Genomic DNA, 85,868 nt, shown 5'->3' on the forward strand with positions numbered 1-85,868 from the left:
CCCCGGCGCCGACGCCGGGCCCCCACGCCGCGAGACGGCGCCGTCGCCGTTCGGAGGGCCGCGGCTGCCGATCGTGGCGCCCCGCGACGCGGGAGCTGACCTCGTGCACGACGCCGCGCCCGGCGGCCCGGCGCGGGTGGAGCTCACCACGCCCGACGGTGTCCCGGCCGGCGTCGTGCTGCGGCTGGGCCGGCAGGTACTGGACGCGCCGGACCTCCCGGCGGCAGCCCGGGCGCTCGGCGGCGCGAACGTCGTCGCCGTCGTCGTCCCCGCCACGCGGCCGGCGGTCATCGTCGAGCTGTGCCGTCGCGGGGTCGCCGTCGTCGCCGGACTGGGCGAGGACGCCGCACTCGCCGGCGCGGCGGTGGCCGCTGGCGCGGCCGGGCTCTGGCTCGACGGCGCCGGGGCCGCCGCGGTCGGGCAGGCCCGCGAGGCGTCCGCCCGGCTGGCCCCGCTGGTGCGGCCCACGGTCCCGGACACGTTCGCAGGGTGCCGCGAGGCCATCGACGGCGTCGACGCGGCCGTCGCGACGCTGCTGGAGCACCGGGTGGCCCTGGCCGGACGGGTGCAGCGGCTCAAGCCGGTGGGCGGTCACGCCGGCCGTGACCCGCGGCGCGAGGCGGCCATCGTGGCCGCGATGGCCGCGCGGGCGCCGTCGGTGCCGGTCGACGGGCTGGCCCGGATCATGGGCGCCGTGATCGAGGCCGGACTCGACGCCGCGGAACGGGACGAAGCAGACGAAACGCCCGTCTGGCGGCTGTGAGCCGAGTCTCCACAGAGTCCCTTCGGTGCGCCTGAGCCAGGCTGTCGGAGCGGCGGATTAGGGTGTCTGTTGTTCCCCGGTGCGCGCGGCTGGCCGCCCGGTGTGCGACTGTTTGAGGAGGCGTCGGATCGTCGTGTCGAGTGCTGCGTCCAGTTCCTCCGGTACGGGCAACTTCGTGCACCTGCACGTGCACACCGAGTACTCCATGCTCGACGGAGCCGCCCGCCTCGACGACCTCTTCAGCGCGGCCGCGAAGCAGGGCATGCCGGCGCTGGCCACCACCGACCACGGCAACGTCTTCGGCGCCTATGAGTTCTACCGCAAGGCCAAGCAGTACGGTGTCAAACCGATCATCGGCACCGAGGCGTACCTGACACCGCGTACCAGCCGGTTCGACAAGACCCGGGTCCGCTGGGGCGACGGTGGCGGCGACGACGTCTCCGGTAGTGGCGCCTATACGCACATGACCATGTTCGCCGAGAACACCGGCGGCATGCACAACCTCTTCCGGCTGTCCTCACTGGCCTCGATCGAGGGCTTCTACTTCAAGCCGCGCATGGACCGTGAGCTGCTGGAGCACTACTCCAGCGGCGTCATCGCCACCACCGGATGCCCCAGCGGCGAGGTGCAGACGTTCCTGCGGCTGGGCAAGTACGACGAGGCCATCAAGGCCGCCTCGGACTTCCGCGACATCTTCGGCAAGGACAACTTCTTCCTCGAGCTGATGGACCACGGGTTGTCCATCGAGACCCGCATCCGCGAGGACCTGCTCCGGCTGGGCAAGGAGCTCGGGCTGCCGCCGCTGGCCACCAACGACCTGCACTACACCCACAAGTCCGACCACGAGGCGCACGCGGTGCTGCTGTGCGTTCAGTCCGGCTCCACGCTGGCCGACCCGAAGCGGTTCAAGTTCGACGCCGAGGACTTCTACCTCAAAACCGCTGCCGAGATGCGCCAGGTGTGGGCCGACCTCCCGGAGGCCTGCGACAACACCCTGCTGGTCGCCGAGCGGTGCGAGGTCAAGTTCGTCGAGGAGGCCGGCAAGTACATGCCGCGCTACCCGGTGCCGCCGGGTGAGGACGAGGTCTCCTGGTTCGTCAAGGAGGTCGAGCGCGGGCTGCACGAGCGGTTCCCCGGCGGCATCACCGACGAGGTCCGCGAGCGCACCGACTACGAGGTCGAGGTGGTCACCAGCAAGGGCTACGCCGGCTACTACCTCGTCGTCGCCGACTTCATCAACTGGGCGAAGAAGAACGGCATCCGGGTCGGCCCGGGCCGCGGCTCCGGCGCCGGGTCCATCGCGGCCTACGCCATGGGCATCACCGACCTCGACCCCATCCCACACGGGCTGATCTTCGAGCGGTTCCTCAACCCCGAGCGCATGTCGATGCCGGACTTCGACATCGACTTCGACGAGCGTCGGCGGGGCGAGGTCATCCGCTACGTGACGGACAAGTACGGCACCGACCACGTCGCGCAGATCGTCACCTACGGCACCATCAAGGCCAAGCAGGCCATCAAGGACGCCAGCCGCGTCCTCGGCAACCCGTTCGCGGTCGGCGAGCGCATCACCAAAGCCATGCCGCCGGCCGTCATGGGCAAGGACATCCCGCTCTCGGGCATCTTCGACCCCGAGCACAAGCGCTACGCCGAGGCCGGCGAGTTCCGCTCGCTGTACGAGTCCGACGCCGAGGTCCGCCGCGTCGTCGACACCGCCAAGGGCCTGGAGAACCTCAAGCGGCAGTGGGGTGTGCACGCCGCCGGCGTCATCATGTCCTCCGCACCGCTGCTCGACACCATCCCGATCATGAAGCGCGAGCAGGACGGCGCGATCATCACGCAGTTCGACTACCCGACCTGTGAAGAGCTCGGGCTGGTCAAGATGGACTTCCTGGGCCTGCGCAACCTCACCATCCTCGACGACGCGCTCAAGAACATCGTCCGCAACGGCAAGGACCCTATCGTCCTGGAGAACCTGCCGCTGGACGACCGCCCCACCTACGAGCTGCTCGGCCGCGGCGACACCCTGGCGGTCTTCCAGCTCGACGGCGGGCCGCTGCGGGCGCTGCTGCGACAGATGAAGCCGGACAACTTCGAGGACATCTCCGCGACAATCGCCCTGTACCGGCCCGGCCCGATGGGCGCCAACAGCCACATCAACTACGCACTGCGCAAGAACGGCCAGCAGCCCATCACGCCCATCCACACCGAGCTGGCCGATGCCCTCGAGCCCATCCTCGGCACCACCTACGGCCTGATCATCTACCAGGAGCAGGTGATGGCGATCGCCCAGCACCTGGCCGGGTACACGCTCGGAAAAGCGGACCTGCTCCGCCGGGCCATGGGCAAGAAGAAGCGTGAGGTCCTCGACGCGGAGTACGTGCCGTTCTCCGACGGCATGAAGGCCAACGGCTTCTCCGAGGCGGCCGTCAAGACGCTGTGGGACATCCTGGTCCCGTTCTCCGACTACGCGTTCAACAAGGCGCACAGCGCGGCCTACGGCCTCATCGCGTACTGGACCGGGTACCTCAAGGCGCACTACCCGGCCGAGTACATGGCCGCGGTGCTCACCTCGGTCCGCGACGACAAGGACAAGACCGCGCTCTACCTGTCCGAGTGCCGCCGCATGGGCATCAAGGTGCTGCCGCCCGACGTCAACGAGTCCGCCGGCGACTTCACCCCGGTCGGCACCGACATCCGCTTCGGCCTCACCGCCATCCGCAACGTCGGCGCCAACGTCGTCGACGGCATCGTCGCGGCCCGGCAGGAGAAGGGCCGGTTCGAGTCGTTCCCCGACTTCATGGACAAGGTGCCGGTCAACGTCTGCAACAAACGGGTCGTCGAGTCGCTGGTTCGGGGCGGGGCGTTCGACTCCCTCGGCTACTCCCGGCGGGCGCTGGCAGCCGTCGTCGACGACGCCGTCGACACCGTCATCTCGCTCAAGCGCAACGAGGCGGTCGGCCAGTTCGACCTGTTCGGCGGCGCCGGCGAGGACGCCGGCGGCTTCGAGGTCGCCGTTCCGGAGCTGACGGAGTGGGACAAGAAGCAAAAGCTCGCCTACGAGCGCGAGATGCTTGGGCTCTACGTCTCCGACCACCCGCTGCTCGGCCTGGAACACATCGTGGCCAACGCCTCGGACAAGCCGATCTCCGCGCTGGCCGACGAGGAGGAGGTGCCGAGCGGCACCACCATCAGCGTCGGCGGGCTCATCACGTCGCTGCAGCGCAAGGTCAGCAAGCGCGGCGACACCTGGGCCATCGTCACCATCGAGGACCTCGAGGGCTCCATCGAGGCCATGTTCTTCCCGGCCACCTACCAGCTTTACGCGCTGCAGCTGGCCGAGGACGAGATCGTCGTGGTCAAGGGGCGCCTGGACCGGCGTGAGGAGGCGCCGCAGCTGATCGCCAGTGAGTTGAGCCTGCCTGACCTCTCCGACGGCCCGTCGGGCCCAGTGGTCGTCACCATGGCGATGAGCCGGTGCACCCCGCCAGTGGTGGAGCGGCTCAAGGACGTGCTGACGACGCATCCCGGCGTCACCCCGGTGCACCTGCGGTTGACCGGTTCGGACCGGACCACCCTCATGAAGCTCGACGACCGGCTCCGGGTGACGCCGTCGACTGCGCTGATGGGCGACCTCAAAGCACTGCTTGGTCCGACGTGCCTGGCGTCGTGATGCGGCGGGCGGAGCGGTTCGGCCACGCCGCCCCCACCCCTGGCCGGGTGGCCACCGAAATCGCGGTGGTCTCGGTCCTCGCCGGTGTGCTCATGGGCGTGCTGTGGTGGCTGCTGTCGCCGGAGGTCACCGGCGTGGTCGTCGAGGGCGGGCTGGCCGCTGATGCGCGCGAAGGCCAGAAGATGTTCGACCGTGACGCCGTGTTCGCCTTGCTCGGCGCCGGGTTCGGGCTGGTGCTGGCGGTCGTGTACTCCGTCCGGCACTGGCGCAGCCCGGTGACCACCCTGGTGACTCTGGCGCTGGCCGGCGTCGCCGGGTCGTACTTGGCCACGCTCGTCGGCGGCCTGTTCGGCCCTGGTGGTGACGTCGCCGGGCTGGAGAACGGCACGCAGGAGCCGTTCCCGCTGCGCATGGAGTCGCCGGCCGGGCTGCTGGTGTGGTCCATGGTCGCGACGGTGGTGGTGGCGGTCGTCGCGTTGTTCCGCGAGGACCGCGCGCCGTGGTCGGTGCCAGGGAACCCACCCGGCCGGTGACCCGCGCGGTGCTTCGTCAGCCCGCTGCCGGGCCGCTGCCGGTGACGGTCTTAGCTCGTGCGGCCGATGGTGGCCGTCTTGGCCGACGTGAGCCGTATCAGGTCCGCGGGTGCGATCTCGACGTCCAGCCCTCGCCGTCCCGCCGAGACGTACACCGTCGGGAACCCGAACACGGACTCGTCGACGATGGTCGGTAGCCGGCGCCTCTGCCCGATCGGGCTTATCCCCCCGACGACGTATCCGGTGGCGCGCTCGGCCTGCGAGGTCGCGGCCATGACCGCGCGCTTGCCGGAAGCGGCGCGGGCCAGCGACTTGAGGTCCAGCGAGCCGGACACCGGAACGACGGCGACGACGAGCTCGTCGTCGACTTCAGCCAGCAGCGTCTTGAAGACGCGCGCCGGCGTCACCCCGAGCGCACGGGCGGCCTCCAGGCCGAACGAGGGCGCGGAGGAATCATGGTGGTACGGGTGCATGGTGAATGTGACACCAGCCCGCTCCAGCACCAGTGTGGCAGGAGTGCCCGTCCGTTGGCGCATTGTTGTCCCCATTAGGGCAATCTAGCCCCAACCCAGGGCATTCGTCATCGCACGCGCCGGCCCTAGTGATCGTTTCGGACGGCGTGTCGCGGGAGCGTTTCAGCGGTGGCCCGAATTCATCGGATGTCTTGCCGCGTAACGGCTCGCGCTGGTCATGGCCATGGTCGCTCGCGCCCCGGGTGTACGCGTGAGATGTCGATGGGGCAACGCCAATTGACATGCGCTGTTACATCACTACCATCGGGTTCATCCGATCTCTTGACGGTCAAGTCGACGTCACTCGGTCAGCCGCCACCGCGAACCGGGAGGGCCGTGAACGCGCAGCTTGTGCGGGTCGATGGGGTCAGCAAGACCTTCCCCGGCGTGCGTGCCCTGTCCGACGTGAGCCTGACCCTGGACGCCGGCGAGGTGCACGCGCTGGTGGGTGAGAACGGTGCCGGCAAGTCCACCCTGATGAAGATCCTGGCCGGCATCCACCACCAGGACGAGGGCACCGTCGCCATCGACGGCCGCGTCGTCGAGATCGACAGCCCCACGGCCGCCCAGGACCTGGGCATCAGCATCATCCATCAGGAGCTGTCGCTGATGCCCGACCTGACCATCGCCGAGAACATCTTCATCGGGCGGGAACGACGGCGCGGGTTCGGCCTCTTCGTCGACGACGCCGACCTGAACCGGCGGGCTCGAGAGCTCTTCGACCACCTCGGCATCGCCCTCGATCCGCGGGCGAAGGTCGGCTCGCTGCTCGTGGCGCAGCAGCAGGTGGTCGAGATCGCGAAGGCGTTGTCGTTCGACGCCCGGATCATCATCATGGACGAGCCGACCGCGGCGCTGACGGAGTCCGAGACCCACGCGTTGTTCGGGCTCATCGGCGATCTCAAGCGCCACGGCACCGGGATCATCTACATCTCACACCGCCTCGAGGAGCTCGCGGCCGTCGCCGATCGCATCACCGTGCTCCGCGACGGGGCGTGCGTGGGCACTCTCGCGGCGCGTGACGCCGACCTGCGCCAGGTCGTGTCGATGATGGTCGGCCGGCAGCTGCGGGGCCAGACGCGCCCGCCGTCGCTGCCCGGCGACCTGCCGACGGTGCTCGAGGTTCGCGGCCTGTCCACGAAGAGCCTGCTGAAGGACGTCAGCTTCAGCCTGCGGCGCGGCGAGATCCTGGGCTTCGCCGGGCTCATGGGCGCCGGCCGCACCGAAGTGGCGCGCGCGATCTGCGGCGCGGACCGCACCGACGGCGGTGAGATCTTCCTGTCCGGCAGGCGGGTGCGCGTCTCGAGCCCGGCCGACGCCGCGCGGCTGGGCATCGGCTACCTGTCCGAGGACCGCAAGCGCTTCGGCCTGATGTTGGACCAGGACGTCGCCTTCAACATCGTCGCCTCGGACCTGCGACGGCACGTCAACGCGGCCGGCCTCGTCCGCGACGACCAGGTCCGCCAGACCGCGCGGCGCTACGTGGAGACGCTGAGCATCCGGACCCCGTCCATCCGGCAGCGCACCAAGCATCTGTCCGGCGGCAACCAGCAGAAGGTGGTCATCGCCAAGTGGCTGGCCCGCGACTGCGAGGTCCTGATCTTCGACGAGCCCACCAGAGGTATCGACGTCGGAGCGAAGGAGGAGATCTATTCGCTGCTCAGGACGCTGGCCGACGAGGGCAAGGCCATCATCATGATCTCGTCGGAACTGCCTGAGGTGCTGCGGATGGCGGACCGGATCGCCGTGATGTGCGAGGGCCGGCTGACCGCGGTGCTCGACAACGCCGACGCCGACCAGGAGACCATCATGACCCACGCGACCAAGCTGGTACCCGGAGGCGGTGTGGCCGCATGAGGGACGTCGACGCCACCGGGCCGGCGCCCGCATCGGAGGCGCTCACCGCGCCGGAGCACGTCCGGACGACGAGGGTCGGCGTGCTGCGCAGGCAGCTGCAGCAGTTCCTCGCGTTCGCGAGCCTCATCGCGCTGATCCTGTTCTTCTCCATCGCCGACGACAACTTCCTGACGTGGTCCAACATCACCGGCATCCTGCTGTCCACCGCGGTCATCGGCATCCTCGCCCTGGGCACCACGTTCGTGATCGTCAGCGGGGGCATCGAGCTGTCCCTCGGCACCGGCATGACGCTGGCGGCCGTGATGACCGGCGTCTTCCTCACCAACCTGGGCTGGCCGCTGCTGCTGGGCGTCGTCGCCGGAATCCTCAGCGGCGCCGCGATGGGGCTGATCAACGGCCTCAACATCGCGGTGCTCAGGATCCCGCCGTTCATCGCGACCCTGGCGATGATGCTCATCGCCCAGGGTCTGGCGCTGGTCATATCCGGGACCGCACCCATCTACTTCACCGACGTGCCGGGCTTCACCGACATCTCGCAGGGTGAGCTGATCCCGGGCGTCGACCTGCCCAACGCGGTGCTCATCCTGTTCGCGCTGACCGCGCTGGGCGCGATCGTCCTGCGCAAGTCGCTGCTGGGCCGCTACGCGTTCGCCATCGGCAGCAACGAGGAGGCCGCGGACATCTCCGGCATCGACGTTCGCCGATGGAAGATCCTCATCTACACCCTTTCCGGGGTGTTCATGGGCATCGCCGGCGTGGTGCTCGCGGCGCGCCTCAACTCCGCGCAGCCGGCGCTGGGCCTGGGCTACGAGCTCCAGGCGATCGCGGCGGTCGTGATCGGTGGCACCTCGCTGCAGGGCGGCAAGGGCAGCATCGTCGGGACCCTGATCGGTGCCCTGATCGTGGGGACCGTCACCAACGGGCTGCGGATCATGTCCATTCCGCAGGAGTGGCAGACCGTGATCATCGGTCTGGTCATCCTGGTGGCCGTCTACACCGACAACCTTCGCCGAGGCAGGGACGGCTGAGGCCGGCCCCGGACCTCGGACCGACGACAGACTGGGAGCTGACGATGAGACATCGATGGACTGCCATGGGCGTGGGAGTCGCCGCCGCCCTGGTCCTCAGCGCGTGCGGCGGCGATGACGACGGCGGCGGCGAGAGCACCGACGGCGGCGACGGTGGCGGCGACCGGCCGCAGATCGCGCTGGTCTCCAAGGGCTTCCAGCACCAGTTCTGGCAGGCGGTGCGGGAAGGCGCGGAGCAGGCGGCCGAGGAGTTCGACGTCGAGGTGACGTTCGAAGGGCCGGACTCCGAATCCGAGGTGGCGCAGCAGATCGACATGCTCCAGGCCGCCATCGACCGCGGTCCCGACGCGCTGGGCTTCGCCGCGCTGGACAGCCAGGCCGCGACGCCGCTCATCGAGGAGGCGGCCAGCCGGGACATCCCCGTGATCGCTTTCGACTCCGGCGTGGAGAGCGACGTGCCGCTGACGACAGCGGCGACGGACAACACGGCGGCCGCGGCTCTGGCCGCGGAGCACATGGTGGAGCTGATCGGCGGCGAGGGCCAGGTCGCGCTCGTGGTCCACGACCAGACGAGCGTCACCGGGGTCGAGCGGCGCGACGGTTTCGTCGAGTACATCGAGGAGAACGCGCCCGACGTGGAGATCGTCGACATCCAGTACGGCGGCGGCGACCACCTGGAATCGACCAACCTCGCCACGGCCATCATCCAGGGCAATCCCGAGCTGGACGGCATTTACGGCGCCAACGAGGGTTCGGCGATCGGCGTGGTGAACGCCGTCAACGAGCTGGGCATGGCCGGCGAGCTCGTCGTGGTCGGCTTCGACTCCGGGCAGGCGCAGATCGACGCGATCAGGAGCGGCGTGATGGCCGGGGCTATCACCCAGAACCCCGTCGGGATCGGGTACGAGACGGTCCGGGCGGCGGTCCAGGCGCTGGACGGTGAGGAGCTCCCCGAGACCATCGACACCGGCTACTTCTGGTACGACGCGAACAACATCGACGACGCGGAGATCCAGGCCGTCCTCTACGAGTAGGTCGCGGCGACGGTGACGGCACCGGCTACGCTGCCGCTGCTCGTCCCTTGCTCGTTCCCTGCCCGATCACGACGCGGAGGATCCGCCCATGGCGTTGTTCGACAAGCCGCTCGCCGAGCTGCGTGACTATCGGCCCGAGCGACACGAGGAGTCCGACTTCGACGAGTTCTGGTCCCGGACACTGGCCGAGGCGGCACAGTTCCCGCTGGACCCGCGGTTCGAGCCGTACGACGCCGCGCTCCGCCTGGTCGACGTCTACGACGTGCGGTTCTCCGGCTGGGGCGGCCACCGCGTCGCCGGCTGGTTCATCGTCCCGGCCGGCGCCACCGAGCAGTTGCCGACGGTCGTGCACTACATCGGCTACGGCGGTGGCCGCGGGTTCCCGCACGACTGGCTGACCACCGCGGTCGCCGGCTTCGCCGCGTTCGTCATGGACACCCGGGGCCAGGGTTCGGCCGGCACGCCCGGCGACACGCCGGACCCCGTCGGCGGCGCCAACCCGCAGACGCCGGGCTTCATGACCCGCGGTGTGCTCGACCCGGACGACTACTACTACCGCCGCGTGTTCACCGACGCGGTCCGGGCGGTGGAGGCGGTCGCGTCGCACCCGCTGGTGGACGAGTCGAGCATCGTGGTCGCCGGCGGCAGCCAGGGCGGCGGCATCACGCAGGCGGTCGCCGGCCTGCGTCCCGGGCTCGCCGGGGCGGTCATGGACGTGCCGTTCCTCACCGGTTACCGCCGCGCCACCGAGATCGTCGACACCATGCCGTACGGCGAGATCGTCAAGTACCTGTCGATCCACCGCGACCACGAGGAGCAGGTGTTCCGCACGCTGTCCTACTTCGACGGCATGAACTTCGCCGTCCGAGGGTCGGCCCCGGCCCTCTACAGCGTCGCCCTCATGGACAGCACCTGCCCGCCGTCGACGGTGTTCGGCTCGTTCAACCACTACGCCGGGCCGAAGGAGATCCGGGTGTGGCCGTACAACAAGCACGAGGGCGGCCAGACCTTCCAGACCCGGGAGCAGCTGCGCTGGCTGCGCGACGTGCTGAAGGGCCGCTGAGCTCCGCACCGGTCCGGTGATCAGGTGGGTCCGCTCTGGCCTTGGCGTGCCCAGAAACCGGTTCACTGGCCGGATGCGGACAAGGTATCCCGCCCTGGCTGGGTGACTCTTGACCCTGGAGTGCGCTCGACGTTTGACTGTGAGGTCAGGGTCGGAAACCGGTTCCCGAGACTGCTCGGCGCACCCGGCCCGTCGCCGTGTGCCGGGTGGGACGAGTTGAGGAGGCCGTGTGATCACTCGCAAAGCGGTGCCGGTGGGAGCCGGGGTCCTGGTGGTTGCCGGTGCCCTCGGTGCGGCCGCGGCAGAGCCCACGCCGGACTCCGGCGACCTTCAGCCGGCCACGACGGCCGTGCCGGTCGACGACTACGAGCCGACCGTGCCGTCGCTGTCCCAGCACGAGACGCCGGAGTGGTTCTCCGACGCCAAGCTCGGCATCTTCGTGCACTGGGGCCCGTACTCGGTCCCCGCGTATGCACCGCCGTGCTGCGGTGCACGCGACGGCTCCGACGTCTATGCCGAGTGGTACTGGTACGAGATGAACCAGCCGGGCAGCCCCACCTACGAGCACCACGCAGCGACCTACGGCGAGGGCGTCCCGTACGACCAGTTCATCGAGGACTGGCAGCCCGACGAGTTCGACCCGCGGGAGTGGCTGGACCTGTTCTCCGACGGCGGCGCGGAGTACTTCGTGCTCGTCTCCAAGCACCACGACGGCGTGGCGCTCTGGGACACCGACACGACCGACCGCGACACCGTCGCCCTGGGGCCGCGGCGCGACCTCGTCACCGAGCTGTTCGAGGCGGCCGACGACTACCCGCTGAAGACCGGCCTCTACTATTCGCTGGCCGAGTGGTATCACCCCGCCGGTGGCTGGGACCCCCTGCACGGCACCGGCCTCGCCGAAGGGCCGGTCAACCCCTACACCGGCGAGGCGGTGCCCTACACGGGCTACCGGCCGGTCGGCGACGAGGTCATGGATCACCAATACCCGCAGATGGTGGAACTGGTCGACCGCTTCGACCCGGACATCATCTGGTGTGACATCGGCAAACACGTGGCGCACAACAGTCACGAGCTCATGGCGTACTACTACAACCAGGCCAAGAACCGGGCCCGGCCCAAGGAGGTGGTGGTCAACGACCGGTGCAGCACCGAGGTGCGTGACTTCGTCACTCGGGAGTACCGCAACCAGCCCGACATCGACCCGAACCCGTGGGAGGCCACCCGCGGCATCGGGCGGTCCTTCGGCTACAACGCCGAGGAGGGCCCCGAGGTCTACCTCACCCCCGACCAGCTGATCGACAGCTTCATCGACACGGTCAGCAAGAACGGCAACCTGCTGTTGAACGTCGGGCCGATGGCCGACGGGACGATCCCGGACATCCAGGCCGACCGAATCCGGGCGTTGGGCGAGTGGCTGGAGGTCAACGGTGAGGCCATCTACGGCAGCACCTACTGGCACCAAGCCGACGACGCCAACAGCAACGTCCCGGTGCGGTACACCGTCAAGGACGGGGCGCTCTACGTCACCGCGCTGGAGTGGCCCGGCGAGGAGCTGGTGCTCTCCGGCGACCTTCCGTTGGCCGCCGCCACCAGTATCACGTTGCTCGGCGCCGACGGCGAGGCGCTGCCGTGGCGGCGCGACGACGGCCTGGTGAGGGTGACCATGCCGGCCGAGGGCGCCGCGGCGACGCCGAGCGAGCACGCCTACACGTTCATGATCACCACGCCGGGTGTCGAGGACGTGCGCGACCTCGTCCGCTCCACGACCGAGGCGCCCGACAGCGCGCCGGCGGGTGAGCCGTTCACCGCGCAGGTGACGGTGACCAACCCGGCCGCGGACGCCTCGCCCGGGGTGCGGGTCAGCCTCGACGCGCCCGACGGCTGGGTGGTCTCCCCGCGCCGGGCGGCGCTCGAATCGATCCCGCCGGGCGGCTCCAGAACGGTGGAGTTCGTCGTCACGTCGCCTGAGGACGCGGGCCCGGACCGGTTCGCGCTGGTGGCGAGCACAGCCGCCGGCCGGATCACCCAGGAGAGCCGCGACGGCGTCGTCGTGGGCTTCGAGAGCGCGGTGGACGTCGTCGCGCCCGAGAAGCTGAGCCCCGGGGTGATGGCCGTCGAGGGCGCCGCCAACTACGTCGACCGGGACGTCACCCTCGCCTCGCTGCCGCCGTCGCTGCGCGGCTCGACCCTGGTGCGCGGCGCGAACGACGACAAGCAGTCGACCGATCCGGAGTACCTCGTCCTCGACGCGCGAGAACGGGTGCAGCTCTACGTCGGGCTGGACCCGCGCGGCGCCCCGGAGAACGGCGACTGGTGGCCGGACTGGGTCGCCGACCTCGGGTTCGAGCCGACCGGTGAGGAGGTCACGGTCGCCGGCGACCCAGGGCTGCAGACGTTCCAGGTGTTCGCCCTCGACCGTGTGGTGGAGGCGGGGGAGCGGATCGTCCTCGGCGGCAACGGCGCGACGTCGGGCAGCTCGGGCTCCTACATCACGTTCGCCGCTACGCGCTGAGCGCCGCGAACCCAGACCGCCGGCCGGCGACGACGTGCCCCGGCCGGCGGTCTACACTGGTGCGGCAGCACAATCTCGTTGTGCAGAGCGCAACCAGAGGCGGGTGAGGCGCGCGTGGAGCGGAACAACTCGTCGTCCCTGCGCCGCGGGCTCGCCCTCCTCGACGCCGTCACGGCCACCACGCGGTCCGGCGGCGCGACCCTCACCGAGCTGGCCCAGTCCGTCGGCGTGCACAAGAGCTCCGCCCTGCGCCTGCTCCAGCCGATGACGGAGACCGGGCTGGTCCGCGTCGACCACGGACGCTATGTGCTCGGGCCGCGCACCGCCCAGCTGGGCCGCGTCTACCTCGACTCCGTCGACCTGCGCGCCCTGGCCCAGCCCACGCTGCGCCGGCTGGTCGAGCGGTCGGGCGAGTCGGTCCACCTCGTGCTGCCGGACCTGCCGCACATGGTCTACATCGACAAGATCGACGGACCGGGGCGGGTCCGCATGAACTCGACCATCGGATCGCGCCAGCCGTCGCACTCCACCGGGGTCGGCCGCGCCTACCTCGCCTTCGCCGACGCCGACGAGGTCGAGCTGGTCATCGCGCACGGCCTCACCGCCCGCACCGAGCGCACCGTCACCGACCCCGACGAGTTCCGCGCCGGTCTCGCCGCCGCGCGCGAACGTGGCTACGTCGTCGACGACATCGAGAACGAGCACGACATCCGCTGTGTCGCCGCGCCGGTGTTCGACCACACCGGCGTGGTGGCGGCGGCGGTGTCGGTCTCGGGCCTGGCCACCCGGGTCTCACCCGACCGCTTCGGCCCGCTCGGCGAGCTGGTCGCCGCGGCCGGCCGGGAGATCTCCGCCCTGCTCGGCGCGCCGGCACCGTCGCCGTCCAGTGTCACCCCACCCTCGTCGAGAGAGGAACAACGATGACGACCGCCGACCGCATCCGACCGAGCGCCCAGCTGCGCGACACCGGGGTCATGGCGATCCTGCGCGCCCGCACGGCCGACCGCTTCGCCGAGGTCAGCCGGACCCTGGTCGACGCCGGCATCACCTGCCTGGAGATCACCCTCACCTCGCCCGGCGCCGTCGACGCGATCCGCGCCATCCGCCAGGAGCTGCCCGACACCGTCGACGTCGGCGCGGGGACGGTGACCGACGCCGCCCAGGCGCGCGCCGTCGTCGAGGCCGGTGCGGGTTTCGTGGTGTCGCCGTCGGTGGAGCCGGACGTGGTGGCGGTGGCGCGCGAGGCCGGCATCCCCGCCTACCCGGGCGCGTTCACGCCGACCGAGGTGCTGGCGGCGTGGCGGGCCGGCGCGAGCGTCGTCAAGCTGTTCCCGGGCTCCGCGGTCGGGCCGTCGTACATCAGCGCACTGCACGGACCGTTCCCGGACATCGAGATCATGCCCACCGGTGGGGTCAGCCTCGACAACATCGGCGACTGGATCCGCGCCGGCGCGGCCGGCGTGGGGCTCGGTGGTCCGCTGCTGGGCGACGCCGCCGACGGTGGCGACCTCGGCGCCCTGGCCGAGCGGGCCGCGAAGGCGCTGGCCGCCGTCCGCGACGCGAAGGCCGGTGCCGCATGACCGGCGGTCTGGTCACCCTCGGCGAGGCGATGGCGCTGACGGCGGCCGCGGAAATAGGCGGGTGGGCGCACCACCGCGACCTCAAGCTGTCCGTCGCCGGGGCCGAGCTCAACGTCGCGGTCGGGGTACGGCGGCTGGGCGCGCCCGCCACCTGGGTCAGCCGGGTCGGCGACGACGGCTTCGGCGAGCTGATCCTGCGCGAGCTGCGCGCCGAGGGCGTCACCGCCGTCGCCGCCGTCGACGACACCCGGCGCACCGGGCTGATGGTCAAGGAGCGGCCGACCAGCCAGCGCACCCACGTCCGCTACTACCGCGCCGGCAGCGCGGCCTCGGCGATGACGGCGTTCGACGTCCCGGTGGAGGCGATCGCCCAGGCGTCGGTGCTGCACGTCACCGGCATCACCCCCGCGCTCGGACCCGGCCCGGCCTCGGCGGTCCAGCTGGCCGTGGACACCGCGCGCCGGCACGGCACGACGGTGTCGCTCGACGTCAACTACCGCTCGGCGCTGTGGAGCCGGGCCGACGCGGGCGCCGCGCTCGAGCCGCTGGTCCGGCAGGCCGACGTGGTCTTCGCCGGCCCGGAGGAGGCGTCGCTCGTCGTCCCCGACGGCGACCCGGAGCAGCTCGCCCGTGCCCTGTCCGACCTGGGCCCGAAGCAGGTGGTGATCAAGATGGGCGGCGACGGTGCGGTCTCGCTCGTCGACGGGGTGGTCCGGGCGACACCGGCCGTCCCGGTGACGGTGGTCGACACCGTCGGCGCCGGCGACGCGTTCGTGGCCGGCTACCTGGCCGAGCTCATGGACGGCGCCGACGCCGAGCGGCGGCTGGAGACCGCGGCCGTCGCAGGCGCGCTGGCCTGCACGGTCCTCGGCGACTGGGAAGGCCTGCCGACCCGGGCCGACCTCGCCTCCCTCGGCGCGACGGAGTCGGTCCAGCGCTGAGCGTCCCGCCGCTTCCACTCCCTCCCATGATCATCAACGATTTCGGGTGCTATCGCGCCGGCAATCGTTGATGATCATGGGTTGCCCAACGCCCGGGCACCCTGAGCGGGCGCCGGACGTTGGGGATCACTGAGGGAGGGACGGCTGGGTGACGAGGCAACAGGCGCGCGGCGAACGGCGGATCGAGCAGGTAGTCACCGCCGACGGCGCCGAGCGGGACGCGCTGGTCGGTGAGCTGACGGCGGCGCCGCACGGCTACCTCGCGCCGGTGCTCGGTGAGGACGAGCGTGCCTGAGGCGGCGCCGGCGACAGGGGAGCGGCCGGCGCCGCGCCGGGAGCGGAAGGCGTGGCGCATGACACCGCGCCGGTGGGTCGCCCTGGCCGCCGCGGCCGCCGTCGTCGTCTTGGCGGCGCCGACGGCGTGGGCGTACGCGGCCAGCGCGGGGCGCATCCTCGCCGACCCGGCCGACGCGCCGCCCACCGACGTCACCATGGTGATGGGCGCCGGCATCCGGTCCGACGGCCGGCCGTCCCGGCTGCTCGCCGGCCGCCTGGAGGTCGCAGCGGCGCTGTACCACCTCGGCCGCACCCGCACGCTGCTGGTCAGCGGCGGCACCGGCCCGGGCGGGCACGACGAGCCGGCCGCCATGCGCCAGTACCTCGTCGAGGCCGGCGTGCCCGAGGAGGCGATCATCGAGGACCCACTCGGCGTCGACAGCTGGGCGTCGTGCCGCCGGGCCCGCGACGAGTTCGAGCTCGATCGGGTCCTCGTCGTCAGCCAGCGCTTCCACCTGCCGCGCACCGTCGCCCTGTGCCGGTCGCTGGGCCTGGACGCGGTCGGCGTCGCCCACGACTCCATGGACTCCAACCCGCCCGGCACCCGGCAGGGCTACCTGCGCGAGGTGGCCGCGTCGATCCCCGCGATGGCCCGCGCCCTCTTCACCTGAGCGCACCTTCGTCCCACCGCCATCCTCCTCCCGCCTTGAATGATCACGTTCAGCACGAAATCTCGTGTCGCACCATGCTTGTAGCCCTGGTGCCGCACGCGATGTCCTCGTGATGGCTCGCGAGCCCTCTGCCGGCCGACCGCTCGACCAGCGTCAGCGGCGCATGCTCGCCTCACTTGCTCGTTGGCGCACCGCCGGGTGAGACGGCGTCTTGGTATGCGGGCAATGCGTCCGGGTGGTGAGCAGCGCACATACACTCGGGTGAGTGATACGCCGCATCGACCTGCGGGGGAGGCTCGCCGCCGGCGAGTCCCTCGACTACCGCTCGCTCGTCCCACGCGCCCCGGTCGACGTCGACGCCGCGCTCGACGCCGTCCGGCCGATCTGCGCGGACGTGCGCCGTCGCGGGCTGTCGGCGGTCAAGGAGCTGACGGCGCGCTTCGACGGCGTGGAGCTGGACGACGTGCGAGTGCCGCGGCAGGCCATCGACGACGCCCTGACCAGCCTCGACCCGACCGTCCGGGCGGCGCTGGAGGAGTCCGTCGCGCGCGCCCGCAGGGTCCACGGCGACCAGCGCCGCGCCGAGGTCACCACCACCGTCGTCCCCGGCGGCACGGTCACCGAGCGCTGGGTCCCGGTCGGCCGGGTCGGACTGTACGTGCCCGGCGGGCTGGCCGTCTACCCGAGCAGCGTGGTCATGAACGTGGTCCCGGCCCAGGAGGCGGGGGTCGAGAGCCTGGCCATCGCCAGCCCGCCCCAGCGCGGTGCGGGCGGTCGGCCGCACCCGACCATCCTGGCCGCGTGCGCGCTGCTGGGCGTCACCGAGGTCTACGCGGTCGGCGGCGCGCAGGCGCTGGCCATGCTCGCCTACGGCCTGCGCGACGACGACGGCGTCAGCCTCTGCGATCCGGTCGACCTGGTCACCGGGCCCGGCAACGTCTACGTCGCGGCGGCGAAGCGCCTCCTGCGCGGGGTCGTGGGCATCGATGCCGAGGCCGGCCCGACGGAGATCGCCGTCCTCGCCGACGACTCCGCCGACCCGGTGCATGTCGCCGCGGACCTCGTCAGCCAGGCCGAGCACGATCCGCTCGCCGCGTCGGTGCTGGTCACCGACAGCGAAGCGCTCGCCGACACCGTCGACGACGAGCTGCGGACGCGGGTCGCGGCCACCAAGCACGACGAGCGGGTGCGCACCGCCCTGGCTGGTGAGCAGTCCGGCATCGTGCTGGTCGACGACATCGCGCAGGGGCTCGCCGTCGTCGACGCGTACGCCGCGGAACACCTGGAGATCCAGACTCGCGACGCCGCCGCCGTGGCCGCGCGGGTGCGCAACGCCGGCGCCGTCTTCGTCGGGCCGTGGTCGCCGGTCAGCCTGGGCGACTATGCCGCCGGGTCCAACCACGTGCTGCCCACCGGCGGCAGCGCGCGGCACTCGTCCGGCCTGTCGGTGCAGTCGTTCCTGCGCGGCGTGCACGTCGTCGAGTACGACCGGGCCGCGCTCCAGGACGTCGGCGGGCACGTGCGCGCCCTGGCCGACGCGGAGGACCTGCCGGCGCACGGCGCCGCCATCACGGCGAGGTTCGAGGATGACTGACCTGCCTATCCGCGACGAGCTGCGCGGCGTCGAGCCCTACGGCGCGCCGCAGCTCGACGTGCCGGTCTGCCTGAACGTCAACGAGAACCCGTTCCCGCCGTCGGAGCAGCTGGTAGCCGATGCCGCCCGGGCCGTCGCGCACACCGTCCGCGGGCTCAACCGCTACCCGGACCGCGAGGCCACGACGCTGAGGGAACGGCTGGCCGGCTACCTCGACCGCGAGTCCGGCGTCGCCCTGCGCACCGAGCAGGTGTGGGCGGCCAACGGGTCCAACGAGATCATGCTGCAGATCCTGCAGGCCTTCGGCGGGCCGGGTCGTACGGCGCTCAGCTTCGCGCCGACGTACTCCATGTACCCGGAGTACGCCCGCGACACCTCGACGCGGTGGGTGGTCGGCCGGCGCGACGACGACTTCTCCATCGACGCCGAGACCGCGTTGAAGGCGGTCGCCGAGCACCAGCCGTCCGTCATCCTCATCGCCTCGCCGAACAACCCCACCGGCACCGCCGTACCGCTCGACACCGTCACGGCGCTGCACGAGGCCACCGACGGCATGGTCGTCGTGGACGAGGCGTACACGGAGTTCCGCCGCGACGGCGTCCCCAGCGCGCTGACGCTGCTGGCCGACCACCCGCGGCTCATCGTCGCGCGCACCATGAGCAAGGCGTTCGCCTTCGCCGGTGCCCGGGTCGGGTACGCTGCGGCGTCGGAGCAGGTGATCGACGTGCTGCGGGTCGTGCGGCTGCCGTACCACCTGTCGGCGGTCACCCAGGCCGTCGCCGTCGTCGCCCTGGAGCACGCCGCCGAGCTGCAGGCCCGGGTGGCGCAGCTGCGCGAGGAGCGCGACGCGCTCGCGGCGTGGCTGCGCGGCATCGGGCTGGAGGTCGCCGACTCCGACGCGAACTTCGTGCTGTTCGGGCGGTTTGCCGACCGGCACGCGGTCTGGCGGAGCCTGCTCGACCACGGCGTGCTCATCCGCGAGACCGGCCCTGACGGCTGGCTGCGGGTGTCCGTGGGCACCCCGGAGGAGACGACGGCGTTCAGGGAAGCGCTCGTCGAGGTACTGAAGGAGCACACATGAGCCGCACCGCGAAGGTCGAGCGCGCGACCAGCGAGAGCAAGGTCAGCGTCGAGCTGAACCTCGACGGCGCGGGCGTGCACGACATCGCCACCACGGTGCCGTTCTACGACCACATGCTGACCGCCCTGTCGCGGCACTCGCTGATCGACCTGTCCGTCCGGTCCGAGGGCGACACCCACATCGACGCGCACCACACCGTCGAGGACACCGCCATCGTCATCGGTCAGGCGCTGCGTGAGGCGCTGGGCGACAAGCTCGGCATCGTCCGCTACGGCGAGGCGACCGTGCCGCTGGACGAGGCCCTGGCGCATGCCGTCGTCGACGTGTCCGGCCGGCCCTACTTCGTGCACTCCGGGGAGCCCGCCGGGCAGGAGTACGTGATGATCGGCGGCCACTTCACCGGGTCGCTGACCGCGCACGTGCTGGAGAGCCTCGCCCACCACGGCGGGCTGACCATGCACGTGCGCGTGCTCGCCGGCCGCGACCCCCACCACATCGCCGAGGCGCAGTTCAAGGCCGTCGCCCGAGCGCTGCGTACCGCCGTGGCCATCGACCCGCGCGAGCGTGGCGTCCCGTCCACGAAGGGCGCGTTGTGACGCTGCGGCGCGGGCAGCGGCTAGGGCAGGTCGGCCAGGAACGCCGCGAGGGTGGCCTCGTAGCGCCGCGGGTCGCGGTTCCAGCTCTGCACGTGCAGGGCTTGCGTCCGCAGGTAGGTGACCAGGTCGGGCCGGGCCGCGGCGAACGCGTCGGACGAGGTGACGGGAACCGTCGGGTCGTCTGCGCCGTGCACCAGCAGTACCGGGACGTCGAGCTCGTCGGCGTGGACCACCTGATCCATGGCCCAGACGTTGATGCCGGTGCGGGCACGCACCACCGACCCCGCGACGGTGGCGCCCAGCGACGGCAGTCCGCGCTGACGTGCCTGGTAGACCAGGATGTCCGGCCAGGACAGCGCCGGGGAGTCGTACACGACACCGGCGATGTCGTCGGTGCCCTCTCGGCGCTGCGTGCGCAGGTAGTTGCCGACGATGGCGCCGCCCATCGAGTAGCCGACCAGGACGACGTCGCGGGCGCCGCGGCCCCGGGCGTCGTCGACGGCGGCGGCGAGGTCGGCGGCTTCGGTCCAGCCCAGACCGTACGCCCGCTGCGGCGTGCCCGGGGCACCGTCGTCGTTGCGGTAGGCGATGGACAGCTGCGGGTGACCCAGCCGGTGCAACGCTGGGATGAGCCGGTGCGCCTCGGCACGAGTGGCGCCGCGCCCGTGGACGTGGACGACCCAGCGGTCGGCAGGTCCTGGGGCACCGCGGGCCGCCGACGGCGCCGGCACCAGCGTCGCCGGGTAGCGGCCGAGTGGGCCGTCGTACCAGCTCTCCTCGAGCTTCAGGCCGCTGACCTCGGCGAACGCCACGAGGTCTGCCGGCGCGGCGTAGGAGTCGATGCGCACCTGGGTGCCGGCCTCCGGGCGGTCCGGGTAGGGCACGAGCCCACGCACGACGACGCCGTCGCCGTCCACCGTCACGTCGCCGCCGGCCCGCGCGTAGCCGCCGGGCCAGTGCAGGCCGATCACGCCAGGGTGGTCGGCGTCGTCGCCGGACAGGGTGATCGACGACGCGCCGGTCTCGAGCACGCGCAGCGGGAACTCCGGCGGCTCCGGGCGCACCCGCAGCAGTTCGTCGGCGAAGTACCAGCCGCCGGCGCCGGTGGTGGCCAGGGTGAGCCCGGCCACCGCGGCCGAGCCGACCGCCATCCGTCGCGGCCAGCGCCGTGGGACCAGCTGTGCACCGGTGCGCTCGTCCAGACTCACGATCGCAGTGTGACATGCCGAGGTGACAGATGAGCGGTCGCCGCGTCGTCGTGCTCGACTACGGTTCGGGCAACGTGCGCTCCGCCGTGCGGGCGCTGGAGAAGGTCGGCGCCCAGGTCACGCTGACCGCGGACCGTGCCGCCGCGGCCGACGCCGACGGGTTGGTCGTGCCGGGGGTGGGTGCTTTCGCCGCCTGCATGGCCGGGCTGCTGAAGGTGCGCGCGCCGGAGGTCGTCGGGCGGCGCCTCGCCGGCGGCCGGCCGGTGCTGGGCATCTGCGTGGGCATGCAGGTGCTGTTCGAACGGGGCGTCGAGCACGGCGTGACGACCGAGGGCATCGGCGAGTGGCCGGGCACCGTCGAGCGTCTGCGCGCCAGCCCGCTGCCACACATGGGCTGGAACAGCGTCGACGTGCCGGCCGGCTCGACGCTCTTCGACGGCATTGAGAACGAGCGGTTCTACTTCGTGCACTCCTACGGCGTACGGAGCTGGGAGCTGCCTCCACCGGAGCGGATCAAGCCACCGGTGGTCGTCTGGTCCGAGCACGACGGCGACCGTTTCGTCGCCGCCGTCGAGAACGGGCCCCTCACGGCGACGCAGTTCCACCCGGAGAAGTCCGGTGACGGCGGGCTGCGGCTGCTGGAGAACTGGGTGAGAGGGTTGTGACAGTGACCAACTGGGACTCGCAGGCCTACGACCGCGACTTCGCGTTCGTGGCCGCGTACGGTGCCGAGCTGCTGGACTGGCTGAGCCCGCAGCCCGGCGAGTCCATCCTGGACCTCGGGTGCGGCACCGGTGAGCTGACCTCACGACTCATCGACGCCGGGGCTCGGGTCATCGGCATCGACGCCGACCCGGCGATGATCGAGGCGGCCAGGGAACGGCTCGGTGACGCCGCGGAGCTGCGGGTCGCCGACGCGCACGACTTCACCGTCGACGAGCCGGTCGACGGCGTCGTCTCCAACGCCGCGCTGCATTGGATGCCGGCGCAGGTCGAGGTGCTCGGCTGCGTCTCCGACGCGCTGCGCGACGGCGGGCGGTTCGTCGCCGAGATGGGCGCCACCGGCAACGTCGCCTCCATCACCGCCGCGGTCGACCGCGCCAGCCGCGAGGCGGGCCTGCCGGACCGGGCGTGGCCGTGGTTCTTCAACTCGCCGGCCGAGTACGCGGCCATGCTCGAGGACGCCGGGCTCGAGATCAGGCAGCTGGACTTCTACGACCGGCCGACCAAGCTGACCGGGGCCGACGGGCTGGCGAAGTGGCTGGCGATGTTCGCCGGCGCCGCCATCGAGGACCTGCCGCCGGAGGCGTTGCGGCGCGCCGAGGACCTCGCCCGTCCCACGCTCTGGCACGACGAAGCCTGGTGGGCGGACTACCGCCGCCTCCGTTTCCGCGCCGTCAAGATCTGACCCCACCTCCCGGAATGATCACGTTCAGCACGAGATCTCGTGTCGCACCATGTGTGCAAGCCTCGTGATGCGCGAGCAATCCTGGTGATGCACCGCAGAAGGGAATGGACAGCCGTGACCACGTTGGAGCTGCTGCCCGCCGTCGACGTGACGGAGGGCCGCGCCGTTCAGCTCGTCCAGGGTGAGGCCGGTACCGAACGGTCGTACGGCGACCCGCTCACGGCCGCGCTGAACTGGCAGCGCGCCGGCGCGCCGTGGGTGCACCTGGTCGACCTGGACGCGGCGTTCGGTCGTGGGTCCAACCGCGAGCTGCTCGCCGACGTCGTGGGCCGTCTCGACGTGGACGTCGAGCTGTCCGGCGGCATCCGCGACGACGACTCGCTGGAGAACGCGCTGGCGACAGGATGCCGGCGGGTCAACATCGGGACCGCGGCGCTGGAGGACCCGGACTGGACGGCGCGGGCCATCGCCCGGCACGGCGACCGCGTCGCCGTCGGCCTCGACGTGCGCGGCACCACGCTCGCCGCCCGCGGCTGGACGCGCGAGGGCGGAGACCTGTGGGAGGTGCTCGCGCGGCTGGACCGCGACGGCTGCGCGCGCTACGTCGTCACCGACGTGAACAAGGACGGCATGCTGCGCGGCCCCAACCTGGACCTGCTGCGCGAGGTGTGTGCGCGCACCGACAAGCCGGTGGTGGCCAGTGGCGGCGTGTCCACCCTCGACGACGTCGCGGCGCTGCGGTCGCTGGTGCCGCTGGGCGTCGAGGGCGCGATCATCGGCACGGCGCTCTACGAGGGCAACTTCACCCTCGAGGAGGCGCTGAAGGTGGCGACGGCGTGAGCGTCGCGGTCCGCGTCATCCCCTGCCTGGACGTCGACGCCGGGCGCGTCGTCAAGGGGGTGCGCTTCACCGACCTGCGCGACGCCGGCGACCCCGTCGAGCTGGCCGCCGCCTACGGTGCCGAGGGCGCCGACGAGCTGGTGTTCCTCGACATCACCGCGTCCAGCGACGACCGCTCCACCATGTACGACGTGGTCGCGCGCACGGCCGAGCAGGTGTTCATCCCGCTGACCGTCGGCGGCGGCGTCCGCTCCGTCGACGACGTCGACCGGCTGCTGCGCGCCGGCGCGGACAAGGTGGGCGTGAACACCGCCGCCGTCGCCCGGCCGGAGCTGGTCGGGGAGATCGCCGGCCGGTTCGGCGCGCAGGTGCTCGTGCTGTCCGTCGACGCCCGGCGCGGCGGCGGCACCGAGTCCGGCTTCGAGGTGACGACGCACGGCGGCCGGCGGGGCACCGGCATCGACGCGGTCGCCTGGGCCGCGCGCGCCGCCGAGCTCGGTGCCGGCGAGATCCTGCTGAACTCGATGGACGCCGACGGCACCAAGGACGGCTACGACCAGGACATGCTGGCCGCGGTGCGCGCCGTCGTCGACGTTCCCGTGATCGCCAGCGGGGGAGCGGGCGAGCTGGCGCACTTCGCGCCGGCGGTGGACGCCGGCGCCGACGCCGTCCTGGCCGCGAGCGTCTTCCACTTCGGCGACCTGCGCATCGGTGACGTGAAGGGTGCACTGGCCGCCGCCGGTCACTCCGTCCGCTGACGACGGGGCGGGGGATCGGCGGGGATCGCGGTTCAGGGGTGTCGGTGGCGGTTGGTACCGTACAAAGCCGGGCACCCCACGGATTCGCGACGGTTCAGCACGCCTGCTCGCAGGACCCGTGGCCGCGACGCGATGAGAGCGAGTGATGTGAGGGACGAGCGGCAGGCGACCCTGCGCGAGGGGTTGCGCATCCTCGTTCGGGCCATGCGGGACGAGCCGGTCATTCTCGGTGTCGCGGTGGCCGGCAGCGCGGTGTACGGCATCGCGACGGTGGCCGCGGCCGAGGTCATCGGGCGGGTCACCGACCAGGTGGTGGTGCCGGCGTTCCGCGACGGCGAGACCACCACCAGGGCACTCGCGCTGGCTGCGCTGGCGATCATGGTGACGGCGCTGGTCAAGGCGGCGGGCATCGTGGTGCGGCGCTACTTCGCCGGGCTCGGGCAGTATTCGCTGAACGCCCGCTACCGGCGCCGGGTCACCCGCCAGTATCTGCGGCTGCCATTGTCGTGGCACCATCGGCACTCCACCGGCAAGCTGCTGTCCAACGCGAACGCCGACGTCGAGGCGACGTTCTGGCCCATCGCGCCGCTGCCGTTCGCGCTGGGCGTCGTGGTCATGCTGGTGTTCGCGCTGGTGTCCATGTTCCTGGCCGACCCGCTGCTGGCGCTGGTCGGCGCACTGGTGTTCCCGGCCATCCTGCTGCTGAACTTCGTCTACCAGCGTCGGCTGTCGCCGCTGGCCACCCGGGCGCAGGCACTGCGCGCGGAGCTTTCGGGAGTGGCACACGAGTCGTTCGACGGCGCGCTCGTGGTGAAGGCGATGGGCCGCGAGGCCGACGAGACCACGCGGTTCGCGAAGGTCGCCGGCCAGCTACGCGACGCGAACGCGGCGGTCGGCCGGGTGCGCGGCGCGTTCGACCCGATGCTGGAGGCGCTGCCCAACCTGGGTGTGCTGGCGGTGCTGGCCATCGGGTCCGCGCGGGTGGCCGACGGCACCCTCGAGGCCGGCACGCTGGTGCAGGTGGCGTATCTGCTCACCATCACCGCGTTCCCGATCCGGGCCATCGGCTTCGTCCTCGGCGAGCTGCCTCGGGCCACCGTCGGCTGGCGACGGGTGTCGGCGGTGCTGGACGCCACCGGCGCGCTGCCGCACGGCACCGGCAGCCTGCGCGGGCAGGGCGACGCGGCTCACCTCGGCATCCGTGACGTCAGCTACTCCTACGTCGAGGGCACCCCGGTGCTCGACGGCGTCCACCTCGACGTCGAGCCCGGCCGCACGGTCGCCGTCGTCGGCTCCACCGGTTCGGGCAAGTCCACGCTGGCCAGCCTGCTGGTCCGGCTGGTCGACCCGCAGACCGGCGCGGTGCTGCTCGACGGCACCGACGTGCGTCAGCTGGAGCCCGGCGCCGTCGCCGGGGCGGTCTCGCTGGTCTTCCAGCAGCCGTTCGTCTTCGAGGACACCGTCCGCGACAACGTCACGCTCGGTCTCGAGGCCGGCGACGACGACGTCTGGGCGGCGCTGCGACTCGCCCAGGGCGCCACCTTCGTCCGCGAGCTCGACGGCGGCCTCGACGCGCGCATCGGCGAGCGCGGTGCCACTCTCTCCGGTGGCCAGCGGCAACGGCTGGCGCTGGCCCGGGCGCTCGTGCGCCGGCCGCGGCTGCTCGTGCTCGACGACGCCACCAGCGCGGTCGACCCGGAGGTGGAGCGGCGCATCCTGGCCGGACTGCGCGAGGCGGCGCTGCCGTCCACCGTCGTCGTCGTGGCCTACCGGCGGGCCACGATCGCGCTGGCCGACGAGGTCGTCTATGTCGACGAGGGCCGGGTTTCCGCCCGTGGCGTCCACGCCGACCTGCTGGCGCGCTCGCCCGGATACCGCGACCTCATCACCGCCTACGAGCGCGACGCCGCCGAACGCGCGATGGACCGGACGGAGGACGCGTCGTGAGCACCGCATCCCGGCTCGGCGACGTCCGGATCGACTCCGCGTGGGGGACGCTGCGCCGTGGCCTGGCGCTGTCGCCGGAGATCACCCACGGGCTGACGCTGACGCTGCTCCTGGCGGTCGTCGCCACCGCCGGCCGCGTGGTGGTGCCGGTCGCCGTCCAGCAGACGGTCGACGGCGGCCTGAACGCCCCCGGCGGCGCCGACATCGGCTACGTCCGCTGGATGGTGGCGCTGGCCGCGGGCGGTGTACTGGTCACCGTCGTCGCCGCCTATCTGATGAACCGCCGGGTCTTCAGAGCCAGCGAGGCCGGCCTGGCGACGCTGCGGACCAAGGCGTTCCGGCACGTCCACGACCTGTCCGTGCTCACCCAGGACACCGAGCGGCGCGGCTCGCTGGTGTCCCGGGTCACCAGCGACGTCGACACGATCTCGCAGTTCGTCCAATGGGGCGGGCTGATCATGCTGGTCAGTATCGGACAGCTGATGATCGCGACGGTCCTCATGGCCGTCTACTCGTGGCAGCTGACACTGCTGGTCTGGATCTGCTTCCTGCCACTGTTCCTGGCGCTGCGGACGTTCCAGCGGATGCTGTCCGCCGCCTACATGACCGTGCGCGAGCGGGTCGGCTTCATGCTGGGCGCCATCTCCGAGTCGGTCGTCGGTGCCCAGGCGGTGCGGGCCTACGCGGTCGAGGCGCGCACCCAGCGGCGCATCGACGACGCCGTCGAGTCGCACCGGGCGGCGGCGAGCCGGGCGCAGCGGCTGGCGGCGACGGCGTTCTCCACCGGCGAGGTGGTGGCCGGCCTGGTCAACGCCGCCATCGTCGTGGTCGGTGTGCTGCTGGGGGTCGCCGGCGACATCACCCTGGGCCGGATGCTGGCGTTCCTGTTCCTGGTCACGCTGTTCGTGGCGCCGGTCCAGGTGGGCACGGAGGTGCTCAGCGAGGCCCAGAACGCCATCGCCGGCTGGCGTCGGGTGCTGGGCATCCTCGACACGCCGGCCGACGTCGTCGACCCGGGTCCCGACGGAGTCAGCCTGCCGCGCGGCCCCGTCGACGTGCGCTTCGAGAAGGTGTCGTACGCCTACCCGAACGGGCCGACGGTGCTGCGGGACGTCGACGTCGCCATCGCGCGCCACACCCGGGTGGCCGTGGTCGGTGAGACCGGGTCGGGCAAGACGACCTTCGCCAAGCTGCTCACCCGGCTCATGGACCCGGTGTCCGGCCGGGTGCTCGTCGACGACACCGACCTGCGCGACGTGCGCTTCTCGTCGCTGCGCGAACGGGTGGTCATGGTGCCGCAGGAGGGATTCCTCTTCGACGACACGCTGGCGGCGAACCTGCGCTACGGGCGTCCGGGCGCCACCGACGACGACCTCTGGCTGGCCATCACCGAGCTGGGGCTGGCCGAATGGGCGCAGACGCTGCCGGCCGGGCTGGACACGCCGGTCGGGCAGCGGGGCGAGTCGCTGTCGGCGGGGGAGCGGCAGCTGGTGGCGCTGGCCCGGGCGTACCTGGCCGACCCGGACCTGCTGGTGCTGGACGAGGCCACCAGCGCCGTGGACCCGGCGACGGAGGTGCGGCTGGCGCGAGCGCTGGAGGGCATCTCGCGCGGGCGCACGTCGGTGACCATCGCGCACCGGCTGTCCACGGCCGAGGCCGCCGACGAGGTGTTCGTGTTCGACAAGGGCCGGCTCGTGGAGGCCGGCCCGCACGCCGAGCTGGTGCAGAAGGGCGGCGTCTACGCCGGCCTGCACGCGGCCTGGATCAGCCAGTCCCGCTGAGGCCCTGCCGCGCCACGATCTTCGGCGGTCGGCCACGCGATGGCGGGCCGACCGCCGAAGGTCATGCGGTCAGGCGACGGGTCAGCGGCCGGCGCCCTCGAGGGTGCCGGTCACCGGGCCGGCCGGGTCGTAGATGGTGCAGACCAGCTCGCGGTCGCCCTGCGCCCACGACTCCTCGGTCGGCTCCAGCCACTGGATGTCCAGGACCGAGTCGGCGTACGGCATCCCGACGAACGTCTCGAACTCGGCGACGCAGTCGGACTCGACCTGCGTCTGGAACGCCTCCGAGCCGGGGAAGTCGCCGTCGGCGACCTCGTAGACCGCGAAGACCTCCTGGTCGTGCTCATCCTCGCAGGGGATCACATTCAGCTCGCTGATCTGCTCCTCGGCGTTGAAGTTGCTGATGCAGTCGCCGAGGCCGACGTCGAACACGTCCTGCGTCTCGCCTCCGGGCGTCTGTTCATCCTCGGTGGGCTCCTCGGTGGGCTCCTCGGTGGGCTCCTCGGTGGGCTCGTCGGTCCCGCCGCCGGTCTCCTCGCTGCCGGACGTCTCCGTTGCGGTGGCGTCGTCGCCGGCGGTGTCGTCGGAGTCGTCCCCACATGCGCTCAGGCTGAGCGCGGCCACGGCGGCCAGGGCCGCGACGGTCGTGCGAATCGTGACCTTCACGATCATTGTCTCCTTAGAAATGAACCACACCGCGGACGACCGGCATGGTGCCGGCCGCGTGGATCACGGTGTCTTTACCGACCGCGCATCCAGCACCGGCAGGTGCGAACGGATGGCGGAACTCTGGATGGGACACGGGGATCAGCGCCCGGCTCCTTCGAGGGAACCGGTGACCGGCCCGGCGGGGTCGTACACCAGGCACACGAGCTCGCGGTCGCCCTGCTCCCAGGACTCCTCGGTCGGCTGCAGCCAGGTGTAGTCCAGCTCGGACTCCGCGTAGGGGACGCCGACGAACGTCTCGAACTCGGCCACGCAGACCTCGTCGGCCTCGGCCCGAAAGGCCTCGTCGCCGGGGAAGTCGCCGTCGGACAGCTCGGACACGGCGTAGGCCTGCTGGGCGTGCTCGTCGTCGCACGGGGCCAGCGCGACCTCGCTGACCTCGGCGGAGTCGCCGAAGTCGCCGAGGCAGTCGCCGACGCGGACCTCGAAGACGTCGGCGTCGTCAGCGGACTCGGTGATGTTGCCGGCCTCGTCGCGCTGCGGGCCGTCCTCGGAGCAGGCGCCCATCAGCACGACCGCGGCGCCGGCGAAAGACGTCGCCACCGCGGTGCGGATGGTGCGTGCCACGAGAACCGCTCCCTTACCTCACGTGTCTGTGCGGGTCAGCCCTGATGTACCCAACCACGGCACCCTAGTTGGTCACCCGCCTGTCCACGATGCGAACCGCCGATGCGGGCCTCCGGCGCGTCGGCCCGGCGTCGTCGGCGACAATGGGTGGATGCCCGGTCTAGACCCCACCGTAGCCGCGCGGCTCACCCTCACCGCGGACGGCCTGCTGCCCGCCGTCGTCCAGCAGCATGACACCGGCGAGGTGCTCATGCTGGCCTGGATGGACGCCGAGGCGCTGCACCGCACCCTCACCACCGGCCGTGCCACGTACTGGAGCCGCAGCCGGCAGCGGCACTGGGTCAAGGGCGAGACGTCGGGCAACCGGCAGTGGGTACGCGAGGTGCGCCTGGACTGCGACGGCGACACCCTGCTGGTCCGGGTCGACCAGGAGGGCCCGGCCTGCCACACCGGCACCCGCACCTGCTTCGACGCGGGGCGCCTCGACGCCGTCGTGGGGTCGCCGGCATGACTCGAATGCCTGCGGAGCCAGGTATCGACGCGTTCCGGGTGCTGGCCAAGGAGTGCCGGGTCATCCCGGTGGTGCGCCGGCTGCTGGCCGACGGCGAGACCCCGGTCGGGGTGTACCGCAAGCTCGCCGCTGACCGCCCCGGCACCTTCCTGCTGGAGTCGGCTGAGCACGGCGGGGTGTGGTCGCGGTACTCGTTCGTCGGCGCGCACTCGGCCGCGGTGCTGTCCGAGCGCGACGGCGAGGCCGTCTGGCACGGTGCCCCGCCGGTTGGCCTGCCCGCGGGCGGCGACCCGTGGGAGGCCCTGCGCGGCACGCTCGCCGCGCTGCGCAGCCCGCGGCTGCCGGGCCTGCCGCCGCTGACCGGCGGGCTGGTCGGCTTCGTCGCCTACGACGCGGTCCGCCGGCTGGAGCGGCTACCCGAGAGCACCGTCGACGACCTTCGGCTCCCGGACCTCGCGTTCCTGCTCGCCACCGATGTGGCGGTCCTCGACCACGACGACGGCACCATCCTGCTGGTCGCCAACGCCGTCAACTGGGACGACAGCGACGAGCGGGTCGACGAGGCCTGGGCCGACGCCGTCCGGCGACTGGACCGCATGACCGCGGAGCTGGCCCAGCCGACGCCGTCGTCGGTGGCGTCCTACGACCCGGCGACCCCGCCGCGGCACGAGAGCCGCACCGCGAAGCCGGACTTCCTGGCCGCCGTCGAGCGGGCCAAGGAGGAGATCCGGGCCGGCGAGGCGTTCCAGATCGTGCTCTCGCAGCGCTTCCAGACGCCCACCCACGCCGACCCGCTCGACGTCTATCGCGTGCTGCGCCGCGACAACCCGAGCCCGTACATGTACCTCGTCCGGCTGCCCGGGCCCGACGGCGGCGAGGACGGCGCGTACTCCGTCGTGGGCTCCAGCCCGGAGGCGCTGGTCAAGGTCACCGGCGACCGCGCCATGACGCATCCCATCGCCGGCACCCGCTGGCGCGGCGACACTCCGGAGGCCGACGCCGCGCTGGCCGAGGAGCTGCTGGCCGACCCCAAGGAGCGCGCCGAGCACCTGATGCTCGTCGACCTGTCCCGCAACGACCTCGGCCGGGTGTGCGCACCCGGCACCGTCGAGGTGGTCGACTTCATGACCGTGCGCCGCTACAGCCACGTCATGCACATCGAGTCGACCGTGGTCGGCCGGCTGCGACCGGACCGCGAGGCGCTGGACGTGCTGGCCGCCTGCTTCCCGGCCGGGACACTGTCCGGTGCGCCGAAGGTCCGGGCCATGGAGATCATCGACGATCTCGAGCCCACCCGCCGCGGTGTCTACGGCGGCGTCGTCGGCTACCTCGACTTCGCCGGCGACCTCGACGTCGCCATCGCCATCCGCACCGCCCTGATCCACGACGGGGCCGCGTACGTGCAGGCAGGCGCCGGTATCGTCGCGGACTCCGACCCCGAGGCGGAGTGGACCGAGTCGCGCAACAAGGCCGCGGCGGCGCTGCGGGCCATCGCCGTCGCCGAGTCAATGCGGCCAGTGCGGCCCGAGCCGTGAACGCCGTCCGACGCGAGTACCTGCTGGCGCTGGCGCTGCTGGTGGCCGGCGGCGCCCTCGGGCTCCTCGCGTCGTCCCGGCCGTGGGGGTCCGCGCAGCAGCCGTCGTCGCTGTCGGTGACGGCGACGACGGTGTCGGGCAGCGACCTGCTGCCCTTCGCTCCGGCGGTGTCGCTGGTGGCCATCGCCGCCGTCGTCGCGGTGCCGGCGGTGCGGCGGGTCGGACGGCGGATCGTCGGCGCGGTGGTGGCGCTGCTGGGCGCGACGCTCGTGGTGTCGGCGTTGCTGGCGGTGCTGGACCTCGACGGCCGGATCGAGTCGTGGATCGTCGACGCCCCTGGGTCGTCCGGGCCGGTCAGCGAGGTGTCGACGACGCCGGGCTGGGGGCTCGCGGTGACCGCGGCCGGCGTGCTGGTCCTCGCCGCGGGCCTGCTGATCGCGGTGCGCGGCCCGCGCTGGCCGTCCATGGGCGCCAAATACGAGCGAACGCCGCGCGGCCGCACCACGTCCGGCGAGGTGAAAGGCGGGCGTGAGGCCTGGGAGGCTCTCGACCGCGGCGACGACCCAACCTGACTTCATGGCGCCGACGTGGATGCGGCGCCGATCCGGCACAATGAGCCGTAGCAGCAACCGGACGCAAGGAGACGACGCAGCATGGCGCACAACGAACACGGCCACACGCCAGCCGCCTGGACGACGGTCATCCTCATCCTCGCCGGCTTCGTGGTCGGCGCCATCGCGGTCATCCTGCTGAACTGGCCGCTGTTCTGGATCGGTGGGGTGGGGTTGATCGTCGTCGCCGGCATCGTCGGCAAGATCATGCAGATGATGGGCCTGGGCCAGATCGACCCGCAGGCCGGCCGCGACCGGCGCTCCGCCGATGCCGCGACCGCGACCGCGGGCGAGGAGACCAGCGGGTAGGCCATGGCCGGTCACCCGGGCAGGACTCGGACGGACCGGGCCGTAGCCGGCCCGGCCTCGGTGTCCGTGGCCGGGGTGACGCTCGACCCGACCAACCGCCGTGCGGTCACCCCCGCCGGCGTCGAGGTCGCGTTCACGCCGCTCGAGGCGGCGGTGTTGGCGTACCTGATGAACCGGCCGGGCCGGGTGTGCAGCCGTGACGAGCTGATGTGCGAGGCGCTGGGCTACTCCGTGCCGGTGGGGTCGCGCACGGTGGACGTGCACATCGCTGCCCTGCGCAGCAAGCTCGGCGACGCGGTCCGCATCCGGTCGGTCCGCGGCGTGGGTTACCGGCTGGAACCGGCCGCGAAGACGTGACGGGAAGCGTGTCCAGGTGACAACACCGGGGGCACGTCGATGCGCGCGAAGGCGCGTGGCTACTCTGGAGCGGCTGGGTCGACCGATCCGGCCGCAGGGCGTCGGCGAGGGGCGGAGATGAGCGTTCTCGAAGAGATCATCGAGGGTGTGCGCGCTGACCTCGCCGAGAGGGAAGAACGCGTCCCGCTCGACGAGCTGAAGGCGATGGCGGCCAAACAGCCGCCGGCTCGTGACCCTCTGCCGTTGCTCCGTTCTCCCGGTGTCTCGGTCATCGCAGAGGTGAAACGGTCGAGCCCGTCGCGGGGTTCCCTGGCCGAGATCGCCGACCCGGCCGCGCTGGCCGGCGACTTCGAGTCCGGCGGTGCGGCGGCCATCAGCGTCCTCACCGAGCAGCGTCGTTTCGGCGGCACGCTCGACGACCTGCGGGCCGTGCGGGCCGCCGTCGACGCCCCCGTCCTGCGCAAGGATTTCATCGTCACCAGCTACCAGCTGTGGGAGGCGCGGGCGTACGGGGCGGACCTGGCGCTGCTCATCGTCGCCGCGCTGGAGCAGATCGCGCTGGTCAGCCTGGTCGAGCGGGCCGAGTCCATCGGCCTGACCCCTCTGGTCGAGGCGCATACCGCCGACGAGGTCCGGCGCGCGGCCGACGCCGGCGCCAAGCTCATCGGCATCAACGCCCGCAACCTCAAGACCCTCGACGTCGACACCTCGACGTTCGAGCGGCTGGCCCCGGTGGTGCCCGACGGCGTCGTCAAGATCGCCGAGTCCGGCGTCAAGGCGCCCCGCGACGTCATCGACCTCGCCCGGGCCGGCGCCGAGGCCGTCCTCGTCGGCGAGACGCTGGTGACGGGCAAGGACCCGCGCGCCGCGGTCGCCGACCTCGTCGCCGCCGGCGCCCACCCCGCCCTCAACCGCGGCAGCCGCCAGAACTGACCCCGCTGTAACCATGATCATCAACGATCGTGGGTGTGATAGCGCCCACGATCGTTGATGATCAAGGGTGTCGGCGGCCGCGATCTCGCACGACCTCGACACCGAGAGGGGTGAGGGTAACTTCGGGACGCGGGGGAACTTGACGACGGTGCTGACGGACCGTCAACCCATACGGCAAAACCGGGAGCGATTCCTGTGCCGGCGACCGGCTGCGATACCGTCGCGGTGACGGCGCATCGGCGCATCCGTCACGTCAGCCATCTCTGCAAGACATCGAGGAGCTTCTCGGGTGGACACCACACCCGGCGGCGGGCACGTCCTGGCCGCCGATCGTCCCGGCCGATTCGGACCGTACGGGGGCCGGTACGTCCCCGAGGCCCTGGTCGCGGCGCTGGACGAGCTGGACCGCGAGTACGCCGCGGCCGCGCAGGACCCGAGCTTCACCGCTGAGCTCGACCACCTGCTCACCACCTACAGCGGCCGCCCGACGCCGCTGACCGAGGCGGCCCGGTTCGGTGCCGAGGCCGCGCACGGCGCGCGCATCCTGCTCAAGCGCGAGGACCTCAACCACACCGGGTCCCACAAGATCAACAACGTGCTGGGCCAGGCACTGCTGACCAAGCGCATCGGCAAGCAGCGGGTCATCGCCGAGACCGGGGCCGGCCAACACGGCGTGGCCACCGCGACCGCCGCGGCGCTGATGGGCCTGGAGTGCGTGATCTACATGGGCGAGGAGGACACCCGCCGGCAGGCGCTCAACGTCGCCCGGATGCGGCTGCTCGGCGCCACCGTGATCCCGGTGAGCACCGGCTCGCGCACCCTCAAGGACGCCATCAACGAGGCGCTGCGCGACTGGGTCACCAACGTCGAGACCACCAACTACGTGTTCGGCACGGTCGCCGGGCCGCACCCGTTCCCGACGCTCGTGCGCGACCTGCAGCGCATCATCGGCGTCGAGGCCCGCCAGCAGGTCCTCGACCTGACCGGCCGGCTGCCCGACGCGGTCGCCGCCTGCGTCGGCGGCGGCTCCAACGCCATCGGCATCTTCCACGCGTTCCTGGACGACGCCGACGTCGCCCTGTACGGCTTCGAGGCCGGCGGCGACGGCGTCGCGACCGGCCGGCACGCGGCCACCATCACCGCCGGCAGCCCGGGTGTCCTGCACGGCGCCCGGTCGTACCTGCTGCAGGACGAGATGGGTCAGACCATCGAGTCGCACTCCATCTCCGCCGGGCTGGACTACCCGGGTGTCGGGCCGGAGCACTCGTGGCTCAAGGACACCGGCCGGGCCGCCTACGAGCCGGTCGACGACGCCGAGGCCATGGAGGCGTTCCGGGTGCTGTGCCGGACCGAGGGGATCATCCCCGCCATCGAGAGCTCGCACGCCCTGGCCGGTGCCCGGCGCCTCGGCGAGCGGCTGGGAAAGCAGCACGGACCTGGCGCCGTCATCCTGGTGAATCTCTCCGGCCGCGGCGACAAGGACGTCGACACCGCCGCCAAGTGGTTCGGCATCATGGATGAGTCCGGGGAGGTCCGCGCATGACGACGTCGGTCGCCTTCGAGAAGGCGCGCGCCGAGGGCCGGGCCGCCCTGGTCGGGTACCTGCCGGCCGGCTACCCAAGCGTCGACGGGTCCATCACGGCGCTGCGGGCCATGGTGCAAGCCGGCGTCGACGTCGTCGAGGTCGGGCTGCCCTACAGCGACCCGCTGATCGACGGGCCGGTCATCCAGCGCGCCGTCGACGGCGCGCTGCGTGCGGGAACGACGACGACGGACGTGCTGCGGGTGGTCGAGGCGGTCGCCGCCACCGGCGCGCCGGCCGTGGTCATGTCGTACTGGAACCCGCTGGGCCGCTACGGCGCGGCGGCGTTCGCCCGCGACCTCGCTGCGGCCGGCGGCTCCGGCGTGATCACCCCCGACCTCACCCCGGACGCCGACGACGCGTGGCTCCCGGCCGCCCGCGAGCACGGCCTCGACACCGTCTTCCTGGTGGCGCCGTCCTCCACCGACGAGCGCATCGCCATGACGACGGCGTCCTGCCGCGGCTTCGTCTACGCCACCTCCGTCATGGGCGTCACCGGCACCCGCGACCAGGTCAGTGACGCCGCCTCGGTGCTCGTGTCGCGGACCCGGGCCACCACCGAGCTGCCGGTCGCCGTCGGGCTGGGGGTGTCCGACGCCGGCCAGGCCGCCGAGATCGCCGCGTTCGCCGACGGCGTCGTCGTCGGGTCCGCGTTCGTGCGGCGCATGCTCGAGGCACCGGACGAGCCGGCCGGGGCCGCGTCGGTGGCCGAGCTGGCCGGCGAGCTGGCCGGGGGAGTGCGCCGCCGGTGAGCACGCGGTGAGCAGTCGTTGAGTACGTGGTGACGGGCGGGCACTGATGGCGAGCAAGAAGGAGCAGGCGCGACAGCGTGCCGCGCGGCTGCGGGCCGAGGCGGAGGAGCGGGCCCGGCTCGAACGCCGCCGCGAACGCCTCCTGCGGTTCGGCGTCTCCGCCGCGGTGCTGGTGGCCGCCGTCGTGCTGGTGCTGTTCCTGGTGCGCGACGACGGGCCGGAGGGCACCGGGGCGATCCCGACCGGTGCCACCGCGTCCGGCATCGTCGTGGGTGAGGAGTCCGCGCCGATCACCATCGACTACTGGTTCGACTTCCAGTGCCCGTTCTGCGGGCAGTTCGAGGCGGAGAGCGGGCCGGTCCTGGAGGACGTGGTGGCCGACGGCACCGCGCGGGTGGCCTACCACCCGGCGGCGTTCCTCGGCGAGGAGTCCGACCGCGCCTCCAACGCCTTCGGCTGCGCCATCGACGCCGGCCGGCCGGTCGAGTACCTTACGGAGCTGTTCGAGAACCAGCCGCCGGAGCGGTCCGGCGGCTACACCGACGACGACCTCGTCGAGGCCGGAGCCGCCATCGGCCTGGACGACCCCGAGTTCGAGTCGTGCGTGCGCGACGGCACGTACGCCGACTGGGGCTCTCGGGTCCGCGAAGCCTTCCGCGACGCCGGCCACGAGGCCACGCCCACCGTCCTGATCAACGGCGAGGAGCTGGAGGGCAACCCGGTCGACCTGAGCGCCGAGGAGTTCCGTGCCGCCGTTGATGCCGCCGCGGCGGGCTCGCCGCAGTAAACTCCGGAACTCATGCCGGGGGCAATGAAGTTCTACTGTCGTCCCATTCCGTGATCCGACCCGTCCCGAAGGAAGCCCACCGATGAGCAGCAAGAAGGCCGAGGCGCGCGAACGCATCAAGGCGATGCGCGAGGAGCAGGCCCGCCAGGAACGCCGTCGTGAGCGGATGATGCGCTACGGCGTCGCGGTGGCCATCGTGGCCGCTGTCGCCATCATCGCGGTCGCGGTCGCGGCCAGCCGCGGCGGGGACGACGGTCCGGTCGCCGTGCCGGCCGCCAGCGGAACCGGCAACGGTCTGGCCGTCGAGGGCGACGGCGCCGGCATCCTCGTCGGCCAGCCGGACGCGCCCGTCACGATCGACTACTGGATGGACTTCCTCTGCCCCCACTGTGCGGAGTTCGAGGCCGCCAACGGCACCCTGATCGACGAGCTGGTCTCCTCCGGCCAGGCCAACATCGTGTACCACCCGCTCACGTTCACCGGTGGCGTCTACTCCAGCCGGGCCAACAACGCCTTCGCCTGCGCGGCCGACGAGGACATGGCCTCGGAGTTCGTGAACGCGGCGTTCGCCTCCCAGGGCACCCAGTGGTCCACCGGTTCACTGGTCGATCTCGGCGAGCAGACCAGCATCGGCGGCGACTACGAGTCGTGCGTGAACGACGACACCTACGAGGACTGGGCCAGCGCGGCGGAGTCCGAGGCCCGCGAGTTCGAGGTGACCGCCACCCCGACGGTGTTCGTCAACGGCGAGCTGCTGGACTCCACCGCATGGACGCCCGAGGGCATCCAGGCGGCGGTCGACACCGCGGCGGCCGGCGGCAGCATCGCCACGCCGGCGCCGACCGGGACGACGACGCCGACCCCCACGCCCACACCCGGTGCGACGGAGTAGGGCAGGGGCTGACCCATGGCCCGCCGGTTCGCCCCATCCGGTACGGTTCGCCTGTGATCACGACTCCGGCCGTGTTGCCCGCGTCCATTCCGAGCCCCGCTGACGGCTCCTGGAGCATCGGCGGCTTCGAGCTGCGGGCGTATGCCCTGTGCATCATGGCCGGCATCGTGCTCGCGATCTGGCTGGGTAACCGGCGCTGGCTGGCCCGCGGCGGCGAGCCCGGCGTCGTCGCCGACGTCGCCGTCTGGGCGGTGCCGTTCGGCATCGTCGGTGGCCGGCTGTACCACGTCATCACCGACAACCAGCTGTACTTCCGCGAGGGCCAGGACCCGTGGCAGGCGCTGCGCATCTGGGAGGGCGGCCTGGGCATCTGGGGCGCCATCGCGATGGGCGGGCTGGGTGTCTGGATCGCCTGCCGCCGCCGCGGCGTCCCGTTCGCGGCGATGGCGGACGCTCTCGCGCCGGGCATCGCGATCGCCCAGGCCGTGGGCCGGTGGGGCAACTGGTTCAACCAGGAGCTCTTCGGCCGGCCGACCGACCTGCCCTGGGGCCTGGAGATCGACTCGGGCTTCCGGCCCGACGGCTACGCGGACGCCGAGACCTTCCACCCGACGTTCCTCTACGAGTCGCTGTGGGCGCTGGGGGTCGCGCTCGTGCTGCTGTGGATCGACAGGCGTTACCGGATCGGCCACGGGCGGCTGTTCGCGCTGTATGTCGCCGGCTACACCCTGGGTCGCGGCTTCTGGGAGTACCTGCGCATCGACCTCGCCAACGAGTTCCTCGGGGTCCGCATCAACCTGTGGGTCTCCGGCGTGATCTTCCTGGCTGCCGTCGCCTACTTCTTCTGGTCGCTGCGCATGCACCCGGGCCGTGAGGACCCGGAGGCATTGCGCGGCTTCTACGACCAGGAGGATCCGTTCGCCGACTCCTCCGACGCCGACAAGGCCAAATCCAAGGCCGGCGACTCCGACGACGACGCGGCGCCCTTCAGCCTCCCCGACGACGATGACGACGGCGACGGTGGTGGCGAGCCGGCCGGTGCGCCGAAGCCGAAGCCCGACGGTGACGCCGAGGCGACGGCGGACGGCGACGCGGAGGCGACGGCGGACGGCGGCGCGAAGCCCGAGGCGAACGCCGAGGTGAAGACCGAGTCGGACGACGGCGCGAAGCCGGCGACCGACGGGGCGAGCGGCGAGGCCGGACCGCGGGCGACGAGCACGGCGAAGAAGACCGCCGCGACCAAGAAGACCGCCGCGACCAAGAAGACGGCAGCGGCGAAGAAGACAGCAGCGGCGAAGAAGACAGCACCGGCTGACACGCCCGCGCCGGCGGAGCAACCGACCCTCATGGAGTCGGCCGGCGCCATCGACACCGCCGCCGATTCGGCCGCACCGGCGAAGAAGTCCGCCGCGAAGAAGGTCGTCCCGGCTTCGGCCTCCGCGACCACCGTCGCTGCCACCGCGTCCGCCGCGAGCTCGGACCCGAAGAGTCCGGCGAAAAGGTCGGCGGCGAAGAAGACCACCGCGAAGAAGGCGACGGCGACGAAGAAGGCGACGGCGACGAAGAAGGCGACTGCGACGAAGAAGACGAGCGCCACGACGAAGGCGACGGCGACGGAGACCACCGCGGCGAAGAAGACGGCGGCGAAGAAGGCTCCCGCGAACGAGACCGCCCCGACCGACGTCGCGGACTGAGTGAGCCCCGCCGGGCCGCCTACAAGGCTCCACGCCTTGATCATCAACCGGTGGCGACGCTATGACGTCGGCAACCGTTGATGATCAAGGCCGCAACGTTGCCAACAAGTTACAAGCGTCGCATGATGCGTGGATGTCAACGTATGTGTGACGGCCCGACAGTCCGCAAGCCTCACGATCTACGGCCAGCGCCCGCCGGCGGCGAAGAAACCGGTGATCAACGACGTTTCCGCGCGCTACACCGTCGGCCCGGCCGCACTTATCATGGAGAGACGCGACAACACACAGCGCTCGAAGTGTTGTAATCTCCACGAAACTCGAAGCACGGGCCATCGCCGTCCCTGCCCCGCCGCCAGTCTCGACGACGGGAGTGCCATGCGCCTCATGCCTGACCCCGAGGGCCTGTACGACCCGCGGTTCGAACACGACGCCTGTGGTGTCGCCTTCGTGGCGACGCTCGACGGCGTGCCGAGCCGCGCGATCGTCGACCACGGGTTGACCGCTCTGAGCAATCTCGATCACCGCGGCGCCTCGGGCGCCGAGCCGGACTCCGGCGATGGCGCCGGCATCCTGCTGCAAGTGCCCGACGCGTTCTATCGCGCGGTCGCCGGCTTCGAGCTGCCCGAGCCCGGTCACTACGCCACCGGCCTGGTCCTCGTCCCCGACGACGACGATCAGGCCGCCGAGATCGCCGCGGCGACTGAGCGCATCGCGGCCGAGGAGGGCCTGACGGTCCTGGGCTGGCGCGAGGTGCCCACCACTCCCGGGCTGCTGGGCGCGACGGCACGCTCCACCCTGCCGCGCATCCGCCAGCTCTTCGTCGCCGACGCCGCGGAGCACCGCGACGCGGCCGGCATCGCTCTGGACCGCATGGCGTTCGCGCTGCGCAAGCGCCTGGAGCGGACCACGGAGGCGTACTTCCCGAGCCTGTCCTCGCGCACCATCGTCTACAAGGGCATGCTGACGACCGGCCAGCTGGAGCCGTTCTTCCCCGACCTGTCCGACCAGCGGCTGGCCACCGCCATCGCCGTCGTCCACTCGCGGTTCTCGACGAACACGTTCCCGAGCTGGCCGCTGGCCCATCCGTACCGCTTCGTCGCACACAACGGCGAGATCAACACCGTGATGGGCAACCGCAACTGGATGCGGGCCCGCGAGTCGCAACTGGCCAGCGACGTCATCGACGCCGACCTTGCCCGGCTGTACCCGATCGTGGCGCCCGACGGCAGCGACTCCGCCAGCTTCGACGAGGTGCTCGAACTGCTGCACCTGGGCGGGCGGAGCCTGCCGCACGCGGTGCGCATGATGATCCCCGAGGCGTGGGAGAACCATCAGGGCATCTCGGCGGCCCGGCGCGACTTCTTCGAGTTCCACAGCACGATCATGGAGCCCTGGGACGGCCCGGCCGCGGTCGTCTTCACCGACGGCAGCCTGGTCGGCGCGGTGCTGGACCGCAACGGCCTGCGCCCGGGCCGGTACTGGATCACCGACGACGGCCTGGTCGTGCTCGCGTCGGAGGCCGGCGTCCTCGACATCGAGCCCGAGCGCATCGTGCGCAAGGGCCGCCTCGAGCCCGGCCGGATGTTCCTGGTCGACGTCGCCGGGCATCGGGTCATGGACGACGACGAGGTCATGGACAGCCTCGCCGCGGAGCAACCCTACGGCGAGTGGCTGCACGCCGGGCTGATCCGGCTCGACGAGCTGCCCGAGCGCGAGCACGTCGTGCACACCCACGCCAGCGTCACGAGGCGGCAGCAGACGTTCGGCTACACCGAGGAGGAGCTACGGCTGCTGCTCGCGCCGATGGCCAAGATGGGCGCGGAACCGATCGGGTCCATGGGCACCGACACGCCCATCGCGGCACTCTCGTCGCGGCCACGGCTGCTGTTCGACTACTTCTCGCAGCTGTTCGCGCAGGTGACGAACCCGCCGCTGGACGCCATCCGCGAGGAGTTGGTGACGTCGCTGGCCGGCACCATCGGCCCGGAGGGCAACCTGCTCGACCCCGGTCCGGCGTCGTGCCGGCAGCTGGTGCTGCCGTTCCCGGTCATCGACAACGACCAGCTCGCCAAGATCATCCACATCAACCGCGACGGCGACCTGCCCGGCTACGCGACCCATGTGGTGCGCGGGCTGTTCGACGTCGCGGCCGGAGCGGCCGGGCTGTCCCGGCGCCTGGACGAGATCTGCGTCGAGGTGTCCAAGGCCATCGAGTCCGGGGCACGCATCGTCGTGCTGTCGGACCGGCACTCCGACACCACGCTCGCGCCGATCCCGTCACTCCTGCTCACCTCCGCGGTGCACCACCACCTGATCCGCGAGAAGAGCCGCACCAAGGTCGGCCTGGTGGTCGAGGCCGGCGACGTGCGCGAGGTGCACCACGTGGCGCTGCTCATCGGCTACGGCGCCGGAGCGGTCAACCCGTACCTGGCCATGGAGAGCGTCGAGGACCTGGTCCGGCAGGACACGCTGCTGCCGGGCGTGACGCCGGAGAACGCCGTCGCCAACCTCATCAAGGCCCTGGGCAAGGGCGTGCTCAAGGTCATGAGCAAGATGGGTGTGTCGACGGTGGCCTCGTACACGGGCGCGCAGATCTTCGAGGCGCTGGGACTGTCGTCCGAGGTCGTCGACCGGTACTTCACCGGCACCACCTCCCGCCTTGGCGGCGTCGGCCTCGACGTCGTCGCCGAGGAGGTGCGCCGGCGGCACGCGCAGGCCTACCCGCGCGGTGGCACCGCCACCCGGCACCGGCGGCTGGAGATCGGCGGTGAGTACCAGTGGCGGCGTGAGGGCGAGCCGCACCTGTTCGACCCCGAGACCGTCTTCCGGCTGCAGCACTCCACCCGGGCCGGCCGCTACGACGTGTTCAAGCAGTACACGCAGGGCGTCGACGAGCAGTCCCGGCGGCTGATGACTCTGCGCGGACTGTTCACGTTCAAGGCGGGAAAGCGCCCAGCGGTGCCGATCGACGAGGTCGAGCCGGTCGAGAGCATCGTGCGCAGGTTCTCCACCGGCGCCATGTCGTACGGGTCCATCAGCAAGGAGGCGCACGAGACCCTCGCCATCGCCATGAACCGGCTCGGCGCGAAGTCGAACACCGGTGAGGGCGGCGAGGACACCGACCGGCTGCACGACCCGGAGCGGCGCAGCGCCATCAAGCAGGTGGCCAGCGGCCGGTTCGGCGTCACGTCGGACTACCTGACCAACGCCGACGACATCCAGATCAAGATGGCGCAGGGCGCGAAGCCGGGCGAGGGCGGCCAGCTGCCGGGACACAAGGTGTACCCGTGGGTGGCGCGCACCCGGCACTCCACCCCAGGCGTCGGGCTCATCTCGCCGCCGCCGCACCACGACATCTACTCCATCGAGGACCTCAAGCAGCTCATCCACGACCTCAAGAACGCCAACCCGGCCGCGCGCATCCACGTGAAGCTGGTGGCCGAGGTCGGCGTCGGCACGGTCGCCGCGGGCGTGTCGAAGGCGCACGCGGACGTCGTGCTGATCTCCGGGCACGACGGCGGCACCGGCGCGGCGCCGCTGACCAGCCTCAAGCACGCCGGCGGCCCGTGGGAGCTGGGGCTGGCCGAGACTCAGCAGACGCTGCTGCTCAACGGGTTGCGCGACCGCATCGTCGTGCAGACCGACGGCCAGCTGAAGACCGGCCGCGACGTCGTGGTCGCCGCGCTGCTGGGTGCCGAGGAGTACGGGTTCGCGACGGCGCCGCTGGTGGTGTCCGGCTGCATCATGATGCGGGTCTGCCACCTCGACACCTGCCCGGTCGGCGTCGCCACCCAGAACCCGGAGCTGCGCAAGAAGTTCACCGGGCGGCCGGAGTTCGTGGTCAACTTCTTCGAGTACATCGCCGAGGAGGTGCGCGAGTACCTGGCGCAGCTGGGCTTCCGGAGTCTCGACGAGGCCATCGGCCACGCGGAGATGCTCGACACCACCGCGGCGGTCGACCACTGGAAGGCCGCCGGGCTCGACCTGTCGCCGATCCTGCACGTGCCGCGGCTACCCGACGACGCCGCCCGCCGGCAGGTGGTCAGCCAGGACCACGGCCTGGAGAAGGCGCTGGACAACCAGCTCATCGCGCTGGCCACCGACGCGCTGGAGAGCGGCGACCCGGTCCGGGTGCAGCTGGAGGTTCGCAACGTCAACCGCACCGTGGGCACCATGCTCGGCCACGAGGTCACCAAGCGCACCGGTGGCACCGGCCTGCCCGACGGCACCATCGACGTGACGCTGGTCGGCTCGGCCGGGCAGTCGTTCGGCGCGTTCCTGCCGGCCGGGGTGACGCTGCGCCTGGAGGGCGACGTCAACGACTACCTGGCCAAGGGGCTGTCCGGCGGCCGGGTCGTCATCCGGCCCGACCGCGCGGCCCGGTTCACCGCCGAGGAGAACATCATCGCCGGCAACGTCGCAGCCTACGGCGCCACCGGCGGCGAGCTGTTCATCCGCGGCGTCGTCGGGGAACGTTTCTGCGTGCGCAACTCCGGCGTCACGGCCGTCGTCGAGGGGGTGGGCGACCACGCCTGTGAGTACATGACCGGCGGTGTCGCGGTCATCCTCGGCCGCACCGGCCGCAACATCGCGGCGGGCATGTCCGGCGGCAACGCCTACGTGCTCGACCTCGACACCAGCCTGGTGAACCCGGAGATGGTCGACCTAGAGACGCCCGACGCCGACCAGCTGCGGCGGCTGCGCGAGATCGTGGAGAAGCATCGCGACGAGACCGGCTCGGCCGTCGCCGAGGCACTGCTGGCCGACTGGGCCGTCGCCCAGGCCCGGTTCACCCTCGTCATGCCCAAGGACTACAAGCGAGTGCTCGCCGCCAAGGCCGCCGCCGAGCGCGATGGACGCGATGTCGACGTCGCGATCATGGAGGCGGCGAATGGCTGACCCACGAGGTTTCCTGAAGACCCCGCGTCAGGTCGCGAAGGCGCGGCCGGTCGACGTGCGGCTCAAGGACTGGAACGAGGTCTACCCCGAGCCCGGCATCGGGCGTACCTTGCTGCCGATCATCACCGAGCAGGCCGGTCGCTGCATGGACTGCGGCATCCCGTTCTGCCACCAGGGCTGCCCGTTGGGCAATCTCATCCCGGAGTGGAACGACCTGGTGTGGCGGGACGACTGGAAGGTGGCGGCGGAGCGGCTGCACGCGACGAACAACTTCCCGGAGTTCACCGGGCGGCTGTGCCCGGCGCCGTGCGAGGCCGCGTGCGTCGTCGCGATCGCCGACGACGCCGTCACCATCAAGAACGTCGAGGTCGCCATCATCGACAAGGCGGTCGACGAGGGCTGGGTGGTGCCGTCGCCGCCGGAGCGCCTGACCGACCGGACCGTGGCCGTGATCGGTTCCGGGCCCGCCGGACTCGCGGTCGCCCAGCAGCTCACCCGCGCCGGGCACACCGTCGCCGTCTATGAGCGGGCCGACCGCGCCGGCGGGCTGCTGCGCTACGGCATCCCCGAGTTCAAGATGGAGAAGCGGCACCTGGACCGCCGGCTGGACCAGATGCGTGCGGAGGGCACCATCATCCGCACCGGGGTCGACGTGGGCGGCGCCGTCACCGGCCAGGAGCTGCGGTCGCGCTACGACGCGGTCGTGCTGGCGGTAGGTGCGACGGCGTGGCGCGACCTGCCGATCCCCGGTCGCGAGCTCGACGGCGTCCACCAGGCCATGGAATACCTGCCGCAGGCCAACCGCAGCGCACTCGGTGAGACGGTGCCCGGCCAGATCACCGCCGCCGGCAAGCACGTCGTCATCATCGGCGGGGGCGACACCGGGGCCGACTGCCTGGGCACCGCGCACCGGCAGGGTGCCGCGTCGGTCACCCAACTGGAGATCATGCCCGAGCCGCCCGGCACCCGGCACCCGTCGACGCCGTGGCCGACCTGGCCGCTGATGTTGCGCACGTCCAGCGCCCACGAGGAGGGCGGCGACCGGGTCTACGCGGTCTCCACGCAGGAGTTCGCCGGTGTCGACGGGCACGTGACGGCGCTGCGGCTGGTCGAGGTGCGGCGCGGGGAGAAGGGCTTCGAGCCGGTGCCCGGCACCGAGCGCGAGCTGCCCGCCGACCTGGTGCTGCTGGCCATGGGCTTCGTCGGCCCCGAGCGTTCGCCGCTGATCGAGCAGCTGGGTGTCGAACTGGACGAGCGTGGGAACATCGTGCGTGACGATTCCTACGAGACCACGGTGCCGGGGGTGTTCGTCGCCGGCGACGCCGGACGCGGTCAGTCGCTGATCGTGTGGGCGATCGCGGAGGGCCGGTCCGCCGCAGCCGCGGTGGACCGCAAGCTCACCGGCGTCGATCGCCTGCCGGCTCCGGTCTCGCCCACCGACCGTCCGCTCGCGGTGTGACGGTCCAGAGAGATAGTGTTGGCGGACGTGCGTAGAGCGAAGATAGTTTGCACCCTTGGTCCAGCGACCGACTCCCCGGAGCGGCTGCGGGAGCTGATAGACGTCGGCATGGACGTCGCTCGGTTCAACCTCAGTCATGGCACCCACGCCGAGCACGAGGAGCGATATCTCCGCGTGCGCAAGGCCGCCACCGAGGCCGAGCGCAACGTCGGTGTGCTTGTCGACCTCCAGGGTCCCAAGATCCGCCTGGGCACGTTCGCCGAGGGTTCGGTCGAGCTCGAGGACGGCCAGACGTTCGTCATCACCGTCGATGACGTCGATGGCACCGCCGAGCGTGCCTCCACCACCTACAAGGGCTTGACGCACGACGTGAAGGCCGGCGACACCGTGCTGGTCGACGACGGCAGGCTGTCGTTGGACGTCACCGAGGTCACCGAGACCGACGTCGTGACCACGGTCGCCATCGGCGGGCGGGTCTCCAACCACAAGGGCCTCAACCTGCCTGGCACCGCGGTCAGCGTTCCGGCGATGTCGGAGAAGGACGTCGACGACCTGCGCTGGGGTCTGCGCGTCGGCGCGGACATGATCGCGCTGTCGTTCGTCCGCTCGGCCTCCGACGTCGAGGACGTGCACCGCATCATGGCCGAGGAGGGCGTGCGGCTGCCGGTCATCGCGAAGGTCGAGAAGCCGCAGGCGGTGGAGAACCTCGCCGAGATCGTCGACGCGTTCGACGGTGTCATGGTCGCCCGCGGCGACCTCGGGGTCGAGCTGCCGCTGTGGGACGTCCCGCTGGTGCAGAAGCGCGCCGTCGAGCTGTGCCGGCGCCGGGCCAAGCCGGTCATCGTCGCCACCCAGATGCTCGACTCGATGATCACCAATCCGCGGCCCACCCGTGCGGAGACCTCCGACGTCGCCAACGCGGTGCTCGACGGCGCCGACGCGGTCATGCTGTCCGGCGAGACCAGCGTCGGGGCGTACCCGATCGAGACGGTCACGACGATGGCCCGCATCGTCGAGGCGGTCGAGGACCACGGCCTGGAGCGCATCCCGCCGCTGGGCACCCAGCCGCGCACCAAGGGCGGCGCCATCACCAAGGCCGCGGTCGAGACCGGCAACCTGCTCGGCGCGAAGTACCTGGTCGCGTTCACCCAGAGCGGCGACTCCGCGCGCCGGATGGCCCGGCTGCGTCCCGGCATCCCGCTGCTGGCGTTCAGCCCGCTGACCGCCACCCGGCACCAGCTGGCGCTGTCGTGGGGCATCGAGGCGTTCACCGCCGAGCACGTCGACCACACCGACGAGATGGTCAAGCAGGTCGATCGGATGCTGCTGGAGCAGGAGCGGTGCCGGCGCGGCGACCTCGTGATCATCGTGGCCGGCTCGCCGCCGGGGATCCCCGGCTCCACCAACGCCATGCGGGTGCACCGCATCGGCGACGCCGTCGGCAAGGTCGCGCCCGCCTACCACTGATGCCGACGGCCACATGAGGCTCTTTTGCTGCTTCCGTGGGTGCGCGTCGCCTCGAAATGATCACGTTCAGCACGAGATCTCGTGTCGCACCATGCTCGCAATCATGGTGAGGCTCGGGTAATCCTGCTGAACGTGATCATTTCGATCACGTCGAGCGTGCCCGAGCCCCGCAGGGCAGCACGACGGTGAGGACGTGTGCTCCCGCTTCACCGGGGACGCATGCCTGCTGAGCGCGGAGGTCCCGCCCACCTGCCATCTGGTGACGGCGGGACCTGGGGTTGGTCAGGCGTTCGCCGGTTGCAGCACGTCGTCGAGGGTGCCGTCCTTGGCCGACTCGACGATCACCCGCAGCTGGGCCAGGCTCATCTGGATGCGCTGGCCGAAGTCGTCGGTGATGACGACGCGACGTTCGGGTGGCGCGTTGTGGTTGAGGAACAGCTCCGGGCAACCGCAGTCGCAGTTGCCGCAGAACGTCACGATGTGCTGGAGAGATCCCGTGCGCTCCATGGGCGGCCTCATTCTCCCGATCGAACTGTGCAGCACCACCGGCTCTCGGAATGTAACCGAATCCGTGGATCATGAACAGTCTTGATCGATGCCGTGACGGGCAGTAAAATCCCGCAGGTCAGGCAGCGGAACGCCGCGGGAGAGGCGACGCGGCCTCAGCGCGGGTGGAGGGCGGCGCCTCGTTGTCGGTGGGCGGGGCTACGGTAGGTGCGGTGAGGGTCGCCACGTGGAACGTCAACTCGATCAAACAACGCATGCCGCGGCTGCTGCCGTGGCTGGACCAGCGCCGCCCCGACGTCGTCTGTCTGCAGGAGACCAAGCTCGCCGACGAGCTGCTCGCCGAGCTGCTCGGTGTCGAGCTGGAGCAGCGTGGCTACGAGATCGCCGCACACGGTGAGGCGCGCTGGAACGGCGTGGCCATACTGTCCCGGGTGGGTCTCGACGACGTCGTTCGCGGGCTGCCCGGCGGTCCGGGCTTTCCCGAGCCGGAGGCGCGGGCGGTCTCCGCGACGTGCGGGGGAGTGCGGGTGCACTCGGTCTACGTGCCCAACGGCCGCGTGCCCGGCTCCGAGCACTACAACTACAAGCTGGCCTGGCTGGCGGCGCTGCGCGCGCAGGTGCGGGCCGGGCCGCAGTCCGTCATGGTCTGCGGCGACATGAACATCGCGCCCGCCGATGCCGACGTCTTCGACCCTGACGCCTACATCGGCCAGACCCACGTCACCGAGCCGGAGCGGGCCGCCCTGGCCGAGCTGCAGTCCGCCGGCCTCCACGACGTCGTGCGCGACCGCTGGCCCAGCGACCGCGTCTTCACCTACTGGGACTACCGGGCCGGCATGTTTCACAAGGATCTCGGCATGCGCATCGACCTCGTGCTCGCCGACGGCCCGGTGGCCGAGCGGGTCCAGGCCGCCTGGGTCGACCGGCACGCCCGCAAGGGCACCGGTCCGAGTGACCACGCGCCCGTCATCGTCGACCTCGACGAGGCCCCTGACGGCGACATCGGCCCGGTGGTGCCCCCGCCGTCCGCCGCCGCGCCCCGGCGCGGGACGGTGAAGCTGCCCCAGGCCCCCTGACCGCGGGTGGATCGCGGGCATGGCCGGTGCCCTGACGGGTACCTGCCGGACATGACCGACAAGGCAGTGATCCGCGCCTACGACGACGGGCCGTTGCTGGTCCGCGGCGCGTTCGAGATCCAGACCCAGGACGGCGACGTCATCGACGCCCGCCGGGCGACGGTGGCGCTGTGCCGGTGCGGCAGGTCGGCCATCAAGCCGTTCTGCGACGGGAGCCACGTCGCGGCGGGCTTCCGGGCGTCCACGTCGGCGCGCCGGGCCAACCGGACCGCCGGGTGAGCGCGGCCACGTCCAGCGCCGCTCGGTCTTGTGCGGCCCGGTCCCGCACAGCTCGGTCGAGCATGGCCTGGCTGTGCGCCGCCACCGCCAGCCGCGTGCCGGCGTAGGAGACGCCGCCGGCCAGCACCCGCATGGCCACCGCCACCCACGAGCACACCCCGCGCTCCAGCACCCACGCCGGCGCCCACAAGGCGGCGCTCGCCGGGTACGCGCGGGTGCCGCCGTCCCGGCGCCGGCCGGCCTCGGCGATCGCGATCGCCGCGACGACCGCCGCCGCGCTCATCTGCCATTGTCGGCGCCGCGCCAGGGCGACGCCCGCCGGCAGGATCGCCAGCTCGGCGGCGAGCCGGCCCGGCTGGGCGAGGCTGTCGAAGGCTTGGCGGACCCGCTGCGACCAGAAGGTTCGCACCGTCGGCGGCCGGCGTCGGACGAACACACCACGCGCGAACCGGACCGTGGCGCCGGCGGCCCGCATCGTCCGGATCAGCTCGAGATTCTCGAACAGCACGTCGCCGTCGTAGCCGCCGGCCGCGTCGTACCGGTGGCGGCGCACCCCGAGGGTCCCCGGGTAGTCGGTGCCGAATGCCCGGTTGACCAGCGACCGGGCGCTGTCCCAGCGGGCGTGCCAGGGCAGCGGCTCGAAGACGTTCTGCGGCACCACCACGTCCGCGCGATCCAGCTCCCGGAGCACCGACGCGAGCGAGGCCTCGTCGTAGCGGACGTCGTCGTCGGCGATGACGACGACGTCACCGGTGGCGCGCCGCAGCCCGGTCCGCACCCCGTGGACCTTCCCGTTGCGGCAGCGCAGCTCGTCGTCCGGCCGGAGATGTGTCACCAGCCCGGCCCAGGCGGCACGGTGCCGCGCGAAGAGCTCCGGCGGCGAGCCGTCGACGACCACCACCCGGCAACGGGTGCGCAGCCAGGCCAGGTAGCCGGTCAGCTCCGCCAGCCGATCGACGTCGGCCGTCCAACGCAGCGGCAGGACATAGGCCGGCGGCTCGATGGTCATCGAGCCGCGGCGATCGGTGCGCGCCGGCTGCTCTCCTGCCAGCTCACCAGCAGGGTCTTCGCGAACAGACCGTCGACGACGAGGCACGCGGTGGCGCCGAAGGCGAGGTCGATGGCCGCGTCCGGATGCGCGCGCAGGTAGCTGCCGCACAGGTCGTGAGCGGCGATCTGCTCGTGGACGGCGTCGGCCTCGACGTGCTCGTCGAAGTACCGGGCCGCGTCGTCGTCCCCGCCGAGGCGGCGAACGCCCGCCGCATAGCGCCGGTTGGGCTCGGTGGACGTCATTTCGAACACCGCGAGATGCCCCAGCAGCGCGGCGAGCCAGCGGCGGTGCAACCCGAACAAAGACATCAGGTTCGACACCGCCAGCGTGACCGCCGGCACCTGGGGCACGTAGTACCCGTACTCGTCCGACAGGCCCAGCCAGCGCATGGTCCGCCGGAACAGCTCGGCGTGCATGCGTTCCGGCCGGCCGCCGCCGTACTCGTCGGCCTGGATCTCCAGCATGGCCGCTTTGGCGGCACCGTCCAGCCGCGGAATGCCGAACGTGTGCGGATCGGCCTCCTTGAGCTGGTAAATCGACCGGTTGCGCGCGAACTCGCGGAACTGCTCGCGGGTCGCGTGCCGCTGCAGGTAGCGGGACAGCGACGGCGCATCGTCGGCGTCGACGATCTGCCGCAGCAGCCGGGGCGCCGGGAGCGCGGGGTCGACCTCGCGGCCGGCACACAGCTGGCGCAGGCACGCCGTCCAATGCCGTTCCAGGTCGGCGCGGAACCGGAGCACGTCGACGTCCCATTCCATCTCGGCCGGCACGTCCGCGAAGCCGCGGTAGTGCAGCTCGTAGCAACACCACAGCGCGAGCTGCAGGTCGTCGTCGCACCACGCCGTGGAGAGCGGGCCCGAAGGTCGCGGTGCCGGCGTCGGCGGCGCGGCGTGGATGAGATGCCGGACCAGCCACCGGCTCAACTCGCCCCTCGGCGGCGGCAGCTCCATGGACGATCCCCCTTTTCGGCTCGTAGACAGCGCCATACCCAGCACCGGTGGGACGCATGCCGTCCAGCCGGGGCGGCGTCCGTCAGGCGCCGGCCGGTCAGGCGGCGCCGAGGTGGGCGCTGAACCAGTCGCCGGCCAGCCGGGCCACCTCGGCCAGCGCGCCGGGCTCCTCGAACAGGTGCGTCGCGCCCGGCACGACCGCCAGGTCGCGGACGCATCGCATCCGGGCCAGCGCCGCGCGGTTGAGCCCCAGCACCTGCTCGTCGCGGCCGCCGACGATGAGCAGGGTCGGCGCCTGGACTCCGGGCAGCGCGTCGCCGGCGAGGTCAGGGCGGCCGCCGCGGGAGACGACGGCGCCGACGCGCTCGTCGTCGGGGGCGGCGACGGCGAGCGCGGCCGCGGCACCGGTGCTGGCGCCGAACAGGCCGAGCGGCAGGTGCGCCGTCGCCGGGTCGGTCGCGAGCCACCGGCCGGCCAGCCTCAGGCGGTCGGCCAGCAGCGCGATGTCGAAGCGGTGCCGGCCGGTGACGGCATCGTCGCGCTCCTCGACGTCGGTGAGCAGGTCGGTCAGCAGGGTCGCGAACCCCTGCCGCTGCAGCGCCGCGGCGACCGAGCGGTTGCGCGGGCTGTGCCGGCTACTGCCGCTGCCGTGCGCGAACAGGACCACCCCGCGTGCGTCCGGGGGAACCGCGAGGTCCGCGTGGATCGCCTCACGCGCCTCGACGCCGGCGACGGCGCCGCTGTGCACCGGCACGGTGACCGGACGCTCGGTCAGCCGGTCGTCGTGGTCGGTCGGGCCGTCGCGGCCCAGGTACGTCATCGGAGACCACTCCTTCGAACCGCGGCGTACCCAGCCGGGCACGGAACACACCGGGTCGCCCGACCCGGCTCAGGACGGCCGGACGCGCTGATCCAGGAGGTGTGACTCGACCGCCGGCAGCACGACGGTGAACGCCGAGCCGACCCCGACGGCGCTGGAGACCTCGAGGCGTCCCTGGTGGGCCTCGACCAGGTGCTGGGCGATGGCCAGCCCCAGGCCCGAGCCGGGGTGCGGCCGGCCGGTTGGCGGGTCGGAGCGGTAGGCCCGGTCGAAGACGTGCGGCAGGTCCTCGGCGGCGATACCGCAGCCGGTGTCGCTCACGGTGAGCACGGCCGAGCCGGCCGAGCGACGCACCGTGATCGTCACGGTGCCGCCGGCCGGCGTGTGCCGGACCGCGTTCGACACCAGGTTGCCCAGGACCTGCCGCAGCCGCGCCGGGTCGGCCCTGACGGTCACCCGCTCGGCGTCCTGGACGCGCAGGTGGACGCCGAGAGCCGACGCCTCGGCCCGGTGCCCGGCGACCACCTGCTCGGCCAGGTCGGCGGCATCGCGCTCCTCCGGGTGCAGCCGCAGCAGACCGGCGTCGGCCAGCGCGAGGTCGTGGAGGTCGGTGACCAGCCGTTCCAGCTGCGCCGACTCCGTGATCAGGGACGTGACCAGGCCAGGCGCGAGTGGGACGACGCCGTCGCGGGCCGCCTCCAGGTGCGTGCGGACGTTCGACAGCGGCGTTCGCAGCTCGTGCGTCACTTCGCTGATCATCGCGGTGCGGCGCCGCTCGTGGCTCTCGACCGCGGCGACGGTCAGCGCGCGCAGGCGCCGGGTGAGGCGGCGGCCGACCGGGAGCGTCAGCGCGACGGCGGCGGCCAGCCCGGTCGCGGCCGCCGTGGCCACCCGCGGCGAACCGGCTTCCGACAGCGGGTCGAACCCGTCGCCGCTGCCGACGTAGAGATGCGCCGGCGGGGCGACGAAGGCCCGCTTGGCCTCGGTGGCCGCGGCCTCGGCGCAGGCCGCCCAGGTGGGTCCGGTGCCCGCGACCGGAAGCAACCTGGGCAGGCCATCGCCGTCGGTGGTGGCCTCGTACGGCAGCGCGTTCGCGTCGAGGCAGGCCGCGGTCTCGGCGACGGTGCGCTCCCGCAGTGCCCGGCTCGCCGCGGTCGGCGCGAACAGGGCCTCGGCCCCGCATGACCGCACCGTCTCCGGCGGAGTTCCGGAGGTGGTGGTCGTAGGGGTGCCGCTGGCGTCGGTACGCAGCCGCCGGTACCAGGGCTCGGCCGGCGGTTCGGCCGGACGGGCGTTCTCCGCGCACGCGGCCGCCGCGTCCGCACGCGCCTGCAGCTGCTGCCGCTCTTGTTCGGTCGGCTGCCAGGTGTAGAAGGACAGGTTGGCGCCGCCGTCCGAGCCGCCGCCGACGACGACGTTGGGTTCGGGCTCCGCGTCGGCGAGCGGCTCGGCGGCCGCGTCGATCAGCGTGGTCGGCGTCGACGGCAGGTCGCCGGCCTCCGTACCGAGCAACTCGGCGGAGTCGGCGATCACCGCGCCGTCGGGCGTGGTGACGGCGATGCGCTCACCGGTCCGCTCGGCGAGCTCGAGCACCAGCGATGCGACGCCGTCCCAGCTCGCATGCTCGTTGGCGAAGAAGTAGAGGTCGGTGTAGGCGTCGAGGTCGGTCTCGAGCAGCGGCTGGCCACCTGCGTCGTCGTCACCGTCGTAGGCGAGCAGCAGGATCGTCGCGCTCACGGCGAACGAAGCCACCGACAGCGAGAGCCCGAGCAGGCGCGGCTGGAGACTACGGTGCACCACCGGCCTCCTCGTCGGCCGGATCGGCGAGCTTGTAGCCCACGCCGGTGACCGTCAGCAGGTAACGCGGCCGGGTGGGGTCCGGCTCGATCTTGCGGCGCAGGTTCATGACGTGCATGTCGACCGCGCGGGCGGTCACCGAGCGGTCGAACCGGCCGGTGCGCTCCAGCAGCATCTGCCGGGTGAACGCCCGTCCCGGCGCCGCGCCGAGGCTGGACAGGAGCGCGAACTCCGCCGGCGTGGTCGCTACGGCCGTCCCGTCGACGCGTACCTCGTGCCGTGCGGCGTCGATGAGCAGCCGGCCGATGCGGACCTGTTCGGGCTGGTGTCCGGTGGATCGGGCCGAACGCCGCAGCACGGCCTGTACCCGCGCGAGCAGCTCCGGCGGGCTGAACGGCTTGGTCACGTAGTCGTCCGCGCCCAGCGAGAACCCCAGCAGGAGGTCGTCCTCGCCGGCCCGGGCGGTGAGCATGACGACCGCGACGTCGTGCTCGGCGCGGACCACCCGGCACACCTCCAGACCGGACACGGCTGGCAGCACCAGGTCGAGCACCAGTAGGTCGGGTCGGTGCCGCCGGACCGACTCGATGGCCGCCCGGCCGTCGTGCACCACCGCCACCCGGTGCCCTTCGCGAGCCAGGTACCGGCGGATCACCTCGGCCTGCCCGCGATCGTCCTCGGCGACGAGGATGCGCGCCGTCATGCCCGGAAGTGTCGCGCACGGAGCTGAGAGTTCCCCAAGAAGTCCCGGGGCTGACCGCGTCTTGACACGAACTTGACCGCCCCCACGCAGGCTGTGGGTGTCGACCCCTAGAAGGAGATGCTGTGAACGCTCATCACGACACCACTGCGCCGGCACTGTCCCGGCGGTCCGTCCTGGGCATGCTGGGTGCGGTCCCGGTGGCGAACGGCTCGGGCATCGCGCTGGCCGGGGCCGCCCGCGCGGACGAGACCGCGGGGAAGTCCGCGACGACCGCCGCCGGCGGGCGCATCCCGGAGGAGCTGCGGCCGGGCGGGAAGTTCGACCAGTACCTGGCCGACCTGGCCGAGAAGGACGCGTTCGCCGGCACCGTGCTGGTGCGGTTGAAGGGTCGCGACGTGTTGTCGCGCTCGTACGGGATGGCGAACAAGGAGAAGGAGATCCCACACGGCCCGGACACCATCTTCACGCTGGGCTCGGTGCCGAAGGCGATGACCGCGGTCGCGATCACCCAGCTGGCCGCGGCCGGCAAGGTGGACTTCCACGAGAAGCTGGGCGCCTACGTCGACGGGTTCTCCGACGAGGTGGCGAACACGGTCACCGTCCACCAGATGCTCACCCACACCTCCGGGCTCACCGACTACCACCGGATCGAGGGGTTCTGGAAGGAGGCCCCGACCTGGGACACCGTCGAGGCCACCTGGAACGGCTGCCTGGAGTACGTCCAGCTGGACGAGCTGAAGTTCCCGGCCGGATACAGCAACTCCGCCTTCTTCGCCCTCGGCGCGATCGTCGCGGCGGTCTGCGACGAGGACTCGTACTACGACTACATCCGCCGGCACGTGTTCGAGGTGGCCGGCATGACGAGCTCGGACTGGTTCACCCTGCCCGAGGCCCGGGAGGACCCGCGCATCGCCCACCCGTACTTCAAGAACGAGGCCGGCGAGTGGCTCGACGCCGTCCTCGAGGACGACCAGTTGTTCGTCGGCACGCCGGCCGGCGGCGCGTTCGCGACGGCCGGCGACCTGGCCCGCTTCGCCGAGGCGGTCATGGACGACACCCTCCTCGGGGAGGCCGGCTGGACTCACCTGGCCACGAGCCCGAAGACACCCATGCCGCAGCCCGGCGGTACACCGTTCGAGGCGTACGGCACCGTCTGGCGGCTGATGAACGGCCAGCGGACGGTGTCGAAGACCGGCGGCAGCAAGGGCGTGTCGGCGAGCGTCGAGTGGTTCCCGGACTCCGGCTGGGTGGCGGTGGCGCTGGCCAACTATGCCCGGGCGGCAGAGACCGTCGGTGAGCGGCTGCGCGAGCTCATCACCGCGGCGTGACGCGGCCGCGCCCGCGCCGCCGCCCGGATTCCCAACCCGAGAAGGAGCAGGACCACGTGAACACCACCAACGACACCACTGCGGCGGCACTGTCCCGGCGGTCCGTCCTGGGCATGCTGGGCGCGGTCCCGGTGGCGACCGGCTCGGGCATCGCGCTGGCCGGGGCCGCCCGCGCGGACGAGACCGCGGCGACCGCGGCGTCAGCGTCGGCCACGATCCCGCGGTCGCTGCGGCCGGGCGGCGAGTTCGACCAGTACCTCGCCGACCTCGCCGAGAAGGACGAGTTCGCGGGCACCGTCCTGGTGCGATGGCGCGGACACGACGTGCTGTCCCGGTCGCACGGCATGGCGAACAAGGAGAAGGAGATCCCGCACGGCCCGGACATCGTCTACACCCTCGGCTCGGTGACGAAGGCGTTGACCGCGATCGCGATCACCCAGCTGGTCGCCCAGGGCAAGGTCGCCTACCACGAGAAGCTGTCCACCTACGTCGACGGCTTCGTCGACCCACTCGCCAAGGACGTCACCGTCCACCACCTGCTCACGCACAGCTCGGGCTTCGTCAACGTCCACCAGAACACGGGCTACTGGCAGGAGTCGAGAACCTGGGACAGCGTCGAGGAGGTCTGGGAGGGAACCCTGAAGTACGTCCGGCAGGACGACGTGACCTTCCCGCCCGGCAGCAGCACCGAGTACAGCAACACCGGCTTCTTCGCCCTCGGCGCGATCGTGGCGGCGACTTCCGGCGCGGACTCGTACTACGACTACGTCCGCGAGCACGTGTTCGAGCCGGCCGGCATGAAGGACTCCGACTTCTACACCCTGCCCGAGGCGCGTGATGACCCGCGGATCGCGCACCCGTACCACAAGGACGGCAACGGCGACTGGGTCGACGTCATATACAGCGACCAGCAGTTGTTCGTCGGCACGCCGTCCGGCGGGTCGTTCTCCACCCCGGGTGACCTGGCGGCCTTCGCCGAGGCGGTCATGGACGACACGCTCCTCGGAGAGCCGGCGTGGACCCACGTCGCGACGACGCCGAAGCTGCCGCTGTACTCCGACCCGGAGATCACCTTCGCTGGGTACGGCCTCACCTGCCGCCTGCCCGGTGACGAATGGTCGCTGGCGAAGAACGGCGGCACCCAGGGCGTCTCGGCAAACGTGGAGTGGTTCCCCGAGTCCGGCTGGGTGGCGGTCGTGCTGTCCAACTACACCAAGGCCGCCGAACCCGTCGCCGACGAGATCCGCCGGCTCATCGCCGCGGGCTAGCAACGAGAGAGTGAGGTACCGCGTGAACCCCGGGAAGCACCAGCCCTCGGCGCACCCTCGCGCCGGAACGTGCTCGGCGGCCTGCTCGGAGCCGTGCCGGTGGCCGCCGGGGCGGCGGGCCTGGTATCCGCCGCGTCCGCCGTCCCCGCGGACCTGCGACCGGGCCGGTTCTCCGTCGCGTCCATCACCAAGCAGTTCACCAGGGTTGCGATCGCCCAGCTGGTCGAGCGGGACGTGATCGGATACCCACGAGGCCGCCGAGTCGGTGCGTGACCTGGCGCGCGAGTTGATCGCCGGGGTGTCGAACCACCTAGACTTGGCGGATGCTTCCTGATCTCGACGACGACGCGCGCGCCCGCGCGGAGGAGCGGCTGCGCGAGCAGACGGTTGTCTGGCTGACCACGGTCTCCGCCGACGGCCAGCCCCAGACGTCGCCGGTCGGCTTCGTGTGGGACGGCGAGTCCTTCCTCATCCTCAGCCAGCCGGGCCAGGCCAAGGTGCGCAACCTGGGCGGCAACCCCAGGGTCTCGCTGCACCTGGACCTCGACGGCGAGGCCGAGCGGAACAGCGTGCTCACAGTCGAGGGCGTCGCCACGGTGGACCCCGCACCGCCCGGCGGCTCCGCCCGGCTGAGCGAGGACGAGGCCGCCGTCTACGTCGAGCGCTACCTGGAGAGCATGGAGTGGGCGGGCACCACTCCGGAGGCGACGTTCGCCGACTTCTCCACGGTCATCCGCGTCACCCCGACCCGCGCCCGGTCCTGGTGAACCCACGCCTGGCCCTTGGGTCCAGCGCGCCACCGTGCTGCGCCTCGGCACGCGAAGTCTTTCGATGCACCGGGACAGATCGGACGGGCGGGCGGTGAGTTCGCGTGCCAAGGATGGCGACTGACGAGGACTGCCTCCTTGACTCTCCGCCCGTGCGGGGTCACTCCCAGTCGACGCTGAAGTACTGCGTCTCCTGGAACTCCCGCAGCCCGTGCCGGCCGCCCTCCCGGCCCAGCCCGCTCTGCTTGAGTCCACCGAACGGCGCCGCCGGGTCGGAGACGATGCCTCGGTTGATGCCGACCATCCCGGCCTCGATCGACTCGGCCAGGCGCATCGCGGCGCGCAGGTCCGCGCTGTACACGTAGGCCGCCAGCCCGGACTCGCCAGCGTTGACATGCTCCAGCAGCCGGGCCTCGTCCGTCCAGGTGACGACGGGCGCCACCGGGCCGAAGATCTCGGTGGTCAGGATGCTGGCCGTGGCCGGCACGCCGGCCAGCACCGTCGGCGGATAGTAGGAGCCGCCGGTGTGCTCCGGAACCGCGGCCCGGTGGGTGACGGTGGCGCCCTCGGCCACCGCGCCCTCGACCAGGGCCCGCACGTCGTCGACCGCGCGAGGGTTGATCAGCGGTCCTATCGCGGTGGTCTGGTCCACGGCCGGACCCACCACCAGCCGCTCGACGGTGGCGCCGAATCGCTCCAGGAACGCGTCCGCGACGTCGGCGTGGACGTAGAAGCGGTTCGCCGCCGTGCAGGCCTGTCCGCCGTTGCGGAACTTCGCCACCGTCGCGCCGCGCACGGCGGCGGCGACGTCGGCATCGGCGGTGACGACGAACGGGGCGTTTCCGCCCAGCTCCATCGAGGTGTTGACCACCCGTCCCGCGGCCCGGCTCAGCAGGGCGCTGCCGACCTCGGTCGACCCGGTGAACGACAGCTTGCGCACCCGCGGGTCGGCCAGCCAGGCGGCCACCACGTCCCGCGCCGAGGTCGTCGGCACGACGTTGACCACCCCGGCCGGAACCCCTGCCGTCCGCAGGATGCGCGCGATCGCCAGGGCGGTGAGCGGGGTCTCCGACGCGGGTTTCAGCACGACGGTGCAGCCGGCGGCCAGCGCCGGCGCGATCTTCCGGGTCGCCATGGCGGCGGGGAAGTTCCACGGCGTGACGAGCGCGGCGACGCCCACCGGGCGATGGGTGACGATGGTCCGGGTGGCGCCGGCCGGCGCGGGGCCGTACTCGCCCTCGGTGCGCACCGCCTCCTCGGCGTACCACCGGAAGAACTCCGCGGCGTAGGCCGCCTCCGCTCGGCTGTCGGCCAGTGCCTTGCCGTTCTCCCAGGACATCAGCGCGGCCAGCTCGGCGGCGTGCTCCCGCATGAGCTCGAAGCCGCGGCGCAGCGTCTCGCCGCGCTCGCGTGGTGCCGTGGCGGACCATCCGGGCAGAGCGGCCGCGGCGGCGTCGACGGCGGCGGCCGCGTCCGCGACGGTTCCGTCCGAGACGCCGGCGATGACGGCGCCGGTGGAGGGGTCGCGGACGTCGAAGCGGGCACCGCCGGCGGCCGCTCGGCCGGCCCCGTCGACCCAGACGGCGTGGCCGGGCTCCAGGGCACGGACGTAGTCGCCGACGATGCCGGCGAGCGTCGGGACCGGGGCGGGCGCGGTCGTGGGCATGGTGGTCTCCTCGCTCTCGGGTCGCGGATCTCGGATCGCGGTCACCGGGTGGCGGCGACGGCGTCGCCGAGGACGTCCAGGCCCTCGGCCAGCAGGATGTCGGGCATGCTCAACGGCGGCAGGAGGCGCACTACGTTGCCGAAGGTGCCGCAGGTCAGCACGATGAGACCGCGGGCCCGGGCGGCCGCCGCGATGCGGCCGGCGACCGCGGCGTCCGGTGTCGTCGTGCCGGGCTCGACCAGCTCGACCGCCACCATCGCGCCGCGTCCGCGCACGTCGCCGATCCTGGGGTCGTCGTCGCGCAGCCGGCCGAGCCGGTCGAGCATGGTCGTGCCGATCGCCCGGGCGCGGTCGAGCAGGTTGTCCGCCGCGATCGCGTCGATCGTGGCCAGTGCGGCGGCGCAGCCGAGCGGGTTGCCGCCGTAGGTGCCGCCGAGGCTGCCCGGCCCGGGCGCGTCCATGATCGCCGCGCGCCCGGTCACCGCCGAAAGCGGCAGGCCGCCGGCGATGCCCTTCGCGCTCACCACGAGGTCGGGGACCACGCCCTCGTGCTCGCAGGCGAACATCCGGCCGGTCCGGGCGAAGCCGCTCTGCACCTCGTCGGCGACGAACACGACGCCAGCCGACGCGGCCCACTCGGCCAGCCGCGGGAGGAACCCCGGCGCCGGCACGATGAAGCCGCCCTCGCCCTGGATGGGCTCGATGACGACGGCGGCCAGGTTCTCGGCGCCGACCTGGGACTCGATGACCTCGATGGCACGGGCCGCGGCCGCCGGCCCGTCGAGTCCGCCGTCGCGGAACGGGTACGACAGCGGGGCTCGGTACACCTCAGGGGCGAACGGCCCGAAGCCGCTCTTGTACGGCACGTTCTTCGCGGTCAGCGCCATCGTGAGGTTGGTGCGGCCGTGGTAGGCGTGGTCGAAGGCCACCACCGCGGTCCGGCCGGTGAACGCCCGGGCGATCTTGACCGCGTTCTCCACCGCCTCCGCGCCTGAGTTGAACAGGACCGTGCGCTTCGGGTGGCGGCCGGGTGTGAGCTCGTTGAGGGCCTCGGCGACCCGGACGTAGCCGTCGTACGGGGTCACCATGAAGCACGTGTGCGTGAACCGCTCGGCCTGCTCGCGCACCGCGTCGACGACGCCCGGCGCGCTGGCACCGACGGTGGTGACGGCGATGCCCGAGCCGAAGTCGATCAGCGAGTTCCCGTCGACGTCGACGACGACACCGCCGCCCGCGGCCACGGCGTAGACCGGCATCGTGGTCGCGACCCCGGGCGCCACCGCGGCCGCCCGGCGCGCGTCCCACTCGCGCGAGCGCGGTCCTGGGATCTCGGTCACCAGCCGGTGCTCCTGGCGCAGGCCGGGACCGCCCCGCACCTCGACGACGTCAGCCATCTCGTTCCTCCCGATCGCGATGGGGTTCGCGGTGACGCTAGCCCCGGCGACCGGCCGATGGCGCTGTAGATCGTGCACAACCTGGCCGCATCTACTGTGCGACACTGACAACCGTGGTGAGCGTCGCGCAGATCGTGGCGACGCCCGGGCTCGCGCTCCGGGCGGTCGCCCTGCCCCACGCGGACGTGCCCGTCACCTGGGTGGCAACCAGCGAGCTGACCGACCCGACCCCGTTCCTCGAAGGTGGCGAGGTCCTGCTGACGACGGGGATGGCGACCGCCGCGTGGACGGGAGAGTGGGACGGTTACGTGTGCCGGCTGGCCGCGGCCGGCGTCGTGGCCGTCGGCTTCGGCGTCGGCCTGACCCACGACGCCGTCCCCGAGCCGCTCGCGCGGGCCTGCGCCGACCACGCGCTCAACCTCGTCGAGGTGCCGCGCGCCACGCGCTTCGTGGACATCAGCCGGCTGATCGCGCGGAAGGTCGGCGAGCCGGAGCAGGCCGCGGTGCGCGAGGCGCTGGTCATGCAGCGCGAGCTCACCATGGCCGCCGTGCACGCCGACGGCCTCGGCACCCTGGTCCGCCGGCTCGCCGACGTCGTGGGCGGTGCGGCCTGCGTCGTCGACCCCGACGGCCGGTTTGTCGTCGGGCCGGGTGATCCGGTGCCGCCGGCACTGGCCGGGCCGGCGCTGGCGGCGCAGATCCAGCGGCAGCGCCCGCACGGCCTGCGTGCGTCGTCGACGATCGTCGACGACGAGGGCGTGACGGTGATCCAGCCGATCGGCCTGCGCGGCCGGCCGCACCGCTACCTCGCGCTCAGGGCGCCGAGCCTGACCGACGACCAGCGCGCCGCCGTCACCACCGCGGTCGCGCTGCTCAGCCTGACCGCCGAAGGCGGCGTGCCGCTCCGAGCGGTCCGGTGGCGGCTGCGCCGGCGGGCCGTGGAACTGGTGGCCGACGGCGACCCCGGCACCGCGACCGCGCTGCTCGCCGCCGTGTCCGACGTGCCGGCGGCGACGATCCGCCTCCCGGACCCGCTGCGGGTCCTGCGCGCGTCGGGGACCGCAGAGGCGCTCGACGACGCCGTCTGGGTCCTCGACGAGACCGGCGGGCGCGCCGCTGGGCACGCCGACGTCGCCGCCCGCCTCGACGACGAGCTGTGGCTGCTCGTCGATCCCGCCCGGGCCGCCGCGACCGCATCCTGGCTCCGTGACCACGGCCTTCGCGTGGGCGTCGGCGCCACGACGAGCCTGGCCGATGCCGGCCGCGGCGCCGCGACCGCCGGTCACGCCCTGTCCCGGGCCGGCGCCGCGGACGTCGTCGACTGGGACGCCGTCGTCGACGACGGCGCCGTCGGCCTCATCGACCCCGCGGCCGGCGCCGCGTTCGCCTCCGCCTTCGCCGGCCGCGTGGCCGCGGCCGCCACCGACCCGTCCGCGTCGCTGGCCACGCTGGAGTCGTTCCTGCGCCACCACGGCCGGCACGGCGCCGTCGCCGCGGAGCTCGGTATCCACCGCAACACGGTCCGTAACCGGCTGCGCGACATCGAGGCCGCGCTCGGGCGGTCACTCGACGACCCTCAGGTTCGCATGGACGCCTGGGTGGCCCTCAGACTGCGCGGTCGGGTCAAAGCGACACGCCGAGCTGGTGGGTGATGGCCGCGGCGGCGGCGCCGAGCACGCCGGATCGGGTGGCGTTCTCGTCCATGGTGATGGTGGGCAACGCGTTCAGGGCCGACATCGTCCGCGCGGCGACGTGCTCGCGGAGCCGGTCGAGGAAGCGCGGGCCGGCCTCGACGATCGGGCCGTGCAGGATGAACAGCGGGATCGACAGCACGTGGAAGAGGTTGACGATGCCCAGCGCGACGTGGCCGGCGTAGTCGTCGAGCACCTCGGCGGCGGCCGGGTCGCCGGTGTCGGCGAGCTCGGTCAGCCGGCGGGGCGTCATCGTCTCCGGCTCCGGCAGACCGGCCTGCTCGGACCGCCGGTGCAGCCACCGGGACGAGGCCAGGGTCTCCCAGCAGCCGCGCTGGCCGCACCGGCACAGCTCGCCGTCGTGGTCGACGGTCATGTGGCCGACCTCGGAGGCGACGAGCGGACCGCGCAGCAGCCGCCCGTCCAGCATGATCCCGGCACCGATCCCGGCGCCGATCTGGAGGGCGGCGAAGTCGCGCACGCCCCGCGCCTGCCCGAACCAGCGCTGACCGAGTGCCAGCGCACGGGCGTCGTCCTCGAGTACCACCGTCGTGCCGGTCGCCGCCGCGAGTAGTGCCGGCAGCCGGGACCCCGGCAGCGTGTCGATCGTCGTGGAGACGAGTATCTCGCCGTCGGGGCCGAAGAACCCGGGCAGCGCGAGACCGACCGCGATCAGCGGCTGCCGGGTCGGCCCCAGCACGGTGCGGACGGCGTCGACGGCGGCCGCGTCGAGCTCCGCGGCGCTGCGCACGGGCGGCAGCGCGACGCTCTCCCGCACCGACACCCGCCCGTCGGAGGCGACCACTCCGACCTCGACGACGCCGGGCTGGAGCACCACCGCGCCGAGCGGTCCGCGGTCGGCGAACCACAGCGGCCGGGACGGCTTGCCGATGCGGCGCGACCCGCCGGTGCCGGACTCCAGCTCGTGCAGCACGCCCTCGGTCAGCAGCCCGGCTGCCACGCCGCCGATGCTGGCTCGGGTGACGCCGCTGTGCCGGGCCAGGTCCGCACGCGACAGCGGCCCGTGGTCGGCGAGTGCCTGCAGCACCCGCGCCCGGTTGGTGCTGCCGACGGCGGTCGTCGAGAGCAGGCCGGTCTCGGGCCGGGGGCCCAGCGCGACGACGCGCGGCCCCGGTCGCGGCGCGGTCGCGGTCATCGTCGCTCCCTCCTCATCGCGCGTCGTCCCCGCGGGCCAGGGTGAGCGCGGCCGCCGTCAGCCGCTCGACGGTGCCCGGCGCGTAGCGGGTGCTGCCCACCTCGTAGCCGCTGCGCGCGAACTCCCCCAGCTCTGGGAGGTAGCTCGCTGCGCCGTTCGCGTACCCGACCAGGAGCAGCTGCTCGCCGAGCTCCCGGCGCAGCAGGTCGGCGGAGGCGGTCAGCGGCTCCCCGGGCAGTGCCACGATGTGGAAGCGGCCGCCGAGGGTGAAGACCTGCACCGGCAGGGTGGCACCCTCTGGCGGCGGGAAGTCGACGCACAGGTAGCTCGGCCGGCCCGCGAGCAGGTCCTCGATCCACCACGCCTGCGCGGTCGCGGCGACCCGGTCGCGCGCCGCGTCGGTGGGCGCCTCGTCGACGGCGGCCCGCGCCGCGGCCAGCTCCTGGCGAATGCGCTCCGGCGCGACCGAGGGCTTGGCCTCGACGGCGACCTCGTCGAGCCCGGCACCGACGGCATCGACGTCCACGGTGGTGTGCCGCCGGTCCAGCCGCACCGGCAGCTCGCGGTCGAGGCTGAGGTTGATGGTCCGGTTCGGCAGGCAGGCACGGGCCGCGGTGAGGATCGCGTCCGCCGCGCGCACCCCGAGCTGCCGGCCGAACAGACGCATGTCCGCGGCACCCTGGTCGTGGATGAGCGGGTTGACGTCGCCGGCGAAGCCCTGGAGGAACACCGCCCGGCCACCGCAGGCCGCCTCGACGGTGTCGCACAGCGCGCCGGGGAAGTCGCGGGAGTAGGAGGTCATGCCCGGCCCCAGCACGGTGGGGTGACACGCCAGGTTGACCAGCGACACCACCGTCTCCCCGGCGGCGTCCACCGCGACCAGCGCGGTGCCGGTGTCGTCGAGCGGGCCGGCTGGGTCGCGCCGGTTGTGCACCAGGCCGGCGACGTCGAAGCGGACGTGGCGCAGCTCGGCCTCGCGCGCGCTCCGCCCCGCCGCGGCCGCGGCGGACACGGCGGTCCTGGTCAGCTCGGCGCGCAGGGCGTCGTGCCCGAGGCCGACCACCGGACCGCAGTGGGTGTGCGTGGCGGCCACCATGACGCCCGCCGCCGGCACGGCCAGCTCCCGGGCGACGCCCGCCCGGACCGAGGCGGCTAGCGCCGCCGGCACGTAGAGCAGGTCGAGCACCACGAGCACGAGCGTCGCGTCACCGTGGCCGAACACCACGACCCGGCAGGTCAGCTCGTCGTGCGCGCCGTCGGCTCCAGAGGTCCGGGCGGCGTACCCGGCCAGCTCGTGTCCGGGTGCCGGCGTGATCGGCGCGGTCCACGCGCCGACGCGAGCTCGCGAGGCACTCATCGCACACCCTCCTCGTTGCGCGCCAGCGCCGTCATGGTGCGCGGCTCGCGCTCGCACATCCGGGCCGCGCCGTGGATCGCACTGTGGAGCCCGTGCACCGGACGCTCCACCGCGAGGCCGGGGCCGGCCAGGACGTGCATGCGGTCACGCAGGGACGCGAAGAGCCCGCCGTGCGTCATGGCCCCGCCACCGAGGACGAGGACCGTGGCCCGTGCGCGCCTCACCGCCGTCGAGAGCGCACCAGCAAGATAGTCCAGCGCCTGGTCGAGGACCAGCCGCGCCGGGTGCTCGCCCCGCTCCGCCGCTCCGACGACGTCGGCGACGCTCGCCGGGGCGTCGCCGGCGAGGGCCCGGGCCGGACGGTCGGACCCGTCCAGGATCTCCCGGTACCGGCGCAGGATGGCCGGCCCGGAGCTGTAGGCCTCCAGGCAGCCGCGCCGGCCGCACCCGCACGGCGCGGCGTCGTCGCCGGTCACCACGCGGACATGGCCCAGCTCGTGCTCGCCGGTGCCGGCCTCCCAGTCCAGCAGCCCGTCCCGGACCGCTCCCATGCCGATGCCGGTGGACACCGTCACGTACAGCCCGTGCCTGTGCCGCGACCGGGACGGGTGGGTCAGCTCGGCGACGGCCGCCGCCGAAGCGTCGCCGATCAGCTCGACGTCGCAGCCGGTGGCAGCCGCGACGGTGTCGGTCAGCGGGTGGTCGCGCCAGGGGAGGTTCGACGCGGCCAGTACGCGGCCCGCGGCCAGGTCCAGGTGCCCGGCGCTGGCCACCACGATTCGCTCTCCCGGGCGCGGCTCCCACCGCTGGATGGAGCCCAGGACCTGCCGCCCGAGCGCAATGGCGCCGTCGCCGGCGCCGGAGGGGACCCGATGCACGACGTCCGGGGCGCGCGACTCGGCCGACTCGATCTTGGTACCGCCGATGTCGACGACGATCCCGGCGCGGCCGGCGCCGCGGTGCGGTGCGAGGGCTCGGCTCATGCCGGATCGGCGTGGTCGACGTTGGCGCTGCGGATGACGCCCGGGTCCAGGCCGCGCCCGCCGAGGCTGCGGGCCACCGCGACGCTCAGGAGCTGGGCGATCAGCGCGCCGCTGATCGTGGAGACCGCGCCGGAGCGGTCGCCGTTCGGGAGCACGACGGCCGCGTCGCCCACCGGGCCGTGGTTGTCGATGACGTCGTCGGCGAGGTCGCCCAGGCGCAAACCGGACGGGTGGCGCGACGGCACGGCCCGGCTGTGCTGCCGCGAGAGGACGGCCGCGACGTAGACGCCCAGCTCGCGCGCGCGGCTGGCCATCTCGACGATGGCGCCGTTGCGGCCGCTCTGCGACGCGATGAGCAGTGCGTCACCGGCACCGACCTCGAACAGCGCCAGCAGCTCTGGGCCGTTGCGCGGATCGCGTTCCGGCGCGGAGTCGGAGAGCTGGAGGTGCGCCGGCCGCGGCTCGGTGCGCAGGTCGTCGAGGTTCATGGAGACGAAGCCCGGCAGCCCGCCGGCGCGGTGGCACAGCTCGTCGGCGACGGCCTTGGAGTGCCCGGCACCGAAGGCGTAGACGCGGTGGCCGGAGGCGAGGGCGTCGGCGAAGCGCTCGGCCACCCGGCGGATCGTCGCCAGCTCGTGGGTGCCGACCAGGACGGCCGGTGCGAGCAGGGTGTCGGCGGTGGACGCGAGCTCGTCGCCGCCGGGTCCGGTCGTGCCGTTCATCGGGCCGCTCCGTTCGTCGTGAGGTCGGCGCGGGGGAGTACGGCGACGCTGGTGCCTGCCGTGATCGACTCGTGCAGGGCGACCAGCAGCAGCGTGTTGTCGACGGCGTCGGCGAGCGGGTCCGGCGGACGCTCGGCGCCGTCGACGCGGTCGAGGAACTGCGTCAGGCGCGCCTCGGTCCAGTCGTTCACCGCGGGATGGACGTAGGCGTCGCGGCCGGCCAGGTGGATCATCTGGTCGGAGGTGTCCACGTACAGCGCGCCCTCGCTGCCGAGCAGCTCGAAGGTGAAGTCGACGGGGGAGGGCAGGCTGTCGGGCAGGCTCCACGACGACTCGTAGATGCCGCTGAGCTCGCGGTCGTAGCGCACCAGCGCATGGATCAGGTCGTAGGTGTCCACCCCGCGGCCGCGCAGCACGGTCCGGATGCCCGTCGCGGTGACCTCGGTGGCGGTGGCGCCGGTCAGCCACGATGTGAGATCGAAGACGTGGCTGAGCAGGAACCAGCCCGATGTCGTGTTCTCGGCCCACCGCAGCAGCGACGTCGGGTACCGCACGGCGTTGCTGAGCCGGGCGTTCACGCCGATGACGTCGCCGACGTCGCCGCGGTCGACCGCCTCCTTGACGCGGGTGAACACGGGGTTGGAGCGGTTGGTGAAGTTGCACTCCGCGTAGACCCCGGCACCGGCAGCGGCCGCACGCATCCGGGCGGCGGTCTCCGGGTCGGTCGCCAGCGGCTTCTCCACCAGCACCGGCACGCCGCGGTCGACGCAGGCGAGGAACGGCTCGGCGTGCAGGTGGTCGGGGACGGCGATGTAGGCCGCGTCGGGTTGTGTCGCGTCGAGCATCGTGGCGATGTCGTCGAAGGCGCGTGCCCCGCTGCGGTCCCCGAGCCGCCGGGCGGCGGCGAGGTCGGTGTCGCAGACGCCGGCGACGGAGGCACGCCACCGCAGGTTGGTGCCGGCGACGGCGTCGGCGTAGGCGGCACCCATGACGCCGCACCCGATGATGACGAGCTTCGACATGCTTGACGGACCTCTCGGGACGGGGACTCGGGTCACTTGACGGCTCCGGCCGTCAGGCCGACGACCAGGTGACGCTGGAGGAACGCCACGACCAGCACGGCCGGGACCAGCACGACCACGACGGCGGCGCACAGCGGGCCCCACTCGATGCTCTGCTGCCCGATGAACGTCGAGACGTGGACGGTGAGCGGCCGGGTGTTCCGGCCGCTCAGGACCATCGGGATCAGGAACTCGTTCCACGCGAACAGACCGGTGAACACCATGGCGCTGGCGACGCCGGCCCGGGAGACCGGCAGCACCACCAGGAGCAGCAGCCGGACCCGGCCGCAGCCGTCGGCCATTGCCGCCTCCTCGATCTCGACCGGGACGCCGCGCACGAACGACGCCAGGACCAGCGTCGCGAACGGCGTCAGGAACGCCGCGTAGGCCACGACGAGGATCAGCGTGGTGTCGTACAGGCCGATCGACGAGACGACCGAGTACAGCGGCACCAGGAAGACGATGCCGGGAACGGCCTGCGCGAGGACGATGAGCAGGACGAACGCGAACCGCCCGCGCGGTCGCAGCCGGACCAGCGCGTACGCGGACGGGAACGCGACGGCGATGGTGACCAGTGTGGACAACACGGTGACCGTGGCCGACGTGGCGACCGAGTCGGCGAAGGTGCGGGTGCCGAACAGGTCGGTGTAGTTCGACCAGACCGGCGACTCCGGCAGCAGCGACGGCGGGTAGGACTGGGCGTCGCGCGTCGTCTTCAGCGATGTCAGGACCGTCCAGACGACCGGCGAGACGGCGATCGCCGCCGCCAGGGTCAGGACGAGCAGCCGCGCGGCGCGCGGTACGAGTCGTCGGGGCGCACTCATGCTCGCGTCATCCTGCTGAAGAACCAGTAGAACGGCAGCGCCAGCACGGCCATCGCGACGGCCACCGAGCAGGCCCGCCCGATCTGGAAGTTCACCATCGACTCCTGGTAGGCGAGCATCGAGAGGTTGACGGTGCTGTTGCCCGGGCCGCCCCGGGTGACGATGAAGACCAGGTCGAACATCCGGTAGTCCGCCGCGACCCGCAGCGCGGCCGCCACCGCGACGACCGGGACGATCGACGGCAGCGTGATGCTCGTCAGGGTCCGCCACCAGCCGGCGCCGTCCAGCGCGGCCGCCTCGTACAGGTCACCGGGCACGCCGACCAGCGCGGCCAGCAGCAGGAGCGTGACGAAGGGGATGTTGATCCACGAGTTGACGACGACGATGAGCCCGAGGGCGCCCCACGGGTCGCCCAGCACGTTGGGCTGCCACGTGTCGTCGACGAGCGAGGCGAACCACCGGATCGCCCCGAGGTCCGGGTCGGCCAGGAACCGGAAGACCAGCCCGACGGCGACCGGCGTCAGCATCATCGGCAGGCTGATGACCGCGCGCAGCACACCCCGGCCGCGGACCGGCTTGACCAGCAGCAGCGCCAGCCCGAGCCCGATCGGCAGCTGCACGACGACGCTCAGGACGATGACGAGCACGGTGACGCGCAGCGCCGACGCGAAGTCGGAGGTGAACACCTCGGTCGCGTAGTTCCGCCAGCCGACGAAGGCCCGGGGCTCCAGCGAGACCAGGCTCTCGTCGGTGAGCGAGGTGACGGCGGCGACCACCAGCGGCACGCCGACGGCGAAGAGCATCAGCGCCCATGCCGGCGCGCTCAGCGCCAACCCGGTCCACCGGTCCCGGCGGGCCCGTCGCCCGCCCCCGGGCGGCGCGCCGGAGCGCGCCGCCGTCGCCTCGCCGGGGGTCTGGTCGAGCAGGGTCCCGCCGGGCTTGGTCAGCCGCATGTCTCCGCGCCGGACATGATGGACTCGACCTCGCTCTGCGCTGCGGCCAGCAGAGCCTCGGCGTCGGTACCGTCCGATGCGGCGGCGTTGAGCTGGACCGACAGGGCGGTGATGATCTCCGGCATCTGCGTGATGTACGGGAGGTGGTCGCCGCGCGCGGCCGCCTCGACGAGCGTGGGCAGGTACGGGATGCTCTCCAGCGCCGCCTCGTTCTCCAGCAGCGACTGTCGTGCCGGCGGGGGAGCGCCTTCCTCGATGAGGCGGTCCATGGCGTCCTGTCCGAGGGCGAACTCGAGGAACTCCCACGCGGTGTCCTTGGCCGCGGACTGCTCGCCCACGCCGATGAGCCAGCCGAACAGCAGGGTGCTGCCGTCGTCGGTCATCGGGGGCAGCGTCATGTCGAAGGCGTCCAGGACCTGCGACTGGTCCGGGTCGCTGATGGTCGACCAGTACCCGGTGGCGTTGATCTGCTGGCCGACCTGGCCCTGCGCGAACGCCGTCGTCATCTCGTTGCCGCCGCCGTTGACCACCGTCGCGGGCGTGGTGTCGCGGAGGTCCAGGTAGGTCTCGGTCGCGGCGAGCGCCTGCGGCGTGTCCAGCGCGGGCGTGCAGGTCCCGGGCTCGAGCAGGGTACCGCCGTGCAGGTAGATCGCCTCGAGCCAGTAGTAGCCGCCGATCTGCGCGCCGAATCCCGAGCCGTTGCCGGCGACGCCGGAGGCCTCGAGCGCCCGCGCGTTCGCGACGTAGGTGTCCCAGGTCGGCTCCAGAGACAGGCCGAGGTCGGCGAACAGGTCGGTGCGGTACCAGAGCACGTACGGCTCGGTGGACAGCGGGATGCCGTACGCGGTGTCGTCGTAGCGGGCGTACTCGTCGACCTGCTCGGAGAAGTCGCCGGCGTTGTACGCTTCCGACGACTCGACCCGATCGGTCAGGTCGGCCAGCGCACCTGCCTCGACCAGCGCCGCGAGCATCGGGCTGTCGAACTGGATGACGTCGAATCCCTGGTCCGGCTGGCGCGCCCCGAGCAGGATCTGCGAGGTCAGCTGGTCGTAGGGGATGTCGACGAACTCGACCGTCACCCCGGTCTCAGCCTCGAAGTCCGCGGCGATGGCCTGGAGCGCGTCGGCGCTGGGGCTGGACGAGATGGCGACGGTGATGCTGTCGGCCGACCCCGTCGACTCCTCGCCACCGCAGGCGGTGAGCACCAGCGGCACGGCCACCAAGCTGGCGACGATGCCCGCCCTTCCGTACTGTCCGCGCGTTCGCTGCATGAGAGCACCTCTCTGACGTGAGGCGAAAATGTATGAGACGGCTACAAATCAAGGGAAGCACATCCCGTCGGCGGTGCGCAACGCACCTGCCGGGATCGGCCGGAGCGGCGAGGAGAGCGGCGACGGCGGCGTCAGCCGGCCGTGGACTGCCGGACGACCAGCTCAGGCTGGAAGACGATCTGCTGGTGCTCGTGGTCCGCGCGCCCCGAGGAGTGGTCCAGCAGGAGGCGTGCCGCCTCATAGCCCAGCTGGCGCGTCGGCTGCCGCACGGAGCTGAGCGGCACGATCCAGTCCGCCGCGAAGTCGACGTCGTCGTAGCCGATGAGTGCCAGGTCGTCGGGCACCCGGACCCCGTGCCGGGCCAGGGCACGGTAGGCGCCGAAGGCGAGCACGTCGTTCGCGCAGAAGACGGCGGTGGGGCGCCGCCGCCGCAGGAGCCCGTCGATCGCGGCCGAGCCGGACCGGATGTCCATGCCGTCGTTGTGGCTGACCACGATCGCCTCGGCGGGGTCGAGTCCGAACCGGGTGACGGCCTGGCGCGCGCCGGCCAGCCGGTCGGAGTGCTGGCGGACCGAGGTCGGCCCGGCGACGTAGGCGATGTGGCGGTGGCCGAGTTCGAGCAGGTGTGTCATCGCCAGGTCGCCGCCCCGGACGTCGTCGACTGCGACCGAGCACTCGCGGCTCGATCCCTGCCGGTCGAGGTAGACGAACGGGATGTCGTGCTCGGCGAGGATGCGATGCGCCGACCGGGTGCCGCGTGACGGCGTGATGAGCACGCCGCGGACCCGTTCGGCGGCGAGGGTGCGCAGGTGCCGTTCCTCGCGGTCGACGGAGTCGTCGGAGTTGCACAGGATCACCGCGTGGTCGGCCTCGGTGGCCGCGTCCTCGACGCCGCGTGAGGCCTCGGTGAAGAACGGGTTGGACACGTCGATGACGACGAGCCCGATGACGCGGCTCATCGCACCGCCGAGCTGCCGGGCGTGCTGGTTGGCGACGTAGCCGAGCGCGGCGATGGCGGCGAGCACGCGTTCGCGGGTCTTGTGCGACACGATCTCGGGGCGGTTCAGCGTGTTCGACACCGTGCCCAGAGACACGCCGGCGTGCGCGGCGACGTCGGCGATGCTCACCATGTTCGGTTCCTTGCCACGCACCACAGCGGATCGCCCTTCGGTCTGCGCCCCGTCTCGGCGGCACGCCCGGTGAGAAGGCCGGTGGTGCTGGTTCCGGTGGCGGTCCGCGCGGAGAGGAACGCCGCCGAGAAGCCGTCGGCTGGGACATCGGCTCTCACAGTAGCCCCGTCGATCACCGCGACGGTGCTTCGCCACCGCCGCGTCGTCCATGGTCCGGTGTCGCGGGTGTGATGGAGGGCGGCGTGGAGCACCGGTGTCGCGGACTCGACCTCGGCCCGCAGGTGCCCGCCGACGACGCGGGCCGCTCGCAGGGCGGGCAGCGCGGGGCCGCCACCCAGGGCCGCCGCCGCGAAGGCGTACGGCTCGGTGAGCCGCCACGCGGCCTCGTGATCGTGTTCGAGGCCGGGGACGATGCGCCTGGTGACCGGGCCGCGGGCCAGACCGGCGGTGGCGTCGAACGCGTCGAGGGGGAAGCACGGGTCGCCGGTTCCGGTCAGCCATAGCGTCGGCGCCGTGACGCGGTGCACATGGCGCGCGAGGTCGAACGCGGCGGTCCACCGCCGGGCCGTCGCCGCCGGCAGGTCGCGCAGAAGCGCGCTCCAGGCGCTGTCCCGGGCGAGGAAGCCCGCGGCGTACACGTCCACCGCGTAGCGCAGCCGGGGATCGGCCGAGGCCAGCAGCAGCGCGACGTACCCGCCCCACGAGACGCCGCACACGCCGACGGCCCGCGGGTCCACGCCGGGCAGGGACCGCACGAAGGTGACCGCGTCGACACAGGCCTCGACCGCCTGGTGGAGCCAGCTGTGCCCGGTGCCCTGCGCGACGGCGTCGAAGATGCCGGCGTGGTCCAGCCGGGCCGGCCGTGCCTCGCCGGCGACCGCACGTGGCGCGCCGAGGTCAAGGGCCAGTGCGGTGTGTCCGCGCGCGGCCCACGACCGTGCCCACCGCGGCTCGGCGCGACCGCCGCCACCGTGCAGGAGCACGACGGCGGACGAGCCGGGCCCGTCGCTCACCGCGGGCCGTGCCAGCACCGCGGCCACGTCACGCGCCGGCGTGAGGTCGGCAGGACAGCGCAGGACGACGCGCGTGACACGCCCGCGCGTCGCGCCTGCGCCGGATGCCTCGACCATCCTCGCCCCGACGGCCGGCGGCTCCTGGCGCCGGGCCCGCGCCCGTACGCGCGCAGTCCACGGCGTGGTCATGACGCCGGCGCGAGCAGGGCCTCGAACCGCCGGCGCGCCGTCTCGACCGCGGGGCTCCCGCGCGGCTCGTACCGCGCCGTCCGCGACGACGCCGCGCTCATGGCGCGCACGGCCACGAGCTCGTCGGCGGTGCCTGCTCCGAGTGCTTGGACCAGCAGGTTGCCCAGGGCGGTCGCCTCGACGGGCCCGGCGACCACGGGCAGCCCGGTGGCGTCGGCGGTGAGCTGGCACAGCAGGGTGTTGTTGGCGCCGCCGCCGACGAGATGGACGACGTCGACCCGGGACCCGGACAGGTGAGCGGCCTGGCCGACGTAGTGGGCGAAGGCCAGGGCGAGGCTGTCGATGACGCACCTGGTCGTCTCCGCCTCCGTCGCGGGGACCGGCTGGCCGGTGCGTTCGCAGAAGCGGGCGATCTTCCCCGGCATGTCGCCAGGACGGGCCAGCTCCGGGGCATCCGGATCGACGATGCCGGTGAACCCCGGCACGTCGGCCGCCGCCCGGACCAGCGCGGGCAGGTCCCGCGCGCGCCCGTCGCGCGACCACGTGCGCAGGCACTCGGAGAGGATCCACAGCGCGGTCAGGTTCTTCTGGTAGCGCACCGAGCCGGCGGCACCGAGCTCGTTGGTGAAGCCCGCGGCGCGGCTGGCCTCGGACCTGATCGGCCGGTCGAGCTCGACGCCGGCCAGCGCCCAGGTGCCGCACGAGATGTACGCGACGTCGTCGCCTGCCGCCGGGACGGCGGCGACGGCGGACGCGGTGTCGTGGGCGGCGACCGCGCGCACGGGCAGCGCGGCCCTCAGACCGAGATCGTCGACGAGGCCGGCACGCAGCTCGCCGATGACGTCTCCGGCGCGACGGGTCTCGGGGAACAGCCGCCGCGGGAGGCCGTGTGCGTCGATGGTCTCCTCCGACCAATGCCCGGCCGGGTCGAAGAGCTGCGACGTGCTGGCCAGCGTCCGCTCGGCGCCCAGCTGGCCGGTCAGTAGGTAGGCGAGCAGGTCGGCGATGAAGACCAGGCGGGCGGATGGGTCGAGCGCGCCGGCGCGCCGTTCGGCGACCAGCTGTGTGAGCGTGTTGATCTCCTGGTTGGGGACGCCGGTGCGGCGGTACAGTGCGGCCTCGTCGAGCTCGTCGGCCAGACCGCGGGTGCGTGCGTCGCGGTAGTGGTACGGCAGTCCGATGAGGCGGCCGTCCGCGCCGACCAGTCCGTAGTCGACGCCCCACGAGTCGATGCCGACACCGCGCACGTCCCCGGCGTCGCGCACCGCGCGCCGCACACCGTCCAGCACGTTCTGGTAGATGGCCGGGAGGTTCCAGTGCAGCCCGTCGGGCCACGACAGCGGCTCGTTCGGGAACCGTGCCACGGTGTCCGTCGTGACCGATCGCCCGCTGACCCGGCCCACGATCACCCGCCCGCTGGTGGCGCCGAGGTCGACCGCCACGTACGTGTCCGTGCTCAAGTCTCCTCGCTCAAGGTTCCTCACCGGTCGGGTGGAACGCGGGTCCGGTCGACGCTCCGGCGGGACACCGCTGGTGCCGCGAGTCTTCGACAGGCCCTGGCGCGTGAGCAAGCCGATGGCCGAACCTGGACAGGGCGACGGCGGGCCGAGTCCGACAACGGTCAGAACGATGTACACCAGGCCCGTGGGCGAGCAGGCTCGTGTCCACGTCCACTCGTGAGGAGAGAGCAACGTGACCGTCGTGAACCGTCTCCGCGTCGAACACCGCGACGCGCCGCTGGCCGTCGAGGCCGAACGGCCGCGGCTGAGCTGGCAGCTGAGCAGCACCGACCGCGGTGTGCGCCAGGCCGCGTATTGCGTGGTCGTGTCGCGCGACGCCGAGGGCTCGCCGCTCTGGAACTCCGGCACGGTGACCTCGGCCGAGACGGTCGGCATCGAGTACGAGGGCCCCACTCTCGAGCCCTTGACCACCTACGTGTGGAGCGTCGTCGTGACGCTCGAGGGCGGCGACGAGGTTCGGTCGGAGCCGGCCCGGTTCGAGACCGGCCCGGACACCCGCGCCTGGGACTCCGCCGAGTGGATCACGCTGCCGAGGTCGAAGTACTACCACGACGAGCACCGCCCGGCACCGTGCCTGCGGCGGCGGCTCGACGTGGACCGGCCGGTGCGGCGCGCCCGCGTCTACGCGACGGCCGGCGGGGTGTTCCAGCTCTGGCTCAATGGGGCACCGGTCACCGCCGCCACACTGGCGCCGGGGTGGACGGACTACCGCTTCCGGGTGCCGTACCACGCCTATGACGTCACCGAGCTGCTGGGCGAGTCCAACGTGCTGGGCGCGGTGCTGTCCGACGGCTGGTACAGCGGCAACGTCGGGCCGTTCCACAAGCGGGAGTTCTGGGGCGAGGTGCCGGTCTTCCGCGCGGTCATCGTCCTCGACCACGCCGACGGCTCCCGCACGGTGACCGGCACCGACGGTTCGTGGGAGGGCACGTTCGGCCCGATCCAGGCCTCGGACCTGCTGCAGGGCGAGACCTACGATGCACGGCTGGAACTCGGCGACTGGTGTGCGTCCGGTGCGACCGATCGGGGCACCTGGCGGCCGGTCGCCGTCGAGAAGGGCCCGGAGGGACGGCTGGTGCCGGCGCTGATCGACGCTGCCGGCCCGTACACCGAGATCGCCCCGGTCGCAATCACCGAGCCGGTGCCGGGGTCGTTCGTCGTCGACCTCGGGCAGAACCTGGCCGGCCGAGTCCGGCTGCGCGCCAGCGGTCCGGCCGGCACCATCGTGCGGGTGCGCCACGCCGAGGTGCTCAACCCCGACGGCACGATCTACACCGACAACCTGCGCGGCGCTCGCGCGACGGACACGTTCATCCTGTCCGGCGGCGACGACGTGTTCGAGCCCACCTTCACCTTCCACGGCTTCCGCTACGCCGAAGTCACCGGCTACCCAGGCACACTCGACGCCGACGCCGTCACCGGTGTCGCCATCTCGTCGCTGACCGGGTTCGCCGGCGGCATCGAGACCGGGAACCAGCTGGTCGACCAACTGCAGCACAACATCCAGTGGGGGATGCTCAGCAACTTCATCGAGGTGCCGACCGACTGCCCGCAGCGCGACGAGCGCCTGGGATGGACCGGCGACGCGCAGATCTTCACCCCGACCGCGATGTTCAACGCCGATATCGCCAGCTTCATGACCAAGTGGATGGACGACATCGGCGACACTCGCATGGACAACGGGGCGCTGCCCGACATCGCGCCGTGCGTGGTGCTGGAGTGGGCCCGCGAGGGCTCGCCCGGCTACGCCGACGCCGGCGTCGTCGTCCTGTGGGCGATGTACCACGAGTACGGCGACCGGCGGATCGTCGAACGGCACCTCGACGCTGGCCTGGGCTGGCTGGAGTACATCCGCTCGCGCAACCCCGACCTGATCTGGCGCGAGGGGCGCAACAACGACTACGGCGACTGGCTGGCGCCCGAGGAGACGCCGAAGGACCTGGTCGCGACCGCGTACTTCGCCCGGTCCGCGGCCCTGGTCGCCGAGCAGGCACGGGTGGCCGGCCGTGCGGGTGACGCCGCGGCGGCGCGGTCGCTGGCCGACGCGGTCGCGGCCGCCTTCCGCGACGCGTTCGTCGAGCCCGACGGCACCGTCACGGCCGGCACCCAGACCGCGTACGTGCTGGCGCTGGCGTTCGACCTGCTGCTGCCCGCACAGCGGGACACCGCGGCGAAGGCGCTCGCCTTGGAGGTGGAGCAGCGCGGGCACGTGACGACGGGGTTCCTCGCCGTCAGCCACCTGCTGCCAACCCTGACCGGCATCGGCCGGACCGACCTCGCCTACCGGCTGCTGCTCAACGACGAGTACCCGTCGTGGGGGCACCACATCAAGCACGGTGCCACCACGATCTGGGAGCGCTGGGACGGCTGGCGGCCCGGCGTCGGCTTCCAGGACCCGTGGATGAACTCGTTCAACCACTTCGCGCTGGGATCGGTCGGGGAGTGGGTCTACCGGCACGTCGGCGGGATCGCGCCCGCCGCGCCCGGGTACGCCCGCGTCACCGTCGCGCCGCGGCCAGGCGCCGGCATCGACCGGGCGCATGCCTGGCACGACACCGTGCGCGGCCGCGTCGACGTGCGGTGGTCGGTCGCCGACGGTGCCGTCACGCTGGACGTCGACGTGCCCGCCAACGTGACGGCCGAGGTGGTCATCCCGGGCCTGGCCGCGACCGAGGGCGGCGTCCCGGTCGCCGACGCGCCGGGCGTCTCCGAGGTGGCCGAGGACGGGTCGGGCACGCACCTGGTGGCCGGCTCCGGCCGCTACGAGTTCCGGGCGACCATGCCGCACTGACGAGGTCGCCGGGGTCCTGACCACGTTCGGACAGGACCCCGGTCCACCCCTTGACCGGTCCGAAACACGCCCGTAACGTGCTCGGAACACGAATTGAAGCGCTTCAAAACCCGGAGGTGGTTCGCATGCCCGAGGTCGCCGTCATCGACCGACGGCCATCCTGGCCGCGCTCGCCCGCGCCGGCCCAGGTCGCGGCCGGTGCGCGGCCCGGCTGGGCGGACGCGCACGCCACCCCGGCCGGCCCGGACGGCCACGACCGCCGAGGTGCGATGTGGCTGGTGCGGTCGTCGCAGACCCCGGCGGTCTCGCGTGCCGATCTCGAGCTCCTCGCGCTGCTCGCCACCGGCATGCCGGCGCCGCGGGTGGCACGCACCCTCGCGGTGAGCGACCGGACCATCCGTCGCCGGGTCAGGTCGATCTGCGACGCGATCGGGGTCGGCACCACGATCGAGGCCGTCGCCTGGGCCGCCCGACGGCGACTCATCTGACGCCGTCTTCCCACGAGACACAGGAGGCACGATGACCGACGCCGAGCACATCGTCGATCGGCTGAGCCGTCAGCACATCGAGACCCAGTCATGGGGCTACGTGAGCACCGGGACGCGGTTCAAGGTCTACAACACTCCGGGCACGCCGCGCGATGTCCACGAGAAGATCGACGACGCTGCTCTCGTCCATCGCCTCACCGGCGTGGCGCCAACGGTGGCCCTGCACATCCCGTGGGACCGGGTCGACGACTACGCCGCCCTGGCCGGCTACGCGCAGGAGCAGGGTGTCCGCATCGGCTCGATCAGCCCGAACCTGTTCCAGGACGACGCCTACCGGCTCGGCTCGCTGACCAGCGAGGACGCGGCAGTACGCAAGCAGGCCACCGCGCACGTCCGCGAGTGTGTCGACATCATGACGGCGGTCGGCTCGGACCGGCTGTCGATGTGGATCGCCGACGGCACCAACTACCCTGGACAGGGCAGCTTCCGGCGTCGTAGGCGCCACCTCGAGGACGGCCTGCGCGACGCGTACGAGGCGCTGCCCGGACACGCGGAGATGATCCTCGAGTACAAGTTCTTCGAGCCGGCGTTCTACCACACCGACATCGCGGACTGGGGCCAGTCGCTCACCCTGTGCGAGGCCCTGGGGGAGCGCGCCAGGGTCCTGGTCGACATCGGTCACCACGCGCTGGGCGTCAACATCGAGCACATCGTCGCCACGCTCCTCGACCGTGGGCGCCTCGGCGGGTTCGACCTCAACAGCAAGAAGTACGGCGACGACGACCTGTTCGTCGGCGCGATCAACCCGCAGGAGACGTTCCTGATCGCGCTGGAGCTGGTCAGCGCCGAAGACGACGCGGACGCCGCCGTCTCCGCGGCCGCCCGGTCGATCCTCTACAAGATCGACCAGTGCGCGATGATCGAGGACAAGATCCCGGCGATGATCCGCAGCGTGACCGCCATGCAGACCGCGTTCGCCAAGGCGCTGCTGGTCGACCGCGACGCGCTGGACCGGCGGCGGGTCGAGGGCGACGTCGTCGGCGCCAACGAGATCGTCAACGACGCCTTCGAGACCGACGTCCGGCCGCTGCTGGCACGGGTGCGCGACCGGCTCGGCGTGCCGGCCGACCCGCTGGCCGCGTACCGCGAGTCCGGCGAGCAGGAACGGCGCAACGCCGAGCGCGTCGGGACACCGGCCGGATGGTGAGCACCGCCGCTGGGCAGGCCAGCGGGCCGGCCGCCGAGCTGGCCCGGCTCTGCCGCGAGCTGGGCGACCCCGCCGCGGGGTTCGTGGTCGCCGGCGAGGGCAACGCCTCGGGTCCCGGGCCGGACGGCACCGTCTACGTCACCGCGAGCGGCAGCCGTCTGGCCGAGGCCGACGAAGGATCGCTGGTCCGCATCCGCCCGGACGGTCTGGTCGCGGCCCTGGAGCGCGACGGCACCGACGACGAGTGGCTCGAGGCCCTGCTGGCGAGCCGGGTCGACGACACGGCGGCGCGGCCGACCGTCGAGGCCGGCCTGCACGCCGTGGTCGCCGCGGCGATGGGGCCGGTCTACGTCGCGCACACGCACCCGGTCCACGCGCTGGCCGTGCTCTGCGGCGAGCACGGACCGAGCCTTGCCACCCAGCGGCTGTACCCGGACCACGTCGTCATGCTCGGCGAGACGGCGTGCTGGCTCCCGTACGTCGATCCAGGGCAGGAGCTTGCCCGCGCGACGGGCCATGAGCTGCACCGGTTCCGCGCGAGCACCGGCCGCTGGCCGCGGCTGCTGCTCGCGGGCAACCACGGGGTCTTCGCCTTCGGCAGCACGCCGAGGCAAGCCCTGGACACGACGATCATGACCGAGAAGATCGCGCGGATCACCATCGCCGCCGCGTCGATCGGTGGCGTCACGCCGTTGGCGCCGTCCGAGGTGGAGCGGATCGGGTCTCGCGAGGACGAGACCTACCGCCGCCGACTGCTGAGCACGTCCTGACGCCGGCACGTTCCGGCGCATCCGACGAAGGAGCAGCGAACATGGGCAGAGCGAGGACATCCGGTGGCGGGCTGGCGGCGGTGGTGCTGGCCGCGCTGACCCTGGTGGCGCTGGTCGCTGCCGGCGTGCCGGCGGGAGCGACCAGCACGCCGGCGGGAACGGCCGGGGTGCCGTCGACGGGCGACTACGGCGGGCCGCGGGCGTGCCAGGAACCGGCAGCGGGCATCACCGAGGTGAGCGTCGGGAACGACACCGTCACCATCACCGGAGCGGTCTCCGAGCGGTGTCCGCAGTCGGTGGAGATCCACGAGGTGGCTCCGTCGGCCGACGGCGCCACCGTCACCGAGGCGCCGGCCTCCACGCCGCTGGAGGTCGTGCGGCCGGATCGCGACGGCACCTTCCGCGCGACCGTCGACCGCACGGCCGCCGGGGCGGACCGGCTCTACAGCGGGTTCGTGGCCGTCGGCGTGCGTGGCGACACTCGCACGCTGCTCGGGAGCACCCGCTTCGCCGACGACTGGACCCTCGACGCGCCGAACTCCGCGCCGCGGCCGGAGCCGACCACCCAGAAGGGCGTCGCGGTGACCATGACCAGCGACGCCGAGGCGGTCGGCGCCGGACATGCCGCCGTGACCGTCGGCGTCAACTATTTGATGACCGCGGGACCGGGCGAACCGGGCCAGAGCATCGAGTTCGAGTACGGGGGAGAGACCTACTACTTCGACCGGTCCTACGTCGACTGGCTCGACCACATGATCAAACCGCTGTCGGACAACGACATGCTGGTCTACCTCGTGCTGGTGCTCGTCTACGACCAGGAGCCGAACTCGTCGTTCCCGATCCTGGTCCATCCCGAGGCGCCGACCGGGGCGCCCACCTCCTTCATGACGTACGCGTTCAACACCGTCACGCCGGAGGGGATCGCGCACTACACCGCGGTCATGGAGTTCCTGGCCTCCCGGTACACCCGCGACGACGAGCGGTACGGGCGCGCGATGGACTACATCGTCGGCAACGAGATCGACTCGGCCGGCATCTGGCAGCAGATGGGCGGCAAGACCCTGCCGGAGTTCCTGCGGCACTACGAGCCGGCGCTGCGGATCGGGTTCAACGCCGCACGCAAGTACCACGCCGACGCTCGCGTCTACACCTCGCTCGATCACTTCTGGACCACCAACGCCAACCCGAACGACCCGCTGAAGTTCTACGACGGCCGCGACGTGCTCGACGGCCTGGCGGCGCTGACGAAGGACCGCGGCGACTTCCCGTGGCAGCTGGCGTACCACCCCTACCCGGCGAACATGCTGGACCCGAGGGTGTGGGACGACCCGGTGACCGACGACCCGGACACGCCGAAGATCACATTCAAGAACATCGCCACGCTGCCTGAGTACCTGGACCGTCCGGAACTCCACTACGACGGGGAGCCGCGGCGGGTCATCCTGTCCGAGCAGGGCTGCCAGAGCCCCACCAACAGCGCCGCGGACCAGGAGCTGCAGGCGGCATGCTTCGCCTACGCGTACTACAAGATCCTCGCCGCGGACGGCATCGACGCGTTCATCTGGGACCCGCAGGTCGACAACCGCCAGGCCGGCGGACTGCGCATCGGGTTGTGGACCTGGGACGAGAGCCGCACCGACTTCCCGGCCTCGCCCGGTGAGAAGAAGCAGATCTACGACCTCTTCGCGAACATCGACACCCCCGGCTCGCTCGAGCTGACCGAGTTCGCCAAGGACGTCATCGGCATCGACGAGTGGACCGAGGTGATACCGGGCTTCGACCCGTCCATGATCGACCAGCGGCGACCCACCCAGCAGGTCGGTGCGAGCGGCTACGCCTCCGTCGCCGGCGCGACCACGGTGTCCGGCTTCGAGGACGGCGTCGACGGCTGGCAGGCGTCGGACCACGTCGGCCGGATCGAGTCGGTCCCGGACGAGCAGGCCGCCGAGGGCGACCACGTGCTGCGGGCGCACTTCGACGACGCCGACGTCGTCCAGTCCAACGGGACCAATTCCAAGACGTGGCGCGGCGTCGACCTCCCACTCGCCGAGCCGCTGGACGCCTCCGTGACACCCCACCTCGCGCTCCAGGTGCGCGTACCCGAGCCGGAGCCCGGCGCCTTCTCGCCGGTCAACCGGTTCTCGGTCCAGGTGCGCGCCTACGGTGCCGACGGCACCGTGGCGACCGGCGTCGCCGCGGTCGAGGCGGACTCGACGTGGCAGCCGGTGCAGCTGGACCTGTCGTCGTGGTCGGGGCGCGACGAGATCACCAGGATCAAGGTCTGGGCGAAGGGCAGCAGCGGCGACGACTGGCTCGGCACGTTCGACGTCGACGGCGTCGTGCTCGCCGAGGACGCCGACCTCACCGGGGTGCGGCCCAACCTCGACCTGCGGGCGCGCGCGGCCGTCCGGGGCGCACCCGGCTCGCAGTTCAGCGTCGACGTGGTCAACAACGGCACGGCACCGCTGACCGGCGACCTCGAGGTCGGCACCTGCGACGCCATCACGATCACCGAGCCGAGCCTCCCGGTCGCCGGGCTGGCCCCGGCCGGCGGCGCGACGACTGTCACCGCGACGCTGGAGACCTTCGCGCCGGTGGACCCGGACTTCCCGCTGCTGTGCCTGATCCTCGGCGAGCACCGCTACGCCGTCACGATCGAAATGCCTGCGCCACCGCCGACCCTCATCTACGACTTCGAGGACGGCACCCAGGGGTGGACCGCCGGTGAGAACGTCGTCTCGGTGGCGACGGCCTCGTCGTTCCCGAACGGCCCGCAGCGCCCGCACGGCGGCACCTACGCCCTCGACGCGATCATGGCCGACGGTGACGTCTCGCAGGCCAAGACGGTGTCGGTGCGGCCGGAGACGCCGCTCGACCTGGGCACGGCCGAGGAGGTGTACGCCTGGGTCGACGCCTACGGCGGCGTGCCCGGCGCGACCGGCTACGAGGCGACCCTGACGCTGCACAGCGGCGACGAGTCGATCTCACAGGCCATGCCGGACTTCGTGCCGGACTCCTGGAACCGGGTCGCCGTCGACGTGTCGGACTGGCCGCACCGCGACGCCGTCACCGGCATCGACGTGTCCTACCGCGTCCTCGGGACCGACTTCGACTGGGTGGGCGGACCGCACCTGCAGGTCGACGACGTCGGAGTCACCGAGAGCGCCGGCTCGCTGCCCGCCTGGCGGGCGGCATGGGGCGCGTCGATCGGCGGCCACTACGGCGGCGACAGCAGGCCGGACGCCACCTACCGGCAGGCGCTCGACCTGTCCACCGGCGGCAGCGCGGTGCGGGTCCGGTTCGTCAACCCGTTCTCCGACCAGGACCTCGTGTTCGACGCCGCCTCGGTGGGCGTGCGTGCCGGCACCGGCGCGGACGTCGAGGGCGAACCGCGGCCGCTGACCGTCATGGGATCGGCGGAGATCCGGGTGCGGCCCGGCGAGACCGTGTACACCGACCCCGTGGCCCTACCCGTATCCGCCGGCGACGACCTCCTCGTCAGCACCCACGCCGCGGCCTCGCTGCCCCTGCTGTCGCACGACTGGGCGCTGAAGACCCAGTACGCGACCGTCGAAGGAGCCGGCGACCACACCGGCGACGCGGGGGGCGCGGCGTTCGCACCGGTGAGCACGAGCACGTACTGGCTGGACGCGGTCGACGTTCTCGGCGCCCAGGTGCGGGGGACCGTCGTGGCCCTCGGCGACTCGATCACCGACGGGGCGGGCGCCGACCTCGACGCCGACAACCGGTGGCCCGACGTGCTGGCCGACCGGCTCGACGCGCTGGCGCCGGACGACCCGCGGCGGCGCGCGGTGGTCAACGCGGGGATCGGCGGCAACACGCTCAACTCCGTCGAGAACCCCCTGGTCGGTGTCAACGGCCTGGCCCGGCTGGACCGCGACGTGCTGACCCAGACCGGCGTGACCGACGTCGTGGTGTTCCACGGGACCAACGACATCTATGTCGGCGAGACCGCGGCGCACGTGATCGCTTCCCTGGAGACCGCGGCACAGCGCATCCACGACGCCGGGGCGCGGGCCGTCGTCGCCACGCTCATCCCGCGTGGCAACGGCGTGGGCTGGACCGCCGAACACGAGGAACGACGGCTCGAGGTGAACGAGTGGATCCGCTCGAACACCGTGTACGACGCCGTGATCGACTTCGACGCCGTCGTCGACGACCCCGCCGATCCGGGCCACATCCGAGCCGACTACGACGCCGACGGCACGCATCCCAACGCGGCCGGTTACGCGGCGATGGCAGGCGCCATCGACCTCGACCTCTTCGCCGCGACGAGCACGCAGCAGACAGGAGCCCTTCGATGACACCCCTGACGAGCAGGAGAACCGCCGTACGAGCCGGCGCGCTCGTCGTCGCAGCGACACTGATGGTGAGCGCGTGCGGCGGCGGCGACGACGGCGAGAGCGACGGCCAGGTGACGATCACCATCGCCGGACCCAACCAGTGGACCACCGACCCGGACACCTTCGGCCCGGCCTGGGAGGACCTCGTCGCCCGGTTCGAGGAGGAGGAGCCGGGAATCAACGTCGAGACGAACGTGCTGCCGGCGGACTTCGGCGACACCCTCTCCACGCAGCTGGCCGCCGGGACGGCGCCGGAGCTGATCTTCCGCAGCGTCTCGCACACGGCCGACCAGGTCGTGCCGCTCGACGATTACCTCCAGGAGCCCAACCCGTACGTAGAGGGCAACGAGCGCTGGATCGACCTGTTCAACCAGGACTACTTCGGCCCCGACGCGGTCAGCGCGCGCAACGCGGCCGGCAACTACGAGTTCATCCCCTTCAACCTGGTGATCCTCGGACTGTTCTACAACGCCGAAGCGCTGGCCGAGGCCGGCCTCGACGGCCCGCCGGAGACCTTCGGCGAGCTGATCTCCGCCTGCAGCGACCTGCGAGACGCCGGCTACGACCCGTTCGCCATCACCGCCGGGTTTCTCAACCAGGGCTGGACCGTTCAGAACATCAGCTCGATGCTGATGGCGAAGTACGCCGACGAGTGGAACCAGTACGGCCCGGACAACGAACCCGGCAGGTCCGCCACCGTCTCGATCAAGAGCATGGCCAGGGCCGTCCTGACCGGCGAGCTCGACGCGACCACCATCCCCGAGGTCGGCGAGACGCTGCGGCTGACCAAGGAGTTCTACGACGAGTGCGCGACGCCCAACTGGTCCGGCATCACCACCGGGGGCGGCTTCGAGGACCTGCTGTCGGGCAAGGCGGCGATGGCCTACGCGTCGAACTTCTACGCCCCGCTGCTCGAGGACGCCGGCTTCGAGTGGGCGACCATGCCGTTCCCGCAGGTGACGGAGGACGACTCGGCCCTCTCCACGGGCGAGCCTGCCCGGCACGGCGCCAACACCGAGGGCACCAGCTACATGATCCCCTCGACCACGACCGGCGAGGAACTCGACGCCGCCATCAAGTTCCTCCAGTTCATCACCAGCCCCGAGGGCGGCCAACCCTGGCTGGACGGGTCGGGTGGCATCCCGTCGCTGGAGGGCGCTACCCCCGCGCCCGGGCTCGAACCGCTGATGACCGGCGTCTGGGCCGAGCCGCTGCCGGTGCAGTCGCTGTCGGCGCTTGTGCCCAAGGCGAAGTTCTGGACGCCGATCTACGACGGCTACCTGCTGGGCTCGACGTCGCTGGAGGACACGCTGGCCGGCCTGCGCGAGGACTGGATTCAGTGGGCGACGGAGCAGGTCGAGGACGGTGGCTGGACGGATGACTGGGCGCAGAGCTGACCGGTCCGGCGCGAGGGAGTGACGCGCGGATCGCGGCTGCGGCAACCGGGACCGGCCGCGCCCACGGCCCACGATGTACTGCGCCCCGACGCTCGACGGAGGACACGATGACAGGAACGGTTGGAGCGCCGCTCACACCACCGCCGCTCACACCACCGCCGGTCCGGGAGTCCCGGCCGGAGCTGGCGCAGCGGCGGCGCGGGATCCCCTGGCTCGCCTATGTGGCGTTGGTGCCGTTGGTGGTGGTGTTGGTGGTGTTTCAGTACTACCCGGCGGTGAGTGGGATCGCGCGGTCGTTTTGGGATTGGAATCCGGGTCAGGTGTCGTCGTTTGTTGGGCTGGACAACTACGCGAGGATGGTTGATGACGATATTTGGTGGCGGTCGTTTCGGAATTTGGGGTTCATTTTCGTTTTTGGTGTGGTGTCGTGGGTGATTCCGTTGGTGGCGGCGGAGTTGTTGATTTCGTTGCGGGGTGAGCGGGCGCAGTTCGTGTTCCGGACGTTGTTGATCGTGCCGATGGCGTTTCCGGGGGTGGTGACGGCGTTGGTGTGGTCGTTCATGTATCACCCGAACAACGGGGTGATCAACCGGGGCTGTCTCTTATACACAACTGACGCTGCCGACGAAGCTAGA

General features: G+C 72.2%; 73 protein-coding genes. 50 read left to right on the forward strand and 23 right to left on the reverse strand.

Annotated features, from left to right (window positions below):
- From E1269_RS32970 to E1269_RS18385, 3 genes are all read left to right on the forward strand, one after another.
- On the forward strand, positions 1-763 hold a 763-nt coding region (locus tag E1269_RS32970; protein WP_203433855.1), incomplete at its 5' end, for a chorismate mutase.
- A 205-nt stretch (positions 764-968) separates the two neighbouring features.
- Positions 969-4,436 (forward strand): DNA polymerase III subunit alpha, encoded by a 3,468-nt coding sequence (gene dnaE, locus E1269_RS18380; RefSeq protein WP_131897286.1) that lies wholly within the window; start codon positions 969-971, stop codon positions 4,434-4,436.
- Positions 4,421-4,969, forward strand: a complete 549-nt coding sequence (locus tag E1269_RS18385) for a DUF2567 domain-containing protein (protein WP_131897155.1) — start codon at positions 4,421-4,423, stop codon at positions 4,967-4,969. The genes dnaE and E1269_RS18385 overlap by 16 nt, the downstream gene beginning before the upstream one ends.
- A 50-nt stretch (positions 4,970-5,019) precedes the next feature.
- On the opposite strand, the gene ybaK is transcribed toward E1269_RS18385, so the two are convergent.
- Positions 5,020-5,505 (reverse strand): Cys-tRNA(Pro) deacylase, encoded by a 486-nt coding sequence (ybaK, locus tag E1269_RS18390; protein ID WP_203433857.1) that lies wholly within the window; start codon positions 5,503-5,505, stop codon positions 5,020-5,022.
- A 312-nt stretch (positions 5,506-5,817) separates the two neighbouring features.
- On the opposite strand from ybaK, the gene E1269_RS18395 reads away from it, so the two are divergent.
- From E1269_RS18395 to hisB, 13 genes are all read left to right on the forward strand, one after another.
- Positions 5,818-7,338, forward strand: a complete 1,521-nt coding sequence (locus E1269_RS18395; protein WP_239000951.1) for a sugar ABC transporter ATP-binding protein — start codon at positions 5,818-5,820, stop codon at positions 7,336-7,338.
- A complete protein-coding gene (locus E1269_RS18400; protein ID WP_131897161.1) occupies positions 7,335-8,366 on the forward strand; it encodes an ABC transporter permease in 1,032 nt (343 codons plus the stop codon). The genes E1269_RS18395 and E1269_RS18400 overlap by 4 nt, the downstream gene beginning before the upstream one ends.
- A gap of 65 nt (positions 8,367-8,431) precedes the next feature.
- Positions 8,432-9,400: an ABC transporter substrate-binding protein gene (locus tag E1269_RS18405; protein WP_203433860.1), complete on the forward strand. Its 969-nt coding sequence runs from the start codon at positions 8,432-8,434 to the stop codon at positions 9,398-9,400.
- Between the two features lie 88 nt (positions 9,401-9,488).
- Positions 9,489-10,463, forward strand: coding sequence for an acetylxylan esterase (locus E1269_RS18410; RefSeq protein WP_131897165.1), 975 nt, complete (start codon positions 9,489-9,491; stop codon positions 10,461-10,463).
- Between the two features lie 229 nt (positions 10,464-10,692).
- Positions 10,693-12,978, forward strand: coding sequence for an alpha-L-fucosidase (locus E1269_RS18415; RefSeq protein WP_131897167.1), 2,286 nt, complete (start codon positions 10,693-10,695; stop codon positions 12,976-12,978).
- A gap of 114 nt (positions 12,979-13,092) precedes the next feature.
- Positions 13,093-13,902, forward strand: a complete 810-nt coding sequence (locus E1269_RS18420) for an IclR family transcriptional regulator (protein ID WP_131897169.1) — start codon at positions 13,093-13,095, stop codon at positions 13,900-13,902.
- Positions 13,899-14,558, forward strand: coding sequence for a bifunctional 4-hydroxy-2-oxoglutarate aldolase/2-dehydro-3-deoxy-phosphogluconate aldolase (locus tag E1269_RS18425; protein WP_131897171.1), 660 nt, complete (start codon positions 13,899-13,901; stop codon positions 14,556-14,558). The genes E1269_RS18420 and E1269_RS18425 overlap by 4 nt, the downstream gene beginning before the upstream one ends.
- Complete coding sequence (locus tag E1269_RS18430; RefSeq protein ID WP_131897173.1) at positions 14,555-15,499, forward strand: sugar kinase; 945 nt, start codon at positions 14,555-14,557, stop codon at positions 15,497-15,499. Before E1269_RS18425 ends, E1269_RS18430 begins: the two co-directional genes overlap by 4 nt.
- 148 nt (positions 15,500-15,647) lie before the next feature.
- Positions 15,648-15,794 carry a hypothetical protein gene (locus tag E1269_RS32355; RefSeq protein ID WP_162606492.1) on the forward strand — a complete coding sequence of 49 codons (147 nt, stop codon included), beginning with the start codon at positions 15,648-15,650 and terminating at the stop codon, positions 15,792-15,794.
- A gap of 58 nt (positions 15,795-15,852) precedes the next feature.
- Positions 15,853-16,446, forward strand: coding sequence for a SanA/YdcF family protein (locus E1269_RS18435; protein WP_131897174.1), 594 nt, complete (start codon positions 15,853-15,855; stop codon positions 16,444-16,446).
- Between the two features lie 265 nt (positions 16,447-16,711).
- On the forward strand, positions 16,712-18,040 hold the full coding sequence (gene hisD / locus E1269_RS18440; protein WP_131897176.1) for a histidinol dehydrogenase: 1,329 nt from the start codon (positions 16,712-16,714) through the stop codon (positions 18,038-18,040).
- The gene (locus E1269_RS18445; RefSeq protein ID WP_131897178.1) at positions 18,033-19,121 is read left to right on the forward strand and encodes a histidinol-phosphate transaminase; all 1,089 of its coding nucleotides are present in this window, start codon (positions 18,033-18,035) and stop codon (positions 19,119-19,121) included. The genes hisD and E1269_RS18445 overlap by 8 nt, the downstream gene beginning before the upstream one ends.
- On the forward strand, positions 19,118-19,717 hold the full coding sequence (hisB, locus tag E1269_RS18450; RefSeq protein ID WP_131897180.1) for an imidazoleglycerol-phosphate dehydratase HisB: 600 nt from the start codon (positions 19,118-19,120) through the stop codon (positions 19,715-19,717). Before E1269_RS18445 ends, hisB begins: the two co-directional genes overlap by 4 nt.
- A gap of 20 nt (positions 19,718-19,737) precedes the next feature.
- On the opposite strand, the gene E1269_RS18455 is transcribed toward hisB, so the two are convergent.
- A complete protein-coding gene (locus tag E1269_RS18455) occupies positions 19,738-20,925 on the reverse strand; it encodes an alpha/beta hydrolase (RefSeq protein ID WP_131897182.1) in 1,188 nt (395 codons plus the stop codon).
- A 29-nt stretch (positions 20,926-20,954) separates the two neighbouring features.
- Here E1269_RS18455 and hisH point away from each other — a divergent pair, with 29 nt between their 5' ends.
- The 6 genes from hisH (at position 20,955) to E1269_RS18485 (ending at position 27,659) form a co-directional block, all read left to right on the forward strand.
- Complete coding sequence (gene hisH / locus E1269_RS18460; RefSeq protein WP_131897184.1) at positions 20,955-21,590, forward strand: imidazole glycerol phosphate synthase subunit HisH; 636 nt, start codon at positions 20,955-20,957, stop codon at positions 21,588-21,590.
- A 2-nt stretch (positions 21,591-21,592) separates the two neighbouring features.
- Positions 21,593-22,333: a class I SAM-dependent methyltransferase gene (locus E1269_RS18465; protein ID WP_131897186.1), complete on the forward strand. Its 741-nt coding sequence runs from the start codon at positions 21,593-21,595 to the stop codon at positions 22,331-22,333.
- Positions 22,334-22,420: 87 nt separating this feature from the next.
- Entirely contained in the window at positions 22,421-23,173 is a 753-nt protein-coding gene (priA, locus tag E1269_RS18470; RefSeq protein ID WP_131897188.1) for a bifunctional 1-(5-phosphoribosyl)-5-((5-phosphoribosylamino)methylideneamino)imidazole-4-carboxamide isomerase/phosphoribosylanthranilate isomerase PriA, read from the forward strand.
- The gene (hisF, locus tag E1269_RS18475; protein ID WP_131897190.1) at positions 23,170-23,931 is read left to right on the forward strand and encodes an imidazole glycerol phosphate synthase subunit HisF; all 762 of its coding nucleotides are present in this window, start codon (positions 23,170-23,172) and stop codon (positions 23,929-23,931) included. The genes priA and hisF overlap by 4 nt, the downstream gene beginning before the upstream one ends.
- Positions 23,932-24,063: 132 nt before the next feature.
- Complete coding sequence (locus E1269_RS18480; RefSeq protein WP_131897192.1) at positions 24,064-25,878, forward strand: ABC transporter ATP-binding protein; 1,815 nt, start codon at positions 24,064-24,066, stop codon at positions 25,876-25,878.
- A complete protein-coding gene (locus E1269_RS18485) occupies positions 25,875-27,659 on the forward strand; it encodes an ABC transporter ATP-binding protein (RefSeq protein ID WP_131897194.1) in 1,785 nt (594 codons plus the stop codon). Before E1269_RS18480 ends, E1269_RS18485 begins: the two co-directional genes overlap by 4 nt.
- A gap of 81 nt (positions 27,660-27,740) precedes the next feature.
- On the opposite strand, the gene E1269_RS33870 is transcribed toward E1269_RS18485, so the two are convergent.
- Positions 27,741-28,325, reverse strand: a complete 585-nt coding sequence (locus tag E1269_RS33870; RefSeq protein WP_131897196.1) for a septum formation family protein — start codon at positions 28,323-28,325, stop codon at positions 27,741-27,743.
- A 141-nt stretch (positions 28,326-28,466) separates the two neighbouring features.
- Positions 28,467-28,952 (reverse strand): septum formation family protein, encoded by a 486-nt coding sequence (locus E1269_RS18495; RefSeq protein WP_131897198.1) that lies wholly within the window; start codon positions 28,950-28,952, stop codon positions 28,467-28,469.
- A gap of 151 nt (positions 28,953-29,103) precedes the next feature.
- Here E1269_RS18495 and hisI point away from each other — a divergent pair, with 151 nt between their 5' ends.
- From hisI to pyk, 14 genes are all read left to right on the forward strand, one after another.
- A complete protein-coding gene (hisI, locus tag E1269_RS18500) occupies positions 29,104-29,463 on the forward strand; it encodes a phosphoribosyl-AMP cyclohydrolase (RefSeq protein ID WP_131897200.1) in 360 nt (119 codons plus the stop codon).
- Positions 29,460-30,998 carry an anthranilate synthase component I gene (locus E1269_RS18505; protein ID WP_203433864.1) on the forward strand — a complete coding sequence of 513 codons (1,539 nt, stop codon included), beginning with the start codon at positions 29,460-29,462 and terminating at the stop codon, positions 30,996-30,998. Before hisI ends, E1269_RS18505 begins: the two co-directional genes overlap by 4 nt.
- The gene (locus tag E1269_RS18510) at positions 30,995-31,570 is read left to right on the forward strand and encodes a Trp biosynthesis-associated membrane protein (RefSeq protein ID WP_162606493.1); all 576 of its coding nucleotides are present in this window, start codon (positions 30,995-30,997) and stop codon (positions 31,568-31,570) included. Before E1269_RS18505 ends, E1269_RS18510 begins: the two co-directional genes overlap by 4 nt.
- Before the next feature lie 81 nt (positions 31,571-31,651).
- Entirely contained in the window at positions 31,652-31,918 is a 267-nt protein-coding gene (locus E1269_RS18515) for an HGxxPAAW family protein (protein WP_203433866.1), read from the forward strand.
- 75 nt (positions 31,919-31,993) lie between these two features.
- Positions 31,994-32,275: a winged helix-turn-helix domain-containing protein gene (locus tag E1269_RS18520; RefSeq protein WP_203433868.1), complete on the forward strand. Its 282-nt coding sequence runs from the start codon at positions 31,994-31,996 to the stop codon at positions 32,273-32,275.
- 117 nt (positions 32,276-32,392) lie between these two features.
- A complete protein-coding gene (gene trpC, locus E1269_RS18525) occupies positions 32,393-33,208 on the forward strand; it encodes an indole-3-glycerol phosphate synthase TrpC (RefSeq protein WP_131897206.1) in 816 nt (271 codons plus the stop codon).
- Between the two features lie 289 nt (positions 33,209-33,497).
- The gene (trpB, locus tag E1269_RS18530; protein WP_239000953.1) at positions 33,498-34,751 is read left to right on the forward strand and encodes a tryptophan synthase subunit beta; all 1,254 of its coding nucleotides are present in this window, start codon (positions 33,498-33,500) and stop codon (positions 34,749-34,751) included.
- Complete coding sequence (gene trpA / locus E1269_RS18535) at positions 34,748-35,542, forward strand: tryptophan synthase subunit alpha (RefSeq protein ID WP_131897208.1); 795 nt, start codon at positions 34,748-34,750, stop codon at positions 35,540-35,542. The genes trpB and trpA overlap by 4 nt, the downstream gene beginning before the upstream one ends.
- A gap of 46 nt (positions 35,543-35,588) precedes the next feature.
- Positions 35,589-36,329: a DsbA family protein gene (locus E1269_RS18540; protein WP_131897210.1), complete on the forward strand. Its 741-nt coding sequence runs from the start codon at positions 35,589-35,591 to the stop codon at positions 36,327-36,329.
- 82 nt (positions 36,330-36,411) lie between these two features.
- Positions 36,412-37,221 carry a DsbA family protein gene (locus tag E1269_RS33485; RefSeq protein WP_131897212.1) on the forward strand — a complete coding sequence of 270 codons (810 nt, stop codon included), beginning with the start codon at positions 36,412-36,414 and terminating at the stop codon, positions 37,219-37,221.
- A 53-nt stretch (positions 37,222-37,274) separates the two neighbouring features.
- Positions 37,275-38,915 (forward strand): prolipoprotein diacylglyceryl transferase, encoded by a 1,641-nt coding sequence (gene lgt, locus E1269_RS32975; protein ID WP_239000954.1) that lies wholly within the window; start codon positions 37,275-37,277, stop codon positions 38,913-38,915.
- A 375-nt stretch (positions 38,916-39,290) separates the two neighbouring features.
- Positions 39,291-43,814: a glutamate synthase large subunit gene (gltB, locus tag E1269_RS18555; protein WP_131897214.1), complete on the forward strand. Its 4,524-nt coding sequence runs from the start codon at positions 39,291-39,293 to the stop codon at positions 43,812-43,814.
- Entirely contained in the window at positions 43,807-45,273 is a 1,467-nt protein-coding gene (locus tag E1269_RS18560; protein WP_131897216.1) for a glutamate synthase subunit beta, read from the forward strand. The genes gltB and E1269_RS18560 overlap by 8 nt, the downstream gene beginning before the upstream one ends.
- A gap of 27 nt (positions 45,274-45,300) precedes the next feature.
- Entirely contained in the window at positions 45,301-46,740 is a 1,440-nt protein-coding gene (gene pyk / locus E1269_RS18565; RefSeq protein WP_131897218.1) for a pyruvate kinase, read from the forward strand.
- A 282-nt stretch (positions 46,741-47,022) separates the two neighbouring features.
- On the opposite strand, the gene E1269_RS18570 is transcribed toward pyk, so the two are convergent.
- Entirely contained in the window at positions 47,023-47,247 is a 225-nt protein-coding gene (locus tag E1269_RS18570; protein ID WP_131897220.1) for a hypothetical protein, read from the reverse strand.
- A 212-nt stretch (positions 47,248-47,459) separates the two neighbouring features.
- On the opposite strand from E1269_RS18570, the gene E1269_RS18575 reads away from it, so the two are divergent.
- Positions 47,460-48,323, forward strand: a complete 864-nt coding sequence (locus E1269_RS18575; protein WP_131897222.1) for an exodeoxyribonuclease III — start codon at positions 47,460-47,462, stop codon at positions 48,321-48,323.
- 51 nt (positions 48,324-48,374) lie between these two features.
- The gene (locus E1269_RS18580; RefSeq protein ID WP_131897224.1) at positions 48,375-48,602 is read left to right on the forward strand and encodes a CDGSH iron-sulfur domain-containing protein; all 228 of its coding nucleotides are present in this window, start codon (positions 48,375-48,377) and stop codon (positions 48,600-48,602) included.
- Here E1269_RS18580 and E1269_RS18585 read toward each other — a convergent pair.
- From E1269_RS18585 to E1269_RS18605, 5 genes are all read right to left on the reverse strand, one after another.
- Positions 48,517-49,611 carry a glycosyltransferase family 2 protein gene (locus E1269_RS18585; protein WP_131897226.1) on the reverse strand — a complete coding sequence of 365 codons (1,095 nt, stop codon included), beginning with the start codon at positions 49,609-49,611 and terminating at the stop codon, positions 48,517-48,519. The two genes, E1269_RS18580 and E1269_RS18585, sit on opposite strands and share 86 nt — an antisense overlap.
- Positions 49,608-50,603, reverse strand: coding sequence for an iron-containing redox enzyme family protein (locus tag E1269_RS18590; RefSeq protein ID WP_131897228.1), 996 nt, complete (start codon positions 50,601-50,603; stop codon positions 49,608-49,610). The genes E1269_RS18585 and E1269_RS18590 overlap by 4 nt, the downstream gene beginning before the upstream one ends.
- Before the next feature lie 97 nt (positions 50,604-50,700).
- Entirely contained in the window at positions 50,701-51,423 is a 723-nt protein-coding gene (locus E1269_RS18595) for a dienelactone hydrolase family protein (RefSeq protein ID WP_131897230.1), read from the reverse strand.
- A gap of 69 nt (positions 51,424-51,492) precedes the next feature.
- Positions 51,493-53,220: a sensor histidine kinase gene (locus E1269_RS18600; RefSeq protein WP_131897232.1), complete on the reverse strand. Its 1,728-nt coding sequence runs from the start codon at positions 53,218-53,220 to the stop codon at positions 51,493-51,495.
- A complete protein-coding gene (locus E1269_RS18605; RefSeq protein ID WP_131897234.1) occupies positions 53,210-53,923 on the reverse strand; it encodes a response regulator transcription factor in 714 nt (237 codons plus the stop codon). The genes E1269_RS18600 and E1269_RS18605 overlap by 11 nt, the downstream gene beginning before the upstream one ends.
- A gap of 122 nt (positions 53,924-54,045) precedes the next feature.
- Here E1269_RS18605 and E1269_RS18610 point away from each other — a divergent pair, with 122 nt between their 5' ends.
- From E1269_RS18610 to E1269_RS18625, 4 genes are all read left to right on the forward strand, one after another.
- Complete coding sequence (locus E1269_RS18610; RefSeq protein ID WP_131897236.1) at positions 54,046-55,251, forward strand: serine hydrolase domain-containing protein; 1,206 nt, start codon at positions 54,046-54,048, stop codon at positions 55,249-55,251.
- A 56-nt stretch (positions 55,252-55,307) separates the two neighbouring features.
- Complete coding sequence (locus E1269_RS18615; RefSeq protein ID WP_131897238.1) at positions 55,308-56,519, forward strand: serine hydrolase domain-containing protein; 1,212 nt, start codon at positions 55,308-55,310, stop codon at positions 56,517-56,519.
- Positions 56,520-56,588: 69 nt separating this feature from the next.
- Positions 56,589-56,792 (forward strand): hypothetical protein, encoded by a 204-nt coding sequence (locus E1269_RS18620; RefSeq protein ID WP_131897240.1) that lies wholly within the window; start codon positions 56,589-56,591, stop codon positions 56,790-56,792.
- 50 nt (positions 56,793-56,842) lie between these two features.
- Positions 56,843-57,286: a nitroreductase/quinone reductase family protein gene (locus E1269_RS18625; RefSeq protein ID WP_131897242.1), complete on the forward strand. Its 444-nt coding sequence runs from the start codon at positions 56,843-56,845 to the stop codon at positions 57,284-57,286.
- A gap of 160 nt (positions 57,287-57,446) precedes the next feature.
- Here E1269_RS18625 and E1269_RS18630 read toward each other — a convergent pair whose 3' ends face one another.
- A complete protein-coding gene (locus tag E1269_RS18630) occupies positions 57,447-58,952 on the reverse strand; it encodes an NAD-dependent succinate-semialdehyde dehydrogenase (protein WP_131897244.1) in 1,506 nt (501 codons plus the stop codon).
- A 41-nt stretch (positions 58,953-58,993) separates the two neighbouring features.
- Complete coding sequence (gene gabT / locus E1269_RS18635) at positions 58,994-60,346, reverse strand: 4-aminobutyrate--2-oxoglutarate transaminase (RefSeq protein WP_131897246.1); 1,353 nt, start codon at positions 60,344-60,346, stop codon at positions 58,994-58,996.
- A gap of 113 nt (positions 60,347-60,459) precedes the next feature.
- Between gabT and E1269_RS18640 the strand changes: the two genes are divergently transcribed.
- Entirely contained in the window at positions 60,460-61,998 is a 1,539-nt protein-coding gene (locus E1269_RS18640) for a PucR family transcriptional regulator (protein WP_131897248.1), read from the forward strand.
- On the opposite strand, the gene E1269_RS18645 is transcribed toward E1269_RS18640, so the two are convergent.
- The 11 genes from E1269_RS18645 to E1269_RS18695 all read right to left on the reverse strand — a co-directional run bounded on the left by E1269_RS18645 (position 61,970) and on the right by E1269_RS18695 (position 74,156).
- Positions 61,970-63,193, reverse strand: coding sequence for an ROK family transcriptional regulator (locus E1269_RS18645; RefSeq protein WP_131897250.1), 1,224 nt, complete (start codon positions 63,191-63,193; stop codon positions 61,970-61,972). The genes E1269_RS18640 and E1269_RS18645 overlap by 29 nt on opposite strands.
- Before the next feature lie 13 nt (positions 63,194-63,206).
- Positions 63,207-64,550 carry a hypothetical protein gene (locus E1269_RS18650; protein WP_131897252.1) on the reverse strand — a complete coding sequence of 448 codons (1,344 nt, stop codon included), beginning with the start codon at positions 64,548-64,550 and terminating at the stop codon, positions 63,207-63,209.
- On the reverse strand, positions 64,547-65,533 hold the full coding sequence (locus E1269_RS18655) for an ROK family protein (protein WP_131897254.1): 987 nt from the start codon (positions 65,531-65,533) through the stop codon (positions 64,547-64,549). Before E1269_RS18655 ends, E1269_RS18650 begins: the two co-directional genes overlap by 4 nt.
- Complete coding sequence (locus E1269_RS18660) at positions 65,530-66,255, reverse strand: sugar isomerase domain-containing protein (protein WP_131897256.1); 726 nt, start codon at positions 66,253-66,255, stop codon at positions 65,530-65,532. Before E1269_RS18660 ends, E1269_RS18655 begins: the two co-directional genes overlap by 4 nt.
- Positions 66,252-67,277, reverse strand: coding sequence for a Gfo/Idh/MocA family protein (locus tag E1269_RS18665; RefSeq protein WP_131897258.1), 1,026 nt, complete (start codon positions 67,275-67,277; stop codon positions 66,252-66,254). Before E1269_RS18665 ends, E1269_RS18660 begins: the two co-directional genes overlap by 4 nt.
- A gap of 32 nt (positions 67,278-67,309) precedes the next feature.
- The gene (locus E1269_RS18670; protein ID WP_131897260.1) at positions 67,310-68,140 is read right to left on the reverse strand and encodes a carbohydrate ABC transporter permease; all 831 of its coding nucleotides are present in this window, start codon (positions 68,138-68,140) and stop codon (positions 67,310-67,312) included.
- Entirely contained in the window at positions 68,137-69,093 is a 957-nt protein-coding gene (locus tag E1269_RS18675; RefSeq protein WP_131897262.1) for a carbohydrate ABC transporter permease, read from the reverse strand. The genes E1269_RS18670 and E1269_RS18675 overlap by 4 nt, the downstream gene beginning before the upstream one ends.
- Positions 69,084-70,364, reverse strand: a complete 1,281-nt coding sequence (locus E1269_RS18680; protein ID WP_131897264.1) for an ABC transporter substrate-binding protein — start codon at positions 70,362-70,364, stop codon at positions 69,084-69,086. The genes E1269_RS18675 and E1269_RS18680 overlap by 10 nt, the downstream gene beginning before the upstream one ends.
- 131 nt (positions 70,365-70,495) lie before the next feature.
- Positions 70,496-71,494 (reverse strand): LacI family DNA-binding transcriptional regulator, encoded by a 999-nt coding sequence (locus E1269_RS18685; protein WP_131897266.1) that lies wholly within the window; start codon positions 71,492-71,494, stop codon positions 70,496-70,498.
- Entirely contained in the window at positions 71,488-72,525 is a 1,038-nt protein-coding gene (locus E1269_RS18690) for an alpha/beta hydrolase family protein (RefSeq protein WP_162606494.1), read from the reverse strand. The genes E1269_RS18685 and E1269_RS18690 overlap by 7 nt, the downstream gene beginning before the upstream one ends.
- Before the next feature lie 167 nt (positions 72,526-72,692).
- Positions 72,693-74,156, reverse strand: a complete 1,464-nt coding sequence (locus E1269_RS18695) for a rhamnulokinase (RefSeq protein WP_203433874.1) — start codon at positions 74,154-74,156, stop codon at positions 72,693-72,695.
- Positions 74,157-74,388: 232 nt separating this feature from the next.
- Between E1269_RS18695 and E1269_RS18700 the strand changes: the two genes are divergently transcribed.
- The 7 genes from E1269_RS18700 to E1269_RS18730 form a co-directional block, all read left to right on the forward strand.
- Positions 74,389-77,007: a family 78 glycoside hydrolase catalytic domain gene (locus tag E1269_RS18700; protein ID WP_131897272.1), complete on the forward strand. Its 2,619-nt coding sequence runs from the start codon at positions 74,389-74,391 to the stop codon at positions 77,005-77,007.
- A gap of 125 nt (positions 77,008-77,132) precedes the next feature.
- Positions 77,133-77,495, forward strand: coding sequence for a helix-turn-helix domain-containing protein (locus E1269_RS32980; RefSeq protein WP_203433875.1), 363 nt, complete (start codon positions 77,133-77,135; stop codon positions 77,493-77,495).
- A gap of 31 nt (positions 77,496-77,526) precedes the next feature.
- The gene (gene rhaI / locus E1269_RS18710; protein WP_131897274.1) at positions 77,527-78,702 is read left to right on the forward strand and encodes an L-rhamnose isomerase; all 1,176 of its coding nucleotides are present in this window, start codon (positions 77,527-77,529) and stop codon (positions 78,700-78,702) included.
- Entirely contained in the window at positions 78,696-79,472 is a 777-nt protein-coding gene (locus tag E1269_RS18715) for a class II aldolase/adducin family protein (RefSeq protein ID WP_131897276.1), read from the forward strand. The genes rhaI and E1269_RS18715 overlap by 7 nt, the downstream gene beginning before the upstream one ends.
- Before the next feature lie 41 nt (positions 79,473-79,513).
- The gene (locus tag E1269_RS18720) at positions 79,514-83,797 is read left to right on the forward strand and encodes a DUF5722 domain-containing protein (protein ID WP_131897278.1); all 4,284 of its coding nucleotides are present in this window, start codon (positions 79,514-79,516) and stop codon (positions 83,795-83,797) included.
- A complete protein-coding gene (locus tag E1269_RS18725) occupies positions 83,794-85,233 on the forward strand; it encodes an ABC transporter substrate-binding protein (RefSeq protein ID WP_131897280.1) in 1,440 nt (479 codons plus the stop codon). The genes E1269_RS18720 and E1269_RS18725 overlap by 4 nt, the downstream gene beginning before the upstream one ends.
- Positions 85,234-85,340: 107 nt before the next feature.
- A partial coding sequence (locus E1269_RS18730) for a carbohydrate ABC transporter permease (protein ID WP_131897282.1) occupies positions 85,341-85,868 on the forward strand: 528 nt, incomplete at its 3' end.

The sequence above is a fragment of the Jiangella asiatica genome (assembly GCF_004349065.1).
Lineage (GTDB): Bacteria > Actinomycetota > Actinomycetes > Jiangellales > Jiangellaceae > Jiangella > Jiangella asiatica.

What these genes read in the sequence shown, in the direction of transcription:
- E1269_RS18570 (WP_131897220.1), bottom strand. Translation starts at nt 47,247, where the DNA reads ATGGAGCGCACGGGATCTCTCCAGCACATCGTGACGTTCTGCGGCAAC.
- E1269_RS18560 (WP_131897216.1), top strand. Translation starts at nt 43,807, where the DNA reads ATGGCTGACCCACGAGGTTTCCTGAAGACCCCGCGTCAGGTCGCGAAG.
- E1269_RS18405 (WP_203433860.1), top strand. Translation starts at nt 8,432, where the DNA reads ATGGGCGTGGGAGTCGCCGCCGCCCTGGTCCTCAGCGCGTGCGGCGGC.
- trpC (WP_131897206.1), top strand. Translation starts at nt 32,393, where the DNA reads ATGAGCGTTCTCGAAGAGATCATCGAGGGTGTGCGCGCTGACCTCGCC.
- E1269_RS18505 (WP_203433864.1), top strand. Translation starts at nt 29,460, where the DNA reads ATGACTCGAATGCCTGCGGAGCCAGGTATCGACGCGTTCCGGGTGCTG.
- E1269_RS18480 (WP_131897192.1), top strand. Translation starts at nt 24,064, where the DNA reads ATGAGAGCGAGTGATGTGAGGGACGAGCGGCAGGCGACCCTGCGCGAG.
- E1269_RS18625 (WP_131897242.1), top strand. Translation starts at nt 56,843, where the DNA reads ATGCTTCCTGATCTCGACGACGACGCGCGCGCCCGCGCGGAGGAGCGG.
- E1269_RS18680 (WP_131897264.1), bottom strand. Translation starts at nt 70,364, where the DNA reads ATGCAGCGAACGCGCGGACAGTACGGAAGGGCGGGCATCGTCGCCAGC.
- E1269_RS18670 (WP_131897260.1), bottom strand. Translation starts at nt 68,140, where the DNA reads ATGAGTGCGCCCCGACGACTCGTACCGCGCGCCGCGCGGCTGCTCGTC.
- E1269_RS18410 (WP_131897165.1), top strand. Translation starts at nt 9,489, where the DNA reads ATGGCGTTGTTCGACAAGCCGCTCGCCGAGCTGCGTGACTATCGGCCC.
- E1269_RS18430 (WP_131897173.1), top strand. Translation starts at nt 14,555, where the DNA reads ATGACCGGCGGTCTGGTCACCCTCGGCGAGGCGATGGCGCTGACGGCG.
- priA (WP_131897188.1), top strand. Translation starts at nt 22,421, where the DNA reads ATGCACCGCAGAAGGGAATGGACAGCCGTGACCACGTTGGAGCTGCTG.
- E1269_RS18655 (WP_131897254.1), bottom strand. Translation starts at nt 65,533, where the DNA reads ATGAGCCGAGCCCTCGCACCGCACCGCGGCGCCGGCCGCGCCGGGATC.
- E1269_RS18605 (WP_131897234.1), bottom strand. Translation starts at nt 53,923, where the DNA reads ATGACGGCGCGCATCCTCGTCGCCGAGGACGATCGCGGGCAGGCCGAG.
- hisI (WP_131897200.1), top strand. Translation starts at nt 29,104, where the DNA reads ATGCCCGGTCTAGACCCCACCGTAGCCGCGCGGCTCACCCTCACCGCG.
- E1269_RS18715 (WP_131897276.1), top strand. Translation starts at nt 78,696, where the DNA reads ATGGTGAGCACCGCCGCTGGGCAGGCCAGCGGGCCGGCCGCCGAGCTG.
- E1269_RS18630 (WP_131897244.1), bottom strand. Translation starts at nt 58,952, where the DNA reads ATGCCCACGACCGCGCCCGCCCCGGTCCCGACGCTCGCCGGCATCGTC.
- E1269_RS18445 (WP_131897178.1), top strand. Translation starts at nt 18,033, where the DNA reads ATGACTGACCTGCCTATCCGCGACGAGCTGCGCGGCGTCGAGCCCTAC.
- E1269_RS18665 (WP_131897258.1), bottom strand. Translation starts at nt 67,277, where the DNA reads ATGTCGAAGCTCGTCATCATCGGGTGCGGCGTCATGGGTGCCGCCTAC.
- E1269_RS18400 (WP_131897161.1), top strand. Translation starts at nt 7,335, where the DNA reads ATGAGGGACGTCGACGCCACCGGGCCGGCGCCCGCATCGGAGGCGCTC.
- rhaI (WP_131897274.1), top strand. Translation starts at nt 77,527, where the DNA reads ATGACCGACGCCGAGCACATCGTCGATCGGCTGAGCCGTCAGCACATC.
- E1269_RS18675 (WP_131897262.1), bottom strand. Translation starts at nt 69,093, where the DNA reads ATGCGGCTGACCAAGCCCGGCGGGACCCTGCTCGACCAGACCCCCGGC.
- E1269_RS18685 (WP_131897266.1), bottom strand. Translation starts at nt 71,494, where the DNA reads ATGGTGAGCATCGCCGACGTCGCCGCGCACGCCGGCGTGTCTCTGGGC.
- E1269_RS18650 (WP_131897252.1), bottom strand. Translation starts at nt 64,550, where the DNA reads ATGAGTGCCTCGCGAGCTCGCGTCGGCGCGTGGACCGCGCCGATCACG.
- E1269_RS18435 (WP_131897174.1), top strand. Translation starts at nt 15,853, where the DNA reads ATGACACCGCGCCGGTGGGTCGCCCTGGCCGCCGCGGCCGCCGTCGTC.
- gabT (WP_131897246.1), bottom strand. Translation starts at nt 60,346, where the DNA reads ATGGCTGACGTCGTCGAGGTGCGGGGCGGTCCCGGCCTGCGCCAGGAG.
- E1269_RS18540 (WP_131897210.1), top strand. Translation starts at nt 35,589, where the DNA reads ATGGCGAGCAAGAAGGAGCAGGCGCGACAGCGTGCCGCGCGGCTGCGG.
- E1269_RS18425 (WP_131897171.1), top strand. Translation starts at nt 13,899, where the DNA reads ATGACGACCGCCGACCGCATCCGACCGAGCGCCCAGCTGCGCGACACC.
- hisB (WP_131897180.1), top strand. Translation starts at nt 19,118, where the DNA reads ATGAGCCGCACCGCGAAGGTCGAGCGCGCGACCAGCGAGAGCAAGGTC.
- E1269_RS18585 (WP_131897226.1), bottom strand. Translation starts at nt 49,611, where the DNA reads ATGACCATCGAGCCGCCGGCCTATGTCCTGCCGCTGCGTTGGACGGCC.
- E1269_RS18645 (WP_131897250.1), bottom strand. Translation starts at nt 63,193, where the DNA reads ATGACCGCGACCGCGCCGCGACCGGGGCCGCGCGTCGTCGCGCTGGGC.
- E1269_RS18595 (WP_131897230.1), bottom strand. Translation starts at nt 51,423, where the DNA reads ATGACGTACCTGGGCCGCGACGGCCCGACCGACCACGACGACCGGCTG.
- E1269_RS18660 (WP_131897256.1), bottom strand. Translation starts at nt 66,255, where the DNA reads ATGAACGGCACGACCGGACCCGGCGGCGACGAGCTCGCGTCCACCGCC.
- E1269_RS18580 (WP_131897224.1), top strand. Translation starts at nt 48,375, where the DNA reads ATGACCGACAAGGCAGTGATCCGCGCCTACGACGACGGGCCGTTGCTG.
- E1269_RS18515 (WP_203433866.1), top strand. Translation starts at nt 31,652, where the DNA reads ATGGCGCACAACGAACACGGCCACACGCCAGCCGCCTGGACGACGGTC.
- dnaE (WP_131897286.1), top strand. Translation starts at nt 969, where the DNA reads ATGCTCGACGGAGCCGCCCGCCTCGACGACCTCTTCAGCGCGGCCGCG.
- E1269_RS18720 (WP_131897278.1), top strand. Translation starts at nt 79,514, where the DNA reads ATGGGCAGAGCGAGGACATCCGGTGGCGGGCTGGCGGCGGTGGTGCTG.
- trpA (WP_131897208.1), top strand. Translation starts at nt 34,748, where the DNA reads ATGACGACGTCGGTCGCCTTCGAGAAGGCGCGCGCCGAGGGCCGGGCC.
- hisH (WP_131897184.1), top strand. Translation starts at nt 20,955, where the DNA reads ATGAGCGGTCGCCGCGTCGTCGTGCTCGACTACGGTTCGGGCAACGTG.
- gltB (WP_131897214.1), top strand. Translation starts at nt 39,291, where the DNA reads ATGCGCCTCATGCCTGACCCCGAGGGCCTGTACGACCCGCGGTTCGAA.
- E1269_RS18590 (WP_131897228.1), bottom strand. Translation starts at nt 50,603, where the DNA reads ATGGAGCTGCCGCCGCCGAGGGGCGAGTTGAGCCGGTGGCTGGTCCGG.
- ybaK (WP_203433857.1), bottom strand. Translation starts at nt 5,505, where the DNA reads ATGCGCCAACGGACGGGCACTCCTGCCACACTGGTGCTGGAGCGGGCT.
- E1269_RS33485 (WP_131897212.1), top strand. Translation starts at nt 36,412, where the DNA reads ATGAGCAGCAAGAAGGCCGAGGCGCGCGAACGCATCAAGGCGATGCGC.
- E1269_RS18725 (WP_131897280.1), top strand. Translation starts at nt 83,794, where the DNA reads ATGACACCCCTGACGAGCAGGAGAACCGCCGTACGAGCCGGCGCGCTC.
- E1269_RS32980 (WP_203433875.1), top strand. Translation starts at nt 77,133, where the DNA reads ATGCCCGAGGTCGCCGTCATCGACCGACGGCCATCCTGGCCGCGCTCG.